The following is a 115,343-nucleotide window of genomic DNA, read 5'->3' on the forward strand; positions in this document are numbered from 1 at the left end:
AAAACTGCTATTTTTTTCGGAAAAGCAGCGGAATTATGTACCTTGCACTAGCCGTCGCGCCAGCGACTTGGTACAATATGGACAACAGAAGTTCAACGCTATATATAACGTTTTTAGGCGGTGTATAGAATGAATTTGGAAAATATCAATATCCAGTTTGGAAATATCCTGCGAAAAACACGGGAGGCCCGAGGATTGACACAGGAGAAATTTGCATCACTATGTGACATCAGCCGGGCCTATTACGGGCGAATTGAACGTGGAGAACATAGTGTCACCCTCGATTTGTGCAAAAAAATTTCAGATGTCCTTGGAATTTCTCTCGCTGAGTTGTTCTCTGATTTGCCATAATTGGAATGGATCCTTCAAGAGTCCGCACATGCCACTAAGCTGCCGACGGTTTTATTTGTCCAAGCAAGCCGTCCACCCGTTACCAATTTTTTGAGACTGGCCGCCGTTTCTCTATCAATCATATCGGGTCAGGCGCCTTTTCTATAGCGTAAACTCAGCGGCAAGCTGCCACTTCCAAGTCACGCGCCTCACTTTGTGGGGTGCGTTTTGCTTTGTGCCCGCGCCTATAAATAATATAAAGCCAACAGAAAACAAGGGGGGATGCCGCCCGGCATCCCCCTTGTTTTTTGCCCACCCGGCAATTGGCGCGCAAAGCCGCAGGACGGCCCGCGGCAGGCGAGCGGGCGAGAAGGGCGCCTTTGACCGCTTCTCTCCCCCTGGCTCCTTATCTCCCCGACAAAAAGCCCTACCGCGCCCCCTCCCGGATCTGCTCCAGAAAGGCCTTGACGGCGGGGGAGAAGGTCTGATATTTCTTGGTGGCGATGTACAGCCCCACCGACAGTTCCGGCTCGATGGGGCGAAAGGCCAGGTCGCGCCCCTGGGTGTTCACCAGCCCCTCCAGACAGAGGGCGTAGCCGATCCCCCGCTCCACCAAGAAGGTGGCGTTGTAGATGAGGTTGTAGGTGGCGACGACCTGGAGAGCGGCGCTGTCCACCCCGAACCAGTCCAGGTCCTGGCGGCCGGAAAAGGTCTGTTCGGCCAAAATCAGCGGCAGAGAGCCAAGCTGTTCCACCCCGATGGCGTCCTGTTTGGCCAGGGGACAGTCCCGCGGCATCAGCAGGCCGAAGGTGTCCTTTTGGTGGATGTTCAGGTAGTCAAAGCGCTCCTGGCGGATGGGGCCCAGAAGCAGCCCCATGTCCACCAGCCCCTTGTCCAACCGCTCCAAAACCGAGTCGGCGTCGCCGCTGAAGGTGTGCAGCCGCACCTCCGGGTGCTGCCGGTGAAAGGTCTGGTAGACCGCGGCGATCCGGTCCATCGCCGCGGTCTCGCCGCAGCCGATGGTGATGTCCCCGCTCAAGATCTCCCCCTCGGTGTGAAAGGCCGACTCGGTGCTGCCGATCAGCTCCAAGATCTCCTGCGCCTTGTTGCGGAGAAAGTTGCCCTCCTCCGTCAGGGTCAGCCGTCGCTTCCCTCGAATAAAGAGCTGTTTGCCCAACTGCCGCTCCAGATCCATCATCTGTTTGGAGAGGGTGGACTGGGTGAGGTGCAGCGTCTCGGCCGCCCGGGTGATGTTTTGCTCCCTGGCGATGGCCAGAAAGTAGTGCAGCAGCCTGGTCTCGATCATCTTTCGCTCGCCTCCCTGTACAAATCGTTTCGCCCTTATGATACTCCGCAATACCATTCTTGTCAACGATGGTAAATGATGCACAACAACTGTTTGCTATTTTGCGCTGACCCGTGTATCCTGTTGGCAGAGGGAGGGAGAGGAGATGGAGAGAAAAACACCCTCCGCCGCCGCCGACACCGAGCGCTGCCTTTTGGACTGCGGCTTTCCGGGGGAGGCGCGGCGGCAGTACCTGCGCTGCGCCACCGACCGGCTGCCGCTGCTCTACCGGCAGCGAAGGGCTTTGATGGACGACCTGCACGCGGTGCAGCGAAAGGTGGACGCGGTGGACTATCTGATCCGCGCGGTGGAGCGGGCGTCCGGCCGACAGCGGTGAGAGCGCCCGGCCAAACGGGAGAAGGGAGCGAGCAATCGTGAAGAGAGCGCATCTATTGGCGGCCGTTTTAGCGCTCTGCTGCCTGGTGGGGTGCGGGACAGACCCGCATGCACCGGCGGCAGAGAGCCTGTCCCCGGCGGGCGCGCCGTCGGCGGAAGTTGCTCCGCAGGCCGAAGGGGAGGAGCAGCCCACCAGGATCGCCGTTCGCGCAGACGGGCGTGAAATCGTCTACGAGCTCGGCCAGAGCGCGGCGGCCCAGGGCCTTTGCGACCAGCTTCCCCTGACGGTGGAGGTGGAGGACTTCAGCACCAACGAGAAGATATTCTATCCGCCCCAGGAGTTGGAGGTGGCGGACGCCCCCCTGGCCGAAGGCGGGCGGGGGGTGCTGGCCTACTACGCGCCCTGGGGGGACGTGGTGCTGTTTTACGGCCCCTTTGACGGGAGCGGCCAGCTCTATGAACTGGGGCGGGCCGTCTCCGGGGAAGGGGACATCGAGGCCTTGAGCGGCTCCGTCACCATTTCGGTGTGGGGCGAGGAGAGGGGGGAGCACTGAGATGACAGAGAGGGTGCGGCTGCCAAACGGGGTGGAGATGCCCATGGTGGGCTTTGGGGTATTCCAAATCACAGACCCGGCAGCCTGTGAACAGGCCGTTTTGGACGCCGTTTCGGTGGGCTACCGGCTTATCGACACGGCCAGCTCCTATGGCAACGAGGCGGCGGTGGGGCGGGCCATCGCCCGCTGCGGTCTCCCGCGGGAGGAGCTGTTTGTCACCACCAAGGCCTACATCCAGCAGATGGGGTACCGGCAGACGATGCGGGCTTTCGACGAGTCCCTGCAAAACCTGGGGCTCGACTACCTGGATCTGTACCTGGTGCACATGCCCTTTGGCGACTACTACGGCAGTTGGCGGGCTATGGAGGAATTGTACCGGGCGGGCCAGGTGCGGGCCATCGGGGTGTGCAACTTCCTCCCCGACCGGCTGCTGGACCTGTGTTACAGCGCCGAAATCGTCCCCCAGGTCAACCAAATCGAGCGGCACCCCCACTTTCAAAGGGGGGAGGAGCTGGCCCTGATGGGGGAACTGGGCGTCCAGCCACAGGGGTGGGCCCCCTTCGCAGAGGGGCTGAAGGGGATGTTCGCCGAGCCGGTGCTGGCGGCCATCGCCCGGCGGCACGGCAAGACCCCCGCCCAGGTGATTTTGCGCTGGGACCTGCAACAGGGGGTGGCGGTCGTTCCCAAATCGGTGCACCGGGAGCGGATGGTGGAAAACCTGGCCGTCTGGGACTTTGCGCTGGAAGAGGGGGAGATGGCCCAAATCGCCGCCCTGGACAGGGGCCGCCCCACCCTGCTGGACCCCAGGGAGCCCAGCGAGGTGAAGCGGGTGTACGACTACCTGCGAAACCCGGTGCTGACCAGCCTGTAAAGGGGCCGATGGCCCCGGACAAAACAGAGACCGGCCCGCGCAGCGCGCGCGGACCTTTGGGAGGAATCAAAGATGAAGCGATCGTCCTTTTTGCTGACACTGGTGCTGGCGCTCTGCTGCCTGGCGGGCTGCGGCGCGCCGGCAAACGGGGGCCGGTCCGACTCCTCGCCCAGCCAGTCGGCCCCGACCGGAGAGAGCGGGGAAAGGCCGCAACGGGTGCTGGTGGCCTATTTTTCGGCCACGGGGAACACCGAGACCCTGGCCCGCTATGCGGCGCAGGCCCTGGGCGCAGACCTCTATGAAATCGAGCCGGAAATCCCTTACACGGCCGACGACCTGAATTACAGTGACGACGGCAGCCGCGCCAGCGTCGAGATGGGAGACGCCTCTGCCCGCCCGGCCATCGCCGCCCGGATGGAGGGGATGGAGGGGTACGACGTCGTCCTTTTGGGCTACCCGATCTGGTGGGGCCAGGCCCCCCGGATCGTCAGCACCTTTTTGGAGAGCTACGACTTTGGCGGCAAGACGGTGGTGCCCTTTTGCACCTCCGGCAGCAGCGACATCGGCTCCAGCGCCGAACAGCTGCACCCCCTCTGTGGGGAAGGGGTCATCTGGCTTACCGGCCGGCGGTTTGCCGGCGGCACCTCCTATGAGGAGATGGCCCAGTGGGTCGGCGGCCTGGAACTGCCGCCGCGGGCAGAACAGTGAGAAAGAAGGAGATGGACGGGATGAGCAGACAACTGGTGGCGTATTTCAGCGCCAGCAAAACCACCGAAAAATTGGCAAAGACACTGGCCTCCGCCGTGGGGGCGGACCTGTATGAAATTTGCCCGGATCGGCCCTACACCCCGGCGGACCTGGACTGGACGGACAAAAACAGCCGCAGCAGCGTGGAGATGAGAGACCCCTCTTCCCGCCCGGCCATCACCGGCCGGGTGGAGGGGATGGAGGAGTACGATGTGATTTACCTGGGGTTCCCCATCTGGTGGTACCTGGCGCCGACCATCATCAACACCTTTTTGGAGAGTTACCGCCTGGACGGCAAGGTGATCGTCCCCTTCGCCACCTCCGGCGGCAGCGGGATGGGCCGCACCAACCAGGGGCTGCAGGGCTCCTGCCGCGGGGCCGACCTGCGGGAGGGCAGGTGCTTTCGCGCCGGCGCGTCGTCGGCGGAGTTAAGGGCCTGGGTCGATGGGTTGGAGCTGTAAAGGGATTCCCCTTTTCGCCTGTTGGCGGCGGCCATCCGCCCAGTGGGAACACCGCCTGCTTTTGGCGGGCATTTGAACAGCTCACCGGCAGAGAAGAGAGGGGGCACCCGTCCCCTCTCTTCTTCTGCATTCGCCAATAGGTGCCGGAAAATGTCCATCGAATTATACAAATAGTTTTATATTCATAAAATACAACAAAAATCTTTATAAAATGCCCTTGTATCCCGCCGAAAAGGGGCCATAATGGGGGAAAAGAGTCCCTTTTCGGGAGGAGGAACTTTGATGACTTACGCCGTCGTTTTTACCAGCCGGACCGGCAACACCCGCCGGGTGGCCGAGGCCATCCGCGACGCTCTGCCCGCCGACGGCTGCCTTTCCTTTGGCCCGCCGTCCCCCGCGGCGGCCGGGGCCGAGCTGCTGTTTGTCGGCTCCTGGGCCGACAAAGGGGACTGCGCCCCCGAGGTGGCTGCCTTTTTGGAGGGGCTGTCCGACCAGCGGGTGGCCCTGTTCGGCACCGCCGGGTTTGGCGGCTCCGACGCCTACTTCGACCAGTTGGCCGCCCGCTTTGCCGCCCACCTGCCCGGCGGCTGCCGTCTCACCGGGCACTTTTTCTGCCAGGGGAGGATGCCCCTCTCGGTGCGCCGCCGGTACGAGCAGATGCAGGCCGAAAACCCCGGCGATCCAAAGACCGAGGGGATGCTCGCCAACTTCGATGCGGCCCTCGCCCACCCCAGCGCCGCCGACCTGGCCGCGGCCGCGGCCTTTGCCAGAGAGCAGGCGGAGAGGTAGAACACTGCCCCCTTTTTTGATTTCGACAGGGAAAGGGGGGCTGCCATCGAGCGGCTCCTCACTGTTTCTTCTCCTTAAAGAGGGAAAGAGACCGCCCGGCCGCCCTCTTTTTAGGGGGAGCGACCCATCTATGGTCAAGAATGCCCGTTTTACCGGGGTGGGGGACAAACCGGCGGGAAGTCCCTTTCCAGGACAGCCGCTTTGTCCCCCCTCTCCTGGCCCCGGTTTGAAGCCGGAGGAAGGGGTGCGGGCAGGCGTTCCCCTTCACACAAAAAAGCCCTCTCCAGGACGGGAGAGGGCTTTTTTCGGTACGGGGAAACCCATTTACAGCAGGGCGAAGTGCTCGCTCTCGATGACCGGCTTCATGGCGCAGAGGCAGAAGGGGTGCCCGGCGGGGTCGAACATCACCCGCCAGCCGTCGGAGAACTGCTCGGCCGCCTCGGTCGCGCCGCAGTGAAGGGCGTATTCGACCGCGCTCTCCAGGTCGTCCACGGCAAAATCCAGGTGGGCCATCTGCTGTTGGGCCGCCGGTTCCTCCGGCCAGACCGGCGGCAGATAGGCGGGGTTTTGCTGAAAGGTGATGCCGGGATAGGCCCCCTGCTCGGCGCCCGCAGGGCCGATGCAGGCCCACTCCTCATTGGAGAAAAAGAGCTCCCACCCCAGCAGCTGGGTGTAAAATGCCGCCAGGGCGGCGAGGTCCTGACAGTCTATGGTAAAGGCGTACATCTTGATTATCGGCTTGTTGTCCATGTAAACAGTCCCTTTCAATTCACTGAGAGGCGTCAGCGGCAGTCCCCCGGCCGCCTGCGGCCTGCGCCCTGTTTTTGGTCGTTCAAATTGGCCTGCAGCAGCCGGACCAGCGCCGGGCAGCCACAGTCAGACGCGAGGGCGATGCCCCATTCCAGCAGCCGGACGGCGGTCTCCGGCGGCAGCTCGTCGGCATTTCCCACCGCCCACCAGGGGAGCACGGCGGCGGGCTTTTCTGGCTTTGCCGTCAAAAACAGGTAGCCCACCAGCTCTTCGCCGCGAAAGACAAAGCCAAACTGGGGCAGCTTTCCCCTCTGCGAGCGGTCCATCTTCCGCCGCAGGGCCGCCTGCCCCCCTTTGGCGGGGCAGAAGCCGAGCTGCGGCAGCCGCTCCAAGACGGCGTCCCTGTGCGGCTGGGGGATGTCCAGGTAATTGACGATTTTTTCCATGCCGGTCTCTCCCTCTCCCCGTCTGCTGGGGCTACTTTTCCAACAGCCGCTCCTCAATCAGGCAGCCGGCGATCTCAAAGGCGCGAATGCGCCGGGTGGCCAGGGTGAGCTGTGAACGGTACCGCTCGGGGCGCTCCTTTGCGGCCAGCGTTTTCACCGTCTCCCGCAACTTGTGCAGGGTCGAATCGATTTGTCGCTTGGCTTCCGTCAGCTCTTCTCTTGAAAAATCCACTTTGTACCTCCTCTGCCGGTCAGCGGGTCTCCTCGTTTTTTGGGGGGGAAGCGAATGCTTCCAATCGGGCGGGGGGTCGGCGGGATGCCCGCAGCTGTGATTGCCGAGGAGGGGCTGATGCGCTTTTTGCACTGTGCGCCGCCGACCCCGCGGTCCTTCTAAAACTGGTGACTGCTCCGCCCGGCAGTGCTTGCAGTTGTCGCGTTCACCGGGAAAGGCGGCCTGCGTGGGGGAGAAGGGGGTGCAGATGCGGCCGGTCTGCCCGGCGGAATGGGGACATGCACTTCCCCCAGCACAAGGCCGCTCCCAATCTCGCCGCCGCAGGTGCAGTCCCCCGCGCGGGGGTGACTTAAACCGCCGCAACAAGTGGGGGCAGTTCGGAGAATTTCAATCCACGCACCCGCATGGGGTGCGACACAATCCGCATGGCTTCGAGATTGTTCACGCAGTGATTTCAACCCACGTCCCCGCATGGGGGACGACATGTGCTCCGACGGCCAGACCTTACCGCCCAGCAATTTCAATCCACTCGCTCCGCGTGGGAGCAAGACCTCTAAGATAGGCTCTGTTGATGACAGCTGGTGAATTTCAATCCACTCGCTCCGCATAAGAGCGAGACTATTTTGGCTTTGTATTTTCTGTTGTCTTATGTCAATTTCAATCCGCGCTTTCCGTGGGGGAAACGCGGCGAGCAGCCGGGGTGAATGGGGACTGGTGCGGGGCGGGATGCAAGGCAGATAGGCGACTCAAGAGTTCTTATCGCGGCCTAGAATAAAGTCAGTAGTCGTTTGGTAATAATCGGCGAGGGCGACAAGAAGGCGTACGGGGATTTCGCGCTTTCCAGTTTCGTAATTGCTATAAACGCGCTGGTCGATGCCGAGGATGGCAGCAATCTCTTTTTGTGTCAAATCTGCATCTTCGCGCAAATCTTTTAGTCTTGGGTATCGCATTTAATCACCTCAAGACTAAGTTTATCTGTGAAATCTGAAAGCAATTGACTTTACTAACGATTGATAGTAATATTGTGTTATTACCTGTCTCTCCTTTGTGGGAGAGGAGGGTAGGGATTGGGTTCATTTGTACGGCCGAGAATATAATCTGTACTAGTATGGTAATAACTGGCCAATCGAATGACAAAACGAGTGGGAATTTCTCTTTTTCCAGTTTCGTAATTGCTATAAACTCGTTGGTCGATGCCGAGCACAGCCGCGATTTCCTTTTGTGTCAACTCGGCATCTTCGCGCAAATCTTTGAGCCTTGGATAGGACATAAAAATCACCTCAAGGCTACCTTAATCTACTATCATACAATAGTGCTTACGATACTATCTTGTGATAGTAAAATAGTAAAATTGGAAACCTTTATTCTCGTTTTGCACCCCCGAAAAGGGGTGCAAAAATGAGGTGTTTATTGGGGGTACGACAGACACTACAATGGATGTAAGGAAGATGGACGGTGATTGCGGTGTTTGAAGTGAGAAAAGAGGAGTACGTCAGCAAGACCTTTCGGCTGAAAAAAGAGCTGGTGGACGAGCTGGCAAAGTGCGCTTCAGAAAACGGCATTTCGGTCAACGAGCTGGTCTCCCAGTGCTGCCGCTACTCCCTCGACAACATGGAGGTCAAGCACCCCGCAGGGGCTTGCGGCGCATTATGAGGGGCGGGCGGACGAGAGAGGAGCGGGCGGTGCGCCGGCTCTACTGGGGATTTCAGAAAACCGTTCTGCGGATGGACAGGGAGATGTCCTACGTCTTTGACCGGCTGGTAAAGGTGTGGAAAGAGCCGCTGAAGGCGCGGGAGTCCTGGTTCCACCTCCGCCTCCCGGCACCGGCGCTGGTCTGCCTGGCCCTTGCGCCGGTGCTGACGGCGGTGCTGGCCGGGGCGGGGCGTGCGCTCGTTCTGGGCGCGGCGGCCCTGCCGGTGGCCCTCTCGCTGGGGGTGGAGTGCTGGCGGCGCTGGCGGCTGCGGCGGACGTCCCTGATGGACACCCATGTGCGCTGTCAGTGCATCCTCCGCCTCGCGCGGGAGCTGGACGGCGCGGTTTACACCGCCATTGACAGGAGTGAGAAGGGACTTCGACCCCTTTGAATAGAACGAGCGCCGTCCCGGTCGGGTGACTGGGGCGGCGCTCGTTTGCCGAAAAGGACAGGCGGGGGGTGTGCGCTTTCCGGGAGCGGTTTGCCGGGCTGAGGAGCCCCACCCCGCGCCGACGGGTGGCACAGGCTGTTCCCCCCTTGCCGAAGGCGGGCGGTCGGGGCGGCCCCCGGCGCGGGCGGGGGCAAAAACAGGGGAGGGCCCCTTCGGCGCGGGTGCCGGAAGGGGCCCTCCCTCTTGGGCGGGGGTCATCTGCGGTCGGTGCGGTACTTTTCCAGCGCCCGGGCGATGTCGCCGTGGATGAGGATGCTCAGGCGGCCGACAATGGCCTGGGGCTCGTCCTTCATCCCGCGGCGGATCCAGTCCAGCAGGATGCCCACGAAGGCGTACTTGTAGAAGTCGGCGATGAAGCGCTTGTCCTCCTCCCGCACCGGCAGGCCGACGGCCTGCTCCTCCACCACCCCGATGAGCAGGTCGTAGGTCACCTGGTAGAGGTAGCGCTCCACCTGTTCCCGGCTGATGGAGTGGTAGGCGTTCATAATGAGGGGCTTGTTGGCCAGGGCCATCTGAAAAATCTGCAAAAAGCCCTGCTGCCAGGTGTCGTAGGTCTTTTGGCCGCCGATGGCCGCCTCTGCCTCCGCCAGGAAGATCCACTCCACCAGGTCGTAGATGTCCTGAAAGTGGTAGTAAAAGGTCTGGCGGCCGACCCCGCAGTCCTCGGCGATGTCGGTGACGGTGATCTTGTCCAGCGGCTTTTGCAGCAGCAGCTTCTTCAGCGAGGCGGCCAGCGCCAGCTTGGTGGTCTGTGACATGGGCAGTTTCCTCTCCTTCTTCGGTTGGCGGGGGTCAGAGGGACGCGATCAGGGCCCGGTAGCAGTCGGCCGCGGCGGCCACCTCTTCCAGGGGGATCCGCTCGTCCCGCTTGTGGCAGAGGGCGTCGTCCCCGGGGCCGAGGATGACGAAGGGCAGCCCTGTCTGGGGGATGAACTGGGACGCGTCGGTGTAGAAATAGAGCCCCTTTTCCCCGCCGGGCAGGCCGCAGGCGGCCAGGGCCTCCCCCACCGCGAGGGCGAAGGAGCTGTCGGGGTCGGCCGCCACCGAGGGGCGGTCGTTTTGCACCCGCAGGGAGAGTTTCAGCCCCGGCCGCTGGGCCTCCAGCGCCCGGGCCACCTGGTCGGCCCGGGCGAGGACGTCGTCGCTTTTCAGGCCCGGCAGGGTGCGGATGTCCAGGGTGGCGGAGGCGGCGTCGGGGATGACGTTGGTCTTGACCCCGCCGGAAAGGGTGGTGAGGCTGACGGTGGTGCGCCCCAGGAGGGGGTGGGTCTCGCCGCTGTCCAGGGCGGCGCGCAGCCCGGCGGCAAAGGCGGTCACCCCGTCGATGGCGTTGACCCCCAGTTCCGGCCGGGAGCCGTGGGAGGAGAGGCCGAGGGCCTCCACCTCCAGCCAGAGGCAGCCCTTTTCGCAGCTTCCCGGGCGCAGGCCGGTGGGCTCGCAGATGACGGCGGCTACCGCGCCCGCAAAGGCCCCCTCGTCCCGCAGCAGGCAGACCCCCATGCCGCTGGTCTCCTCGTCGGCGGTGAAGCAGAGGCGCAGGTCCAGCGGGGGAAGGACCCCTTCCCGCAGGAAGGCGAGGGCGGCGGCGACCATGGCGGCGGCCCCGCCCTTCATGTCCACCGCGCCCCGGCCGTGGAGATAGGCGCCGTCGAACGCGCCCCCAAAGGGGTCGCGCTGCCAGAGGGGGGCGTCGGGCACCGGCACGGTGTCCAGGTGCCCCACCAGGCAGAGGGCGCGGCTGCGATCCCTGCCCGGCAGGGTGATGACCATCGAGTCCCGCCCCGGGCCGTGGGGGTAGCGGCGCACCTCCACCGGCAGGCCGGTGAAACACGCCTCGATGCGGTCGCAGACGGCAGCCTCGTTCTGCCCGTCCGAGCGGATTTGGACGAGCTCACTCAAAAGGGTTTTCAGTTCCTGCATTTCCATGGGCAAAGGCTCCTCTCGGTTGACGCGCGGCCCCGGCAGAGGGATGGAGTGCGCGCATGTGGGTTTTGGGGGAAAGGGGGCGGGCGCGTTGGCCCGCCCTTTTTGCAGGTCTCGGGACGGCAGGGGGAGGGAGGCAGATGGTTGGCATCTCTGCTTACGCCCCCATGTGGGGTGTGACCTGGTTCCCGTGACGCCCTTTGGCACCTGCCACTTGTTTCAATTTTACGCGTCCGCGTGGGGTGCGGTGGCGCTGGCTGGAACTGGGGTCGCCACCGGTGAATTTCAATCCACGCACCCGCGGGGGGCGACCAAATAGAACTGGATTGTTGAGTACCCGAATGTCAATTCCTCCCCCTGTGAAGAGAGTCGACAGCTGTTTCCGATGGCCCCCGGTATACAGGGCGACCGCGTTTTAGCCTGTGAGGTGATACAAAGTCCCGGTGGGTATTCACCCCGCCGGACATCCCCTCTCCCCACCCCGCACGGGCGGCGAGGGGCACCGGATGTTTTGGCGGTGTGTCTGCCCGCCCGTTCCCGCCTCGCCCCGCGCAAAAAATGCTCCCGTGTTGCTCTAAGTGATTTGACCTGTCAGGCGGGAAAGGGGGATTTTCGCCGGGCGCGGCAGGCCGATAGCCGGCGGAGGCGGCTCCTCTACTCTGCCCTGTCCCAGAGGGGCAGGTTCCCCACCCCAAAGGGGTGCGCCTCCCCCAGGTGGGAGAGGAACCGTCCGGCCCCGGCCCCGCTGCGGACACATCGCCCCTCAAAGGCGGCGATCTCGCCGTTGACGATGGTGCAGACCGCCCGCTTGGCCCCCTGGTCACAGAGCACCACATTTGCCCGCGCCCCGGCCCCCAACTGCCCCAGCTTCTCGGCGAAGAAGGGGACGCCGGTGATTTCGCTTAAGTAGGCGGCGGGGTTTTGCGTCATGGTGGCCACCGCCCGCGAGAGGGGGAGCACCCCGTTTTCCGCCAGCTCCAGAATGGCGGGCAGGTTGTCTCGGGTGTCGCCAAAGCCCTTCATGGTGCAGTCGCCCTGTCCGTCGGAACAGAGGATGGAGACGGTGCCGTCGGCCAGGGCCTCAAAGCAGAGCGCCTGCGCCTGTGGGTCGATGCGCAGCCCCTCCCGGTTGCCCCGGCCGGGCCGCAGCATGGAGGAGACCAGCTCCCCGGTGATGTTTGGCTGGCGGCAGAGGGCCAGCACCCGGCGCATCCCCTCCGTCCCGCCGGCGTGGGTGCCGCAGCCGGCGGCCGAGGCGTGCCCCAGGTAGAGGGGCCGCCCTTTCGAGAGGGCCGCCATCCGCTCGGCGTGGGCAGGGTCCTGGGTGTGGCTCATCAACAGCAGCCGGGCGCGGGAGGTGACGGCGAAGAGCCGCTCGATCTGCGCGTCCGAGAGGATGAGGTGGCCCATGTGGTCCTTCACCCCCATCACCAGCGCCCCGGTGGCGGCGGTCAGGGGGGCGCGGGAGAGTTTTTGCAGGGCGGTGTCCCAGGGCAGGTCGCCGGCGAAGTAGGCCGTCAACTCGCCGTCGTCCAGCTGGCAGGCCAGCAGGCTGGCCGCCCCCAGGTAGCAGCCCCCGCTGAGGGGGAGGCCCCGGTCGAATTCCCCCCCAAAGAGGGCGGGGGCCATAAAGGTGTTGCCCGCCCCGGGGGTGAAGGCGGCGGTCACCCCGTGGCAGACGGCGTTTTGGATGGGGGCGGTGCTCACCTCGAAGAGGTCGCCCATGTGCAGGTGCATGTCGATGAGACCGGGCAGCACCAGCAGCCCCCGGCAATCCACCACCCGGTCGCCGGGCCGGTGGTCGATGTGGGGGGCCGCCTCGGCGACACGGTCCCCTTCCAGGGCCAGGTCAAAGGGGCCCTCCCGCCCATTTTTGGGGTCGACCAGGTAGCCGCCTTTCAGGAACAGTCGCCCTGGGGCCGCCGGGGCGGAACAGACCCGCCCGCCCGCGGCGGTGGCCACCCCCTGGGGCCGGGGGACAGATGGGTAGAGAGACATGGAAAACCCTCCTTTTGAAAAGCGCGCTCGGGCAGGGGCCCGGCGCGGGTGTGCGGGTGGGAGCTCAATTGAAATTGGTGTGGGGTTTGCGCCGTTTCCCTGGGACATCTCCGCACCTTGTATGGGTGTGGGGGATAGCGGTGGGGTTGTCACCGCCGCCGAAAAATGGAGACCGCACCTCATTTGGGTGCGGGGACTTGCCCCCCGCGAGCGCTCCAAGTATGCCGACGGCGGATGGGAGCGGGCAGGGCCGGTCAGACGCGGATGACCGAGGCCGCCGAGGAGAGCCCTCCGCCAAAGGCCACCAGGCAGACCAGGTCGCCCTTTTTCAACTGCCCCGAGCAGTTGAGGATGTCCAGCGCCACCGGCACGCTGCCGGAGGAGGTGTTGGCCACGTGGTCGATGTCCACCACGAACTTCTCCATGGGGATCTTCATCAGTTTGGAGGCCGACTGGATGATCCGCAGATTGGCCTGGTGGGGGACGAAATAGGCGATGTCCTCCACCGCCACCCCGGCCTCGGCCGCGGCGGCCCGCACCGCCTTGGCCAGGGCCTTGACGGCAAAGCGCATCACGGCGCTGCCCTTCATGTAGAGGTCAGTGTTGTGGGGCGCGCCGGCCTTGCAGAAGGGGGTGTCCTTGCGGGGATGGTGGCAGGTGAGGACGTGGTCGGTGTCGGTCACGCAGTCCACATAGCAGGAGAGGAAACCCGGCTCCTCCCCCCGGTGAAGGACGACGGCCCCGGCCCCGTCGCCGAAGAGGACGCAGGTGGAACGGTCGCTCCAGTCGATGAGCTGGCTGTTGCAGTCGGCCCCCACCACGATGGCGTTGGCAAAGCCGCAGGTCTCCATCATCCCCCGGGCGGCGGCCAGGGCGTAGAGAAAGCTGGAGCAGTTGGCGTTGACGTCAAAGGCGGCGGCCCGCTCGATGCCCAGCCCCCGCTTGACGTTGGCCGCCACCATGGGGACCGAGGTGTCGGGGGTGACGGTGGCGCAGACCACCAGGCCGATCTCCTCCGGCGCGAGACCGCTGCGCTCCAGCGCCTGGGCGGCGGCCCTGGTGGCCAGGTCGGTGGTGGTCTCCTCCTGGGCGATGTGGCGCTGATGGATGCCGGTGCGGCTGACGATCCACTCGTCGCTGGTGTCCAAAAACTGGGTGAAGGCCTCGTTGCCGACGGTGAAGGGGGGCAGATAGCGGCCGGTGGAAAGCAGGGAAATGGGCATGGCGGTACGCTCCTTTTATGGTGCCGGGCCGGGCGGGCAGGCCCGCGACGGCCCGTTTTTTTATCTTTATTTTACCATATTGGGAGGGGGAGTTCAAACAGGGGAGGGGATGGACAGGGCCTTTTACAAATGGCCGGCGGCGTGTTACTATGGGGACAAAAGGAGATGGAAAATCGTGGAGAGACAGGAAAAGCGGGCGGAGTGGAAGGACATGTTAAAGACGCTGGCCGCCGTTGTGCCGGTGGCAATCACCCTTGCCGGGGGGCTGTCCTTCTTTCGCAGCTTTGGAAGGGCCACCCATTACGGGTTGGAGAACAGTCTGTCCCACTTCTCTTTTCTGTTGGGTGACCGCTTCGTATTCTGGGGAACCCTGGGTGCGTTTGCGCTGGGATTTGTGGTCTTTTGGGTGGTTCGGGCCTGCCTGCATGCCTTTTGCAGGCAGGTGCAAAGCCAGTACGATGAGCGAAGGCAGTGGACGGTCAGGTTGTACCACCTCTTTTTTGGCAAGAAAAAGAAGGTGGTGCGCACCCTTTTGGCCTTTGCTCTTTCGTTTCTCTTTTCCTTTACCACCTATCTCTTTTCCTTTGGTGTCTTTTCAGATGTTGCCGGCTTGGGGTGGAGTACGAAGACGGCCCTCTCCTTTGCCTCGCTCCCCTGGGTCGTGGCAGGGTATTGCTGGATCATCTATCAGGAGATGGACGCCACCGTCAACAGGCGACTGCTCATCCCGCTGGCAGTGCTGGTGGTGGCCATGTCTGTCGGAATCCTCTGCAACTTTGAATATGAAAGGGGCCTGGAAGAGGCGGCCGAGCAGAAGACCTACCTCATTTTATACGACCGCGAGGCCGAGGAGGCAACCGGTGAAGAGCAGTGCTATGCGGTGGCCTATGTGGACGACCTCTACTACGCCTTTTCCTGCCGACGGGAGGGAGAGGGGCGGCTGGTCGTCGAGACCGCCCGCCCGCGCAACTTTGAGCGGACCCACCCCCACTGCGAGCGGGTGACCTTTGACGAGGTCGTCGTGATGGAATAGAGAAGAAGCCGCCTGTTTGGGCGGCCTCTGTCCTTTTATTCATTTGTCAGCGCCTCCAGCGCCCGATAGTAGGCCATCGTCTCCCCCTGGGTTTTGCCGTTTAAAAAGACGTACTTCCCGCCCACCACCATCTGGATGAAGGGCGGGTTTTTCTTGTAGATGTAGAACTTGCACTGGCCGTATGCGGTGGAGGAGTAGTTGCCCATGTCGTACTCGCTGGTGCTGCCGCCGCCTGTCCGCACGGCACTGCCCTCGATTTCATCTACCAGGGTGATAGACTCCAGCTCGGCGGCGTCGAAGCGGTACCCAAAGGCCGGGGCGGCGATGCGCACCTGCGCGCCGTCGATTTGCAGCCGCAGGGGGGTGAAGTCCAGCCGCAGCAACAGGCCAAAGACCGGGATGAGGATGAGGGCCAAAAAGAGGTAGGACGCCCGCGCCTTCCACCGCCCCCTGGGGTGGGCGCGGTTGTAGGGCGAGAGGAAGGGGTCGCGCTCCTCCGTCCGATCCCTTGGGTCGCGGGAGTTGCAGTAGTAGCCTGCAGCCCAGTACTCGTCGTCATCGGCGAGGAAGGGGCCCCCCACCTCCGCCGTCGCGGCCTGCTGCACCTGCTCCAGCCGGGCCTGAAAAAAGAGGGCGGCCCCCGCCCCTGCCAGGGCGAAGAGGGGGAAGAAGGCCCAGAGGGGGAAGCGGAGAGGCTGCGAGGGGAAGAGAGCGAAGAAGAGGAGGAGGAAAAGCACCCCTTCTCCAAAGGCGGTGCTCGCCCAAAAGGCCGACCAGAGTCGGTAGACTTGGCGGTTGCAGCGCAGGTTCACCTCGCTGTCGGCGCAGTAGGTGCGCACCCGCCCCGCCCCTTTGCCCGAGCGCCAGAGGCAGAAGAGACAGGTCGCCAGGTGGAGTGCCGCCAGCGAGGCCGCGGCAGGGCGCATGGAGGGGCGAGCCAGGGGGAGGAGGAGAAAGAGGGCGACACAGAGCCCCAGCGCCGGCAGGAACCAGAGGGGCGAGAGGGGCAGTTCCCGGCGGGCGGCGACGGCCCGCAGGTCCACCGGCAGGGTGATGGGGGTCCCCAGACACCAGCCCCGCCGCCGCTTCAGTGCCAGCAGGGACTGAAAGGCCCCTACCCGCAGCCGGGAGGTGAGGAAGAGGCAGCAGCCGTAGACCAAAGCCATCTGCAGCAGCAGGAGGGAGGGCCAGCGCTCCAGAAAAAAGAAGGGGGCCGCCGCCAGCACTGTGAGGAGGAAGATGTGGTCGATCTGTCGGCGGTAGCGGTGGAGGATGGCCTGCACCTCCGCGTCGTCCCAGCGGGCGCGGGAGAGGGTGGCACCCAGCAGCCGCCCCTCTTTGCCCACCCGGCGGGCATTTGCATAGGTGGTGCCGATGAGGATGAGGTAGGTGAGGCCGAAAATCAGAGTGAGCATCCCGACCCCTCCTTTGCTGTTCTGGCCCCCGTGCCAAAGCGCCGGTACTGCTTGCGGCAGAGGGCCAGAAAGGTCTCCTCGTCGATCCCCCGCAGCCCCGACTCGGCCGTCAGCAGGGAGAGGTCGCGCTCCAACTTGGCGGTGAAGTCGGCGGCGGGGGGGAAGTGCTTGGCCACGGCGGTCCCCGCTCGCCGGTCCTGAACCAGGTATCCCTCCTGCTTGAGGAGGGCGTAGGCCTTGTTGACGGTCATGGCGTTGACCCCCAGTTGGGCGGCCAGCTCCCGCACGGTGGGCAGCCGCTCCCCCGGCTGGGCCAGCCCCTCGCCGATTTGCAGGACGATCTGGTTTCGCAATTGCAGGTAGAGGGGGACATCGCACTGCAGGTTGAGTTGAACGATCAAGGGGATACCCTCCTTTTGACATCGGACAGTATAATTTATGTGTCATTTGCATTATATTAGATAATACAAAGTTGTCAAGAGGGATTGCCTGATGGGTGGGGAGCTTATGCGGGCTGGGGCGCGGGACTTCAAAAAAGAGGTGGGGAATGCGGGAGAGCCGCTGCCGAGTAAGATGAAAGGGGGGTGAGGATTTTAAAAGGAGAGCCGCCCTACAAGTGTTTGGGAAGGGATACTGCAGGGAAAAAAGAGGGGCACCGGGAGAGGTACTACTGGAGAGGGGAGAAGAGGCAGGTGGAGGGACTTCAAAAGAAGGCTGCCCTGTCGGCTTTGGGGAGGGGTGTACGGGACAGAGGGGAGACGCGAAAGGGGAGAACAGGAAACTTAAAAAAGCCGCCCTATCGGATTTGGGAAGGGGGTGAATGGGGAAGCGGCGGGGCGCGGTCGCCCGCGAGAGTGCGGCGCATCGGCCCCTTGCGCCCATTTGTTGCCCTGCCTGTGGGAACGCCTCGGGCGGGGCGGCCTGTCCCGTCGGAGACCTGGCGTCGCCGGGAAAGAGGAGTGGCGGCCCGCAAAGGGGCGGCAATTGTGGTATACTGGTTGCAGACAACCATGGCGCTGCGGTATAGGCGGGCAACTGGGTCCGGCCGCACTGCGCCGTGCGTGCGGAAAAGAGGGACAGACGCTCGGTGGGGCGCTGTCCGCCGCGAAAAAGGAGGGGATCGCCGTGCAGATACAGCGGCTGTTTTCAGAGCTCTGCCTGCTTTTGCGGCGGGAGCGGGTCACCTGTGAGGAGATGGCCCGCCTCTACGAGGTGGCGCCGCGGACCATCTACCGGGATATGGATGTCTTGAGCGGCGCGGGCATCCCGGTCTACACCCAGCGGGGCCGGGGCGGCGGGGTTGCCCTGCTGCCGGGTTTTGCCCTGCCCCGCACCCTGTTGACCGAGGCCGAGCAGGGGGCGGTGCTGGCGGCTTTGCAGGGGGCGGCTGCCGCCGGGGCCGAAGGGGCCAGCGCCCTGGACAAGCTGTCGGCCCTCTTTGCCCGGGGGGAAGAGGAGGAGCACTGGCTGGCGGTGGATTTCTCCCCCTGGGGCGGGGACCGGGCGGCGCAGGAGACCTTTTACCTGCTCAAAGAGGCCATCCTGGGGCGGCGGGTGCTGGCCTTTCGCTATTACAGCGCCCGGGGAGAGGCCACCCAGCGGGAGGTGGAGCCCCGGCAGCTGGTCTTCAAGGGGCAGGCCTGGTACCTCTGGGCCTGGTGCCGCAAGCGGGGGGACTGGCGGTTTTTCAAGCTGCTGCGGATGGAGGGGGTGCGGGACACCGGCGAGCCCTTTTCCCCCCGCCCTGCCCCGCCCGAACTGGCCGAGGTGGAGCCGGGCGGCTTCGGCCGCCCCGTCTCCCTGCGGCTGCGGTTTGCCCCCTCGGCCGCCTTCCGCCTGGCGGAGGAGTTCGCCCCCTCCCAGCTGCAGCGGCAGGCCGACGGCAGCGCGGTGGTGGAGCTGGATTTCCCCGAGGGGGAGTGGCTGTACAGCTACCTCCTCTCCTTTGGGGAGGGGTGTCTGGTGGAGTCCCCCGCCCCGGTGCGCAGGGAGCTGGCCCGCCGGGCGGCCGCGGTGGCGGAGGCCGCCGGGTGGGCAGACGGAAAGAAACGCTGAATCCCTGCCGCGACGGCGGGGGCCTTAAGAGCCCTGCCATCCCGGCCGGCCCCCTTCGCTTTTTGTCAGGAGGGGGGCTGGGGTGAAGTTCCCCCCTTTGCCGCGCCGCAAGGGCAAAAAAGCCCTCCCTGGAGTGGGGAGGGCGGCGCTGTCTTTAGGTATGTGTAATTAGTAGGCCTGACGATGGCGTTCGCTGCGGAGGGCCCGGCGGCGCTCGGAAACCTGCCACTACTGCTTTTCCTCTTCTCTCTCTACCGAGAAGGGGGCCGGGAAGAAGCTCCTCTCTTTGCCGCGCCGCAAGGGCAAAAAAAGCCCTCCCCGGAGTGGGGAGGGCGGCGCTGTCTTTAGGATGTGTGATTAGTAGGCCTGGCGGCGGCGTTCGCTGCGGAGGGCCCGGCGGCGCTCGGCGGCCTGCCACTCCTGCTGCCCCTCCTCACTCTCTATCAGGAGGGGGGGCACCGGGGTGGGATTCCCCTCCTTGTCCAGGGCGACCATCACCAGATAGGCGGTGTTGATGAGCCGCCGCTCTCCGTCCAGGGATTCGACAAAGGTGTCCACCCGCACCTCCATCGAGGTGGTGCCGGTGTGGGTGACCCGGGAGATGAGGACCACCATCTCCCCGGCATAGGCGGCCGACTTGAACTGCAGGTTGTCGATGGCGGCGGTGGTGACGTCCCGTCCGCTGTGGCGGCGAGCGGCCACGGCGGCAGCCACGTCGATCCACTCCACCAGCACCCCGCCGAAGAGGCGACCCGCACCGTTGATGTGGCCGGACATGACGATGTTGGTCTGCTCGGAGCGGGAGAGGGACGAGGGTTTGGGAGTTCGGGGCATAAAAGCGCCCTCCTTTCTGTGGGCTGTATTTCAAACAGGTTTTAGTATACCACGTTTCCGCAAGGCGGGGAGCAAAAATTTTGGCAGGCAAAAAATTTACAGGGCGGTCACACAACCGGGCGAATCGGTGGTAAAATAGACCGGAAAAAAGACACGGGGGGCGAAGAGGATGAACAAGTCCAAGCGATGGGTGCAGGTGGGAGCGCTGGCCCTGGCGATTTTGCTGGGCCTGGGGGCCATCGTGGGGGCCTGCATGCCCCTGTTTTTCTAGGGGGCCGCCGCGCCGCCCGATTGCAGATAAAAAGAGAGCCGCAGGGTGCGGCTCTCTTTTTTGTCTGTTTGCAGGTGGAAGGGCGCGGCGACGGCGGGGGGGGGGGGGGGGGACGATGGGAGTGCCGGGTGCCGGCCGGGTCCCCGATGGCAGACAGGGGAACAGACACCGGAGCTTGGGGACTGGTTGCCGCCAGACGACAGGTCGAGCTGCACCGCTGGCTTGCCGGAAAAGGAGGAGGACAGCGCCGCCCACCTGCGGGGGAGAGAGACCTTGGCAGCAGAGGAGCGGGCGGGGCGTTCCCGTCTGCGGCCGATTTTGGCAGCCGGTGACGCCGCTTGCCGCCGGGACGGCCGTTCGGTTTTCCCCCCTGCCGGAGAGGAGGGCCCCATACCGAGTGCAACACTCCGGCCCAGAGGGGGCGTAGTCTGTCAACGCCGCCCCTGGGTCAGGCGGTAGCTCATCTCCAACAGGTCAAAGATGGCCTCCCCCTCCACCGACCCGTCCAGGAGGATGCTGACCCAACTGTCCTTGTTCATGTGGTAGGCCGGGAGGATGCCCGGGTTTTGCCGCAGGGAGCCGACGAGCAGCGGGTCGCACTTGACGTTGAGGATGTCCACCCGCCCCTCGCCGGGCAGGCCGAGGGAGCGCGCCGGCACCTCCATGAGGAGGGCATACCAGCGCCGGTTCTCCCGGTGGCGCAGCGCCAAGTGGTTGGGAAAGCGGGTCCAGAGGGCCTCTGGCTCGGTGCCGTAGCGCGCTCTGGCGCGCTCTAAAATGGCTGTTTTGTCCACTGGGTGCACAGCGAACACTCCTTTCTCGGCGGACGGGCCGCCTTTTTAAACGAGTATAGCGGGGGCGGCGGGTTTTGGCAAGGGCGGGCGCAAAAAAGGAGCCGCGCTCTCACGGCTCCTTTTTTGAGATGGAACAGAGGGGGTCATTTGGGGCTCTTTGTGCTATCGCCGCCTACCGCTGCAGGTGTTTCCAGCCGGCAAAGTGTCGTTTGCAGAGCACCGCGACGAGGAGGGAGGCGGTGAGGATGGCCAGCCAGGTGGGCAGGGCGGAGGCATCCCCCGTCTGGGAAGCGCCGTCCTCCGGCCCTTGGGTCGGGGGCGCGGCATTGCCGCCGGAGGGATCGCCCTCCTCCGGGTCCGGGGTCGGGGGCGTCTGCCCGCCGCCGTCCGGCGGCGCTGGGTCCACCGGGTCATCGGGGACGGGGGGCGTCGGCTCGTCGGGATCGGGTTTTACTGGGTCGTCGGGGTCAGGGGTCACCGGCTCGTCGGGGTCGGGCTCCACCGGGGCCTCGCGGTAGAGGGCGCGAACGGTGGCCTCGGCGCTGGCGGTGAAAGCGGTGTTGGCGGCGGTGGCGTCGGCAAAAGTGCCCTCGCCCGACACCAGCTCCCAGCGGTCAAAGGCCATCCCCTCGGGGGCCGGGTCGGCGGTGAGGTAGGCGGGCTGGCTGATGAGCTGGTTGTCCGAGCCGCTCCCCCCGTCCACCGCAAGGGTGTAGAAGTGCCCGGCAGGGGCCACCAGCACGTCAGTGGTGGGCCGATCGCCGACGCCGAAGGTCTGGCCGCCGCCCTCTAGGGGGATGATCTCCCCGTCCTGGGGGCGGGCGATGGTGGGGAGAGGGGTGTCGGCTGTTTTCAGCGAGAAGGCGATCTCGCCGCCCGCCTGGACAGCGGGAGCGCCCCCGCTGGAGAGGGCGTAAAAGAATCGATCCTGCCCGGAAGAGAGAGGTGTCCCGTCAAAGAGGAGGAGGTCACCGCCGGTGGCAATGGCGGGAAGGGGGATGTTCTCCCCCTTGACGGGAAGGGCGCGGGCGGTGACCTGGGAATTGCCTGTGATGACGATCTTTCTGTCTGACTGGATGGGCGTTTCTCCCGCCGCGCAGACGTTCACACGGGAAGAGGTGATGGAGAGAGCGCGGTTTTCGTTTTGTGAGCGAAGGACAATGGGCCCATTTGCCGTGAGATCGCTGCCATTGATGAGATTTATACTGCCGTTGGTCGACTCCATTCCGTCGCAAAGGGCGATACAGTTATTCAAACTGGCGCTTGGAGCGGTGATTTTTTTGCAAATCAGATTCTGAATATTGGATGCACTGATTGCCCCCGCAGCGGCCAGGTCCCCGTCTACTGTCAAGAGGCCATCCTCCACGGCATGAGCTTCCTTTACCAGGGATAGGGGACCCGCGCTGCTGGACAGTGCAGTGAGATGACTTGCCCCATCAAGGCCAATAAAAATGCCGACGGTTTCTCCCTCTTGTCGGATAAGGGGTTCCAACGTGACACAGTGCGCTCCCCGGTCAACTTTGTTCAGCTCTATGTATCCGGCCCCAGACGTAACTTTAATGTGCACGTCCTCCTGCACCGTCCCACTGAGCCGACAGTTGTTTTCGAGAATGAGGATGTGTGTGACCGGGTCATAGGTATACTGGGCCCGCCCTGTCCCGGCAGTGTGCGTCATACCTATCGACAGCGGGGGCGCGTACTTTACCTGTAGCTGGTCAAAACCAGCGGATGCGGTATAGGTGGCGCTGCCATTTGAAAATGCTAGGTACATATTGTTGCGGGTGATGTCGAGGGGGTCGCTTCCAGTGGAGGTCACGGTGACCTGATCCCCCTCTTTGCAGTAAAACCCGTCAAAGTCCCCCCGGCCGGAGATGGACTTGCCCGATGGGGCCGAAAGGGAGACTGCCTGGGCGGCATTGCCGGTGAGTTCTACCCGGCGGTAGAGGGGGTTGGCGGCTCCCGTGCTCGGGGTGAAAGAGGGCTGCTTGCCCCCCTGGGCGGCGAGGTAGACCCCTCCCTCGGCTTCGGTGAGAAGACCGGTGGCTCGGGCGTCCCCGCTGAGGTAGATTTGATTGCAGGTGATGGCGTCGGCCCCGTCGATCCCCCCGCCGGCGGCCGTGAGAGCGCCAATGGAGCAGGCGCTTCCCACCTCTCCCATGAGGCGGGGAGAACCCGCATCGCCGCCGCTGAGTTGGAGTTGGTCCACGCGGGCGGCATTTGTGAGTTTTAGTTGGTAGTCGCCCGGCCGCATGATGAGGGTGCCGACATGGGCCGCCAGATACAACTCATCGGGGGGGTCCTGCGGCAGCTGTATGTCCAAGGTCCCGATCTCGCCGCCCTGGCACTGGAGGAGGAAGCCGACCGAACAGCTGGGGACTTCGGTTTGGGCCTTGAGGGATCCGACGGTGCCGCCGCTGATGATCAGCCGCCCCGCGCAGAGGTTCAACTGTCCCACGTGGCCGCCGGAGATGCTGACGTAGGTGTTGCCGGACGAGGGCGCGCCGCGGTCCGCTTCCATGGCGCTGATTCCCGACACCTCCAGCCGGTCGATGGAGGCGGATTCTCGGATGTTCAGGCGGCCCAGCTTCTGCAGTACTCGGCCGTCGCCCTCGCAGCGGACCGAACCTTCTACCTCCAGAGAGGCGTCCTCTTCCCAGACCAGTTCTCCCCGGACGATCAGGGTGGCCCCTTTTTCGATGGTGATGGTCCCCGGGTACAGACAGTCGCCCGCATCGGCGTTGGAGCCGATGGAGACCCGTTCTCCCGCCGGCACGACATAGGTGGTCCCCGCCTTTAGCGTGCCCATTTCGGGGGTGAGGGGAACTTCGTCCCCCGCCGCCAGGGGCGAGAGCCACAGGACGCCGGCGAGGAGCAACAGGGTCAGGGCGATCCCTGCGACGCCAGCCCAGTGCCGCAGGGTGAGACGCGCGTGTTTCACAGAAAATAGCCTCCTTTTAAAGGAGAGAAAAGGCAGGGCGTAAGGGGAGGCGTCAAAGAAGGTGTGCTTTTCCGTTCTTTTGGAGACAGCAGATAAAATTGCCCTATTTGACGATTGATTTGATAGATCAATCGCTTTTTTTGTCGTTTTTCTCCTTTTTCGTTGTGCCATACCGTTTCTATGAGCCGAACGGAAAAGCACACTTTTTATACAGTATACAGGCTTCCTCAAAAAATGACAAGAATCCTACAAAATAAAAGAAAAAAACAGCGCTTTTTAACTGGAAGAGGGACTTGGAACGCCGCATCTGCCATCCGCCTTTTGCGCCCCGTCGTCTTGCAGCGGAGAGAGGCAACCAAACCAAAAAGGCGCAGGGCGGGCCCGGAGGCCCGCCCTGCCCCGGCAATCGGCTTTGGAAAGGGGGTTACAGCACCACGATCTCGCTGTCGCGGATATGGGAAGATCCCTCGGGGGTGCGCCAGACGGCCCCCTCGTAGGCGCGGAAGGGGGGAGCGCCCTTGAGCTCGGAGATGAAGGCGCCGATGAAGTCGTAGGGCAGGTGGCTGACAATGGGCCGCACCCAGGTGTGTTCGGGGGTGGGCAGGGCGATGATGTGGGCCCCCTCGGCAAAGGTGCCGGGGGCGCAGTCGGTGATGACATAGACCTTGCGGCCGATGTTCACCGCGCACTGCACCAGCTCCTTGGTGCGGGAGAGGGAGGGCGAGTCGGCGAAGATGGTGATGAAGGTGCCCAGGGTGGAGGGCTCCTCGGTGAAGTAGTTGATGTGGCACCAGTCCTCGCAGTCGTCCCCGGTGACGAGACCGCCGAAGAACTCCACCATCTTGGCCTGGCCGAAGACGGCGGTGGAGCGGCTCTCCCCGTCGGAGACAAAGTCGAAGGCGCGGCAGTTCTGCAGGTCCTGGGCGGCGGCGAAGCAGGCCTCCTCCATTGCGGGCAGGGCGGCGGCCGCCTGGTCGAGATGTGCGGTGATGCAGGCGGTGAACTGCTCGTGGGTGAGGTCGTTGGAGCCGTTGACCCGGCCGATGTGGTGGGCCAGGCAGAACAGCGCCAGGGTGGAGGCCACGTAGGAGCAGACCCCGGGAGCGGGCTCGAGCTGGGGCATCCCCAGGGGGAGGACGTAGTTGGCGGAGGTGGCCACCGGCGACTCCGGGTTGTCGGAGATGGCCAGAGCGACCCCGCCGTGTTTCACCGCCCGCTGCAGGCACTCGGCCACCCGGCTGACGGTCCCCGAGATGCTGATGCCGATGACCAGGGCGCCCTCGATCTTTTCGACGGGGAGGTGACGGGCAAAGTCGGTGGCCTTGACGGCGGTGCACTTGACCCCCGACAGGGCCTGGAAGGCCGGCAGGGCCGAGAGCCCGGCCAGATAGGAGTCGCCGCAGCCGGTGATGTAGACCCTGTGAACGGCCAGCAGCTCCTCCGCGGGGATGACCTCGCTGATTTTGGGGGCGGCCATGTTCTGCAAAATCAATTTGCCGAATTCGGGGGTGTAGCGGCTCTGGCGTGCGCCGGCGCTGTCGTACTGTTTTTTGTCCATGGTGGCGTTACCTCCTAAAAATTCCGCCGGGTAACGGCGGAGATTGGGTTCATATTCCTAATCAGTATAGCACAGATGAGGGGGAGGGGGCCGCCAAAATTTCGGGCCTCTTTTTGTCGATTCTGGCGGAGGAGGGAGAAAAATAGCCACAAAAAACGGTTGACATTTTAGAGGATCGGGCATACACTACCAATTAGTTGATTAACGATTAATCAGTTTACATTTAGCTGGCAAAATAGTGTGCCGCCGCGCCCCCCTCACCGGCAGGGGAGACGGCGGCCGCCCTGCCGGCAGGAGAGGAGAGACTCATGGGAGACAAACTCAGAGACATTGTCTGGCGGATCAACCGGCTGCACGTGCTCCACCGCATCTACCTCAGCCGGGCCGCGCTGGAAAACGGCCTCTACTTCGGGCAGCTGCCCATCCTCGAAAACATCATGGACCACGACCTCTGCACCCAGAAGGAGCTGGCCGCGTGGATGCGCATCTCCGCCCCCTCCATCGCCACCTCGGTCAAGCGGCTGCAAAAGCACGGGCTGGTGGAGAAGCACAGCGACCCCGAGGACCTGCGCTGCACCCGGCTGCACGTCACCGAGAAGGGGCGGGCCTACGCCGCCTCCAGCCGGGCGGCCTTTGACCAGGTGGACGAGCGGCTGTTTGCCGGGTTCACCCCGCAGGAGCTGGAGGAGCTGCAGGGCCTTCTGGAGCGGATGATCGACAACCTGGGCAGCGAGTACCGCGACCGCCCCTGGCGGGAGCTGATGGACACGGCCCGCTCCCTGCGCCACCAAGTAGAACAAGAGGAGGAAAAGGATGGTTAGACAACTGGCACCCTACACGAAAAAATACCGTTTGTACATGATCCTGGCGCCCATCTCGGTCATCTTCGAGGTGCTGCTGGAGATCCGCATCCCCTACTACATGTCCAAGATCGTGGACGTGGGCATCAATACCGGGGACATGGACTACGTGCTGCGCACCGGGGGGATGATGGTGCTGATGGCGATTCTGGGGCTCTGCTTCGGGGCCACCAGCTCCCGCTTCGCCTCCATGGCCGGCATGGGCTTTGGCAGCGAGCTGCGGCGGGGGCTGTTTGAGAAGGTGCAGTCCTTCTCCTTTGCCAACGTGGACAAATTCAGCACCGCCTCCCTCATCACCCGGCTGACCACCGACGTGCAGACCATTCAGATGGCCTTTATGATGACCATCCGCATGCTGGTGCGCGCCCCGGTGATGCTGGTGGGGGCCACCATCATGGCGGTGCAGATCAACGGAGAGTTGGCCCTGGTGTTCCTGGTGGCCATCCCCATCCTCGCCAGCCTGCTGGCCCTGATCGCCGTCAAGGCCTACCCCCAATTTCGCAAGATGCTCGACCGCTACGACAACCTCAATGCCTCGGTGCAGGAAAACCTCATCGCCATCCGGGTGGTGAAGGCCTTCGCCCGCTCCGAGTTTGAGAAGGGCAAGTTCAAAAACGCCAACGACGCCCTCACCGCCGCCCAGCGCAAGGCCGAGCGGATCCTCAACTGGAACATGCCGGTGATGCAGCTGACCGTTTACAGCTGCATCGTGGCCATCCTCTGGTTCGGCGGGCAGAAGATCGTGGTGGGCAACATGCAGACGGGCGAGCTCATCAGCTTTGTCAGCTATGTCAACCAGATCCTCATGTCCCTGATGATGATCGCCAACGTCTTTGTCAACCTGGTGATGAGCCGGGCCTCCCTCCAGCGCATCTCCGACGTGCTGGCCGAGGAGCCGGACATCCAGGACGGCAGCGGCGAGGCCCAGGCCGCCGACGGCTCCATCGACTTTGAAAACGTCTCCTTCAAGTACAATAAGGACGCTTCCGAGAAGGTGCTCGAGGGGATCGACCTCCACATCGCCTCCGGGCAGATGGTGGGGATCATCGGCGGCACCGGCAGCGCCAAGAGCACCCTGGTGCAGCTGATCCCCCGCCTCTACGACGTGAGCGAGGGCCGCATCCTGGTGGGCGGCCGGGACGTGCGCGACTACAAGATCGCCGAGCTGCGCCAGGCCGTGGGGATGGTGCTGCAGAAAAACGTCCTCTTCTCCGGCACCATCCGCGACAACCTGAAGTGGGGCGACGGGGAGGCCAGCGACGAGGAGATCGTGGCCGCCGCCCAGGCCGCCCAGGCCGACGACTTTGTACAGTCCTTCCCCGACGGGTACGACACTGATTTGGGGCAGGGGGGCGTCAATGTCTCCGGCGGGCAGAAACAGCGCCTTTGCATTGCCCGGGCGCTGCTGAAAAAGCCGAAGATCCTCATCCTCGACGACTCCACCAGCGCCGTGGACACCGCCACCGACGCCAGGATCCGCCAGGCCTTTGCCACCGATCTGGCGGGGACCACCAAGATCATCATCGCCCAGCGGATCACCTCGGTCTGCGACTGCGACCAGATCATCGTCATGGACGGCGGGAAGATCGCGGCCGTGGGGACCCACGACGAGCTGATGAAGACGAGCGAGATTTACCGGGACGTCTACGAGTCCCAGCAGAAGGGGGTGGCCTAGGATGCCGAGACCGCGCACCAATTTTCAAAAACCCAAAAACGCCAAAAAGACCCTGGGCCGCATCTTCGGCTACATGCTCCACCGCAAGTGGATGCTGCTGTTGGTGCTCTTCACTGTGGCTGTCAGCTCGGGGGCCGGGGTGGTGGGCAACTACCTGCTCAAGCCGGTCATCAACGAGGGGATCATCCCCCTCATTGGCGCGGCCAACCCCGACTTCGGCCCCCTGATCCGGCTGCTGTGCACCATGGGGGCGGTCTACCTTTGCGGGGCGGCCTGCACCTTTGGCACCAACCGGATGATGATGCTGGTCTCCACCGGCACCCTCAACGAGATCCGCAAGGACCTGTTCGAGCACCTGCAGGACCTGCCCATCCGCTACTTTGACACCCGCACCCACGGCGAGACCATGAGCCGCTTCACCAACGACGTGGACACCCTGCGGGAGGCCCTCACCATGGGGGTCACCCAGCTCATCACCTCCACGGTGACGGTGGTGGGCACCTTCACCATGATGCTGGTGCTCAGCCCCCTGCTGACGCTGCTGATCGTTTGCATGCTGGCGGTGATGTTTGTCATCATCAAGTTTGTCACCAAGCGCAGCGCCCACTTCTACAAGGTGCAGCAGAAGGAGCTGGGGAGCGTCAACGGCTACATCGAGGAGATGATCGAGGGCCAGAAGGTGGTCAAGGTCTTCTGCCACGAGGAGGAGGTCAAGGGCGAGTTTGCCCGCCGCAACGAGAACCTTCGCCAGGCGGCCACCAACGCCAACACCTTTGCCAACATCCTGATGCCCATCATGGGCAACCTCTCCTACGTCAACTACGCCATGACCGCCGCGGTGGGCGCCTTTCTGGTGATCACCGGGGGGATGGACCTGGGGTCGGTGGCCTCTTTCTTGCAGTACACCCGCTCCTTCTCCCACCCCATCACCATGATTTCCCAGCAGTTCAACGTCATCCTCGCCGCCCTGGCCGGGGCCGAGCGGATCTTCGAGGTCATCGACGAGGAGCCCGAGGCCGACGACGGCTACGTGCAGCTGGTCTTTGCCGAGGAGGGGCCGAACGGCGAAATCGTGGAGTGCGACCACCACACCGGCAAATGGGCCTGGAAGCACCCCCACGGCGACGGCACCCTGACCTACACCTGGCTGCGGGGGGACGTGCAGTTTGACGACGTGACCTTTGGCTACGATGAGAAAAAGACCGTCCTCAACCACGTGACCCTCTACGCCAACCCCGGGCAGAAGATCGCCTTTGTGGGCTCCACCGGGGCGGGCAAGACCACCATCACCAACCTCATCAATCGCTTTTACGACGTGCCCGACGGCAAGATCCGCTACGACGGCATCAACATCGGCAAAATCAAGAAGGCCGACCTCCGCCGCAGCCTGGCCATGGTGCTGCAGGACACCCACCTCTTCACCGGCACGGTGCGGGAGAACATCCGCTACGGCAACCTCCACGCCAGCGACGAGCAGGTGGAGGAGGCGGCCAAGCTGGCCAACGCCGACGGCTTCATCCGCCACCTGCCCCAGGGGTATGACACCATGCTCCACTCCGACGGGGCCAACCTCTCCCAGGGGCAGCGGCAGCTGCTGGCCATTGCCCGGGCGGCGGTGGCCAACCCGCCGGTGCTGATCCTCGACGAGGCCACTTCCTCCATCGACACCCGCACCGAGGCCCTGATCGAAAAGGGGATGGACCGGCTGATGCAGGGGCGCACCGTCTTTGTCATCGCCCACCGGCTCTCCACCGTCCGCAACTCCAACTGCATCATGGTGCTGGAGCACGGCGAGATCATCGAGCGGGGCAGCCACGACGAGCTGTTGGCCCAGAAGGGCAAGTACTACCAGCTCTACACCGGCCAGTTTGAGCTGGAGTAGAGGGAGACGGGCCCCGATTCAAACGGGCCCCTAAACCGGCGAAAACCCGGTGCGCAGGCCTGGCCTCTGCCCGAAGGGCATGTGGCGGCCGCGCACGGCGCCCCCCGTTCATCTGCGGCATGACCACAGATGAATGGGGGGCGTTTTTGCGCCTGTGGGGCTCTTTCCCGGGCCGCCGGTGCCCGCCTCTTGACGGAGGGGGAGCGCCCTTCGCGGTATTCGGTGTTTTCCGGCAAGGGCGGGGCACAGAGGAGGAGCTTTCTGTCTTCGATGAGGGCCCTCCGCCGCCAAAAAGGGGGGTGGCCCCTCTCCATGGTTCAGGCCGCTGGAAGGCGTTGGGTACACCCCGCGCCAGCGGACCATCTTCCCGGGCGGCGGAGCACGGGGCGCGGGGAGACGCCGGGCCGTCTATCCCGGGAGGCAAGACCCACCCCCGTTTGTAGGTGAAAGGGTGGCCGGAGGGGGTCGCGCAGTCGGCACCCTTTCCGCCGTCGGGCTCCTTCTTTCTCCAACTCGTCCCCCAGCCGACCGGCCCCGCTTTCCTTTTTCGGCCCGCGGGTGTAGGATAGGGGGAGAAGCTGGCCCCGGCCGTTGACGGCGGGGCAGCACCAAGAGGAAAGAGGGGGAGCGATTTTGAAGACCATTGCCATTGTCACCGGGGCCAGCGGCGGCCTCGGCCGCGCCTTTGTCGAGCAGTTGACGGAGAGGCTGCTGGACGAGATCTGGTGTGTCGCCCGAGACGGGGAGAAGCTGGCCGCCTTGAGGGCCCGCTGGGGGGAGCGGATCGTCCCCCTGTCCCTGGACCTGGCTGCAGCGGAGAGCGCCCAGGCGCTGGAGCGCCGGTTGCAGGAGCAGCGGTGCGCCGTCGCCTACCTGGTCAATAGCGCCGGCGTGGGGGAGGAGCTGGCCCCCACCGGCCGCTTTTCGCCGGAGCAGGCGGCCCGGCTGGTGGCCGTCAACTGCACGGCGGTGACCTCCCTCTGCGCGGTCTGCCTCCCCTTTATGGCGGCGGGGGGGCACATCCTCAACATCGCTTCCCAGTCGGCCTTTCAGCCGGTGCCCTACCTCAACCTCTACGCTTCGTCCAAGGCCTTTGTCCGCAGCTATACCCGGGCGCTGCACGCGGAGATGCGGGGGACGGGGCTCACTGTCACCGCCGTCTGCCCCGGCTGGGTGGACACCGGGATGCTGGCCCGGGAGGTGGGGGGCGTGAAGGTGCGCTATCCCGGCCTGGTGCCCCCTGCCCCCGTGGCGCGCAAGGCCCTGAAAGACGCCGAGCGGGGCCGGGACCAGTCGGTCTGCACCCTCTATGTCAAGTGGATGCACCTGGTCGCCAAACTCCTCCCCCAAAGGGCGGTGATGTGGGGCTGGACCAAGTCGGTGCAGCGGTATCTGTGACCCCTGCTCCTCCGCCCTCGCACGAGCGGGGGGCCAACGGGGCAAACAAAGGGGGCGGGCCCTTCTCCACAGAGGAGAGGGCCCGCCCCCTTTTGCCGCCTGTGGGCCGCCTTTAGGCGCCCACCAGCTCCTTGGTCTCTTCCAGCGCGTAGGAGAGCTGGTCGGGGCAGGAGGTGCCGTTGCGGCACTGGGTGCCCCGCAGCAGCTCGATCACGTCGTCCACCTTGCGGCCGACGCAGAGCTTGGACACCCCGGCGGTGTTGCCGGCGCAGCCGCCCACGAACTCCACGCTCTTGATGATCCCGTCCTCCACGTCGATGGTGATCTGACGGGAGCAGACGCCTTTGGGGATATAGGTGTGTTTCATTTTACAGTCTCTCCTTTTTGCCTTTCAGTATGATTTCCAGCTGGTCGCCGGCGGTGTTGCCGGTGCCCAGCGGGTTGTCCTTTTGGGGGGCGTGGCCGTGAAAGTCGGTCCCGCCGGTGACCAGCAGCCCGTATTCCGCCGCCAGTTGCCGCAGCCGGGCCTTGTCCGCCTCGGTATTGCGAGGGTGGTCGATCTCCAGCCCGTCCACGGTCCCCTCCCGGCAGAGGGCCTCGGCCAGCTCCATGCTCCGGTAGACCGAGGGGTGGGCCAACACCACCCAGCCGCCGCTGCGGCGGGCGATCTCCAGCACCTCGTAGACACTGGGGTAGTCGATGGGCTCAAAGCAGCTTCCGGTGCCGGGGTCAAAGAGCTGGTGGAAGAGGGGGCCGCCGTAGCGGGCATCCTCGGCCACCCCCTTTTGCTGCAGGGCCTGCATCATGTGGGGTTTGTAGAGGCACTCGCTGTCGTAGCTGCGGGCGAAGATCTCCTCCAGCGTCAGCTGGGGGTAGAGGGCGCAGAGCCGCCGGGCCATGACGAAGCCGGCCTTCATCCGCGCCCGCCGGGTCCGCTCGCAGAGGGCCTCGATCTCCGCGGTGTCCCGGGGCAGGTAGCACAGAACGTGCACGCTGCGGCCGTTGGCCGGGTCCCGGGCGGACAGCTCGATCCCCTTGATGATTTTCAGGCCGTATCCCGCCGCCAGCTCGGCGGCGTAGTCGTAGCCGTGAAAGGTCTCGTGGTCGGTGATGGCCAGGTGGTCAAGCCCTGCCTGGCGGGCCAGTTTCAGCAGTTGCGGGATCTCCATGGCCCCGTCGGAAAACCGGCTGTGGCAGTGCAGATCGGCGGACACGACGCCCCGCCCCCTCTCTTCGATATGGATTTCCCAAAAAGTATACGACAAAAGCCCAAAAAAGTCCAGAGGGGAGGGCGCGGCCGATTTTTCGCCCCCCTTCTTTGCCGCAGCAGGGAAAAATAGGTTTGGACAAACCCCGCCCCCTCCCGTATAATAGAAGGCAGATAAACGGGGCCGCCGCTCCGCAATGCAAGCAGAAAGGGGGTCGCCCGCCGTGTACCAGCTCAACTACCAGTCCTACGCCCAGGCCGCCGCCGTCCCGCAGCGGGCGCTGCAGCTGATGGCCGCCGGCTGCCCGCAGGAGATGGCCCAGGTGTTCTGCCACATCCTCGCCGCCCAGCCCGCCACCATCGCCCCGCTGGAACTCTCCCAGCAGTTGGGGCTGAGCGTGCTGCAGGTGGACCGGGCGCTGGAGTGGTGGGCCGGCCAGGGGCTGCTGGTGCGCAGCGAGGCCCCGGCCCCCCAGGCCGAGCCGGTCAAGACCGCCGCCATCGGCACCACCACCCGCCTCTCCCGGCAGGAGGTCAACGCCATCGCCGCCGACAGCGAAGAGGTGCAGTTTTTGTTGGGGGAGTGCCAGTCGGTCTTCGGCCGCCCCATCTCCCCCACCGAGGCCAACATGCTCGTCAGCCTCCACGCCCTGCACGGGCTGCCGGTGGCGGTGATCCTCATGCTGGTGGGCTACTGCCGCTCGGTGGGCCGCTGCAAGGTGGGCTATATCGAGCGCACCGGCATCGGCTGGCTGGAGAGCGGCATCGACACGGTGGAGAAGGCGGACGCCCACATCCAAAAGCTGCTGCGCAGCCGGGACGCGCAGGAGCGGGTGCGCGCCCTCTTCGGTATCCACGACCGGGTCCTCACCAAGAAGGAGGAGCAGTTTTGCTACACCTGGCTGGAGGAGTACGGCTTCCCCGACGAGGTGGTGAAGGCGGCCTATGAGATCTGCGTCGACCGCAAGGGCAAGGTGCTCTTCTCCTACATCCACTCCATCCTCAAGTCCTGGTACCTCAAGGGCTACCGCACCCTGGGGGAGGTGCAGGCCGAGCAGCGGCCCGCCGCCCCCGGCAACAGGGGGAAGGGGTTTGCCCCCTCCTTCGACGTCGCCGCCCTGGACCAGTCCCGCACCCGCCTGCCGACCGCCAAAAAGAGAGAGGGGGAATAGCCCATGGCCTACGAAAAAGCCGTCTACGACCGGGTCCACCAGCTCCTGTCCCAGCGCCGCCGCGCCGCCTTTGAGGAGCAGGCCCGCCGCCGGCGGGAGTGCTACGAGCGGTGCCCCCGCCTGGCCCAGGTGGACGGGGAGCTGCGCCGCACCGGGGCCGGGGTGGCCAAGGCCGTCATCTCCGCCGGCGCCGACCGGGGGGAACTGCTGGAGGGGCTGCGCCAGCGGGGGGCCGCCCTCGCCGAGGAGAAGGCCCGCCTCCTGCGGGAAAACGGCTGGCCGGAGGACTACCTCAAGCCCCCCTTCACCTGCCCCGACTGCCAGGACACCGGCGTGGTGGGCAACCGCCGCTGCCACTGCTACGGCGCCCTTTTGCGCCAGGTGGAGGCCGAGCGCATCAACCGCCAGTCGGGGCTACGGCTGTGCTCCTTCGACAGTTTTGACCTGCGCTATTACAGCAGGGAGGGCCGCCCCGGCGACACCCCCTTTGAGGTGATGGGGGAGGTGCTGGCCTACTGTAAGGACTACGCCGCCCACTTTGGCCTGCACAGCCCCAACTTGCTGATGATGGGGGCCACCGGGCTGGGCAAGACCCACCTCTCCCTGGCCATTGCCAGCCAGGTCATCCAGAGGGGATTTTCCGTCCTCTACGGCAGCTTCGGCAATTTTGTCGCCATCCTGGAAAGAGAGAAGTTCGGCGCCGACCGGCAGGGGGACACCCTGGCCTCCCTGCTGGGCTGCGACCTGCTCATCCTCGACGACCTGGGCAGCGAGTTTTCCACCCCCTTTGCCGTCTCCACCCTCTACACCCTGGTCAACACCCGGCTCTCCGCCGGGCGGCCCACCATCGTCAACACCAACCTCACCTTTGCCGAGATCTCCCAAGCCTACACCGACCGCATCACCTCCCGCCTGGCGGGCTCCTACGTGGACGTCCGCTTTGTGGGCAGCGACGTGCGGCTGGCCATGAAAAACGGTCTTTAAAGGCCGTGGATAGGGCCGCCTTTTCCCCAGCGGGAGAGGGCGGCCCCCGTTGCAAAAGGAGGGACCCACCATGAAGAGAAGTCTCTGGAAAGGGGCGGCCGCCGCCCTGCTGACCTGCGCCCTGCTGCTGAGCGGCTGCGGCGGCCCCCCGGCGAAGGAGGACGCCCTTCCCCTGGACGCAGGGGGCGATCGCCAAAACCTGCCGCTGGGGAAGCCGGTGACCGGCCCTGTCCCGGTGGTCATCGACTGCGACCCCGGGACCGACGACGCCTATGCCCTGGCCCTGGCCGCCAGCTGTGAGCAGCTTGCCATCCGCGCCGTCTGCGCGGTGCAGGGCAACGCCCCCCTCGCCCACACCGGCCCCAACGCCCTGGCCCTCTGCGCCTACCTGGGGATCGACTGCCCGGGCTCCCAGGGGGCGGCGGCCCCCCTCTCGAGGGAGGCGGTCACCGCCGAGTACGCCCACGGCAGCAACGGCCTGGGCGGGGTCAAGCTGCCCGATCCCGGCAGGGCGTTTGACAGCCTGCCCGCCTGGGACCGGCTCTACCAGGAGGCGGTGGCCGCCGGGGGAGAGCTGCAGGTCATCGCCCTGGGCCCCCTCACCAACGTCGCCACCGCCCTGCAAAAATACCCCGACCTGCCCCAGTACCTGGCGAAGATCACCGTCATGGGCAGCAGCCTCAGCGGGGGCAACATCACCGCCCAGGCCGAGTTCAACGTGTACAGCGATCCCGAGGCCTGGCAGGTGGTGCTGGCCAGCGGCGTCCCCCTCACCGTCGTGGGGCTCGACGTCACCACAAAGACCTATTTGAGCCAGGACAACTTGGCGGTCCTCCTGGAAAAGGAGGGGCGCGCCTCCGCCCTGCTAAAGGGGATCGCCGACTACGCCGCCACCCGGAGCAGCCAGTCCGGCCTCACCCTCAACGACGCCCTAGCCGTGGCCAGCGTGGTCAACCCGCCGGTGGTCACCACCCAGGCGGCCGACCTGCGGGTGCAGGCCAGACCGGGCTCCGGAGTCGACGGAAAGACCACCGCCACCAACCCCAAGAAGGGGGAGGAGGGCAACTGCCAGCTGGCCCTGAGGGTGGACAACGCCCTCTTTCAGGCCATGCTCCTGCGAATGATGGACTTTTATGCCGCCGGTTGAGCGGCGGCGCCCCCTGCGGCCGGTCCGGCGGACAGGCCGCTTTTTTTGTTCAAGAAAACCCCCGGCTGTGCCGGGGGTTCAGAAAAGCTTTAGCGATGCAAAAAAAATAGAACCTCCTTGCAAATATAGAAGTGGAAGTATGCCCCAACCATATCCATATGCTTGTAGAGATACCGCCTAAAATGAGCGTTTCCAGTTTCGTAGGATTTCTCAAGGGAAAAAGCAGCTTGATCATTTTTGAGCGACATGCAAATCTAAAGTACAAATATGGCAACCGGCAGTTTTGGTGTCGGGGGTATTATGTTGACACCGCAGGCAAGAATGCGAAAAAGATAGCGGAGTATATCCAAAATCAACTCAAAGAGGACCAAGTCGCAGACCAGCTGACAATAAAAGAATACGTGGACCCGTTTACGGGTAGCAGGTAAGAATCCCCTCGCAAGTGGCAGGCCGTACCAACGCCTTGAGGCGTGGCTAGTAACCTAGGGCTTTGCCCGCATATGCAGAACCACCAGCTTTGCTGGTGGGTTTCTATTGGCGGAGAGGGGGGCGGGCGGTGACAAACGGCCCCCCGCATCCGTATCTCTTGGTGAGAGGAGGCGGTGCGCGATGAAGGAGCGGTGGGCGGAGGTCTATGTCCCCCAGGGGATGCCCGCGGGGGAGCGGGTGACGGCCGTCCGCTTCTGGGGGCTGTGCGTCACCTGCGGGCGGGACGGCGGCGAGGACTTCATCGCCCTGCCCGCCCTGGAGGAGGGGCAGGGCCGCGCCCTCGACATCCCCTTTGCGGTGGAGGGGGTGCCCTTCCGCCTCACCCAGATGTACCGCCGGGGCGAAGCGGTGACGGTGCAGTTTCAGCAGGAGCTGTTTGAGGGGGGCGAGCTGAAGGAGGCCTGCGCCGCGGACCTGACCGGCCAGAAGGCCGCCTTCCAGGAACTGTTTGACGGCAGCCCCCTGTCCAGCGAGGAGCTGTTTCCCTGGCGGTGCACCCTCTTTGACCGCGACAGGGGCAGCGCCTCCTTCCCCGCACAGGGGGAGGAGCCGGTCCGCTTCTATCTCTTTTCGGCGACCCTGAAGCGCTCGGGCCGCTTTGCCGCCCGGTTTCCCTGACGGCGGCCGCACAGAAGAAAAGCCCGGCGCGCCGCTCTCGCTGTGCGCCGGGCCTTTTTCAAGCGACTAAACCATAAGCCGGGTTCTGTCATGTGTGACGATCTATCTCGACTGCGCGTCGCCGCGCAGCTCTAGCCACCTTGTCGAGGACGGGTCGGGCGCCCATCTGCCCTCTGTGCGGTGTTGCTCCGGGTAGGGTTTACAGAGCCGCACAGTCTCCTGTGCGCTGGTGAGCTCTTACCTCGCCTTTCCATCCTTACCGGGGGGACCCCGGCGGTTTCTTTCTGTTGCACTTTCCCTAAAGTCGCCTTCGGCTGCCGTTAGCAGTTACCCTTGCCCGATGGAGCCCGGACTTTCCTCACGCGGGCCCTTTCGAGCCTCGCGCGCCGCCACATGGTCTACTCGCTGGAAAACAAAGATCAGTTGCTCAGGGGGACGCCGTTGGCGTCGGTTGCAATGGAGCCGGTGAGGATCAAGATCCCCTCGATAAAGCCCCAGAGGCTGGCGATGCCGCAGCTGCACAGGGTCAAAACCAACTGCAAGACCGCCTTGCCGGTGTAGCCCAGGTAGAAGTTGTGGGCGCCGAAACCGCCCAGGAGGATGCCCAGCACCCCGGCCGCCACCTTGGACTTTTGGGGGTAGCCCGGCACGTACTGGCGCGCCCCGCAGTAGGGGCAGACGGCGGTGCCTGCGGGCAGGAAGTTGTTGCAGGTGCTGCAGTAGTGCCCCTGGCCGCCCTGCTGCTGGTAATACCCCTGGCCCTGCTGCTGGTAGGACTGCTGATAGGGCTGCCCCTGTTGCTGGTACCCGCCGGCTTGCTGCTGCGCCCCGGCCCCCTGGCCGGGGTCTTTGGCACAGCCGCAGACCGGGCAGAAGGTGGCGTCGTCGGGGAGGTATGCGCCGCACTGTTTACAGGTCATAGCGATGTTCCTTTCGCGCGCGGGCCTTGCCGCCCGCCGTTGTGTCGTTTGCAGTTGTCACGCTGTTTCGAGCGTGTCTATTATAGCAGGAGTTCGGCCCGTTCGCAAGCCAAACCGCCACTTTGCAATTTGGGGTGCCCGGTCCTTGCAATTTTTCACAAAGCAAAGCCGGTTTGCCGCCCGGTGAACTATAAAATGCTCTGAAAGTGGCGGCAATTGGCGGCTTTCTCGCAAAAATAGTTGCATTGGCGGGGTTTCCCGCAGTACAATAACTCCATACTGTACCGATATAAAGTATGAAAGCACACCCTGCGGGGAGAAGAAGGAGGAAATGAGTATGTCCTTTCAAAGCGAGTACCTCACCACAGTCTACGACGCCGTCTGCAAGAGAAATGCCGGGGAGCCGGAATTTTTGCAGGCCGTGCGCGAGGTGTTGGAGTCCCTGGAGCCGGTGATCCAGGCCCGGCCGGAAATCGAGAAGTGGGGCGTGATCGAGCGGATGGTCGAGCCCGAGCGGATGATCGTCTTTCGCGTCCCCTGGGTGGACGACGGCGGCAGGGTGCGGGTCAACCGGGGCTTTCGGGTCCAGTTCAACTCGGCCATCGGCCCCTACAAGGGCGGCCTGCGGCTGCACCCCACCGTCAACGCCTCGGTCATCAAGTTCCTGGGCTTTGAGCAGGTGTTCAAAAACAGCCTGACCGGGCTGCCCATGGGCGGCGGCAAGGGCGGCTCCGACTTTGACCCCAAGGGCAAGTCCGACCTGGAGATCATGCGCTTTTGCCAGAGCTTTATGACCGAGCTCTACCGCCACATCGGCCCCGACACCGACGTGCCCGCCGGGGACATCGGCGTGGGCGCGCGGGAGGTGGGCTACCTCTTCGGCCAGTACAAGCGGCTGAAAAACGAGTTCACCGGCGTCCTCACCGGCAAGGGCCTCACCTACGGGGGCAGCCTGGTGCGCACCGAGGCCACCGGCTACGGCCTGTGCTACTTCACCCAGGAGATGCTCGCCAAGATGAAGGGCGACTCCTTCGCCGGGAAGACGGTGGTCATCTCCGGCTCGGGCAACGTGGCCATCTACGCCGCCCAGAAGGCCACCGAGCTGGGGGCCAAGGTCATCGCCCTCTCCGACTCCGCCGGCTACATCGTCGACGAGCGGGGCATCGACCTGGCGGTCATCAAGCAGATCAAAGAGGTGGAGCGCGGGCGCATCCGCGAGTACGCCGCCCGGGTCTCCGGCGCCACCTACACCGAGGGCAGCCGCGGCATCTGGAACACCCCCTGCGACATCGCCCTCCCCTGTGCCACCCAGAACGAGCTGGACGCCGACGGCGCGGCCGCCCTCATCAAAAACGGGGTGATGGCCGTGGCCGAGGGGGCCAACATGCCCTCCACCCCCGAGGCCGTGGAGGCCTTCCTGCAGGCGGGGGTCCTCTTTGGGCCCGCCAAGGCCGCCAACGCCGGCGGGGTGGCCACCTCCGGGCTGGAGATGAGCCAGAACTCCATGCGCTACAGCTGGAGCGCCGAAGAGGTGGACCAGAAGCTGCAGGGCATCATGGTGGGCATCTTCCACAGCGCCTACGAGGCCGCCGAGAAGTACGGCCGCCAGGGCAACCTGGTGGTGGGGGCCAACATCGCCGGCTTCACCAAGGTCTGCGACGCCATGCTGGCCCAGGGGGTCGCCTACTAGGGCGTCTCTCCCGCCCGGCGGGCGATTGACAACCGCCCCCCGCGTGTTACAATGGAAAAAAGCCATGAAAAAAGGAGAGAGTACCATGACCGAGATCAAATTCGAGCGGGCCGCCGCCCTCAAAGCCAAACCCCAGGACGAGAGCAAGCTGGGCTTCGGCTCGATTTTCACCGACTACATGTTCGTGATGGAGTACACCGAGGGCCGGGGCTGGCACGACCCGGTCATCAAGCCCTACGGCCCCCTGCCGCTGGACCCGTCCGCCATGTGCCTGCACTACGGGCAGGAGGTCTTTGAGGGGATGAAGGCCTACCGCGCCGCCGACGGCCGCATCCTCCTCTTCCGCCCGGAGGAGAACTTCAAGCGGCTCAACACCTCCTGCGAGCGGCTGTGCATCCCCAAAGTGGACGAGGCCTTCTGCCTGAAGGCCCTGGAGCAGCTGGTGGAGATCGAGCGCGACTGGGTGCCCCACATCCCCGACGCCTCCCTCTACATCCGCCCCTTCATCATCGCCACCGAGGGCAAGCTGGGGGTGCACGCCTCGAACAGCTACTACTACGTGGTGGTCCTCTCTCCCTCCGGCCCCTACTACGCCGCCGGGCTCGACCCGGTCAAGATCTACGTCGAAAAGTCCTACGTCCGCGCCGTGCGGGGCGGGATGGGCTTTGCCAAGACCGGCGGCAACTACGCCGCCAGCCTCAAGGCGCAGGAGGAGGCGTCTGAGCAGAAGTACGCCCAGGTCCTCTGGCTCGACGGGGTCGAGCGGCGCTACATCGAAGAGGTGGGCGCCATGAACATCTTCTTCGTCATCGGCGACGAGGTGGTGACCCCCGCCCTGCAGGGGAGCATCCTCCCCGGCATCACCCGCAAGTCCGCCCTGGAGCTGATGGCCAGCTGGGGACTGACCGTCAGCGAGCGCCGCCTGGCCATCGACGAGGTGGCCGAGGCCTACGACAAGGGCCTGCTCAAGGAGTGCTTCGGCACCGGCACCGCCGCCGTGGTCTCCCCGGTGGGCGAGCTCAAGTGGGGCGACAAGGTGATGGAGATCGGCGGCGGCCAGATCGGCCCCGTCTCCCAGCGCCTCTACGACACCCTCACCGGCATTCAGTGGGGCAAGGTCGAGGGCCCCGCCGGCTGGTCGGTGGAAGTCTGCAAGTAAAGCAGCTTAAAAAATAGCCGCAGGCTATTTTTTCGGCCACATGGGCCATCCTTGGCCCACGGCCATGGAGATGAACTGTTTTTTATTGCGGAGCAATAAAAGATCCCTCTGCCCGGGCGCAGGGGAGAGGCCCCGGCCACCCGCGCCGGGGCCTCTCTTTTGCCGCGGGGCGAAGGGCCAAGGGCCAAGGGCGAAAGACAAAAAGAGAAAGGCGGCATGCAGCGTGAAAGAACTGTCCCTCTCCTCCCCCTGTTTTGAAGAGGGGGGGCTCATCCCCATCGAGTGCACCGGCTACGGGGCGGACCGCTCCCCCGAGCTGGCCCTGAGCGGGCTCTGCAAGGAGGCGGTCACCCTCGCCCTGCTGATGGACGACCTGGACCACCCCATCCCGGCCTACAACCACTGGGTGGTCTGGAACATCCCCCCCGTCATCCTCCTCCCCGGCGGCCTGCCCGGGGGCGATCCGACGGGTCCCCTGGGTCGGGCGGTGCAGGGGGTGGGCTACGGCAAAAATCGGTACCGGGGACCCAAGCCCCCCTTTCACTGGTCCCACCGCTACCGCTTCCGGGTCTTTGCCCTCGACTGCCGGCTGAAGCTGCACCCCACTTCGCGAAAGAAGCAGCTGCTGAAGGCCATCCAGGGCCACGTGTTGCAGGAGGCGACCCTCACCGGGCACTTTCGCTGATTTCCATTTGAATGGGGAAGAAAAACAGGGGACCGCTGTCGGCGGTCCCCTGTTTTGTCCGTCAGCGGCGCTTTTTTCGTCGCAGGAGCCGGTCCAGCAGCAACCCGTACCCCAGATAGCTCAGCACAAAGAGCAGGTAGTGGGGCAGCCACCGCGCCAGCGCCTGCCAGCGGGTGAGGGAGACCCCGCTGGAGAGGGGGGAGAGCACCCCCGGCGCCAGCCAGTGCAGCAGGGCGGTGAGGGGCAGGTTGGCCAGGGGCAGCAGGTTTTGCCGGCGGGAGGAGGACAGGGCGCACTCCCTCGCCAACACCGGCAGAATGCCGATCGCCGGAAACCAGAGCCCACAGCGGGCATGCCATCTCTTCACCGTCCTTCCTCCTTCCATATCACCCGGCGGTCGTCCCCTCGCCCCGCTCCCAGCCGATCCAGGGGGCGCGGGAGAAGGGCTCCTCCCCCATCTGCCGCCCCTTTTGGTACTGCAGGGGGGTCACCCCGAAGCGGCGGCGGAAGGCGGCGCAGAAGGCCCGGTAGTCGGCAAAGCCCGCCGCCAGGGCCAGGTCCAGCAGCCCGCCCTCCCAGCCGTCCAGTTGTCCCAGGGCCCAGTCCAGCCGCAGGGACTGGAGGTGGGCCTTGAAGCCGGTGCCCAGGCAGCGCCGGAACAGCCGCGACAGGTGGGTCGCCGAGAGCCCCAGCGCCGCCGCCGTCCCCTCCAGGCTCACCGGTTCCCGAAAGTGCCCGGCCAGAAAGTCCAGGGCCTGGCGGCAGCGCTCCCACTGGCGAACGCTCCCCTCCCCCGGGGGGGCGTCCGCCGTCCGGCAGTCGCGCAGCAGGCAGTGCAGCAGCTCGCAAAACCGGGCGTTGAGCAGCAGGTGCCCCAGAGGGTCGCCCGCCGCCGCCTTCCACTGGGCGAGCAGGGCGGCCATCGCCCCGGCCAGGGCGGGGTTTTCCACCGGCCCCCGCAGGAAGCCGGTCCGGTCGAACCCGGCGTCGTTTTGCCGCAGCAGGGCCGGGGTGAAAAAGACCGAGATCCCCTCGGGCGCGTCCGTCTTGTGGGGGGTCAGGCTGTGCACCTCGCCCCCGGGCACAAGGGCCACCGCCCCCGCCGGCAGGGAGAAGCTCTCCCCCTTGAGCACCAGCTCCACCGGGGTGGAGAGGTAGCAGTTGACCTCCAGCTCGGGGTGCCAGTGGGCGGGGACCGGGTGGATGCCCGTCTCCCCGTGGATGTAGAGATTGCCCAGCAGCCGCCCGGTGGGCCGCATCTGCTCCCAGATCGCCTCCGTCATCTCGCATCCTCCTCTCCTCCCTCTCAGGGTAGCCGATTGGCCCCGAAACTGCAACGGAAAAACGCAAGTTTTGCCTATTTTTTTTAGGGAATGGGAAGGAAAGTCCCCCTCCCGCTGCGGTACAATGCAGTCAGAGACAGCCGTCCGCCCGCTGTGGGGCGCGGCGGCCAAGGAAAAGGGAGGGCAAAGAATGCACCAAATCGAAGAGATCCTGCAGAAGATGACCCTGGCGGAGAAGGCCCGCCTCTGCACCGGCGCCACCCACTGGAAGACGGTGGCCATGCCCCAGTACGGGGTGCCCAGCCTGGTGATGGCCGACGGCACCAGCGGCCTGCGGCTGCAGCAGGGGAGCGAGGACAAGGAGGAAAACGACCTCTACGAAAACGTGATGTTCTTCTCCTTTGACAGCGAAGAGGCCCTGGCCCGCACCATCCCCAGCACCTGCTACCCGGCGGGCTCGGCCCTGGCCTGTTCCTGGAACCCCGAGCTGGCCCGGGAGGTGGGCGCCGCCATCGCCGAGGAGTGCAAGGCCCAGGGGGTGGGGATGCTCCTGGGCCCGGGGATGAACCTGCGCCGCCACCCCCTGGCCGGCCGCGGGTTCGAGTACTATTCCGAGGACCCGGCCCTCTCGGGGGAGATGGCCGCCGGGATGGTGGAGGGGATCCAGAGCGGCGGGGTGGCTGCCTGCATCAAGCACTTTGCCTGCAACAACGCCGACTACAAGCGCACCTGGATCGACTCGGTGGTGGAGCCCCGCGCCCTGCACGAGATCTACCTCGCCGGCTTCGAGCGGGCGGTGCGAAAGGCCCGCCCCTGCGCGGTGATGGGGGCCTACAACAAGGTCAACGGGGTGCAGGCCTGCGAGAGCGAGGAGCTGCTCACCCACATCTTGCGGGAGCAGTGGGGCTTTGACGGCCTGGTGATGAGCGACTGGGTGGCGGTCAAAAACTCCAAGGAGGCCTTTCGGGCCGGGCTCAACTTTCAGATGCCCCCCAGCAAGAGCTGCGTCGACGTCCTGGTCGCCGGGGTGGAGGACGGCAGCATCCCCGCCGAGCGGCTGGACGAGAGCTGCCGGCAGATCCTCAAGCTGGTGCTGCACTACAGCAAAGAGGGAAAGGAGCGTCCCCAAGTCGACTGGCAGGCCCACCACCAACTGGCCCGCAAGGCGGCCGCCCAGTGCGCCGTGCTGCTGAAAAATGACGGGGTCCTCCCCCTGGGCCCGGGGGTGAAAAAGGTGGCGGTGCTGGGCAACCTGGCCAAAAAGCCCCAGTTCAACGGCACCGGCTGCGCCGCCATCAACGCTCGCTGCCCCGACATCCCCTTTGACGAGCTGGCCGCCCTGGCCGCCCCCGGCTGCCAGCTGCAGTTTGTCCCCGGCTACACCGCCGACTACCGGACCGACCCCGCCCTGCTGGCCGAGGCGGCCAAGGTGGCGGCCGAGGCCGAGGTGGCCCTGGTCTTTGCCGGCGCCTTCCTCCCCCCCGAGGACGACGACTTCAACCGCAAGACCATGGCCCTGGAACCCGCCACCGAGGCCCTTGTCGAGGCGGTGGCCGCGGTGCAGCCCAACACGGTGGTGCTGCTCTACAACGGCGAGTCGGTGGCCATGCCCTGGATCGACCGGGTGGCCGGGGTGCTGGACCTCTGGTTCTCTGGCGAGGGCAGCGGCCGCGCCGCCGCCGAGATCGTCTGGGGGCTGCAAAACCCCAGCGGCCGGCTGCCGGTGACCCTGCCCAAGCGGCTGGAGGACACCCCGGCCTACCTCAACTTCCCCGGCGCGGGGGACAGCCACTTCTACTGCGAGGGCATCTACGCCGGCTACCGCTACTACGACAAAAAGCGGGTGGAGCCCCTCTACCCCTTCGGCTACGGCCTCTCCTACACCGATTTTGCCTACAGCGAGCCCCGGCTCTCCACCCGGGAGCTGGCGCTGCCCGGCCGGGTCTGCTTCTCCTGCCAGGTGGAGAACACCGGCTCCATGGCCGGGGCCGAGGTGGTGCAGCTCTATCTGCGCGACCGCTGCTCCAAGCTGCCCCGCCCCGAGCGGGAGCTGAAGGCCTTCTGCCGGGTGGAGCTGGCCCCCGGGGAGAAAAAGCGGGTGGAGCTCTGGCTGGACAGCCGGGACTTCTGCTACTATGACCCGGCCTGCGGCTGGGTGGCCGACAGCGGCGAATATTTGCTGCAGGTGGGCCCCCACTCCCGGGACATCCGCCTGGAGGAGCGGCTGCAGCTTGTCAGCGACCGGGCGGCCCCCTTCGCCATGACCACCGACACCCACTACACCGACTTGCTGGAAAATCCCACCGCCCGCCGGGTCTTTTACGACTACCTGGTGGAGAAGGGGCTGCTGTTGCCCGAACAGATCGGCCCCGCCCTGGACGAGCACTTCAAGGTCATCTTCTGGGGGATGGCCCAGCACCTGGACGGCGCCACCGGCGACCGCTTCACCCCGGCCATGGCCGAGGAGCTGACGGAAAAGATCAACGCCGCCCTGGCCGCCGAGAGGTAGGCCAAAAGGACCCCCGCGAGGGCAGATATGCAGTCTTGCCAAACCGCGTCAACGCCGCCGCCCGAATGACCGGGCGGCGGCGTTTTTCTTTTTTAGGCCGGATGCGCTATACTGATTTTTGTTTTGCGCCGCGCGCAGAGAGGGGAGGGGAGAGCGGTGCGCCGATTTGTCTACCCCATCGGCCCGGCGGAGGCCGGGCGGACGGTCAAGTCCCTTTTAAAGGGAAAGGGGTATTCCAGCCGGGCCCTGACCCGCCTGAAAAAGGATCCCCTGGGGCTGCTGCGAAACGGGGCGCACGTCCGCACCGTGGACCTGCTGGCCGAGGGGGACAGGCTGGAAGTCACCCTGCGGGAGGAGGAGAACACCTACGCCCGCTGCGACACCCCGGTCCCCATCCTCTGGGAGGACGAGGACTTCGTCGCCTTCGACAAGCCGGCGGGGATGCCCTGCCACACCTCCTGGGCCCACCCGGCCGACACCCTGGCCAACGTCTTTGCCGCCCACTGCGACCGGCTGGGGATGCAGGCCCCCTTTCGGGTGCTGGGGCGGCTGGACCAGGACACCACCGGCTGCGTGCTGGTGGCGAAAAACCAGCTGGCGGCCTCCCTGCTGGTGGCCCGCCCGGCCTGGGTGAAAAAGGTCTACCTGGCGGCGGTGTCCGGCGCCCCCCAGCCCCCTGCGGGGAGGGTGGACGCCCCCATCGCCCGGGCGGGGGAGGACAGCGGCCTGCGCCGGGTGGACCCGGCCGGGCAGCGGGCGGTGACGAACTACCGCACCCTGCGCCCCCTGCCCGGCGGGCGCAGCCTGCTGGCCTTTTCCCTGGAGACCGGGCGCACCCACCAGATCCGGGTGCACATGGCCCACCTGGGCCATCCCCTGCTGGGCGACGCCCTCTACGGCGGGGACTGCGCCGCCCTCTCCCGGCAGGCCCTGCACTGCGCAGGGCTGGCCTTTTTCCACCCGGAGAGGGGGGAGTGGGTGCGGCTGTTTGCCCCCCTGCCGGCGGACATGGCCGCCCTCTGCGGCCCGGTGGGGGAGGAAACCCTCCCCTTTTGGCGGCAGGAAGTCCCGGAATAGGGGAAAAATGGGCTTCTTTGCAGGGGAAAATCACAAAAAGTTACAGAGTTTGTAACTTTTTAAAAGACGAAAAAACCGCATGGCAAAGCCGTTTTTGCCGTTTTTGATTCGCTGGAAGATACTTGAAATCGGGGAAAAGGGGTTGAAATCTTACAGCACAGAGGTATAATAGTAACCAAGTTGTAACCTTTCTGTAAGATTTGCAACCAGTACAGCGAGTAAGGAGTGATTGGATGTCGCATCTGTCTGGCGGCCTGTTTGGCAAGAAGCGTTCCGTTGGCGAGCAGGACCACAGCGGGGGCACCGGGAAAGAGAAGAGAGATTGGAAGCGCACCTGTCGATACATCCTCCAAAGGGTTGACCGCTACGGCTGCTATGTCGGCACCGTGGCCATACACCGGTGGGCCCGGTTCACCAAGGTGATGAAGAAGTTCTTCACCTCCCTGGGGATCGCCCTCCGCCGCCTCCCCCACAACATCCGCAAGAGCTTCGCCCTCTTTTTGGTCTGGGCGAAAAAGCATATCGCCTACCCCCTGGAGCGGGCCTTTCACCACGTGGTGCAGGGCGCCAAAGAGGTGCACCGGGCCCACAAGGACCCCAACCGCTCCGGCCGCGAACAGCTGGGCCACTGGTATGGGCGCACCAAACCCACCCTCTTTAAGGTGCTCAACTACCTGATGCCGGTGGCGGCCCTGGGGGTCAGCGCCGCGGTCATCGCCCTCATCCTCAACTTCAACTTTGTCCTCAAGGTCGAGTACAACGACCAGGTGGTGGGCTATGTGGACAGCGAGACCACCTTCAACGAGGCCAAAAAGGTGGTCAACGACCGCATCGCCATCAAGGACGAGGAGGGGAGCGAGTTCATCAAGAGCCCCACCTACTCCATCGCCGTGGTCCCCAAGGCCGAGGTGGTCACCACCGAGGCCCTGGCCGACACCCTGATCGCCTCCTCCGGCGAGGAGATCACCGAGGCCGCCGGCCTCTATGTGGACGGGGCGCTGCAGGGCGCTGTGGTGGACGCCACCGCCCTGCAGGCCGAGTTGGCGGCCATCAAGGCCCCCTACGTGGAGGAGTACCCCGAGGGCACCGTCGACTTCTCCAAGTCGGTGGAGATCAAGACCGGCCTCTACCCCAACGAGACGGTCAAGAGCGACGAGGAGATCATCGCCCTGCTCCACTCGGAGGAGCAGGCGGAAAAGACCTACACCGCCGAGTCGGGGGACACCCCCATCGGCATCGCCGCCAAGAACAACGTCACCCTCTCGGAGCTGGTGGCCCTCAACCCCACCATTGAAGACAGCCTCTACGCCGGCACCCCGGTGCGGGTGCAGCGCTCGGTCCCCTACCTGCAGGTGAAGGTGGTGCGGGAGATCACCTACGAGGAGTCCATCCCCTACGAGACCGAGACCAGCGAGACCAACAGCTACAACAAGGGCTACGAGAAGGTCGTGGTCCAGGGCCAGGAGGGGGTCAAGGAGATCACCGCCAAGCAGACCCTCATCGGCGGCGAGGAGACCGACAAGGAGATCCTCGCGGCCAAGGTCATCTCCGAACCGGTGACCGAGAAAAAGGTGGTGGGCACCAACGTCCCCGCCCCCTCCTACTCGGGCAGCACCCAGACCTATAACGGCAGCGGCCCCACCGGCAGCGGCTCCCTGCGGTGGCCGGTGGCCGGCGGCTATGTCAGCTGCGGCTACTGGGGCTACTACGGCCACACCGGCATGGACATCGCCGCCCCCAGCGGCACCGCCATCTACGCCGCGGACGACGGGGTGGTCTCCAAGGTCAGCACCAGCGGGCCCTACGGCTACCACATCATCATCAACCACGGCAACGGGATGCAGACCCTCTACGCCCACTGCAGCGCCCTCTACGTGTCGGCCGGCCAGTCGGTCTCCCGCGGGCAGAAGATCGCCGCCGTGGGCCGCACCGGCAACGCCACCGGCAACCACTGCCACTTTGAGGTGCGCGTCGGCGGCTCGGCCAGGAACCCGGCCAGCTACGTCTAAGCGCCCGATCGCCTTTTCCCCAGCGGGGCAGCTCAAAAGAGCTGCCCCGCTTTTTTTGCAGGGGCGGTTGTCCTTGTAAGGGGGGCGGAGGGGATGGTATAGTGGGAGACAGAAACGGCCGCCGGCGCGCCCGGCGGGAAAAGGAGAGGGTCGACCGATGTACGAGCTGTCCGCGCGGGCTTTTCGCGGCGACATGATGGATGCCATGGCCGCCGACCGCGACTTTTTTCACGCCCACCCGGAGCTGGGCTTTGACCTGCAGGAGGGGTGCAATCACATCCGCCGCCAGCTGGAGCACGAGGGCTACGCCCCCAAAGAGATCTGCCCCTGCGCCCTGGTGGCCACCGTGGGCCGCGGCCGGGGAAAGACCATCCTCCTGCGGGCCGACTACGACGCCCTGCCGGTGGACGAGCCCGCCGGGCACCCCGCCCGCTCCCAGAACCCGGGGGCGGCCCACACCTGCGGGCACGACGCCCACGCCGCCATGCTGCTGGGGGCCGCCCGCCTCCTCAAGCGGGTGGAGGACCAGATCGAGGGGACGGTGAAGCTGGTCTTTCAGCCCAACGAGGAGGGGGTGGACAAGAGCTGCCCCGGCGCCAAGGCCATTGTGGACGCCGGGGTGCTGGAGGACCCCCCGGTGGACGCGGTCCTGGCCCTGCACGCCCTGGCGCCCTATCCCCTGGGGGCGGTCTGCGCCCACCCGGGGCGGGTGCTCACCTCCACCGACAGCTTCCACATCACCGTCAATGGCCTGGGGGGCCACGGGGCCATGCCCCACAACTGCGCCGACCCCATCGCCGTGGCCGTCCGCCTCTACCAGGCCCTGGAGGAGCTGGTGGCCCGGGAGACGCCCCCCTCCGCCACGGCGGTGCTCACCGTCGGCGGCATCCGCGCCGGGGGGCCGGGGGGGATCATCCCCTCCAGCTGCGAGATGTGGGGCACCCTGCGGGCCTACGACCCGGACCTGCGCACCCACCTGCTGCGTCGGATGGAGGAGCTGTGCTGGAAGCTGCCGCCCCTCTACCGGGCCACCGCCTCCATCGAGCAGCAGCTGAAACTGGGCTCCATCCACACCGACAGCGCCCTTTTGGCCGAACTGGCCCCCTTTGTGCGGGAGATCGTCCGCCCCGAGAAGATGGACCTGGCCGCCGGCCCGGTGATGCCGTCGGAGGACTTCTCCTTTCTCTCCAACCGGGTGCCCACCGCCCACCTCTACCTGGGCTTTGGCGAGCCGGGGGATGGCGGGGCGGACGGGGCCGAGAAGTCCGCCCTCTTCCTGCGCGACCGGGCCCTGCCCACCGGGGCGGCCCTCTACGCCAACTGCGCCCTGGAATGGCTGCGCAAAAACCGCCTGCCGGGCTGACAAAATTCCCCTCTCCCAACCCCCGCCGACCGGAATCTGGAAAATTTTTTGGGGCATTCTACTAGGGAGCCCCCGCCCGGGAAGAGCCGCCGAAAAATGCGCCGCACTCTCTTTTCAACAAACGGCAAAGATGGTATACTATAATTTGATTTACCGGGAAGGGTCTTTGCGCCCTTTTTCGGGACGTCACCGGCTTTTGCCGACCCAACAGACACAGCAGGCCGCCCGGCGGCCAGAGCAGAAACGACTGCAGAAGCATACCAGAGGGGCTGTCCCGCCCGGGCGGGCGAAGGGCGGCCGCCTCTTTTCGGCCACCGCGCCCACCCCCTTCGGGGCCCTTGGCGCGGGTTTGGGAGGCGGGCATCTGCCCGCAGATAAAGGGAGAGAGTTTGGATTTGGAAAAGATCGTTATTCGGGGCGGAAAGCCCCTCATGGGGGATGTGAACATCAGCGGCGCCAAGAACGCGGCGGTGGCCATCCTGCCCGGGGTGGTGCTGGCCGAGGGGCCCTGCATCATTGAAAACGTGCCCGCCATCAGCGACATCGCCACCACCGTGGCCATCTTGCAGTCCATGGGGGCCACCGTCACCCCCATCACCAAAAACACCCTGCAGATCGACCCCACCACCATCAACTGCACCGACGTGCCCCACGAGCTGACCAAGTACATGCGGGGCTCTTACTACTTCATCGGCTCGATTTTGGGCCGGTACGGCGAGGCGCGGGTCGCCCTGCCGGGGGGCTGCAACTTCGGGGTGCGCCCCATCGACCAGCACCTCAAGGGGCTGGAGGCGCTGGGCGCCCAGGCCACCATCAACGACGACGTGATCCACGTCAAGGCCGACCGGCTCATCGGCGCCCACGTCTACTTCGACATCGTCTCGGTGGGGGCCACCATCAACGTGATGCTGGCCGCCGTCAAGGCCCAGGGGGTCACCATCCTGGAAAACGTGGCCAAGGAGCCCCACATCGTGGACCTGGCCAACTTCTTGAACTCCATGGGGGCCGACATCCGCGGCGCCGGGACCGACGTCATCAAGATCCACGGGGTGGAGCATCTGGGCCAGACCGAGTACGGCATCATCCCCGACCAGATCGAGGCGGGCACCTACATGGTGGCCGCCGCCCCCCCCCGCGGCGACGTGCTGGTGAGCGGGGTGATCCCCAAGCACCTGGAATCCATCACCGCCACCCTGCAAAAGGCCGGGGTGCAGGTGACCGAGTACGACGAGGCGGTGCGGGTCAAGAGAGAGGGCCCGGTCTGCAAGTGCAACGTCAAGACCCTGCCCCACCCGGGCTTCCCCACCGACATGCAGCCCCAGATCACCGCCCTGCTCTCGGTGGCCGACGGCACCAGCATCATCACCGAAGGGGTGTGGGACAACCGCTTTGCCTACACCGAGCAGCTGCGGAAGATGGGGGCCGACATCCAGGTGGACGGCCGGGTGGCGGTGGTCAGCGGGGTGCCCGCCCTCCACGCCGCCGCCATCCAGGCGGTGGACCTGCGGGCCGGCGCGGCGGTGGTCATCGCCGCCCTGATGACCGAGGGCACCAGCGAGATCAGCGACATCCGCCACATCGAGCGCGGCTACGAGGAGATCATCTCCAAGCTCCGCGACCTGGGGGCGGACATCAAAAAGGTGGAGGAGTGACCTCCCGTCCCCCTTTGAAAAAGGAGATTTTATGACTTCCATTTGTTCGCTCTACAGCGGCAGCAGCGGCAACAGCACCTACATCGGCGGCGAGAGCGGCGGCATCCTGGTGGACATGGGCAAGAGCTGCCGCCAGACCCTGCAGCAGATGGCCCGGCGGGAGATCGACCCCGCCGGGTTGCTGGGGGTCTTCATCACCCACGAGCACATCGACCACGTGCGGGGGCTGAAGGTGTTTTTGAAAAACCGGCCGGTCCCCCTCTACGCCTCGCCGGCCACCGCCGCCGCCCTGCGCCAGAAGGACGCCCTCCCCCCCGAGGTGGAGGTCCGCTACATAGACGAGAGCTGCCCGGCCCGGCTGCCCGGCTTCTCGGTGGAGGCCATGGCCACCAGCCACGACTGCGAGGGCAGCCAGGGCTACATCGTCACCACCGACGAGGGGCGCAAGATCACCGTGGCCACCGACATGGGGGTGCTGCCCGACCGGTTTTACGAGCGGGTGGAGGGCAGCGACGCGGTGCTCATCGAGTCCAACTACGACGAGGACATGCTCCGCGCCTGTGGCTACCCCTACTACCTGAAGCGGCGCATCATCTCCGAGAGCGGGCACCTCTCCAACGACTGCTGTGCCGACGCGGTGGAGGAGCTGACCCGCCGGGGGGTCAGCCGCTTTCTGCTGGCCCACCTGAGCATCAACTCCAACTTCCCCGGGCTGGCCTTCGAGACCAGCGCCGCCAAACTGCGGCAGATGGGGGCCCTGGTGGGCGCCGGGCAGGACGTGATGCTGGAGGTCATGCCCCGGGACGAGGCCTCCCTCCTCTGGGCGTTTTGAGATGATGCGGGTCAATCTGCTCTGCGTGGGCCGGTGCAAGGAGCGCTACCTGCAACAGGGCTGTGCGGAGTACGCCAAGCGGCTGCAGGCCTTCTGCAAGCTGAACGTGATCGAGCTGCCGGAGGAGCGGCTGCACGACAGCATAGACGAGGTGATCCGCCGGGAGGGGGACCGGCTGCTGGCCAAGATGAGCGGCAGCTACGCCATCGCCCTCTGCGTGGAGGGGCGGCAGATGTCCTCCCCCGCCTTTGCCCAGCTGCTGTCCGGCCTGCCCCTCTCGGGGCACAGCTCGCTGGATCTGGTGATCGGCGGCAGCTACGGGCTGGACGAGCGGGTCAAGGCCGCCTGCCAGCTGCGGCTCTCGGTCTCGGAGATGACCTTCCCCCACCAACTGTTTCGGGTGATGCTGCTGGAGCAGCTCTACCGGGCCTTCTGCATCGGCGGCAACATCAAATACCACAAGTGAGAGAGGAGCGCCTGTCCGGCGAACGAGCCGGGCGGGCGCTCTTTGTCGCCCGGCGCAGGACGGGTGGGGGAGAGAGACCCCGGCACAGGGAGGGGGGCCCTGGCCGGGGGGCCTCTCCGCGCGGCCCCCTTTTCTCCATTGTACAGGGGAATGCTGGTCGAAAACGTCCTGTTGTACCGGGGAAGGGTGTGCCTGTTCCCGAACAGGCGGGCGCAGGGGGAGCAGGGCCTCCGCCTCCCGCCCGGCGCAAAAGCCGAATGGCCGGGGGGGTCCGGGTGGAGACGGCGTGGCCGCCTCCGCCGCACCCATGCCCCCACCGTACAGCCCCGCCAAACGCCCTCCCCCCATTGACAGGGCCGTTTCCGCCGGGTATGATGGGGGCAGAGAGGGGGGATCGCCATTCCGGAGCGGAAAATCGCGGTGGGCTACCGGCAGAACGACGCCCTCCGCCAAAGCCTGAACGCCCTCACCGAGGCGGTCTTCGGCCTCTCCTTTGAGGGGTGGTATCGGGCCGGCTATTGGGGGGAGGGCTACATCCCCTACTCCGTCGTGGAGGGGGAGCGGGTGGTGGCCCACGTCTCGGTCAGCCCCATGGAGTTCTGGGTGCGGGGGCAGCGGCGGCGCTACCTGCAACTGGGCACGGTGGAGACCCACCCCGCCTGCCGGGGGCAGGGCCTCTCCGCCCGGCTGCTCCGGCGGGTGCTCGCCGACTGGAAGGGGCGGTGCGACGGCCTCTTCCTCTTTGCCAACCCCAGCGTGTTGGACTTCTACCCCAAATTCGGCTTTGTCCGGGCAGAGGAGCAGCTCCTCTTTCGCCCCTTGTGCGGGGCGGGGGAGGGGACGGCCCGTCCCCTGGACACCAGCGACCCGGCGGTGCAGCGGGAGCTCTTCTCCCTGGACGAGGGCGCCCCGACAGGGGCCGACATCTGGCAGGTGGGCGGGGGCCCGCTCTGCCTGTTCTACGCCCTGGGCCCCCTGCAAAACGGCTTTTACCGCCTGCCGCGGGGCGGGGTGGCCGCCGCCACCTTTGCGGGGGAGACCCTCACCCTCTGGCAGCACTGGGGCCCCGACAGCCTGAACGAGGCGGTGGCCGCCCTGGCGGGGCCGGCGACCCGGCGGGTGGAGCTGGGCTTCTGGCGGGACCAGGCCCCTGGCTTTGCCCCCATCCCCTGCGCGGGGGAGGACGCGCTCTTTGTGCAGGGGGATTTTGACTGGCTGCCCGAGGGGCGCATCCCCCTGTGCAGCCACACCTAGCAGCGGGCGCACTGCGCCGGAAGGAGGCGTTTGCAATGCTCTTTTGGATCGGGCGGCCGGAGATCTACATGGGCTACTCCCTGGCGGAGAGCACGGCCATCACCCGGGCTCTGACGAAAGCCGGCATCCCCTACTGCTGGCGCACCCCCAACAGCGACCGGATGGGCCGCTGGGACTGGGGCGGCGACGGCAGCGGCTCCCGCTTTGAAAAGCTCTATTACATCTACGTCAAAAAGCAGGACAAGGAGGCGGCGGAGCAGATCGTCGCCCAGGTGCGGCGGGAGCAGAGGGGCCGCTGACCCCCATCCCGCGGCAAAAGAGGGCCCGGCGGAAGGAAACTCCCTTCCGCGGGGCCCTCTTTTTTGCGCCTACCAGCCGCCCTGCCGGTCCAGTTGCCGGTACTGGATGACCTCGGCCATGTGGGCCTCGGCGATCTGGTCGCAGCCGTCCAGGTCGGCCACGGTGCGGGCCAGCTTGAGCAGCTTGTCCCGCGCCCGGGCCGATAGTCCCAGGGTGTCAAAGGCCTCCCTCAGCAGCCGCTCGGCCCCGGGGGTCAGGGGGCAGACGGCCTCCACCGCCGCCGGGGAGAGCCGGGCGTTGCAGAGGGCGCCGGTGCGCTCCGCCCGCTCCAGCTGCCGCTCCCGGCCCGACGCCACCCGCGCCCGCACCGCGGCGGAGGATTCCCCCCGCTCCCGGGAGGAGAGGTCGCTGTACTCCACCGGCTCCACCGCCAGGTGCAGGTCGATGCGGTCGAGGATGGGGCCGCTGACCCGCCCGCGGTAGCGGGCGATCTGGCCGGCGGTGCAGGTGCAGGGCCGGGTGGGGTGGTGGAGGTAGCCGCAGGGGCAGGGGTTGAGGGCGGCGGCCAGCATGATCTCGCAGGGGAAGGTCAGGGTGTGCTGGGCCCGGGTGATGGTGACCGAGCCGTTTTCCAGGGGCTGGCGCAGGGCGTCCAGCGCCCCGCGGGAGAACTCGGCCAGCTCGTCCAGAAACAGCACCCCGTTGTGGGCCAGGGAGATCTCCCCCGGCCGGGGGGTGGGGCCGCCCCCGGTGAGCCCCACCGGGCTGATGGTGTGGTGGGGGGCGCGAAAGGGCCGCCGGCGCACCAGGGCGGTGTCGGGCGGCAGCAGCCCGGCGATGGAGTGGACCATGGTGGTCTCCAACTGCTCGGCAAAGGTCATGGGCGGGAGGATGGAGGGCAGCCGCTTGGCCAGCATCGACTTGCCAGCCCCCGGCGGCCCCACCATCAGCAGGTTGTGGCCGCCGCAGGCCGCCACCTCCAGCGCCCGGCGGGCCAGGTACTGGCCCTTGACATCGGCCAGGTCGGGGAGCATCTCCTCTCCCTCCGGCACGCTCTCCCGCCCGCCGGCAAAGGGGGAGATGGGGGCCGTCCCCGTCAGGTGGGCGACGACCTCCTCCGCCGTGGCCGCGGGCAGGATGTCGATGCCCTCCACCACCCCGGCCTCCCAGGCGTTCTCCCGGGGCAGGAAGAGGCGGGCGAACCCCCGCCGCTTGGCCTCGATGGCCATGGGCAGCACCCCGGCCACCCGCCGCAGGTCGCCCTTGAGGGAGAGCTCCCCCAAAAAGGCCGACCCGGACAGGTCCGCCCTCAGCTGCTGCGAGGCGCAGAGCACCCCCAGGTAGATGGCCAGGTCGTAGACCGAGCCGGCCTTTCTCACGTCCGCCGGGGCCAGGTTGACGGTGAGCCGGCTGACGGGAAAGGAAAAGCCGGTGTTTTTGACGGCGGCGCGCACCCGATCCCGCGCCTCTTTGACCGCCGCACCGGGCAGCCCCACAAGGTCGAAGGCGGGCAGTCCGCGGGCGGCGTCCACCTCCACCGACACCGGGTAGGCGTGCATCCCGTACACCCCAAAGCTGGAAAGCGCGCAGAACAACCGCCTCGCCCCCTCTCCTCGTGCGTGTGCCGGACCGCCGCCCGGCCGCGCTGTTAAATTCATTATAGCGCAGAATTTGTCGAAAGGAAAGGGAGTAGGGCGACGGGACAGCAAGAGGAGGGCCGAGGTTTTGCAAATCGTAAGAAATTTGTGCGGCCCTCCGTCATCCTTTGGCGCTATCCTGAGGGGAGCAAGAGAGGGGGAGTGCCCGGTGACAAAACGCGGCAAGAGAGGATTTCGCTTTCGCTGGTGGATGGGGGCCCTGCTGGCCTTTTTGCTGCTGCTGGCCCTCTGGTGGCAGCAGACCTGTGCCCTCGTCACCACCAAGGTGGCGATCGAGAGCGGGAAGGTGAGCGCCCCCCTGACCCTGGTGCAGCTCAGCGACCTGCACGGGGCCACCTTCGGCGGGGGCAACCGCGCCCTGCTCTCGCGGGTGAAGCAGCAGGAGCCCGACGCCGTCCTGGTCACCGGCGACATGTACACCCGGGACGACGAGCGGGGCAGAGCCACCGCCCTGGCCCTGCTGGAAGAGCTGGCTGGGCAGTATCCGGTCTACTTTGTCCCCGGCGAGCACGACGGGGAGGAGGGGTTTCTCTCCGCCCTGCGGCAGCGGGGGGTCACGGTGCTGGACTACGAGACCGCCGAGCTGACGGTGGGGGAGGAGACGATCCTGCTCTACGGCATCGACAACCAGTCCTACACCGGCACCTTTGACCTGCACAACGCCTTCCCCTCCCCGCCGGAGGACCGCTTCAGCATCCTGCTGGCCCACATCCCCAACGCCCGGGCCTTCTTCGCCTTTGGCGCCGACCTGACCCTCTGCGGCGACACCCACGGCGGCCAGGTGCGGCTGCCCCTGCTGGGCCCGGCCCAGGTGGACGGCCGCTGGTTCCCCCGGCTCCAGGGCGGCCCCATCTACGACAAGGGCCTCTACACCAAGGGGGAGACAAACCTCTTCATCTCCAGCGGGCTGGGCAACTACCCCCTGCCCCTGCGGCTCTTCAACCGCCCCGAGGTGGTGCGCATCACCATCCGCCCCGCGGTCTAGAAAGACGGCGGGAGAGACGCCGTTTGACCGGTACGGAAAACTGTTTAAAGGGTGCCCTCTTGTAAAAGGGGGTGCCTTTTTTAGAGCGAATTTTTTTGTAAAATGCCAGCTGTTTCCCCTGCAACGGGGTGGGGAGGCAGGGCTTTGCCGTCAAATAAAATCGAAAAAAGATTTTTTGTGGTGGAATAAGTAGAAATAAAGGAGTATGATAAAAGTACCCTTTTTCTTTCAAGTTTATCGCTCTAAAATATCGAATAAGCCAGTTGAAAATATGAGAAGAACAGGTTTTCTTCTGTACTGATCCCCCTCTAAAACAGAGAAAGAAAAAGAACACAATTTTTTTGTTCGCCGCTGTGAGACGTCAACTTTGGCAGAGGAGTAAGCCTGCGGATACGCCAGGGAAAACGGGCAACCTGCCGCCGGGCCGTACGCGGTGGACAAACGAGGGGGCAGAGCCGGGCGCTCTGTCCAAGAGGAGGATGCATAATGGGAAAGAAATGGCTTTCAGGGCTGCTTGTAGTGGAACTTTTGGTGGGGGTGATCCCACCCGGCGCCGTGCACGCCGCCGACCCGCCCGAAATCATCGACTCCGATCCCATCCTTTTTTTGGGGGACACCGATGTGGTATTGACGGAGGGCGAGGAGGCAGGCTATACCAAACTCTACTGGGATGAAAATAAAAATGGCGTGGTGGACAGCGGCGAGCAGCCCCTCGCCATTGACAGCACCAGCTTACAGGGCGACCGGGACAAGGGCTATGACCTCTCTGGGCGGGAGATCGCGGCCGGGACCCTGGCCTATCCCTATCCGACCCCCATAGAGGATGTCCACATTTCCATGACCGGCGGCACGATCGACAGGTTGAGCGGCAGCTATATGAGCCCTGTCGAGGGGGATGTGACCATCTCCGTGACGGGGGGCCGGATCGTCGGCGCCAATGGGCAAAACGGGATCATCGCTGCAGTCAATTTTGATACCGCCTCGGTTGGTGGGGACGTCTCCATCTCGATTGGCGGCTCGGCCTTCGTCGCCCAGGCGGTGTACAGCGGCTCCGTCAGCGGGAATGGCAGTTTTGCCGGCAAGGAGTCTGTCACCATTTCGGGGAACGCGGTCATCGGCAGCGAGAGTTTGGGCACATGTGGGGTGTTTGCCGGCGGCCAACAGTTTGGCGATACCTGTGCGGGCGGGTGTACCCTCACCGTGACAGACGGCTCGATCGTGGGGGACCTGGGGGGCAGCGGCTACCGGGGAACCAAATTTGGGGGAGATGTCACCGTCAACCTCACCGGCGGCAGCGTGAGCGGAAATTTGATTGGCTGCCGGGCCAGTACCCCCGCCCCCAAATACGCGATCAATATGAGTGGGGGAGTGGTAGAGGGCTCGGTGGTAGGTAGTCAAAAGTGTGTGGCAGGAAGTGCTTTTGAACTCAACCTCACCGGGGGCACAGTGCGAAAAGATGTGATCGGGATGTGCGATACCGGCGCTTGGTCTGGGGGGATTAACCTGGGCGGCGGCCAGATCGACGGTCAGCTCATGCTCCGCAAGACGGCCGAAGTGCAGGCGCCCACCAGCGGCGGCATCACCTTGCAGGGGCAGCCTGCCTTTGGCGCGTCCGGCTCCATCCTGTTGAGGGAGGGGGAGGTGATCACCCTCACCGGCCCCCTGACCGGCTCGGCGGGCGGCATTCGGGTGGCACCCCAGGTGAAAGCGGTGGGAACGGCGGTCATTGTTCCCGCGAATGAAGGGCTTCAAACGGCGCTGCGGGCCGACCGCTTCACCGGCGTCGAACTGAACGAGGATACCGCCCTCTGCCTGAATGACGAGGGGGATGTCATCGCCATCACAGGGGCCCAGACCCTCGCCTACGACTTGGGGGGAGCAGCCGGCACGCCTCCGGTGGGCGGCCTCTACTATCCGGGCGAATCCGTCACCCTTGCAACAGCTCCCTCCCGGGAAGGATATGCCTTCCAGGGCTGGAAGGTGGGGGATTCCCTCTATGCAGCGGGGGGATCCCTCGCCATGCCGCGCGGGGCGGTGACCCTGATTGCACAGTGGGCCCCGGCAGGCAATCTGGACGTGTCGGTGAGCGATGAGACAAAGCCCCTTCCGGGGGCGCTGGTCGTCGTCAAAGAGGGGGAGAAGATCCTCCAATCCCAGGTCGCCGACGGGATGGGGAAAGCGGTTTTTAACGACCTGCCCTATGGGGTTTACACCCTGGAAGTCACCTGCCAAAACAGCGCGGGCATCGATGTGATGCGCACCTGCAGCGTCTCGGTGGAAGGGGATAGCACCTCTGTGTCGGTGTCCTTTAAAGACGCGCAGCTGCGGCTGAACACCCAGATTTCCGGCAGTGTCCCCGTGGCGGCCGACGGCCTGGAAGAGGCTGTTTCCCAGGCGGAGAAAGAGGCCATTCGCGGGGCGAGCGGCGAGGGGTCTGCGGTGGAGATCACCGTGACCCTGACCGCCGAGCCGGTGTCGGAAAATGCCCCGGAGAGGGAGGTGTTTGCAGGCCCTGTCGCCCAGACGGACCATCTCCTGCTCGACTACTTCGACCTCTCCCTCACCAAAACCCTCAAGGTTTTGCAGGGTGGGGTGGAGGTGGAGCGCTCAGCGGAGCCCATTGTGGAGTCGCCGGGCCTGCTCACCGTCTACCTGCCCATGTCCGGCGATTTGGCGGACCAGCTCGCCGCCAATCACCGCGCTCTCGAGGACATCGTCGTCTGGCGGCAGCACGGGGATACCCCGCCTGTCCAGCTGGCGCGGGGCAGCGCCGCGAGCGGGGGGGGAGTGCTACTACATCGACACGGTGCAGGGGATCCCCTATGTTGTTTTGCGGGTACAAAAATTCTCGGTATATGCGTTGGGCCTGCGCCAGAGTACCCCGGTCTACCAAATCTCCGCCGTTGCAGGGGCGGGGGGGACGATCTCTCCCAGCGGCGTCACAGACTGTTTGGAGGGGTCGTCGCTCACCCTCTCCATTGTGCCGGACGAGGGGTATGGGATCGCCTCGGTCAAGGTCAATGGCGAGGAGATCGGCCCGGTGGGAACATACACCTTCTCCAATATCGCTGCACCCGGTCAGATCGAGGCCACCTTTGCCGAGAAAGCGGCGCCCCCTTCGCCGGACGTACCCGATGTGCCGGACGTGCCCGATGTGCCCGATGCACCGGATCTGCCCGAGACCCCCGACGCGCCGGGATCGCCTGACAGCTCGTCGCCGACGACGGGGGATGGCTTCGTTTGGCCGGTTGCCGGCGGCCTGTTTGGCCTTGCCGCCATCGCCCTGTTCCTGGGCAAGAAGCGGAGCGGGCAGATTTAAAGCTCCCTTTGAAGGGGCGCTCTGCCGGCGGGCGGGCTCAGCACGAAAGGGCCCCGTGTCCCCCGCTCGGGTGCGCCCGCGCAAGGGCGATCCTCTGCAATAGGGGGCCGGAGCGTCGGCCCTGACGGAAGAAGAGGCGGCTGTCCGCAGAGGGACGGCCGCCTCTTTGTGCGGCGACGGCTCCCGCGTCTCCTGTCAAACGTTTCTCTCCCTCTATTTTTCGGCAGAGAAGGCAGACACGAAAGTGTCTGCCTTCTCTGTTGCCCCCGCACCGCCCGTCTGGGCCGTGCGGCTCTCCATCTCTTTTGGGCTGTTCAGGGGGCGACCATCACCTCGCCTGCCGAGCGGTTGCCCAGCCCGTCGGCGATCTCGGCGCGGTAGACGCCCTCGGGCAGGGCAAAGGAGAGGGTGTCCCCTCGCTGCGCACCGGCAGGTAGACGGCGACAGGAGAGGATCCGACGCCTTTAAAGCACACTTCCCCATTCCCCGCCAACTGCCCTCCCGCCGAAGCCGCAGTTTACAGAATGCAACAGAATGTAGGGGACAAAACCGGCAAATCTCCCCCTGCCACCCCCCGCAAAAAGGTAAAATCCAAAGAGGGCCCGGCCGGGAAACGCCCCGGCCGGGCCCTCTTTCCAATCAAAAGGGGAAAATCGCCTTACTTTTTGGCAAACACCCTGGAAACCAGCTTGGCCAGCTCCACCAGGGGGATGGGCAGCAGGCTCAGCCCCGCCACGGCCAACCAAGCTTTGGCGGGCAGCAGGTACATCCCGAACACCCCCGCCACCGGCGGGATCAGGGAGACCAGCAAAATCAGCGCCAGGCTGCAGAGCACCGCGCCGTTGAGGTACTTGTTGGCAAAGGGGTTCTGGGCGAAGAGGGAGCCCTTGGCGCGGATGTTGTAGACGTGCACCAACTGGCTGCAGGCCAGCACCAAAAAGGCCATGGTCCGCCCCTCCTCCACCAGGTCGCTGCCAAAGACGTAGCGGCCCAGGGCATAGCCGGTGATGGTGAGCCCGGCGATCATCAGCCCCTGCAACACAATGTGCACCCAGAGGGCGGGGTTGAAGATCCCCTGGCTCTTGGGCCGGGGCGGCTCGTCCATGACGTGTTTGTCCACCGGGTCCATCCCCAGGGCCAGGGCCGGCAGCCCGTCGGTCACCAGGTTGACCCAGAGCAGCTGGATGGCGGTGAGGGGGGAGCCGAAGGAGAGGAGCATGGAGCCCAGCACCGTCAAGATCTCGCCGATGTTGCAGCTGAGCAGGAACTCGATGGACTTGACGATGTTCTGGAAGATGCCCCGCCCCTCTTTGACGGCCACCACGATGGTGGCGAAGTTGTCGTCGGTGAGGACCATGTCCGCCGCGCCCTTGGCCACGTCGGTGCCGGTGATCCCCATGGCGCAGCCGATGTCGGCGGCCTTGAGGGCGGGGGCGTCGTTGACCCCGTCGCCGGTCATGGAGACGATCTGCCCGTTTTTCTGCCAGGCCTTGACGATGCGGATCTTGTCCTCGGGGGTGACCCGGGCGTAGACCGAAAACTCGGCGATGCGCCGGTCCAGCTCCTCCTCGCTCATGGCGGCCAGCTCCGCGCCGGTGATGGCCCGCTCGCCCTCCTTCAAAATGCCCATCTGCCGGGCGATGGCCGAGGCGGTGACCACGTGGTCGCCGGTGATCATCACCGGGCGGATGCCCGCCTTCAGGCAGGTGGCGATGGCGTCCCTGGCCTCCTCCCGGGGCGGGTCGATCATCCCGATGAGGCCCATCAGGGTCAGCCCCTGCTCCAGTTCGGCCGCGTCCTCCGGCAGGGGAAGGAGGGAGATGACCTTGTGGGCCACGCAGATGACCCGCAGGGCCTCGCCCCCCATCTCCTCGTTGATGCGGCGGGCGGTCTCCACGTCCCCAGCCACGCAGCGCTCGCTGAGGATGTCGAAGGCCCCCTTGACGATGACGTGCAGCTGGTCGTCGATCAGGTTGACGGTGGTCATCAGCTTGCGGTCCGAGTCGAAGGGCAGGTCGAACTGGCGGGGGTAGGCGGCGTTCAGGGCCTCCTGCTCCTCGCCGGCGCGCAGGGCGGCGGCGACGATGGCGGTCTCGGTGGGGTCGCCGATGTGCTTGAGGGTGCCGTCGGGCTGGGCGGAGACGGTGCCGTCACAGCAGAGGGTGCCCAGCTTGAGCAGGGCCACCGCCGGGTCGGAGGGCCGCTCCTCCCGGGAGATGTCCTCGGCCCGGTCCTCGCCGTCCACCCAGGTCTGCAACACGGTCATCCGGTTTTGGGTCAGGGTGCCGGTCTTGTCCGAGCAGATGACCGAAGCGCTGCCCAGGGTCTCCACCGCGGGCAGCCGGCGGATGATGGCGTTTTTCTTCACCATCCGCGACACGCCCATGGCCAGCACGATGGTGACGATGGCGGGCAGCCCCTCGGGGATGGCGGCCACCGCCAGGGAGATGGCCGTCAGCAGGATCTCGCCGATGGGGGTGCCCCCCAGCAGCCCGATGACAAAGATGACCGCGCAGACGGCCAGGGCCACCAGCCCCAGGATCTTGCCCATCTGCTCCAGCTTGTGCTGCAGGGGGGTCTGGCCGTCCTCCTCCCCCGAGAGGAGGGCGGCGATGCTCCCCATCTGGGTGGACATGCCGGTGGAGGTGACGATGGCGGTGCCCCGGCCGTAGCTGACGCTGCAGCCGCTGTACACCATGTTGTGCCGGTCGCCCAGGGGGGCGTCCTCCGGCACGGTGCCGGCCGCCTCCTTCTGCACCGGCACCGACTCGCCGGTGAGGGCCGACTCCTCGCATTGCAGGCTGGAGGAGGAAATCAGCCGGGCGTCGGCGGGGACAAAGTCCCCCGCCTCCAACACGATGATGTCGCCGGGCACCAGCTCGGTGGAGGAGATGACCTCCGCCTGGCCGCCGCGGATGACCCGGGCGTGGGGGGTGCTCATGTCCTTGAGGGCCTCCAGCGCCTTTTCGGCCTTGCTCTCCTGGGCGACCCCCAGGCAGGCGTTGAGGAGGACGATCCCCACGATCACCACCGGCTCCAAAAAGTCGCCGTGTTCATCCACAAAGGCCATCACGGTGGAGACCACCGCCGCCAGCATCAGGATGATGACCATGGTGTCTTTGAGCTGGGCCAAAAAGCGCTGCAGCAGGGTCTTGGGCTTTTTGCCCTGCAGCTTGTTCTCTCCCACCCGGCCCAGCAGGTCGGCCGCCTGGCTGGGGGAGAGGCCCTTTTCCAGGTCGGAGTCGAGCTGCCCGGCGATCTGCTCCGGGGTCTGGCTGTGCCATGTCACGTTTACAACACTCCTTTTTTGCTGTCCGCCGCTCCTGCCGCACCCCGGGGGCGCGGGGGAAACCGGCTGTTATCAGTATGCAAAGGTTGGCGCAGGGGAATACCACCATCATAGCTTTCTTTTCTTCTTTTGGCAACTATTGGGGGGCTTTGCCGGCCCTTTTTTCCGCCTTTTGCCCCCGCCCGTGTTGACAAGCCCCGGCCGGGGCGGGTATCCTCTCTTATATAGGAAAAACGAGGGGAGGGCCCGCGCCCCGCCCCACCGGAGAGGGAGAGAGACCATGACCTACTTTCAGTGCGACTACGTGGAGGGCTGCCACCCGGCCATCCTCCAAAAACTGTGCGAGAGCAACCTGGAACAGACCCCCGGCTACGGCGCCGACCACTACTGCGAGAGCGCCCGCCAAAAGATCCGCGCCGCCTGCGGAAGGGAGGACCTGGACGTCCACTTCCTGGTGGGGGGGACCCAGGCCAACACCACCGTCCTCGCCGCCCTGCTGCGGCCCCACCAGGGGGCCCTCTGCGCCGAGAGCGGGCACATCGCCTGCCACGAGACCGGCGCCATCGAGGCCACCGGCCACAAGGTGCTGCCCCTGCCCTCGCGAGACGGCACCATCACCGCCGCCCAGGTGGACGACTACTGCCGCGCCCACTTCACGAGCGACGTCAGCGAGCACATGGTGCAGCCGGGGGCCTGCTACATCTCCCACCCCACCGAAAACGGCACCCTCTACACCAAAACCCAGCTGGAAGAGCTGGCGGCCGTCTGCCGCCGCTGGGGGCTGCCCCTCTACCTGGACGGGGCGCGGCTGGGCTACGGCCTCGCCAGCCCGGAGAGCGAGCTGGACCTGCCCGACCTGGCCCGGCTCTGCGACGTCTTCTACATCGGCGGCACCAAGTGCGGCGCCCTCTTCGGCGAGGCGGTGGTGATTTCCGATCCGGCCCTCAAAAAAGACTTTCGCTACTTCATCAAGCAGCGGGGCGGGCTGCTGGCCAAGGGGCGGCTGCTGGGCATCCAGTTCGACGTCCTCTTCGAGGGCGGGCTCTACCGCTCCATCTGCAAGCGGGCGGTGGAGCAGGCCATGGCCATCCGCAAGGCCTTCCTCGCCGCGGGGGTGCCCCTCTACTTCGACTCCCCCACCAACCAGCAGTTCTTCGTCCTCACCCCCGCGCAGGGGGAGGCCCTGGGGCAAGACTTTGCCTTCGAGAGCTGGGGGGAGCTGGATGATGGGCGGACGGCGGTCCGCTTCTGCACCAGTTGGGCCACCCGGGACGAGGACGTGCAGGCCCTGGTGGGGGCCATCGCCGCCCTCTAGCAAAAAAGCCCATAGGAGGGCGATTTTTTTCAAAAAAGTGGGACAAACCGTCTTGCATTTTAAAAGCGGTTGTGCTATTATCTTGAAAGTAACGTTTCTTTGGTGAAAGAGGTGACTGCGTTGAAACAGGGGATTCATCCGAACTACGACAAAGCGACCATCCGTTGCGCTTGCGGCGAAGTGATCGAGACCAGATCCACGAAGGGCGACATCCGCGTCGAGGTCTGCTCCAAATGCCACCCGTTCTATACCGGCAAACAGAAACTGGTTGATACCGGCGGACGTGTTGACCGCTTCAAACGGCGCTTTAATCTGGATAAATAGCTTTTGGCGTGTCCAAAAAATGAGGGTGGTGTGGTTCACACCGCCTTTCTTTTTGTCCCGCCAAAGAGGGGAGGAGGGCCCAGCGTGGACCAACAGAGCTACCGCACCCCGGCAGGGGAGGCGGGCGACAGCATCACCATCAAAAAGTCCCAGTTCATCGGGCGGATCGCCCCGGCTTCCTCGCCGGAGGAGGCCATGGCCTTTGTCGAGCGGGTGCGGGGGGAGCTGCGCGACGCCCGCCACCACGTCTTTGCCTACGACCTGCGCTGCCAAAACGGCCAGCGCTGCAGCGACGACGGCGAGCCCCAGGGCACCGGCGGCAAGCCCACCCTGGAGGTGCTGCAAAAGGGGGGGATCACCGACGCGGTGATCGTGGTCTCCCGCATCTTCGGGGGCATCCTCCTGGGGGCCGGGGGGCTGCTGCGGGCCTATTCCAAAGCCGCCTCCCTGGCGGTGGCGGCGGCCGACATCGTCACCGTCTGCGCCTGCAGGCAGGTGGTGGTCGCCCTGCCCTACGACTTCTACCCGATCGTGGAGAACCTGCTGCCAAACTACCCCCTGCGCCAGGAGGGGTGCGATTTTTTGGAGCAGGTGACCCTGCGCCTCACCGTCCGCGCCGACGCGGCCGAGGGCCTTTGCGCCGACTTGGTGGAGCGCAGCGGCGGCCGGGTGACCCCCCGGCTGGGGGAGGTCGTCTTCTCCCACCTGTAAAAAAATTTGCGGCGGGGTGACAGGAATCGACCCCTTTCGCCCTCTTAAATAGGGGGAGGGGCGCCGCGGGGGAGAAAAATTTGCAAAAAAAGGGTCCCGGAAAGAAGGAAACCGCCCGGCCGTTGGCGTATATAGAGGTAAAGGGGTGAATGAAGATGACCGTTTGCGAGATGACCCAGAGGATCGAGCGGGAGACCCTGTCCCCCCACGCCTCCCTGTCGGAGGAGAGCCGCGGCCGGCGCGTCCCCGCCCCGGAGGACGGGATCCGCACCCCCTACGCCAGGGACCGGGACCGGATCTTGCACTGCAAGTCCTTCCGGCGGCTCAAGCACAAGACCCAGGTCTTCCTCTCCCCCCAGGGGGACCACTACCGCACCCGGCTCACCCACACCCTGGAGGTGTCGCAGATCGCCCGCACCATTGCCCGGGGCCTGCGCCTCAACGAGGACCTGACCGAGGCCATCGCCCTGGGGCACGATCTGGGGCACACCCCCTTCGGCCACGCCGGGGAGCGCACCCTCAATGAACTGGCCCCCTTCGGCTACAAGCACTACCTGCAGTCGGTGCGGGTGGTGGAGCGGCTGGAGAAGGAGGGGCGGGGTCTCAATTTGACCTTTGAGACCAAAAACGGCATCGCCTGCCACACCCGCGGCAAGGACGCCTGCACCCTGGAGGGGCGGGTGGTCCGCTTTGCCGACAAGATCGCCTACATCAACCACGACATCGAGGACGCCATCACCGCCGGCATCCTGGAGGAAAACGAGCTCCCCTACGACTGCGTGGCGGTGCTGGGCCGGGGGAAGAACCCCCGCATCACCACCATGGTCCGCTCCCTGCTGGAAAACAGCGGCGAGGACATCCGCATGGGCCCGGAGGTCTACCGCGCCTTTGACGCCCTGCACCGGTTCATGTACCAGGTGGTCTACACCAACTCCGCCGCCAAGAAGGAGGAGGGGAAGGCCTGCGAACTGGTGGCCCTCCTCTACGGCCACCTGGTCAAACACCCCGAGAAGATGCCGGACTTCTACCGGCAGATCGCCCGGGACGAGGGGGCCGAGCGGGCGGCGGTGGACTACATCTCCGGCATGACCGACGGCTATGCCGTCACCGCCTTTGAGCGCATCTTTGTGCCCCGCTCCTGGCGGCTGGAGGACAGCCTCTAGGGCCCGCCCCCCGCTCTTTGCAGAGAGCCGCGCGGCCGCGCCCCCTATTCCGGCGGGCGGGCCGGGCGCCCCTTTTTGGCCCGCGGGGGGGGATCGCGCTTACATCGTAGCGCCAAAACGGTTCAAAATATGGCAGAAAAGGAGGGGAGAGACCGTTGATCCCAGACAGCTTTATCACCGAACTGAAATTCCGAAACGACATCGAGGACGTCATCTCCCCCTATGTCCCCCTCAAGCGGGCGGGGAGCAACACCGTCAAGGGCCTCTGCCCCTTCCACTCCGAAAAGACCCCCTCCTTTGTGGTCTACAAGGACACCCAGTCCTACTACTGCTTTGGCTGCGGGGCGGGGGGCGACGTCATCACCTTCATCCGCAACATCGAAAACCTCGACTACGTGGAGGCGGTCAAGTGGCTGGCCCAGCGCTGCGGGATGCAGGTGCCCGAGCAGGGGGTCGACGACTCCATGGGCAAACTCAAACTCCGCATCCTCGAGGCAAACCGCGCCGCCGCCCGCTTTTTCTACGCCGTCCTCAAGACCCCGGCCGGAAAGCCGGGGCTGGACTACCTGCGGGGCCGGGGCCTCACCGACGAGACCATCAAGCACTTCGGCCTGGGCTACGCCCCCGACAGCTGGTCGTCCCTGCGGGACGCCCTGCGCCAAAAGGGCTTTTCCGACAGCGAACTGCTGGCGGCCGACCTGGTGGCCCGCTCCAAAAAGGGCGGGACCTACGACAAGTTCCGCAATCGGGTCATCTTCCCCATCATCGACGTGCGGGGCAACGTCATCGCCTTTGGCGGGCGCAACCTGGGGGACGAAAAGCCCAAGTACCTCAACACCGCCGAGACCCCGGTCTTTCACAAAAACCGCAACCTCTTCGCCCTGGGCTTTGCCAAAAACCACAAGGGGGAACCCTTCATCCTCGCCGAGGGGTACATGGACGTCATCGCCATGCACCAGGCGGGCTTCCCCACGGCGGTGGCCACCCTGGGCACCGCCATCGGCGAGAGCCAGGCCCGGCTGATCGCCCAGTACACCGGCGAGGTCATCGTCTCCTACGACGCCGACGAGGCGGGGCAGGTGGCCACCAAGCGGGCGGTGGGCTTTTTGGCCCAGACCGGGCTGAAGATCCGCATCCTCACCATCCCCGGGGCCAAGGACCCGGACGAGTTCATCAAGAAAAACGGCGCCCACCGCTTCCAGCGGCTGCTGGACGAGGCCAAAGGCTCCACCGAGCACGAGCTCTCCCGCATCGAGGGCCGCTATGATCTGGAGGACCCCGAGGGCCGCATCGCCTACCTGCGGGAGGCCGCCCAGGCCATCGCCGCCCTCCCCACCCCGGGGGAGCGGGACGTCTACGCCGGGGTCGCCGCTGAGAAGAGCGGGGTCAAAAAGGACAACGTCCTCCTCCAAGTCGAGGACATCCGCCGCTCCCGCCGCCGCAAGGAGCGGCGGCGAGCGCGGCAGGAGCTGGTGAACACCGTCCTCGACCGGCGGGATACCGTCAACCCCCAGGCGGCCGCCAACCCCCGGGCCGCCACCGCCGAGGAGATGCTCATCGCCACCGCCGTGCGGGACGGCCAGTGGGCCAGGTACATCTTTGCCGCGGTGGAGGAGGGGGACTTTGTCACCGACTTTGACCGCCGGCTCTACGGCCTGCTCAAAAGCTGCCCCCTGCCCGAGGGGCCGGATCTGACCTATCTGACCAAATTCCTCACCCCCGAAGAGCTGGCCCGGGTCTCCCGGATGCTGGCCAAGAGCGCCGGGCTCAAGGTGGGGAAAGAGGACGTGGACTTCAACATCCGCAACCTGAAAGAGGAGAGCCGCAAGCTCACGGCAGAGCGCATCGCGCAGACACCGGAAACCCAACTGGGCGATCTCATCGCCGGTTTGAAGGACAAAAAGAAATAGGAGAAGCGAATATGTCGAAAACCGAAAACGCCGCAGCCATGCTCACCATCGCCGAAATGGCGGTCAAAAAGGGAAAGCTCACCACCCAGGAGCTGACCGACCTCATCGAGAAGTACGACTTCGATGTGGAGGAGGTGGACAAGCTCTACGAGCTGCTGGAATCCAAAAAGGTCGAGATCATGGACGACCTGGTCCCCGACCAGGACATCGACCCGGAGGAGGACTTCAAGCTGGTGGCCGCCGCCGAGACCGCCCTCCCCGAGGAGAAGATCTCCTCCAAGGAGATCGAGGAGGGCAAGCGCTACGCCACCGCCGCCGACGGAGCCAACATCGACGACCCGGTCAAGGTCTACCTCAAGGAGATTGGCCGGGTGCAGCTGCTCACCTCCGCCGAGGAGGTGGAACTGGCCAAGCGGATGGCCGAGGGCGACCCCTACGCCCGCAAGCGCCTCTCCGAGGCCAACTTGCGGCTGGTGGTCTCCATCGCCAAGCGGTACGTGGGCAGGGGGATGCAGTTTCTCGACCTGATCCAGGAGGGGAACCTGGGCCTCATCAAGGCGGTGGAGAAGTTTGACTACACCAAGGGGTACAAGTTCTCCACCTACGCCACCTGGTGGATCCGCCAGGCCATCACCCGGGCCATCGCCGACCAGGCCCGCACCATCCGCATCCCGGTGCACATGGTGGAGACCATCAACAAGGTGAAAAAGGTCTCCAGCCAACTGCTCCACCAAAACGGGCACGAGCCCTCCGCCGAGGAGATCTCCAAGGTGCTGGACATGCCCGCCGACAAGGTGCGGGAGATCATGCGGGTCGCCCAGGAGCCGGTCAGCCTGGAGACCCCCATCGGCGAGGAGGAGGACAGCCACCTGGGCGACTTCATCCCCGACGACGACGCCCCCGCCCCGGCCGAAGCCGCCTCCCACACCCTGCTGCGCGAACAGCTGGGCGAGGTGCTGCAGACCCTCACCCCCCGGGAGGAGAAGGTCCTCCGCCTCCGCTTTGGCCTGGAGGACGGCCGCTCCCGCACCCTGGAAGAGGTGGGCAAGGAGTTCAACGTCACCCGCGAGCGCATCCGCCAGATCGAGGCCAAGGCCCTGCGCAAACTCCGCCACCCCAGCCGCAGCAAAAAACTCAAGGACTTTTTGGACTAGGGGAGCCCTCTCTCCCCACAAAGGCCCCCTTTCTTGACGCCCGGTCAGATCCACACAGAAGGGACAGCTTCTATGTGAGAAGCTGCCGAACAGCGCGTAAAAACACCCCCTGCTGCCGTGCGCAGCAGGGGGTGTTTTTACATCCGGACCGGCAGGACGGCAAAAAATGCAAAAAGTGTAGATTTTCGATCAACTTGATTGACACTAAGTATATATCAAAAAAAGCCAAAATGCAAGGGAGAATACAGTTTGTTTTAACAGTTTGCAATAAAAGGCGAAGAGGGATCGCGGCGAATGGTTAGGTACACCTAATCTGGTGAGAGGGAAAATTGCTCGACAAGAAATGTGGAAGGAGATGCTTTGATATGCGGCATCGTGCGCAAATTTCTTTTTGGCAGCGATCGGCGGCGCTGGCACTGGCTGCCATTTTGGCCCTCACCGCTTTTCCCGCCCTGGCCGCGGAGGGGGGCGAGGAGCAGCCGGCTGAAGACGAGGTGGTGCAGTGCACCGATTTCAGCGAGATTTTCACCACTACAATACAAAATATGGGGGATCCTCTTCTAATAAACGGAAACACCATCCACCTGGCGGATGGTGTGCATGAATATCAATCTCCCAGCCAATCGACATCTTGGACTAGCGAGTCACAGATTCAGTCGGAGTTTCCCGTTTCTCTAAAGGCCAATTGGGAATTTCTCGCTGACTTTACCATCGACAACTTCGGCTATGGCTGCTGTAATTCCGGTGGCTTTTTTGTTGGAGACTATCTTTTTTTTGTGGGGGCGTCGGGAACAAGAGTTGGAATTGGGGTGCGGTATAACAATGCTTTCCCCGCTTTGACACCACTTACCACCACCCAGGTTTACGGCACCAAGCGGTACCGCTTCTCCTACAGTGCGGCGGCCCGCAGGTTCACCATCGAAATCGCCGACCCGGCGGATGTCGACGAGAACGGGCTGCCGAAAGTTGGCAGCGGCAGTTATCATATAATGAATTATGCCAGCCCCTTTGCCGCCAGCCTTGAAGACACATCAGTCATTTTCTACGGCGGCGTTGACAACAAAAATTCCGGCGCAGACAAACGCCTGCCCGACGACAAGCAGATCGAGGCAACCTTCATCCGCGCAGCCTACACCGACTACAAGCCCGTCTTTGTCTCCACCACCCTGCTGGACAAAAACGGGGCCCCCTTTCTCGAGGGGACCGTCATCCAAGACGGCACCGAGGTCACCATCCAAGCCAAGGTGAAAAATGGCTACGAAAACGGCGGCACCGTCCAGTGCCACCTGCAGCTCTCCGACAGCAAGGACTACCCCACCGCTGGCCTCTCCTTCCCCGACACGGCCGACCAGACGGTGACCATCAACGGGGTGGAGACCGCAGATGTGAACATCACCGGCGAGGGCATCCCCTTCGACTGCTCCCCCACCGAGACGGTCATCACCTACAAGGCGGTGGTGGACAACCCCGACGGCATGGCAGTCACTGTGGGGCAGATGATGCTGGACGACTTCTTCCAGTCCAAGCGCCATTCCGGCGACACCCTGATCCCCCCCATCGAGCTGGTGCCCCTGGACCCTGAAAAGCCGGTGGAGGAGCAGGGGGAGGCGGGAAAGGACTACCACTACACCCGCACCCCAGCCAACGAAAACGGCTGGAACAACGCCGACGTGTCCATCGTCTTCTTCCCCGGCGACTTCAGCGAGTTCCACATCGTGGACAACAAGAACGTGAGCGATGTGCACTACCTGGTCCCGGGCAACACCACCCAGTCCTTCACCGATGAGTTGGGGGGGAAGGAGCTGGGGCTGCAGGCCCACAACCCCACCACCGGGGAGATGTCCACCCTAAAGGACGATACGGTCAAGATCGACAAGACCGCCCCCGTCCTCGCGGCCGGGGCGGGTGGAGCGCTGACCCTGACGGACGGCCTCGCCGGGGTCTGGAAGCTGGAGCGGTACGACGCGGCCAGTAAGAGCTGGGTCACCGCGCAGGAGTACCCCCTCACCGACGGCAACGGCGCCGCCAGCCAGACCCACGCCGTCGCCCAAAACGGCAGATACCGGGTGGTGGACGCAGCGGGGAACGCCTCCGCCGCCCAGGCGGTGACGGGCAACGACCCGCCCGCCGTCACCCCCGCCGACCCCGGCGCCACCCTGCCGGTGCCCGAGCAGAGCACCGACGAGAACGGCCTCACCCATGCCCTCATCGCCGACAGCATGCAGGAATCCATCGACCGGGAGGCCCCCCTCTACGGCGGCCGCTTCACGGTGGAGGACGCCAAGGACCTCTTTGACAGCCGCTACGGCTTTTCCTCCAATGTGGACAGGGACGACGGGCTGAGCTATCGGTACACCATCGCCCAGGGGGGAAAGGATGTCACCGGCCAGGGGGTGGACACCACCCAGCCCGGCGCCTTTACCGTCACCTGTGTGGCCACCGACGCCGACGGCAACACCACCACAGTGGTCCTCACCGACACCCTCATCGACCGGGAGGCCCCGCCCACGGTGGAGTGGGGGGAGGACCCCGACCCGCCGGTGGGTCCCTCCTTTGACCCCCTGAAACCCCTCCCCAAGCCGGTGGTCAAAGAGGACGCGGAGACCGGCAAAAAGCACGCCTACATCTACGACACCGTCACCGAGGTGGTAAAGACCCCCGCAGCCTACGGCGGCAAGTTGACCGCCCAGGTGGCGGCGGAAATCCTGAAGGGCCGCTATCAGTTCGGCAGCGCCCAGGGGGACAGGGTGTTGACCTACGGCCCGGTCGCCGTGACGGTGGAGGGGAAGGCAGGCAGCCTGGACACCGCCAAACCCGGCAGTTGCGTCATCTCCCAAACCGTCACCGACAGCCAGGGCAATCAGACCACCGTCTATCTGACCTACAACCTGCTCGGCAGGGACCTGCCGCCCGCAATCGACTACAACCCCGGGGACGAGACGGTGGAGCCGGGCAGCGCGCTGGACGAGCCGGAAATCATAGAGGACTGGCAGAACGGCACCAAGTACGCCACCGTAAAGGACCGGCTGGTGCAGGCGGTCTCCAACCCGCCCCTCTCCGGCGGTTCGCTGGACGGCGACGAGCTGCGGGCGCTCCTCCAAAGCCGGTACCAGTTCACCTCGGCCCAGCCGGACGGGGCCCTCAAGGAGATCCGCTTTGCCGTGACCCAAAACGGCAAGGCGGTGGAGGCCATCGACACCACTCGCCCCGGCGACTACCTCATCACCTACACCCTGGAGGATTCCGCCGGCAACCGCACCTCCCTCTTCCTGCAGTACAGCCTGCGGGAGGGGGAGTGGGGCGGCCAACTCGCAGGTGGGGGAGCAGAGGCAGAGGGCCCCTACACAGGCGAACGCTCCAACGGGCTGCCGCTGTTGTCGCTGGCGGCGGCAGGGGGGCTGCTGGCCCTGCTTGCGCTGAAAAAGCGGGCGGACAGACAGGGGTAAACCGACCGCCTATCCCTTTTGACAGCAAAGGGGCTCGGGCAGGGCGCTTTGCCTGAAACAAAAGTCGGAGCGCCCCCCGCCCCGGCGGCCCCCCCGCCGTTGCCGGCAGGCCCGCCGCCTCCCAAAAAGGCCCCTTTCCGCCCGAGCGGCGGAGAGGGGCCTTTTGCCGCGGGAACGGCGAACCGCCATTTGACAAAATGCCCCCGATTGGGTATACTGAAACAAATGTATAGTGATTTTGTGTAGTTTGAGGAGAAGTCCCATGTATTTTACCCGAGAGACCGATTACGCCGTGCGGATCGTGCGGCACCTGGCGTCGGTGGGCTGCCGGACCGAGGCCAAAAAGATTTCCGAGGCCACCGGCGTCACCCTCCGCTTTGCCCTCAAGATCCTCAGCAAGCTGGTGTCCGGTGGGGTGGTGCGCTCCTACAAAGGCACCCAGGGCGGCTACGAGCTGCAAAAGCCCGCCTCTGCAATCACCCTGCGGGAGATCGTCGAGATCATCGAGGGCCCGGTCTACTTGAGCAAATGCCTCCACGAAGAGGGGGAGTGCAGCTGCGGCGACAAGCAGGGCTGCAAGGTGCGGGGCGTCTTTGCCGAGATCGCCGACACCGTCAACCAAAAGATGGAGGGCTATACGGTGGACCAGTTCCTCTAGCTCCCGCCCTTCGGGCAGAGAGAAAGGGGCCGGTGGGAAAAATCCCACCGGCCCCTTTTTGGCCGCTTATTTCTTTGCGCCCCCCGCGTCGGCGAGGCGGAACTCCAGGATGCGGTTGGAGACCCCGCGGTAGTACTGAATGTAGACGGCGCTGTCGTCCTCCGGGTTGCGGTAGACCGGGCTGCCCACAAAGGCGGCGTAGTTGGTGCCCAGCTCCTTTTTGGGGGCACGGTTGGCGCTGCCGTCCTTGACGGCATTGCCCGCCTGCGCGAACCCCTCTTCCGGCAGGGCGTCCACCTCGCCCACCTCGGTGTAGAGCTTGCCGCCCACCACCAGTTGGGGGGCGGCCCCCTCCTCGTCCACCGGCAGGTAGGTGCAGCGCATCACGTAGTCCTGTCCCCCCAGGGGGAACTGCAGGTAGAGGGTGTCGGGGCTGTCCTCCCGGCGGACGACCTTGGCCCCCACCAGGTCCTGCCAGTTGGCGGCGTAGTCCTTTTTGGGGGCCTTGCCCGGGTCGCCGGAGTTGGTGATGACCCCGGACACCTTCCAGCCCTCCCCCTCGGGGGGGAGGCTGTCCACGTAGCCGGCCTCGGCGTAGTAGCGCCCGTCCAGCCGGACCACCGGCCGGTAGATGGAGGCGTCGCTCTTGGCCTGGTCAAAGCGCAGGTAGCTGGTGATGCCGCCGGAGGCCAACTGCAGGTAGAGGGTCTCGGGCGCGTCCGCGCTGCCGTAGAGGCTGCTGCCGATGAGCTCCACCGCGTTGGAGTAGTAGGGGAGGGAGGGCCGCTCGTTGGCGAAGACGGCGTTTCGCACCTCGCCCACCTCGCCCCAGCTCTCGTCGGGCAGCCGCACCGGGGTGTCGCCCCGGTTCTCCACATAGATGGAGCCGCCGTAGAGCACCATCCGCTTGCAGGTGACACTGTCCACCGACCGCTCTTTCCCCAGCCCCGTGCCGAAGAGCAAAAGGGCCAGCGCCAAAAAGATGGCCGTCGCCGCTCTCTTCACACCGCACGCCTCCTCATCGCCTAAAAATGGCCGGGCCGACGCCCCCTCGGCGTCCCCCGGCGCCCGGCGGGGGGACAGCAGCCCCTCCCACCGGGCGGTTTCTCTGACAAGATTATACCAAAAATGCACCGCTTAAGCAAAGGCGAAAAAAACGCCTTCTTTTTGGGGAAAGTGGCCCTTGCAATTTCGGGGGGAAAGCGCCATACTAAGACAGGAGAAACCGTATCACATGAGACCGTTTGACAGCCGGGGGGAAGAGGCCATGACCGAGCAGGAGAGAATACGCGAACACGTGCGCGCCTACTACGAGCACTGGTACCAGATGGACAGCCTGTACAGCGCCTGGTGCCAGCGGCACGGGTTGCAGTTCAACACCGTGGTGGCCCTCTACGTCATCCGCGACAACCCCGAGGGCTGCACCCAAAAGCACATCTGCGAAAAGACCGCCCTCCCCAAGCAGACGGTCTCCTTCATCCTCTCCGGGCTGGAGCGGCAGGGCTACATCCGCCGCCACCAGAACGAGCGGGACCACCGCAACAAGTCGGTGCAGATCACCCCGGCGGGGGAGGCGGCCCTCTACCCGGTGCTTGACTCCCTCTCCGCGGCGGAGGAGCAGGCCTACTGCCTCCTGAGCGAGGAGCAGCGCCAGGCCATCACCGAAGGCCACCAGCTGCTGCTGCGGGCCATGCGCCAGGCCATGGCGGGGGAGGGCCCGTCCGGGTCCCGCTAAAGGGAAAATAGAGAAAGAGGGAGGGGGCTTTCGCGCTTGCAGGCAGCGTGGGAGGCCCCCTCTCTTTTGCCCCGGATGCCCGCGACAGCTTCCTCCCTCGGCCGCGCCGCTCCCCTTGTTTTGCCCTGTGGCGGCCCGCCCTTTGGCCCTGGGCAGCGCCCGTGGGAACTTCCCCTCCCGCCCCTGCATGCCCCCACGCCCTCTCGCCGCCCTTTCCACCAATAGCCTCGCCCCTTCTGTGTGACCGTGTGGGCCCTTTTGTCCCGCTCGGCCTTTGCGGGAGGACGCCCCCAGCTCCCCGCGCGCGACCCGGTCCTCTTCTTCACTGTGCAGCTGTCTTCGAGCGCCCCTTTCCCGCAGTCTGTGCCGCCGCTCCCGCGCGCCGTCCCTTCATCTGCGCAGACTTGATGGGGTCTCTCTGTCCCGCATGGCCCTCGCGGCTTTCCGCTCCCGCCCCTGTGAGCTGCCCTGTTCGCGCTGTTTCGCACCGCTGTCCCCGCCGCCTCTGTCTCCCGTCCTCCGTCCTCCGCGTGTCCGCGCCCTGTGTGGCCTTCGCGTGCTTTTGCCGCCCGCTCCCACGCCCTCTTCGCCGCCCCGTGCGGCCGACCTCACGGGCCCCCTACCGCCGTCCGCACCGAGGGGGAGAGGGGTGTTTGTCCGCCCCCACAAGGCTATCTTCCCGCGCCCGCGCTCTGCCCCTTTCGCCCTCCCCCGGTTTGCACCGGGCGCTTTCCCCGGTCGCCCCCTGTACAGCGCTCTCTGCCGCTGTCCCCGCCGCCTCTGTCTCCCGTCCTCCGCCCTCCGCGTGTCTGCGCCATGTGCGCTGCCCTGTGTGGCCTTCACGCGCTTTTGCCGCCCGCCCCCTCGCCCTCTCGCCGCCCCGCGCGGCCGACCTCACGGGCCCCCTACTCGCCGCCCGCCCCAAAAGGGAGAGGGGCGTTTGTCCGCCCCCACAAGGCTTTTTTCCCGCGCCCGCGTTCTGCCCCTTTCGCCCCAGCCGGTTTGCACCGGGCGCTTTCCCCGGTCGCCCTCTGTACAGCGCTCTCTGCCGCTCCCGCGGGCCGTCCTGCCTCCCCGGTCTCCCCACAGTACCTCGCCCGCCGCCCTCCCCCTCGCCCCTGCGTCAGACGGCGGGGGAGGGGGACAAAAGAAAAAGACCCCTTTTTCCCTTCGGGAAAAAGAAGTCCTATAAAACGACGAAAATCAGTTGACAGAAGAGACAACTTGTACTATACTGATATACTGTATCAAAATGGATATTTATGTCTTTGCTAAAAGGCATTATATCATTAACCGCTGGCGAAAGCAACCTTTATTTTTGACAAAATGAACGGGTCGATTTTGTAAAAAACAGGTTGTGCAATAGAGGAATGGAGTGATCGAGCCTATGGTGAATGTCAAGCCTGTCCAACTGGGGAAAAACGTGAGAATGAGTTTCTCCAAGATCAACGAAGTGCTGGAAATGCCCAACTTGATCGAGGTGCAGAAAAACTCGTATCAATGGTTTTTGGAACAGGGCCTCAAGGAGGTCTTTTCTGACGTCTCGGCCATCACCGACTACACCGGCAACCTGGTGCTGGACTTTGTGGACTACCGGCTGGACGAAGAGGCCAAGTACTCGGTGGAGGAGTGCAAGGAGCGCGACGCCACCTACGCCGCCCCCCTGCGGGTCACCGCCCGGCTGCTCAACAAGGTCACCGGCGAAGTCAAGCAGCAGGAGATCTTCATGGGTGACTTCCCCCTGATGACCGACAGCGGCACCTTTGTCATCAACGGCGCCGAGCGGGTCATCGTCTCCCAGCTGGTGAGGAGCCCCGGCGTCTACTACGGCATGGATCACGACAAGACTGGCAAAGAGCTGTTCTCCACCACCGTCATCCCCAACCGCGGCGCCTGGCTGGAGTACGAGACCGACTCCAACGACATCTTCTATGTGCGCATCGACAAAAACCGCAAGATCCCGGTGACGGTCTTTATCCGCGCCCTGGGGCTGGGCCGCAACTCCGAGATCATCGACTTCTTCGGCGAGGACCCCAAGATCATGGCCACCCTCGACAAGGACACCACCGACAGCGTGGAGGAGGGCCTGCTGGAGACCTACCGCAAGCTCCGCCCCGGCGAGCCCCCGACGGTGGACAGCGCCCAGACCCACATCGACAACCTCTTCTTCGACGCCCGCCGCTACGACCTGTCCAAGGTGGGCCGCTACAAGTACAACAAAAAGCTGGCCCTGGCCTCCCGCATCACCGGGCAGAAGCTGGCCGAGCCCGCCATCGACCCCCTGACCGGCGAGCTGCTCTGCGAGCCCGGCGTCGCCATCAAGCGGGACGTGGCCGAGCGCATCGAGCGCAGCGGCCTGGACACCGTGGTGCTGGACGTGGAGGGCCGCCCGGTCAAGTGCATCTCCAACGGGATGGTGAACATCGCCGATTTCGTGGACTTTGACTGCACCGAGCTGGGCATCCGCGAGAAGGTGCGCTTTGCCGTCCTGCGGGAGATCCTCGAGGCCGCCCAGTCCGACGACGAAAAGCGCGAGCTCATCCGCGAGCGCAAGGACGACCTGGTGCCCAAGCACATCATCATCGACGACATCTTCTCCTCCATCAACTACCTGCTCTGCCTGGCGCAGGGCGTCGGCACCACCGACGACATCGACCACCTGGGCAACCGCCGCATCCGCTCGGTGGGCGAACTGCTGCAAAACCAGTTCCGCATCGGCTTTTCCCGGATGGAGCGGGTCATCCGCGAGCGGATGACCCTGCAGGCCCAGGACCTGGAGGTGGTGACCCCCCAGGCGCTCATCAACATCCGCCCGGTGGTGGCCTCCATCAAGGAGTTCTTCGGCTCCTCGCCCCTCTCCCAGTTCATGGACCAGACAAACCCCCTGGCCGAGCTGACCCACAAGCGCCGCCTGTCGGCCCTGGGCCCCGGCGGCCTGTCCCGCGACCGGGCCGGATTCGAGGTGCGCGACGTCCACTACAGCCACTACGGCCGGATGTGCCCCATCGAGACCCCTGAGGGCCCCAACATCGGCCTGATCTCCTACCTGGCCAGCTTCGCCAAGATCAACGAGTACGGCTTCATCGAGGCCCCCTTTAGAAAGGTGGACAAGGCCACCGGCGTGGTCACCGAAGAGGTGGTCTACATGACCGCCGACGTGGAGGACAACTACGTGGTCGCCCAGGCCAACGAGCCGCTGGACGACGAGGGCCACTTCCTCCACAAGAAGGTCAACGCCCGCCACCGGGACGAGATCCTCGAGATCTCCCGCGAGAAGGTGGACTACATGGACGTCTCGCCGAAGATGGTCCTCTCGGTGGCCACCGCCATGATCCCCTTCCTGGAAAACGACGACGCCAACCGCGCCCTGATGGGCGCCAACATGCAGCGCCAGGCGGTGCCCCTGCTCAAGACCGAGTCCCCCATCGTGGGCACCGGGATGGAGTACAAGGCCGCCGTCGACTCGGGCGTCTGCGTGCTGGCCAAGCGCGCCGGCGTGGTCGAGGCGGTCAGCGCCGACGAGGTCCTCATCAAGACCGAGAAGGGCGAGCTCGACCGCTACAAACTCATCAAATTCCTCCGCTCCAACCAGGGCACCTGCTTCAACCAGCGGGTGATGGTCTCCAAGGGCGAGAAGATCGAGGCCGGCCAGGTGCTGGCCGACGGTCCCGCCACCGCCGGGGGCGAGGTCGCCCTGGGCAAAAACGCCCTCATCGGCTTCATGACCTGGGAGGGCTACAACTACGAGGACGCCGTCTTGATCAACGAGAAGATCGTCCGCGACGACGTCTACACCTCCATCCACATCGAGGAGTACGAGCTGGAGGCCCGCGACACCAAGCTGGGCCCCGAGGAGATCACCTGCGACATCCCCAACGTGGGCGAAGAGGCCCTCAAGGACTTAGACGAGCGGGGCATCATCCGCATCGGCGCCGAGGTGCAGGCCGGCGACATCCTGGTGGGCAAGGTCACCCCCAAGGGCGAGACCGAACTCACCGCCGAGGAGCGGCTGCTGCGCGCCATCTTCGGCGAGAAGGCCCGCGAGGTGCGCGACACCTCCCTGAAGGTGCCCCACGGCGAGTACGGCATCGTGGTGGACGTGAAGGTCTTCACCCGCGAGAACTCCGACGAGCTCAGCCCCGGGGTCAACATGGTGGTGCGCTGCTACATCGCCCAGAAGAGGAAGATCTCGGTGGGCGACAAGATGGCCGGCCGCCACGGCAACAAGGGCGTCGTCTCCCGCATCCTGCCCCAGGAAGACATGCCCTTCCTGCCCGACGGCACCCCCCTGGACATCGTCCTCAACCCCCTGGGCGTCCCCTCCCGAATGAACATCGGCCAGGTGCTGGAAGTGCACCTGGGGATGGCGGCCAAGGCCCTGGGCTGGAAGGTCATGACCCCGGTCTTTGACGGCGCCCACGAGCAGGACATCACCGAGGCCTTCAAGCAGGCGGGGATGCGGGAAGACGGCAAGACCGTGCTCTACGACGGCCGCACCGGCGAGCCCTTTGACAACCCGGTCACCGTCGGCTACATGTACTTCCTGAAACTCCACCACCTGGTCGACGACAAGATCCACGCCCGCTCCACCGGCCCCTACTCCCTGGTCACCCAGCAGCCTCTGGGCGGCAAGGCCCAGTTCGGCGGCCAGCGCTTCGGCGAGATGGAGGTCTGGGCCCTGGAGGCCTACGGCGCCGCCTACACCCTGCAGGAGATCCTCACCGTCAAGTCCGACGATGTGGTGGGCCGCGTCAAGACCTACGAGGCCATCGTCAAGGGCCAGAACGTGCCCCAGTCCGGGGTGCCGGAGTCCTTCAAGGTGCTGATCAAAGAGCTCCAGTCCCTGGCGCTGGACGTGCGGGTGCTGGACAAAGAGGGCGAGGAGATCGACCTCAAGCAGAACTTTGACGACGAGGACATGGGCATTCCCAGAGTGGTGGACGACGAGGCCTTCTCCCACGTGGCCGTGGACAGCGAGGTCAACGAGAACCTGACCATGGAGGATGTGCCCGAGGACGCGGGCAGCGAGATCGGCCTGGAGGACAGCGGGGAAGAGCTCTTCTCCGAGCTGGCCGACGGGGCCGAAGAGCTGGTAGACGAAGAATAATCCGACTGGTTATAGAAGAAGGGGTCGCCAATGGAATTTAATGTGTTTGATTCGATCAAAATCGGCCTTGCTTCGCCCGAGCAGATCCGCGAGTGGTCCTACGGCGAGGTCAAGAAACCCGAGACCATCAACTATAGAACCCTGAAACCCGAGCGGGACGGCCTGTTCTGCGAGCGGATCTTTGGGCCCACCAAGGACTGGGAGTGCTACTGCGGCAAGTACAAGCGCTTGCGGTACAAGGGCAAGATCTGCGAGCGCTGCGGCGTCGAGGTCACCCGCTCCAAGGTCCGCCGGGAGCGGATGGGCCACATCGAGCTGGCCGCGCCGGTCTCCCACATCTGGTACTTCAAGGGCATCCCCTCCCGCATCGCCCTAATGCTGGACATCTCCCCCCGGCTGCTGGAGAAGGTGCTCTACTTCGCCTCCTACATCGTGGTGGACCCCGGGTTCACCCCCCTGGAGAAAAAACAGCTCCTCTCGGAAAAAGAGTACTGGGACATGCGGGAGAAGTACGAGGACGAGTTCAAAGCGGGGATGGGGGCTGAAGCCGTCAAGGCCCTGCTGCAGGACATCGACCTGGAGCAGCTCAGCAAGGAACTGAAATCCGAGCTGGAGACCGCCACCGGCCAAAAGCGCATCCGGCTGCTCAAGCGGCTGGAGGTGGTGGACGCCTTCCGCGTCTCGGGCAACAAGCCCGAGTGGATGATCCTGGACGTGGTCCCGGTCATCCCCCCCGACATCCGCCCCATGGTGCAGCTCGACGGCGGCCGGTTCGCCACCTCTGACCTGAACGACCTCTACCGCCGGGTCATCAACCGCAACAACCGCCTGAAACGGCTGTTGGAGCTGGGTGCCCCCGACATCATCGTGCGCAACGAGAAGCGGATGCTGCAAGAGGCGGTGGACGCCCTGATCGACAACGGCCGCCGCGGCCGCCCGGTCACCGGCCCCAACAACCGCCCCCTGAAATCCCTCTCCGACATGCTCAAGGGCAAACAGGGCCGCTTCCGGCAAAACCTGCTGGGCAAGCGGGTCGACTACTCCGGCCGTTCGGTCATCGTGGTCGGGCCGGAGCTGAAGATGCACCAGTGCGGCCTCCCCAAGGAGATGGCGCTGGAGCTGTTCAAGCCCTTTGTCATGAAGCGCCTGGTGGAGACCGGCGCCGCCGGCAACATCAAGAGCGCCCGCAAGATGGTGGAGCGCGCCAAGAACGAGGTCTGGGACGCCCTGGAGATCGTCATCAAGGACCACCCGGTCCTCCTCAACCGCGCCCCCACCCTGCACCGCCTGGGCATCCAGGCCTTTGAGCCGGTGCTGGTCGAGGGCCGCGCCCTCAAGCTGCACCCCCTGGCCTGCACCGCCTACAACGCCGACTTCGACGGCGACCAGATGGCCGTGCACGTCCCCCTGTCCGCCGAGGCGCAGTCCGAGGCCCGCTTCCTGATGCTGGCCGCCGGCAACCTGCTCAAACCCTCCGACGGCCGCCCCGTCACCGTCCCCACCCAGGACATGGTGCTGGGCTCCTACTACCTGACCATGCAGAAACCCGGCGAGCCGGGGGAGGGGATGGTCTTCCGCGACCAGAACGAGGCCCTCATGGCCTACCAGGAGGGCATCCTGGGGCTGCACGCCCCCATCAAGGTCCGCCGCGAGAGGGAGGTCGAGGGGGTCAAGCACCAGCGGCTCATCGACACCACCGTGGGCCGGCTGATCTTCAACGACCCCATCCCCCAGGACCTGGGCTATGTGGACCGCAGCGACCCCGAGAAGCTGCTGGACCTGGAGATCGACTTCCTGGTCACCAAGAAACAGCTGGGGCAGATCATCGACCGCTGCATCCAGGTGCATGGCACCGCCACCACCGCCGAGGTGCTCGACGAGATCAAGGCCCAGGGCTTCAAGTACTCCACCAAGGGCGCCATCACCGTCGCCGTCTGCGACGCGGTGATCCCCCCGCAGAAACAGCAGTACCTGGACGAGGCCGACCAGAAGATCGACCAGGTGGTGGCCCTGTACAACCGGGGCTTCATCTCCGACGACGAGCGCTACAACCAGGTGGTCGAGATCTGGGACGAGTGCACCACCAAGGTCTCCGACGCCCTGACGGCCAACCTGGACCAGTACAACCCCATCTTCATGATGGCCGACTCCGGCGCCCGCGGCTCCATCAACCAGATCCGCCAGCTCGCCGGGATGCGCGGCCTGATCGCCAACACCTCGGGCAAGACCATCGAGCTGCCCATCAAGGCCAACTACCGCGAGGGCCTGAACATCCTGGAGTACTTCATCTCCTCCCGCGGCGCCCGCAAGGGCCTGGCCGACACCGCCCTGCGGACCGCCGACTCGGGCTACCTGACCCGCCGCCTGGTGGACGTCTCCCAGGACGTGATTGTCCGAGAGGAGGACTGCGGCACCCATGACGGCATTATCATCGAGGACATCCGCGACGGCAAAGAGATGATCGAGCCCCTGCAGGAGCGCCTCACCGGCCGCTACGCCGCCGAGCCCATCTGCCACCCCGAGACCGGCGAGGTGCTGGCCGACCGCGACACCCTCATCACCGACATCCTGGCCGAGAAGATCGTGGCCGCCGGCGTCACCAGCGCCAAGATCCGCTCCATCCTCACCTGCCACAGCGCCCGGGGCATCTGCGCCAAGTGCTACGGCGCCAACCTGGCCAACAAGAAAGAGGTCTCCATCGGCGAGGCGGTGGGCATCATCGCCGCCCAGTCCATCGGCGAGCCCGGCACCCAGTTGACCATGCGCACCTTCCACACCGGCGGCATCGCCTCGGCGGAGGACATCACCCAGGGTCTGCCCCGCGTCGAGGAGCTGTTCGAGGCCCGGCGTCCCAAGACCATGGCCATCATCAGCGAGATCGACGGCGTGGTCTCCATCCGCGAGATCAAGAAGGCCCGCCACGTGGTGGTCACCAACAACGAGACCAAGGACGAGCGCAGCTACCTCATCCCCTACGGCAGCCGCCTGAAGGTGGCCGAGGGCGACCAGGTCAAGGCCGGCGACGCCTTTACCGAGGGCTCGGTCTATCCCCACGACGTGCTGGCCATCCAGGGCGAGACCGCGGTGCAGAACTACCTGATCCAGGAAGTGCAGCGGGTCTACCGCCTGCAGGGCGTTGACATCAACGACAAGCACATCGAGGTCATCGTCCGCCAGATGATGAAGAAGGTGCGGGTGGACAACGCCGGCGACACCAACCTCATCTCCGGCTCGGTGGTGGAGAAATCCGACCTCATCAAGGCCAATTTGGAGATCGACCGCCGCATCGCCGAGGGCGAGGTCAGCCTGCAGAAGGCCGACTATATCCCGGTGCTGCTGGGCATCACCAAGGCCTCCCTGGCCACCGACAGCTTCCTCTCGGCCGCTTCCTTCCAGGAGACCACCCGGGTCCTCACCGACGCCGCCATCAAGGGCAAGGTCGACCCCCTCACCGGCCTCAAGGAGAACGTCATCATCGGCAAGCTGGTCCCCGCCGGCACCGGGCTGGACGTCTACAACGACGTGGAGCTCACCCATCAGTCCGCGGGCGACCTGGTGAGCAAGGTGGCCCCCTGCGAGTACCAGCTCGACGGGCTGGGCGACTAGATCCGACCCCGTTTTCCCCCAAGGGGGGAGAAATCCGGGAAAATCGGGGGAAACGCCCCGCTTTTGCGGGAAATTTTCTCAGATTTGACTGGCAATATTGCCTAAATGCTTGACAATAATATTGGTGAAGTGTTAAACTTTGAATGTTGAGCAAATAGGGCTTATGAGAGGGCGCGTTTGCTGAAAACGCGCCCTTTTCATATAGAAAAAAACATTTTATCAAAGAGGAGGTGCAACATGCCAACATTCAACCAGCTCGTACGCAAAGGCAGACAGGTCTCGGTGAAGAAGTCGACTGCTCCCGCCCTGCAGAAGGGGTTCAACTCCATCAAAAAGGCGCAGAGCGATATGTCTTCTCCCCAAAAGAGAGGGGTCTGCACTGCCGTTCGTACCATGACCCCGAAAAAGCCGAACTCGGCGCTTCGTAAGATCGCCCGTGTGAAGCTGACCAACGGTATGGAGGTATCGGCCTACATCCCCGGTATCGGCCACAACCTGCAGGAGCACAGCGTCGTCCTGATCCGCGGCGGTCGTGTCAAAGACTTGCCTGGTGTCCGCTACCACATCATCCGCGGTACGCTGGATACCCAGGGCGTTTCCGGCCGGATGCGCAGCCGTTCCAAGTACGGCGCCAAGCGGCCCAAGGCTGGTGCTTCGAAGTAATCAAGACTTTTTTTGCCATGTGTCGGCGTTTTTATAAATGCCTGTCCTTGGCAGCACGGGAGTTTTGTCGCTTTCGAGTACCTGTGAATTCATTGATATGAAGGAGGGAAGAAAAGTGCCAAGAAGAGGTAAGATTGCCAAGCGCGACGTGTTACCCGATCCGCTGTACAATTCCAAGATGGTGACCCGCCTGATCAACAGCATCATGTATGATGGCAAGAAGGGCGTGGCCCAGAAGATTGTGTACGGGGCATTTGACATCGTAAAAGAGAAGACTGGGAAAGACCCCCTGGACGTGTTTGACGAGGCCATGGAAAACGTCATGCCCGTACTGGAAGTCAAGGCCCGCCGTGTCGGCGGCGCCACCTACCAGGTCCCCATGGAGGTCCGTCCGGCCCGCCGGCAGACCCTGGGCCTGCGGTGGATCACCCTGTACGCCCGCAAGCGTTCGGAGAGGACCATGAAAGAGCGGCTGGCCGCTGAGCTGATGGACGCCGTCAACTCCACCGGCGGGTCCGTGAAAAAGCGCGAGGACACCCACAAGATGGCCGAGGCCAACAAGGCGTTCGCCCACTATCGCTGGTAGTGTTTTCGATATTCTCGGCAAACATCTGCACAGAATCGTGCAAACCCTGATAAGGAGGGCATTATGCCAAGAGACGTTTCTCTGGAACTGACTAGAAATATTGGCATTATGGCTCACATTGATGCTGGTAAAACCACCACCACCGAGCGTATTCTGTACTATACGGGTATCAACCACAAAATCGGTGAGACTCACGACGGTGCGGCAACAATGGACTGGATGGAGCAGGAGCAGGAGCGCGGTATCACCATTACCTCCGCTGCTACGACTACCCACTGGAAGGGCCATCGCATCAATATTATTGACACCCCGGGCCACGTGGACTTCACCGTTGAGGTGGAGCGCTCTCTGCGCGTGCTCGACGGCTCGGTGACGGTGTTCTGCGCCAAAGGCGGCGTGGAGCCCCAGTCCGAGACGGTTTGGCGGCAGGCCGACAACTACAAAGTCCCCCGCATGGCCTTCGTCAACAAAATGGACATCATGGGCGCCGACTTCTACAATGTTGTCGCCATGATGAAAGACCGCCTGAAGTGCAACGCCGTGCCCCTGCAGCTGCCCATCGGCGCCGAGGAGACCTTCAAGGGGATCGTCGACCTGATGACCATGCGCGCAGAAGTCTATTACGACGACCTGGGCAACGACGTGCGCGACGAGGAGATCCCCGAGGATATGCGGGAGCTGGCGGACAAGTATCATGCTGAGCTGGTGGAAGCAGTCGCCGAGCTGGACGAGGACCTGATGATGAAATACCTCGACGGCGAGGAGCTGACCATCCCCGAGATGAAGAAAGTCATCCGCCGGGCCACCATCTCCAATGAAATGGTTCCGGTTCTGTGCGGCACCGCTTACAGAAACAAGGGCGTGCAGCTGCTGCTCGACGCCATCGTCGAGTACATGCCCGCCCCCACCGACATCCCCGACATCAAGGGCGTCAACCCCGAGACCGACGAAGAGGAGAGCCGTCCCTCCGACGACAACGCCCCCTTCTCGGCCCTGGCGTTCAAAATTGCCACCGACCCCTTTGTGGGCAAGCTCTGCTTCTTCCGGGTCTACTCCGGTTCCCTGGACGCGGGCACCAGCGTCTACAACTCGGTCAAGGGCAACAGCGAGCGGGTCGGCCGCATCCTGCAGATGCACGCCAACCACAGAAAAGACATTGAGAAGGTCTACGCGGGGGAGATCGCCGCGGCGGTCGGTCTGAAAAACACCACCACCGGCGACACCCTCTGCGACCCCAAGGCCCCCATCATCCTCGAGTCTATGGAGTTCCCCGAGCCGGTCATCCGGGTCGCCATCGAACCCAAGACCAAGGCCGGGCAGGAGAAGATGGGCATCGCCCTCTCCAAACTGGCTGAAGAGGACCCGACCTTTAGAACCTACACCGACGAGGAGACCGGCCAGACCATCATCGCCGGCATGGGTGAGCTCCACCTGGAGATCATCGTCGACCGTCTGCTGCGGGAATTCAAGGTCGAGGCAAACGTGGGCAAGCCCCAGGTCGCCTACCGCGAGACCATCCGCCGCGAGAGCGACGTGGACCACAAGTATGCCCGCCAGTCCGGCGGCCGCGGCCAGTACGGCCACGTCAAGATCCGCGTTCGCCCCAACGAGACCGGCAAGGGCTATGAGTTCCTCAACAAGGTCGTCGGCGGCGCCATCCCCAAAGAGTATATCCCCGCCGTTGATTCCGGTATCCAGGGCGCCATGCAGACCGGCGTGCTCGCCGGTTACCCGGTGGTCGACGTGGTGGTCGAGCTGTACGACGGCTCCTACCACGAGGTCGACTCCTCCGAGATGGCCTTTAAGATCGCCGGTTCCATGGCCTTTAAAGAGGCCATGCGCAAGGGCGACCCGGTCATCCTGGAGCCTATCATGAAGGTTGCGGTCATCGTCCCCGAGGAGTACATGGGCGATGTCATCGGCGACATCAACTCCCGCCGCGGCCAGATCCAGGGCATGGAGTCCCGCCCCGGCGCCCAGCAGATCAACGCCTTCGTCCCCCTGGCCGAGATGTTCGGCTACGCCACCGACCTGCGGTCCAAGACCCAGGGCCGTGGCCAGTACACCATGGAGCCCAGCCACTACTCTGAGGTCCCCAAGTCCATCGCCGAGGGGATCATGAGCAAACGGGGCAAAAAAGAGGACTAGTTCCCCGCCCTGCGCCCGGCTTTGGGCCTTGCATTTCCCCTGGCAAGTTGCTACAATAGGGGTACATTGAGAGGTCTGTCTGACAGACGATAATTGCGCTATTACAAGCGAAGAAAAAGGAGGAACACCAATGGCTAAGCAGCATTTCGAAAGAAACAAACCCCATGTGAACATTGGTACCATCGGCCACGTCGACCATGGTAAAACCACCCTCACCGCCGCCATCACCAAGGTCCTGGCAATGAAGGGCCAGGCCCAGTACGAGGCCTACGACATGATCGACAAGGCCCCCGAGGAGAGAGAGCGCGGCATCACCATCAACACCGCTCACGTTGAGTACGAGACCGACAAGCGCCACTACGCGCACGTCGACTGCCCCGGGCATGCCGACTACGTCAAGAACATGATCACCGGTGCGGCCCAGATGGACGGCGCGATCCTGGTTGTCTCCGCGGCTGACGGCCCGATGCCCCAGACCCGCGAGCACATCCTGCTGTCCCGTCAGGTCGGCGTTCCCTACATCGTTGTCTTCATGAACAAAGCTGACCAGGTCGACGACGAAGAGCTGCTGGAGCTCGTCGAGATGGAGATCCGCGAGCTGCTGAGCAGCTACGACTTCCCCGGCGACGACATTCCGATCATCAAGGGTTCCGCCCTGCAGGCCATCGAGTCCACCAGCACCGACATCAACGCCCCTGAGTATGCCCCCATCCTGGAGCTCATGGACGCTGTTGACGAGTATATCCCCACCCCCGAGCGCAAAGCCGACCTGCCCTTCCTGATGCCCATCGAGGACATCTTCACCATCACCGGCCGCGGCACCGTCGCCACCGGTCGTGTGGAGCGCGGTCAGCTGAACACCGGCGACGAGGTCGAGATCGTTGGTCTGGCCGACGAGAAGAAGAAGACCGTTGTCACCGGCATCGAGATGTTCCGCAAGATCCTGGACTACGCTGAGGCTGGCGACAACATCGGCGCCCTGCTCCGCGGCATCCAGAGAGATGAGATCGAGCGCGGCCAGGTCCTGTCCAAGCCCGGTTCCATCCACCCCTACACCAAGTTCTCCGGCCAGGTGTACATCCTGAAGAAGGAAGAGGGCGGCCGTCACACCCCGTTCTTCAACAACTACCGTCCCCAGTTCTACTTCCGGACCACCGACGTGACCGGCGTCATCTCCTTGCCCGAGGGCACCGAGATGTGCATGCCTGGCGATAACGTCACCATGGACGTCGAGCTGATCACCCCCATCGCCATCGAGGAAGGCCTCCGCTTCGCTATCCGCGAGGGCGGCCGCACCGTTGGTTCGGGCGTTGTCACCGGCATCCGCGACTAGCTTCTAGCCATTCAAAAAGCGCTTCGGCAATTCTGCCGGAGCGCTTTTTCTCTGTCCGTCTGTCTGTTGACAGAGCGGGGAAGAGGGAGGCACCTCAGAGGAGCGCCTGCAAGGCGAAAGGGGCTGGCCGCTGCGCCGGGCTGAAGAGAAAGTGGGCAGAGTGAATGGGGGATGGGGGAAGCGGTAAGGACAGCTGTCGCCGGAAATCGGTCGGCCGCCTCTTCTCGTGAACACTGGCTGCTGGCCGCTTATTCTGGCCATTTATCCAGAAGTTTGTCTTTGTCCTCCAAGGAGAGGAGGCGTCTTGTCAGCTGCGTCCCAACGCAAGCTGCCTGCCACCCCCTCCCCCTGGCGGTTTCGGCGTGGGACGGCCGCAGCAAATGAGCGACTTTTTGCATCCTTGGTGGAAAGAGCGGTGGTGCCCCGTCTTTCCGTTTTTGAAGAGCACCTGTGTGCCTTCTGCGATGAGGGGAAGGGGGGAGTGGAGAGCGCGGTGAGCGCGGTGAGCGTAGCCCATTGCTGTTGACTCACTCGGTTGGCTCTGCTGTAGGTGGAGGAAAAGCGGCGGCTTTGACCTATTTATCAAAACCGCCGTGCGGTGGATATCGTCTGTATGTAGATTCAAACAGCAACTTTGTGATTGTGTGCCACGCTATTTCATTGTATTTTTCCTACAAATAGAGTGCCCACCTTGTTCCCTTTTACGATTTCATATAATGCTTCCGGTGTTTTCCCGTTTGTAATGACGGTGTTTATTCCCTGAGAGGTGGCTAATTCAGCGGCTCGAAGTTTTGTTTTCATACCGCCTGTTCCGCGCCTTGAACCTGCACCGCCTGCAAGAGCATATACGGTTTTGTCGATTTTCTGTATCTGGCTTATCAAATTTGCATCTGGATATAGCCGCGGGTCTGCGTCATACAGACCGTCTATATCAGACAAAATGATCAGCTGCTTTGCCCTGCATAGAACTGCAACAACGGCCGAAAGCATATCGTTGTCTCCAAACAACCTGTCCTCTGACTCTATCTCGGTATAGCTAACAGAATCATTTTCATTGACTACTGGAATAATGCCCATTTCCAACAGTGCGTTGAACGTATTTGTCAAATTCTCCTTTTTTTCTTCCTGTTTTATATCTTCTGCATTTAGCAATATTTGGGCGACTGTTTTGTCATAGTCCTTGAAAAATTTGTCATACAAAAACACAATGCTGCACTGCCCTACGGCCGCTGCCGCCTGCTTCATTCGCATACTGGAAGGGCGTTCCTTCATATTCAGTTTGTTCGTCCCAACGGCAATCGCGCCAGACGATACCAAAATTATCTCGTAGCCCATATTTTGAATGTCGGACAGAACGCACGCAAGGCGATCAAAAGAACGCAGGTCACTGTGTCCCATTTCATTTGTAAGTGTGGAAGTCCCTACTTTTACAACGATCCTATTTTGATATAATCCCATATTACACCTCAATGACAGACAACTCATGATTGGTAAACGGCAGAAATTTCTGGAAAATATCCTCTGTCCTCAATTTTATATACCCTGTCGTTGTGCCGTCGCTGCAGCCGTACCATTTTTCAACAAGCACCTCTTTATCAAAAACAATTCTTACCCGTTTTTCGGTGTCTAAAAGGCTACTGAAAACAGTTGCTGCGCCTATTTTTGTGCCGAGCATGGTCTCCATTTGTTCTGCTGGCGCAAAAGAAACACGGGCAACTTCAAGGGCATTACTAAAATCCTTAGCGCGAAATGGCTTGCTGCCAACGGTGATAAATAAATAAAAATCTGTTTGCTGTCGATTACAGAGGAACAGCGTTTTCACCATGTTTATCTGCAGCTTTTCATCAATGGCAACACAATCTTCCATTGCAATAGCTTCATCGCTGTCGACGCGCTCAAAAGGGACTTGCAGTTTTTCTAATGTCGCATAGACTTGCTTTTGAAGTGGTGTCTGAAACCGACAAGGGGCTTCGGTTTGGATTTCACTTACGTAGAACACTTTTCGGCCACACTCCTGTTTGACTTTTTTTCGCTTTCAGTTTACCATGCTATTTATAATTACAAAAGCGAATGTTTGTCATGAATAATATAATAAAAACGGATTGATAAGGTGGGGCAATCACATGGACATGAATATTCAAAAATATATGGCATTTGTCAAAACAGTTGAGCATGGCAGCTTTACAAAAGCCGCAGAGATGTTGAATTACTCCCAGTCGGGCATTAGCCGTATGATCAACGACTTAGAAAAAGAATGGAAGGTTGTCTTGCTGGAAAGGGGAAGAACTGGTGTAAAATTGACAAGTGACGGAATGAAGCTTCTTCCCTGTGCAAAGAGCGCTTGTGTAGAATATGAAAAGTTGCAAATGGAAGTGGACGAGCTGAACGGTTTGCAATCTGGGCTTATCCGCATTGGCACATTTTCTAGTGTGGCAACGCATTGGCTTCCGAACATCATTAGAGAATTTCAAAAGGCATATCCGAACATTGACTATGAATTGCTGCTAGGAGATTATACGGAAATTGAATCATGGATATCAGATGGACGCGTAGATTGCGGCTTTTTGCGTTTACCTACCCGTCCGGAGTTTGAAACTGTATTTTTAGAACAGGACAGACTGCTTGCAATCCTGCCAGAAAATCATGCTTTGGCACACCTTGAAAAAATCTCTGTTGCGTCCCTTTGTGACGAACCGTTCATGCTTTTGGAGAAAGGTGCCAAAGCAGAAGTGTCGGAAATTTTTGAACGCTGTAATCTAACGCCTAATGTGCATTTTACAACATGGGACGATTATGCAATTATGTCAATGGTAGAAAGTGGGCTTGGTATCAGTATTCTTCCTGAACTGATTTTGAGGCGTGTCCCATATCGAATTATTGCAAAAGAATTAGATGTGCCTACGTATCGAAAAATTGGAATTGCCCTGCGAAGTAAAAAGACAGCTTCACTTGCGGTAAAGCGTTTTTTGGAGTATTTGCAATATCGTTAATGCTTTTTTGAAAATACAGAAACGTTTAGAACTGTGATACATGGCTGTTATATTTAAAAATAGCCGGTCGCCATCCATCAAACTATTGTGTTCCTCTATGGCACATGGGCATTGATTTAAGGTGCGCGATCCCACTTCATACAAAACAGGCGGCAGCATCTTTTGACGTTGGAAACTGCCGTCAAATAATTGTCTGTATTTTAGCGCAACCATGCCATTCAAGGTCCTTTCAAAAATGGCGTAGTAGGCGCCTTTCTGTTTTGTGAGACCATTGGTTTTGCTGGTTTTTCCGGGGCTTTTCAATGTCCTGCCCTCGCAAATGCCCGGCTTTTTATCCCTATTTGGCGGGATGAGCAGAGCCGTCCTGTTTATCCGCTTTGGAAGCCCCCCTCTCCGCCCCCCTCTGCGACAGAAGGGCCGCGGGGAGCGCGCGAGAGCTCGCAGAAGAGCTGCTTTTCCCCGTCCCAGCCCTCTTTTTCCCCTTTTCGGCCCACGGCCAACAAAATGTTCACCAAATTGGTATTTTACTGCTGCAAAGGCGGGAAAATGTGGTATACTAATACCGTTCAAAATTGTTTTGTGAAAGATGCGGAGAAAGAATATGCTGCAATTACAACACATCTCCCTGCAGGTCGAAGACGGCGCCAACAGGGAGATCCTCAAAGACGTCAACCTCACCGTTGACGATGGCCGCTTTGTGGTCATCACCGGCCCCAACGGCGGCGGCAAATCCACCCTCGCCAAGGTCATTGCCGGGATCCTTGCCCCCACCGAGGGGCGCATCCTCCTAGACGGCCGGGACATCACCCAGGCCTCCATCACCGAGCGGGCCAAGATGGGCATCGGCTTTGCCTTTCAGCAGCCGGTGCGCTTCAAGGGGCTGACGGTGCGCGACCTCATCACCCTCGCCGCCGGGGACGAGACCCTCTCCGACTGCGACATCGGCCGCTACCTGCGCTCGGTGGGCCTCTGCCCCCGCGACTACATCGACCGCGAGGCCAACGCCAGCCTCTCCGGCGGCGAGATGAAACGTATCGAGATCGCCATGGTCCTGGCCCGCAAGACCCCCCTCACCATCTTCGACGAGCCGGAGGCCGGCATCGACCTCTGGAGTTTCGGCAACCTCATCGACGTCTTTGCCGACTTGCGGCGGGAGACCGAGGGCTCGGTCCTCATCATCTCCCACCAGGAGCGGATCCTCAACATCGCCGACGAGATCGTGGTCCTCTCGGGCGGGTCCCTCACCATGCACGGCCCGAAGGACGAAATTCTGCCCGGTCTCCTGCGGGGGGACCGTTGCGCCTTTTGCAGAGGGGAGGAGTAACCCGTGAACGACATCACCAAACAGCTGCTATCGCTCATCAGCGATTTTGACCCCGAGACCGGCTTCACCGGGGCCTTCAACATCCGCGAGGACACCGGCTGCGCCGGCCGCCAGAACAGCCGGAACATCGAGATCAGCTCCAAGTCGGACAAGCCCGGCATCGACATCCGGGTCAAACCCGGCACCAAGGGCGAAACGGTCTACATCCCCGCCTGCGTCACCCACAGCAAGGTGGACGACCTGGTCTACAACGACTTCTACATCGGCGCCGGGGCCGACGTGGTGGTGGTGGCCGGCTGCGGCGTCCACATCGACGGGGAGGAGAGCTCCCAGCACAACGGCATCCACCGCTTCTACCTCGAGCCGGGAGCCCGCGTCCTCTACCGGGAGAAGCACATCGGCACCGGCGAGGGCAGCGGCCAGCGCATCATCAACCCCCAGACCTATGTGGAACTGCAGGAGGGCAGCTACCTGGAGATGGACACCACCCAGATCAAGGGGGTGGACTCCACCCAGCGCCTGACCACCGGCGTGGTCGGCCTCCGGGCCCGGCTGGTGGTCCGCGAAAAGCTGATGACCCACGGCGAACAGTACGCCGAGACTAATTTCGAGGTGGACCTCAACGGCGAGGACAGCGGCGCCGACCTCATCTCCCGCTCGGTGGCGAAGGGCCGCTCCAAACAGCTCTTTCGCTCCCGCATCAACGGCAACGTCCGCTGCACCGGGCACTCGGCCTGTGACGCCATCATCATGGACGAGGGCACCGTCTCCGCCATCCCCGAACTCACCGCCAACGACCTGGACGCGGCCCTCATCCACGAGGCGGCCATCGGCAAGATCGCCGGCGAACAGCTCACCAAGCTGATGACCCTGGGCCTCACCGCCGAGGAGGCGGAGGCCAAGATCATCGAGGGCTTTTTGAAGTAGTCTCTCAAACCTCGGCTGTGCGGCCTTCCCCGCCCCGTCTGGCCGCCCCTCTCGAGGAGGGGGGCGCGGGCCTCTGCTCGACGGCTGTCCCATACGCCAACAAAAGATCACGCAAGGGGGAATACCTGTGCTTTTGCGCCTCTATCGTTCCAAAGACCTGGACGGGGTGCTCGACCTCTTTTACCGGGCCGTCCACGGCTGCTGTGCCCGGGACTACACCCAGGCCCAGCTGGACGCCTGGGCGCCCCAAAACCCGGACCGCTCCCGCTGGCAGAAGACCCTCACCCAGCACTACAGCCTGGTGGTGGAAGGGGAGGGGGGACTGGCCGCCTTTGGCGACCTGGACGGCAGCTATCTCGACCGCCTCTACGTCCACCCCGACTGCCGGGGCCAGGGGCTGGCCGCCCTGCTGGTGGACGCGCTGGAGGCCCGCGCCCTGCAGGGCGGGGTCAAGGTGCTGCGCACCGACGCCTCCATCACCGCCCTGCCCTTCTTCCTGGCCCGGGGGTACCGGGTGGTCAGGGAACAGCAGGTCAAGCGGGGGGAACAGACCCTCACCAACTACGCCCTGGAGAGGGAGCTCTAGCGCCCCTCCCCGCACAAAAAAGGCCCGTCCCCACCTTGACAACGGCGGCCGGCGGCCTATAATGAGAGTAGAAAGTCTGTTTCAGGGCGGGGTGCGATTCCCCACCGGCGGTGACAGGGCCCTGCCCTGAAGCCCGCGACTCCTCCGGCCCCCGGCCGGCGGACTGATTCGGTGTGATTCCGAAGCCGACGGTATAGTCCGGATGAGAGAAACGGCGCATCATTTCTGCGTCCGCACGCCCTCGGCCTTTTCAGACCGAGGGCTTTTTGCGTCCCAGACAGACCTTCCAAACACTTTTTTTGGAGGGATTTTTATGTCCAGACAAACCGCCAACCGCACCCGCAAGCTCACCACCATGGCCATGCTGGCCGCCATCTCCATCGTGCTGGTGGCCCTCATCCACTTCCCCATTATCCCCGGGGCCGCCTTTTTGGAGTACGACCCCGCCGACGTCTCCATCCTGGTGGGCACCTTCCTCTTCGGCCCCTGGGCGGGGCTGGCCCTCACCGCCGTGGTCTCGGTGATCCAGGGCCTCACCGTCAGCGCCGGGTCGGGGGTCATCGGCATCCTCATGCACTTTCTCGCCACCGGGGTCTTTTCGGTGCTGGCCGGCTCCCTCTACCAAAAATGGCACACCCGCAAGGGGGCGCTGGTGGGGCTGCTGCTGGGCTCCCTGGCCATGACCGCCGTCATGTGCCTGTGCAACCTGGTCTTTACCCCCCTCTTCATGGGGGGGACCGCCAAGGACGTGGCGGCCATGCTCATCCCCATCATCATCCCCTTCAACCTGGTCAAGGCCCTGGGCAACAGCGCCATCACCTACCTGGTCTACAAGCCCATCAGCAAGCTGGTTTTCGGCAGGGAAGAGCCGGTGTTGACAACCTCCGCCAAATAGCGTATACTAATTTTCGCACAATTGAATATCACTTATCAAGAGTGGCTGAGGGAACAGGCCCTGTGAAGCCCGACAACCTGCCCCCCGCGGGGGTGCAAGGTGCCAAATCCTGCGGGTAAAGCCGAAAGATAAGCTTCGCATAAAAGCTCGGTGTTTGCCACCGGGCTTTTTTTCGACCCCGGCAAAAGTGATCTCTTCAATGGCAGAAAAACGCGTGCATTGAAAGGAAGGAAAAAACTGTGAGCATGAGAAAACTCTTCACCTCCGAATCGGTCACCGAGGGGCATCCCGACAAGATCTGCGACCAGATCTCCGACGCCGTCCTCGACGCCATCATGGAAAAAGACCCCGCCGGCCGGGTGGCCTGCGAGACCTGCGTCACCACCGGCATGGTGATGGTGATGGGGGAGATCACCACCAGCTGCTATGTGGACATCCCCAAGATCGCCCGCCAGGTCATCCGCGACATCGGCTACACCCGGGCCAAGTTCGGCTTTGACTGCGACACCTGCTCGGTCCTCACCTCCATCGACGAGCAGTCCCCCGACATCGCCCTCGGGGTGGACAAGGCCCTCGAGGCCAAGACGGGGGAGGAGGACGCCGGCACCGGCGCCGGCGACCAGGGGATGATGTTCGGCTTCGCCTGCGACGAGACCGAAGAGCTGATGCCCCTGCCCATCTCCCTGGCCCACAAGCTGGCCAAGCAGTTGACCAAGGTCCGCAAGGAGGGGGCGGTGGACTACCTCCGCCCCGACGGCAAGACCCAGGTCACCGTCGAGTACGACGGCGACACCCCGGTGCGGGTGGACACGGTGGTCATCTCCACCCAGCACGGCGACGAGGTCACCCTCGAGCAGATCCGGGAGGACATGATCGAGCTGGTCATCAAGCCCATCGTCCCCGCCGCCCTGCTGGACGAAAAGACCAAGTACCTGGTCAACCCCACCGGCCGTTTTGTCATCGGCGGGCCCCAGGGGGACAGCGGCCTCACCGGCCGCAAGATCATTGTCGACACCTACGGCGGGTACGGCCGCCACGGCGGCGGCGCCTTCTCCGGCAAGGACCCCACCAAGGTCGACCGCTCCGCCGCCTACGCCGCCCGCTATGCCGCCAAGAACGTGGTGGCCGCCGGCCTGGCCAAGAAGTGCGAGGTCGAGCTGGCCTACGCCATCGGGGTGGCCCACCCGGTCTCGGTGCTGGTGGACACCTTCGGCACCGGCGCGGTCAGCGACGACAAGCTGGCCGAGGCGCTGGTGAAGGTCTTTGACTTCCGCCCCGCCTCCATCATCCGCGACCTGGACCTGCGCCGCCCCATCTACCGCCAGCTGGCCGCCTACGGCCACCTGGGGAGAGAGGACCTGAACGTCCCCTGGGAGAAGACCGACCGGGTCGACGCCCTCCGGGCCGCCGTTTCGGCGCAGTAGCCCCTTTTGCGGCCGCACGGGCGGCCGAACCAATTTCACCTGCCGGCAGGGGAGCCGGGCGGGCCGAGTGGCCTGCCCGGCCCCTTTTTTGTCCGGGACAGACGAGGGGGAGCTGCCTGCGCCCAAACGGCGGTTTTGCGCCCCCTTCGGGGAAAGGGGAGCCGCTGCCGCCCCAGCACTTTTTCCCCGCTTTTCCCACAAAAAGGGGGCGGGAGGGGCACCTTTTGCCCCTCCTTCCCATACACTGGCGCAAGAGGTGATTGAGTATGGAATTCGTCGCAAAACTCCTGCTGGTGGTGCTGGCGGCCGTGGGGCTGGCCGAGTGCGTGGGCCTGCTGGGCGACCTGATCGACCGCCGCCGCAAGCTGCCCCTCTACCTGATCGCGCCCCTCCCCGCCCGGCCGGGCGACTGTGAGAACGCCCTGCGCAGCCTTCGCCGCACGGTGGAGCGCAGCACCTTTGCCTGCAAGCTGGTCCTCACCAGCCCCGGCGAGCTCACCGAGGAGCAGCGGGAGATCCTCGGCTTTTTCTACGGCAGCGAGGACTTCCCCGAGGTCTGGGAGACATTCGACCCCCGCCAACTGGGTTTGCATTGAGAGGGCAGTTGGGGTATACTGGTACACGGAATACAGGACGTATCGGCCGCCAGAAGGCGGCCCTTTTTGAAGGGGGAAGGGGACAAGGTGGAACGCGCAGAGCAGCTCATCCAGCTCGCCGGCACGGTGGAGGGGGTGGTCTTTCGCAACCGGGAAAACGGCTGGTCGGTGGTAGACATCTCCTGCGAGGGCGAACTGATCACCGCCGTGGGCGAGTTCTCCGAACTCAGCGAGGGGGAGGAGGTGGAGCTCACCGGCGTCTTTGTCAACCACCCCACCTTCGGCCGCCAGTTCAAGGCCAGCCTCTGCACCACCAAACTCCCCGCCACCGCCGGGGCCATCCTCAAGTACCTGGCCTCCGGGGCCATCAAGGGCATCGGCCCGGTGACGGCCCGCCGCATCGTCGACCGCTTCGGCAGCCGCACCCTGGAGGTCATCGAAAAGGACCCCGACGCCCTGGCGCAGGTGCAGGGCATCTCCCTGAAAAAGGCGGAGGACATCCATCTGGAGTACCAGCGGGTCTTCGGTATCCGCTCCCTGCTGGCCTTTATGGCCCAGTACGGCTTCTCCGCCGCTGAGGCCATCAAGGTGTGGAAGTTCTGGGGCCCCCAGGCGCAGGAGCTGCTCTGCGAAAACCCCTACCGCCTCTGCCTCTCCTTCATCGGCATCTCCTTTGACCGGGCGGACGCCATGGCCATCCAGCTGGGCCTCTCTCCCGAATCGGGGGAGAGGGTGCAGGCCGCCGCCGCCCACGTGCTCCGCCACAACACCCAAAACGGCCACACCTGCCTGCCGCGGGAGAAGCTGGCCGCCGTCACCGCCAGCTACATCGGCCTGCCCCCCGAGCGGGTGGACTTTGAAATCGGCGAGATGCTGGAGCGGGAGGACCTGGTGGAATACACCGGGGACGAGCGGCCCATGATCTTTTTGCCCGACTACTACCGGGCCGAGGGCTACATCGCCACCCGTCTGCAGATGCTCATCTCCTTCATGCCCGACAACGGCACCCAGTGGGACCGGCAGATCGCAGCCCAGGAGAAGGCGCTGGGCATCGTCTACGCCGACACCCAGAGGGAGGCCATCGCCCAGGCGCTGCGCCAGGGGTTCGTGGTCCTCACCGGCGGGCCCGGCACCGGCAAGACCACCACCATCAACGGGATGATCGAGCTCTTCGAGAAGGACGGCCGCAAGGTGGCCCTCTGCGCCCCCACCGGCCGCGCCGCCAAGCGGATGAGCGCCGTCACCGGGCGGGAGGCCAAGACCATCCACCGCCTGTTGGAGGCGGGGTACCAGAAGGACGGTACCCTGGCCTTCACCAAGAACGAGGAGGACCTGCTGGACTGCGACGTCCTCATCCTCGACGAGGTGTCGATGGTGGACGTCCTCCTCTTCGAGGCGCTGCTGCGGGCGATCAAGCTCAACTGCAAGCTGGTGCTGGTGGGGGACTACGACCAGCTGCCCTCGGTGGGGGCGGGCAACCTGCTCAAAGACATCATCGACTCCGGCTTTTTCCCGGTGGTGCGGCTCTCCCACATCTTTCGTCAGGCCGCCCAGAGCGCCATCGTCACCTCGGCCCACGAGATCTTGGAGGGGCAGGTGCCCGACCTGGCCCAGCGGGACAAGGACTTTTTCTTCCTCCCCGCAAGGGACAAGCCCTCCGGCCTGGCCCTCATCTGCGACCTGGTCACCACCCGGCTGCCAAAGGCCTACGGCCTCTCTCCCGCCGACATCCAGGTGCTCTCCCCGGGCCGCCGGGGGGCCGCCGGGGTGCAGCAGCAAAACCGCATCCTCCGGGAGGCGGTCAACCCCGCCCGCGGCCAGCCCGAGATCGGCTATATGGGGATGAGCTTTCGCCAGGGGGACAAGGTGATGCAGACGCGCAACAACTACGACATCGTCACCACCCAGGAGGAGACCGGCGAGAAGGGGACCGGGGTCTTCAACGGCGACATGGGGCAGATCGAGGAGATCGACCGCCAAAACGGCCTCATCCACATCCGCTACGAGGACAAGCGCGCCGCCTACACCCCCGACATGCTGGGGGAGATCGAGCACGCCTATGCCGTCACCGTCCACAAGAGCCAGGGGAGCGAGTTCGACGCGGTCATCCTCTCCCTGTTGGAGCCCAACCCCAAGCTCTACTTCCGCAACCTTCTCTACACCGCCGTCACCCGGGCCAAACAGCTGCTGGTGATCGTGGGCAGCCGCCGCTCCGTGGAGATGATGGTGGAGAACAACCGCAAGACCCTGCGATACAGCGGGCTGGGCTCCTTTCTGCGGGACATCCTCGGGTGAGGGCCCTCGCGGCGGCCCTCCGCCTGCTCTACCCCCGGGTCTGCCCCTTCTGCGGCGACGCCATCCCCCTGGGACAGCGGGTCTGCCCAAAATGCACGTTGCAAAGCCACCGCATATCGGATACAATAAACCATAAGGGCGTGTTGGAGGCGCAGGGGGAGACCCTGCCCTACGCCGAGGGGGATATCGCCCCCTTCTGGTACCAGGGGCCGGTCCGCCGGGCCATCACCGCCTACAAGTTCTCCGCCCGACTGGGGGCGGCCGAGGTGCTGGCGGCCCACATGGCCGACACCTGCCGCGCCGTCCTCCCCCTGGAGGAGATCGAGGGGGTCGTCTGCGTGCCGGGCCGCCCCCGCCAGCGGCGGGAACGGGGGTTTGGCCACAGCGAACTGCTGGCCCAGCACCTGGCCCGAGAGTTGGACATCCCCTATTTGAAGGGGGCGCTGGTCAAGCTGTTCGACACCCCCTACCAGCACCGGCTGGGCCTCCCGGCCCGCAGGGAAAACCTGCTGGGCGCCTTTGAGGTGGCCGACCGGGCGGCGGTGCGGGGCAAGACCCTCCTCCTCTGCGACGACATCGTCACCACCGGCGGCACCGCCGCCGAGTGCGCCAAGATGCTGCGGGTCAGGGGCTGTGAACGGGTGTATTTCTGCGCGGCGGCAGCCGCAGGTAAGGAAAGGAATAGGGAAGCAAATGGCAAATTATGATATTGGCTTTGACCTGGGGACCACCTCCATCATCATCTATGTGGTGGGCAAGGGGATCGTGGTCAAAGAGCCGTCGGTCATCGCCGTCAACCAAAAGACCGGCGAGGTGCTGGCCATCGGCGAAAAGGCGCAGGAGATGGCGGGCAAGACCCCGGCCCACATCGTCGCCAAGCGCCCGCTTGAAAACGGCGTCATCTCCGACATCGACATGACCGAAGAGGTGGTCAAGTACTTCATCCGCAAGGTCAGTTCCTCCTACGTGGTCAAGCCCAAAGTGGCCATCTGCGTCCCCTCCTCGGTGACCAACGTCGAGTCGCGGGCCGCGGTCAACGCCGCCCTCTCGGCCGGGGCCCGCAAGATCTTCCTGGTGGAGGAGCCCATCGCCGCGGCCCTGGGCTCGGGCATCGACATCTCCAAGCCCCGGGGGCGGATGGTGGTGGACGTGGGCGGCGGCACCGCCGACATCGCCGTCATCTCCCTCAACGACGTGGTGCTCTCCACCTCGGTCAAGTGCGCCGGCACCCAGTTTGACGAAAAGATCATCAACTACGTCCGCCTCAACCGCAAGGTGCTCATCGGCGAGCGGACCGCCGAGCGGGTCAAAAAGGAGATCGGCGCGGTGATGGAGGGGGTCCTCCCCGAGACCGAGATGGAGGTCAAGGGCCGCAGCCTGGAGACCGGCCTGCCGGTGAAGATCACCGTCAGCTCCTCCGAACTCACCGCCACCCTCAACGAGTTTGCCATGAGCATGGTCACCACCATCAAGGGCATCCTCGAAAAGACCCCGCCCGAACTGGTGGGCGACATCTGGGAGGACGGCATCATGCTCACCGGCGGCGGCAGCCTCATCAAGGGCCTGCCCGAGCTCATCTCCAAAGAGACCGGGGTGCGCTGCTACGTGTCGGAGACCCCCATCGACTGCGTGGCCATCGGCACCGGCATGGCCCTGGACTTGATGGAAGACGGGTACAGCATCAACTACGACAGGGACTATTGATTGCGCTTTATACAATTTGTAGTTGTATTTTGGCGGATTTTATCAAAAGAGCAGATTTTTTCAAAAGAAAAATCAAGCCGAAACCTGATTATCCCTTGAAAACACTGTATCCACGGGCATTTCAGACAGGTCAAAACCACCTCATTTACTACGATTTTACTACTGTTGAGTGAGCCTTGACACGCTGAAAGACCACGAAATGCCGAGATATGGGTACAGCACCCGTCAATCGGGGCCTCCGCCCCGTGACCATATAACTGAATATAGACCGGCCATCTGCCGGGGCAACGCCATGGGTAACACAAACCTGTGGCGTTTTTTTATGCCCTGCCGGGGGGGCACGCAAAACTGTATGAAAACGGGTGGGAAATCCCCTGTTTTTTCGCCTGTGGACGGCGCAAACGAGGCCGCCCATATCCTTTCCCTCATGGGAGGCCGGGTGGCGATACAGGGGCGCAAACCCGCCGAAACGAACACTTTTCAAAACCGAAGGAAGGAGGTATCCAACATGGCGGTATTCCGCATTGAGAAAACCCGCGATTACACGGTGATGTCCAACCATCACCTGCGGGACAAGTCGCTCTCGCTGAAAGCGAAGGGCCTTCTCTCCCTCATGCTCTCCCTGCCGGAGGAGTGGGACTATACCACCAAGGGGCTGGCCCGGATCTGCAAGGATGGCGTTGACAGTATCTGCGCCGGGGTGCGGGAGCTGGAGGAACACGGCTATGTGATCCGCCAGCGGGTCCGCAACCCCAACGGCCAGCTCGGCGCCATCGAGTACACCATCCTGGAGCAGCCCAGACCGCCGGAACCAAAACCGGAAAAACCTGAACGGGAAAATCCAGTCCTGGATAATCCTGAACAGGCTTCCCCTGTCTTGGAAGAACCTGAACAGGAAAACCCCGCACAATTAAATACTAATAGATCAAGTAAAGAAAAATCAAAAAAAGATCTATCAAGTACGGAAGGATCAAATCCTGTCCAATCAATCCCCCAAACCCCCAGGGGCTCGGACCGGAAGGGACGGGACCGGATGCGGGAGCGGGAGAGCTATCGGGAACTCATTTTGGAGAACATCGAGTATGACTGTCTCATCCAGAACCACCGCCTTGACCGGGACCGCCTGGACGAGCTGGTGGAGCTCATGGTGGACACGGTGTGCTCCAACCGGGAGATGATCCGCATCGCCGGGGATGACTACCCGGCGGAGGTGGTCAAGTCCCGGTTCCTGAAGCTGAACAGTTCCCACATCGAGTATGTGCTGGACCGTATGCGGGAGAACACCACCTATGTCCGCAATATCAAGAAATACCTGCTGGCCGCTTTGTATAACGCCCCGGCCACCATCGACAGCTACTACACTTCCCTGGTGAGCCACGATATGTACGGCGGCGGAGATCGGAGGTGATGTGAGTGCAGGAAGAAATCACCCAGGGCGTGGTCTCCCTCTCGGTGGAGACCGGCAAGATGACGGCGGACCTGCTCCAAAAGGCCGTGAAGAAGGTGCTGGAGGAGATGCAGAAAAAACCTTCCCAGCGCAGCTTACACCAGGGGAAACAGACCTTGCACCAGCTCAAACAGCATGGGGCCTCCCTGACCAACATTGAGATCACGGAGCAGAACATCAAGGCGTTTTCGGCGGTGGCGAAAAAGTATGACATCGACTATGCCCTGAAAAAGGACCCCACCACGGACCCACCGCATTACTATGTGTTCTTCAAGGCGAAGGATAAGGACCAGCTCCAGCCGGCCTTCAAGGAGTTCACCGCCATGACCCTGAACCGGGAGAAGCGCCCCACCATCCGGGAGCGGCTGACCCAGGCTCAGGAACAGACCAAGACCAAGCACCGGGAACGGGAGAAGGTCAAGGCCAAGGACCGGGAGGTGGCGCGATGACCGATAAGCTGAAAAAGCAGATCATCCTCAACCTCCCGTATCTCATCTTCGTGTATCTCTTTGACAAGCTCTGCCAAGGGGTGCGGCTGGCGCCTGGGGCGGACGCCTCGGAGAAGCTACTCCACATCGGGCAGGGCTTTTCGGCGGCCTTCGCCAGCCTGGCGCCCAGCTTCCATCTGCTGGACCTGTGCGTGGGCACCGCCGGCGCGGTGCTGATCCGGCTGGTGGTCTACTCCAAGGGCAAGAACGCGAAGAAATACCGCCGGGGAATCGAGTATGGGAGCGCCCGCTGGGGCACCCCAGCCGACATCGCCCCCTACGCAGACCCGGACTTTTTCCAGAATGTCCTCCTCACCCAGACGGAGCGGATCACCATGTCGAGCCGCCCGAAAGAGCCCAAGTACGCCAGAAATAAGAATATTTTGGTCATCGGCGGTTCCGGCTCAGGCAAAACGAGGTTCTTTGTCAAACCAAACCTGCTCCAGTGCCATTCCTCCTATGTAGTCACCGATCCGAAAGGTACGATATTATGCGAGGTAGGGGCCCTGCTGGACCGCAAGGGATACCGCATCAAAAGCCTAAATCTTATCAACTTCAAGAAGTCCATGAAATATAACCCTCTGGCGTATATCCGCTCGGAGAAGGACATTTTGAAGCTGGTGAACGCCCTGATCCTCAACACCAAGGGCGAGGGCGAAAAGTCCAGTGAGGATTTCTGGGTCAGTGCGACTCGTTCGCAGGCGGTAAAAAGTCTGCGCACGGGCAACGGTTTTCCGTTGTTCGGAGAACTGGTAGTTTGATAGGTGGAATGACGGGGTAACGCCCTGAAACGCCTACCCTTGATGGGCGTGCATTAGCTGTAATGGCTTTTGTACGAAGCCCCATGACAAAGGCTGAGAGTAACCGTAACCACTGCCAAAAGTGGTCGAAAGCGGTCTGGCGGCAGACTGTGTTACCTATAGGCCGAGGGTCTATAAGATACCTATGGTTAGAATGTTCGCTTTGGCGGGCGGACTGACGAACCTGCGAATGTACAGGTCTAAAAGAAGACCACGCAGAAATGCGTGGGTGCGTTAAAGCGCAGTCGGTGTGGTTCAGTAGAAATTTGCCCTACGAACGACCATGCTGTGTTACAGGCACAGGCAAGCCGACAGGTCTATAGCAGGAACCTAAGGGTATGTATGTACAGATAGAACTATCGGAACGAGGAAAGGCAGCAGATTCCGCAAGGAATAATCTGACGAAGAACAATAAGCAGACGAACTGCTGCTGAAAAGCAGTGGTCGAACCTATGATGTGCTTGCGTTATGTGAGCTACGGAGGAATGGCCACAAGTCGGTTGAGATAAACAGGCATTATTCAATCCAACATAAGGATTCGAGTAAGACCAAAAGGGTCACTTTCGTAAAAGGAGGTGATGCCTTATGCCAAAGAAAAGCAAAAATCTATGTGTAGACGATTTACGGCACGCCGAGTATTACGGTATGCAGCCAGTTTTTGACGAACTCTATCGCCGAAGTCTGGACGGAGACAACTTTACCGACCTTATGGATATAATCCTAAGCCGGGATAACATTCTTCTGGCATATCGGAACATCAAAGCAAACGGAGGAAGCTACACAGCAGGAACAGACAACAGAAACATCAGTGACATCGGGTGTTTACCGCCCGAAACAGTTGTGGAGAAAGTGAGGTTTATTGTCACAGGAAGTCATCACGGATACCGCCCAAAACCGGTCAGGCGTAAAGACATTCCGAAGCCAAACGGCAAGACCCGCCCGTTGGGTATTCCTTGTATCTGGGACAGGCTGGTACAGCAATGTATCAAGCAGGTCATGGAGCCTATCTGCGAAGCGAAATTCAGCGACAATAGCTACGGCTTTCGCCCGAACCGCTCCGTAGAACACGCCATGCAGAGAACCTATACCATGCTCCAGCGAATGAATCTGCATTATGTGATTGAGTTTGATATAAAGGGCTTTTTCGATAATGTAAATCACAGTAAGCTGGTGCGGCAGATATGGGCTTTGGGAATACACGACAAACAGTTGATTTTTATTATCAAGCGGATTCTGAAAGCACCGATTAGAATGCCAGATGGCACTACCCTCATTCCAGACAAAGGCACACCGCAAGGTGGTATCATTTCACCGCTACTTGCGAATATCGTGCTGAATGAACTGGATAACTGGGTAGAGAGCCAATGGCAGAACCACCCTCTTGTAAAGGAATACGGGTATGAGAGGAAAATCAGAAGCTCGATTACTTTTGACCGGAGCAAGGCATTTCTCAAAATGAGGAAAACGGGACTGAAAGAAATGTACATCGTGAGATATGCAGATGATTTCAGAATCTTCTGTCGGAATAAAGAGGACGCTTTGAGAACAAAAGAAGCTGTAACAGCGTGGATAACTGAGAGGCTAAGGCTTGAAGTATCGCCGGAGAAAACAAGGATAGTCAATGTCAGAAAACGCTATTCAGAGTTTCTCGGATTCAAGATACGGGTCAGACCAAAAAGCGGTAGGTACGCTGTGCAATCTCATATCTGTGACAAAAAGTTGGAACTGGAAAAGCAAAAGCTGGTGGAACAAGCGAAGCGGATTGCCAGACCGTCCAAAGGAAAAAGACCTTTAGACGAGATAAGGCTGTTCAATTCAATGGTTCTGGGAATACAGAATTATTTTCAGCTTGCTACCTGTGTCAGTATTGATTGCAGAAAAATCCACAGGCAGGTCATGACAGTTTTAACTAACCGGCTCAATACAGAAACCGGGTGCAAACTTGTTCGAGAAGGCGGTGCAATGACCGAGAGCGAAAAGGAGCGGTTCGGTAAGTCGGCAATGGTACGGTATGTATCAGGAATCGACCAACCTATCTACCCTATCGCATATATCAAGAACAAGATACCGATGGCAAAGAAAACAGCGGTATGCAGTTATACGGCCGATGGACGGGCATTGATACACACAAACCTAAGCCTGAACTCATTTGTTCTGGCGGGATTGAGAAATCAACCGTCTATGGGTCGAAGCACAGAACTCACAGACAGCAGGATTTCATTATTCTCTGCTCAACGTGGAAAATGTGCGCTAAGTGGAGAACTCTTTGAAAATGCGGCTGACATCGTATGCTGGCTGAAAACTCCGGCAGAATTTGGCGGCAGGGAACGCTATCAAAACATGATTTTGTTCCACAGGAGATTCTTTCCGCTTCTGCAAAGACGCCCGATGAATGAGCTGAAAGCGATAGCTGATACTCTCAAAACAACAAAGGAACTGAAGTTAAAAGTGAGCAGTCTGCGTGAGCGGGCTGGTTTGTCCGCAATAGAATAATAGTATTTCATTTGGAGATTGATTAAATGCTTGTGAAAACAATCGATGGAACGCCGGATGCGGTGAAAGTCGCACGTCCGGTGTGAAGTGGGGGAAAATCCGGCGATAACTTCAAAGGATTACCTATCACTATAGGCCGAGCGGCTGTACTATTCCGCCCTCATCGGGTACATCTGGTACGAGGCGGAGCCGGAGGAGCGCAACTTCATCACCCTGCTGGACCTCATCAACGCCAGCGAGGCCAGAGAGGACGACGAGGAGTTCCAAAGCCCGGTGGACATCCTGTTCGCCAAGCTGGAAAAGGAGCACCCGGACCACTTCGCGGTGAAGCAGTACCGCAAATTCAAAATGGCCGCGGGCAAAACTCTAAAATCCATACTGATTAGCTGCGGCGCCCGCCTTTCTCCCTTTGACATCCAGGAGCTGCGGGACCTCATGGCGGAGGACGAGCTGGAGCTGGACACCCTGGGCGACCGCAAATCGGCGCTGTTCGTGATTTTGTCAGATACGGACAGCACCTTCAATTTTGTGGCGGCGCTCATGTACTCCCAGCTTTTCAACCTGCTGTGCGACAAGGCGGACGACTTCTACGGGGGCCGCCTGCCGGTCCATGTGCGGTGCCTCCTGGACGAGTTTGCGAACATCGGTCAAATCCCGAACTTCGACAAGCTGATCGCCACCATCCGAAGCCGTGAAATATCGGCTTCTATTATTTTGCAGTCGCAAAGCCAGTTAAAGACCATCTACAAGGACGCGGCGGATACCATCGTGGGTAACTGCGACAGCACCTTGTTTTTGGGAGGCAAGGAGAAATCCACCCTGAAAGAAATTTCGGAGCTGCTGGGGAAGGAAACGATTGACAGTTTCAATCAATCCGAGAACCGGGGCAGCCAGGTTTCCCACGGCCTCACCTATCAAAAATTGGGAAAGGAGCTGATGACACAAGACGAATTGGCAGTGATGGACGGAGGCAAGTGTATCTTCATGCTGCGGGGCGTGCGCCCGTTCCTCTCGGACAAGTACGACCTGACGAAGCATCCGAACTACAAATACACCGCCGACGCCGACAAGAAGTACCTCTTTGATATGGAACGGTACATGAAACGCAAACCGGCCATCGTAAAGCCGGATGAGCCTTTCGAGATGTACGAATTGACAGCAACGGACCTTCAATAACAATTCTACAACGAAGAAAGGAAATATGATTTATGGATTTTTTCACTAACGCTATCGATGTATTGCAGACTCTGGTGATCGCGCTGGGCGGCGGCCTGTGCGTGTGGGGCGGCATCAACCTCCTGGAAGGTTACGGGCAGGACAACCCTGCCTCCAAGTCGCAGGGAATTAAGCAGCTTATGGCTAAGTAGATGTAATCAAGGGAAGAAAGGAAAAGCACAATCCAGACGGAACCGGCGGTTGTGTCAAGAAATGTTTGTGGAATAGCAAGAACTTTGATATAATGGGAACAGGAACCCCGGAACAGGGAGAAAGGCAGGAGGATAAATGCACATAAGCTATAAACCCCTCTGGCACACGCTGGTTGAGCGCAATATGAGGAAAGAGGACTTGCGGATTGCCGCCGGTCTTACCACAAATATGATTGCCAACATGGGTAAAGGCAAAAACATCAGCATGGAAACGCTGGTTCGTATCTGCGAAGCCCTGAATTGTGGTATTTTGGATGTGATTGAGTTGGAACCGGATGATACTAATTTGTGAGGTGTGAAATGAATAAAAAGGAAACCATAAAGCATTTCTATGAAGTCATTGTTTCAAACAACTTGCTCAATGAACTTCCTCAATATGTTTCAGAGAATTGTGTCCTTATTGATGGAGAAAGAAAAATTCCTTTAGGATTGGAAGGTATGAAAGAACACCTTACAGCCGTTAAGCAAACATATCCAGACTATACAATGCGGATACTCCGGCAGTACAAAGATGGAGATTACATCATTTCTGAATTTGTCATGGAAGGAACTCATGAGGGAGAATGGATTGGAATAAAGCCGACACATAAAAGACTGTCTTTCACAGGGATTGATATTGATAAGATAGTTGACGGTAAAATCGTTGAGCATGGTGGAGCCGTCAACACTTTTGAAACACTATATGAGCATAATATGATAAAGCCGGTCTAAATCGACAGGTTTAGTCTAAATGGAGGGGGATAAGGAATGATACGGAAAATTAGAAACAAAGTTGAGATTACTGCGGCACTAAGCCTTATATGGGAAACATTTTTACAATTTGAAGCCCCTGACTATTCTGATGAAGGTGTTAAGTCATTCCGGGACTTTATTGAAAATGAAGATATTGTAGCTTCTCTGGAATTTTGGGGAGCCTATGAAAATGATGAGTTGAGAGGCGTAATTGCTACAAATGAAAATCGAAAGCACATTTGCTGCTTTTTTGTAAAATCCAAGTACCATAGACAAGGTATTGGGCGAAAGCTATGGGAGTGCGTTTTGAATAACAGCAATCACCCGGTTTATACGGTTAATTCTTCTCCGTATGCGGTTCCTGTTTATCACAAACTGGGCTTTATTGATATGGATAGTGAGCAATTATCTGATGGAATAAGATTTACTCCAATGAAATTTGAGAGGTACAGGGACAATGGAATACAGAATTGATGATAAAATGCTTAACGCTTCGGTATTTCTTACATTCGTAAACCAAGTATGGCCGGGAGACTATGATATTGAAAAAACGCAAAATGCTTTATCTAAAACGCAAAATATAACTGCTTATGACGGAGATAGGCTTGTCGGCTGCCTGCGTATCCTGTCAGATGGTTATTTTTTTGGAACAATTACAGAGTTGCTTGTGCTTCCAGATTATCAGAATAAAGGAATTGGAAGCCAGCTTCTCCAACTGGCAAAGAAAAATACACCGACAATGCTGTATTTTGGCTCGCAACCGGGAATTGAAGCGTTTTATGAAAAGAATGGTTGTCAGAGAAGTTTACAGTCCTACATCATAGAAAAGAAACGATAGCGCAAATTCAAGGAGGTAGTGCAATGAAGATAGAGATTGGAAAAGATTTTCCGCAGTATTTCAAGCCCTCATATCCAGAAGAATTTGAATTGTTTTCACATTTTGAAGTGACCGCAGGAATACCAACCGTTTTGTTTGCAATTACTACATGGAAAGAAAACGGGAAACCGAATGTCTGCTTCCATTCATGGAGTTGCTTTCATGGGGATAAAACTGCTTTCTTCGCAGTAATGGGAAATCTATATCAGCATACCCACACCTATGCCAATATCAAAAGGGAAAAATGCTTTTGTATCAACTTTCTCCCGATAAGCTATTATGATAAGTTGGTAGACACAATTAAACACAACGATATGGAAACAGACGAATTTGCAGTAGGTTATTTTACGCTTTCCAATGCAAAAACCATTCATGCGCCAATCATCCAAGAAGCATTTATCAATATGGAATGTACCTTGAAGGAAACGCAGGATTTAAGCGGCGCAGGAATAACAGCTATGGTTATCGGTCAAGTGCAGCACATTTCTGTTGAGAAAGAATACGCACAAGGTTATGAGCAGAGATATGGGACAGACGGTTTTATGATGTTAATACCGGCACCGCAAGACCTTGTTACCGGGCAACCAAATCAATCTGCGATTGCCACGGTAAAGATAGAAAGGTTGGATTAGACAATGGGCAGATTGCGGGACATTCCCGGAGTTGGAAAAAACATTGAGCAGGACTTATTAAACATTGGTATACGGGAGATTTCTGACCTAAAAGGAAAGAAACCAGAAGAATTATATTTACAGGATTGCTTATATAAAGGCTTTCAGGAAGATAAGTGCCAGCTTTATGTTTTCCGCCTTGCCGTATATTTTGCCGAGAATGAAACCCACGAAGCAGAAAAATTGAAATGGTGGTATTGGAGAGATAAAGAATATCCGAGCAAAGAATGAAAAGTGAATATCATCCCCTAAACTAATTGCCGTTGCAGGAACACCCATTCCCGCAACGGCAGTTTTCATTTCCACGGCCTGCGCCGGAAGTTCATACCAGACTGTTTTATCAGCGGGGATTTCTTGAACAGCTTTTTCAAAAGGCTTCGTTCCTCTTGTGAGAGCCGCTTATATTTAAGCTGGAACGCCTTGCAGAACATCTCCGTGAATTGCTGAATCCTATCCCCCGGCGATTGCATGGCCTTTTGTACTTCCCGTATCAGTTCATCGGCGGGCGTGGTATCCGGCGCACTTTCGCTGTCATTTTCGTGCGCCTTGCGTATGTCGTGAAGAATAACGTCCCATGTTTTGTGCGTCACATGGCAGAAGAAATCTTCTTCCTTTACCTGACCGGCTTCCAATACTTTGATTGCCCGGTCTGCCACCGCTTCGGGATGTTCTTCCAGTATCATAGCCCGCACAGCGGCCAGCGAGCTATTCATGTCATGGAAACGCATGGTTGCCATTCCGTCCACATAGATTTCTGCGTCTGCCAGCAGTTCCTTGAATTTTTCATGGGAGATAATCTCACACAGCAGCCGGTTGTTGAAGCGTTCACTTTTCAGCAGTTCCACGACTTCATCACTTAAATGTAATTCTTCTATCGGCGTGTTTTCATACTTCCGGTTGTTGGTAAGGCCGAGCAGATAGTCAACGGATACCTGATAGAAGTCTGCCAGTTTCAACAGGCTGCCGTGATTGATTTCCTTGTATTCATCGTTGTCGTTTTCATAGCTGCCGAGGGCTGATTTTGAAATGCCGGTTTTCTGCGCCAGTTCTTCCAGATTTAAGCCCTGTTCCACCCGTAAATCTTTCAGGCGTTCCTGTACGGAAATGCGGGTTTTCATAGATACATCGCTCCTTCCTGCGGCTGGCTGCCGCCGTCCAGCCCATTATACCATACCTGTTCCGCAATCGTGGAAATTTTCGATTTTGGGGCAGTTTTCCTACTTTGTGGATATACGGGAGAAGGCTCAAAAATGTGCCATAATGGGCTTAGTTCATCGATGGATTATTCCAATCGAATGACCGGCCTGTATGGGATATGCTCCCCGGCGATGTAGCGCAACGACTTGCGGCAGGGAAATGGAGGAACCCTGACCGTAACGAGCGTACCAAAGGGAGCGAAACGCCGTTGTGAGAGTCAGGGGCAGGAACGACATCAGGGAGAACCGGCGAAAATGAACACCGAATTGATACCGAAACACAACAATCCGATAGGGCATAGTCTACCCTATCCGTAATACTACGGGAGATTTCCGGGCGGCTCTATGGCCGTTTTTTTCTTGAAAATCGCCCCGAAACACGACACTAAAATCTGCTATCCGTCTATTGCGGCTGTTACGGCTGAAATGGGCGGATTTCTGTTTAAGGAGGCACCATGCCGAGAATGCCGAAAAAGAGGAAGCTGGAACTGTCTTTCTTCCTCAATGAACGGGGGCGGGTAACGTACAACGACCTTTGCCGGAAATGCCAGCGTACTTGCAAGCAGAGTTTCCGGGCGGTCATTGTGGACTGCCCCCATTATCTTTCCAAACGCTCAAAACGAAAAGTAAAGGAGGACACCGATTGAATGGAAGTTGAATTTATGACCGCAGACACCACCCTGCCGCCCTGTATGCCGCTGCCGAGAGCCATGCTGCGGCTCCCGATCAGCAGCACCGCCAAGGTCATGTACGCCCGGATGTTGGATATTGTTTTCGTATCCGGCATAGAGGACGCCAACGGGATTTTATTTATCCATTTCCCCATCGTGGAACTGGCGGCGGCACTTGCCCGCAGCACCATGACCGTGAAGCGTTCCCTGAATGAATTGGAGGACGCCGGACTGATACTGCGAGTGCGTCAGGGCTTCGGGGAACCCAACAAGATATATGTACTCATTCCCAAGAAGGAGGACAGCCGCTTATGAATGAAAAGCTGGAAAAACTCAATCAGGAGATAGAGAAAACGGAAAGGAAGCTGCGAAGGGCGCAGCATGAAGAAAAGATATTGGAACACCAGATAAAGACGCTGACACGGAAGGAACGGACACACCGGCTTTGCACCAGAGCCGCCATGCTGGAAAGCTACCTTCCCCACCCGGAAGCTATCACGGATGAACAGGTCAGTTTGTTCTTGAAGCTGCTGTTCCGGCAGGACAGCACCCGGCAGCTTATGGAAAAAGTATTTGCCGGAAACGGCAATTTTCAGGGAGAGGACGCAGGCCGGAAACGGCCATGATTGCTTTCAGAGCCGCAGCCCGTGGACTGCCCCTCTGAAAGAGGGCGCAACTATACACCACCTGAAGGTAGTGTGTTGCGCCCTGCCGGGGGCTTCCTGCGGAAAGCGGATGATTGCCCGCAGCGTTCCGGCTCCTGCCAATCATCACAGGGGAAGCTACACTTCCCCTGCGCTGGCTGCCGCCAGCTACCCCTTTGTGGACTTGCCGCCTGGAAACACCTTGCGCTGCAAGCTGTTCCCGTCCAGCAAGTTTACCATTTATCTATTCCCATAAGCGGGCTATCATAGTATAATGAAGCCAACACTAGGAAATCTGTTCCGCTGAAAGGAGAAGTTTTATGGATGAATTGAAATCTATTATGCAGAAGTTTGTTGCTTCTGGCTGGGATTTAATAGCTGTTCCGGCGCAGCAATGGTTAGACGGCAAATTTGATAAGGACACTTTGGTATCAGCAATTAAGCAGGCTGATAAAGAATGTGGGAGTTGTGGATGTGAATTAGACCCACTGTATAAAAGGGCGTTGGAACTTCTTTAAGGACACCCACGAAATTAACTTTATCACACAGATTATATCTTATCTTCGGGCCAATCTGACCCGAACTTTCAAAACCGAATACCAGCCGCCCACCGGCGGCACCACCGAGCAGGAAATCTTGAAACAGGTTCCCTGCTCTTTTTATGCCCGGACACCGGGAGGAAGGAGGACACTGCTTGCCATGCCCGCACTTTGATGTGAAAATCATCCAGCGCAGCAAGCGCCAGTCAGCCGTTGCGTCTGCCGCCTACCAGAGCGGGGAACGGCTGTTTTCCGAATACGACCAGAAACAGAAATACTATTCCCATAAAAGCGAAATCGTCCACACCGAAATCATGCTGCCGCCCCACGCCCCGCCGGAGTACGCAGACCGGAATACCTTGTGGAACGCTGCCGAAGCGATTGAGAAACAATGGAACTCCCAGCTTGCCCGGAGATTCGTGCTTGCCATTCCGAGGGAACTTCCCCCGGAGCAGTACGCCGACCTTATCCGGGACTACTGCCGGGAGTTTTTCGTTTCCAAAGGCATGATTGCCGACTTCGCCATCCATGACAAGGGGGACGGAAATCCCCACGCCCACATCCTTCTTACCATGCGGGCAATGGACAAAACCGGGAAATGGCTCCCCAAGAGCCGGAAGGTCTACGACCTTGACGAGAACGGCGAGCGTATCCGGCTTGCGTCCGGCAGATGGAAAAGCCACAAGGAGGACACCGTGGACTGGAACGACCAGAAGTACGCCGAGATATGGCGGCAGGGCTGGGCCGATACGGCGAACCGCTATCTGGAAGCCATCGGCAGCCCGGAGCGCCTTGACCTTCGCTCCTATGCCCGACAGGGGATTGATAAAATCCCCACCGTCCACATGGGGCCAGCGGTCAGCCAGTTGGAGAAGAAAGGCATACAGACCAACATCGGCAACCTGAACCGGGACATCAAAGCCGCCAATTCCCTCATGCAGTCTATCCGGCAGATGGTACGCAGCTTAAAGGGCTGGCTGTCCGGCCTGAAAGAGAAAAAGGCGGCGCTGCTGGAAGCGCTGGAACAGGCCAAGGAGCCGACCATCCCCGAACTGCTTTCCCGGTATCTGGATAAACGGAGCGAGGAACGTACCGGCTGGACTTCCAAGGGGAAGCTGAAAGGCACTGTTGGAGATTTCAACAAGGTCATGGAAGCCCTTGACTTCCTGCGGCAGAAAGAGATTTCCACCGTAGAGAGCCTTGACGCTTATCTGGATGAAGCCAGCGCACAGGCCGTTTCTATCCGTGAGGAAATCAGGCCGATGGAGAAACGTGTGAAAGAGATTGACCGGCTGCTTTTCCATATCGAGAACTTTGAAGCAAACAAGCCGGTTCATGCGAAATATGCCGCTATCCGCTGGAAGAAACCCAAGGAGAAATTTGCCGCCGACCATAAGGAGGAACTGGACGCCTACAACGCTGCCCTGCGGTATTTCAAGGTTCACCTTGATGGGGCGAAGTACAGCACAAAGAAGCTGGCCGGGGAACAGGCACAGCTTTCAGAGAATATCGCTTCCAAGACGGAAGCGCTGACTGCCGTACAGGAGGATGTAAAGATTTTGCGGGATGTGCGCCACTGGCTCAATCAGGTTTTGCCATCCGAGCAGTACCGCCAGACCGCAGAGCCGGGAAAGAAACCGTCCATCCAGCAGGCGGTCAAAGGCCGGGAGCAGCGTATCCGGGAGGAACAGGCAGAGAAACGCCAGACGCCCCGCCGCCAGCAAAAACAGGATATGGAACTTTAACCAATCAGGCGCTTGCCATTTTCCCCGTGAGAATGACAGGCGCTTTTCTTATTTTCAGGAGGATTTGCCTATTGAACGTATTTG

At 62.6% G+C, this 115,343-nt stretch carries 100 protein-coding genes, 1 other RNA gene, 6 pseudogenes and 2 riboswitches (1 of these 109 running past the window's edge); of the genes and pseudogenes, 78 read left to right on the forward strand and 29 right to left on the reverse strand.

All coding sequences use genetic code 11. The features are described from left to right. Nucleotides 1-129: 129 nt before the first annotated feature. A complete protein-coding gene (locus tag GT748_RS00005; protein WP_021661294.1) occupies nt 130-351 on the forward strand; it encodes a helix-turn-helix domain-containing protein in 222 nt (73 codons plus the stop codon). A gap of 406 nt (nt 352-757) precedes the next feature. Here GT748_RS00005 and GT748_RS00010 read toward each other — a convergent pair whose 3' ends face one another. Continuing rightward, on the reverse strand, nt 758-1,636 hold the full coding sequence (locus GT748_RS00010; protein ID WP_081693084.1) for a LysR family transcriptional regulator: 879 nt from the start codon (nt 1,634-1,636) through the stop codon (nt 758-760). A 145-nt stretch (nt 1,637-1,781) separates the two neighbouring features. On the opposite strand from GT748_RS00010, the gene GT748_RS00015 reads away from it, so the two are divergent. From GT748_RS00015 to bilS, 6 genes are all read left to right on the forward strand, one after another. Further along, on the forward strand, nt 1,782-2,012 hold the full coding sequence (locus tag GT748_RS00015; protein WP_021661296.1) for a hypothetical protein: 231 nt from the start codon (nt 1,782-1,784) through the stop codon (nt 2,010-2,012). A gap of 37 nt (nt 2,013-2,049) precedes the next feature. Beyond that, nucleotides 2,050-2,565 (forward strand): cyclophilin-like fold protein, encoded by a 516-nt coding sequence (locus GT748_RS00020; protein WP_244273539.1) that lies wholly within the window; start codon nt 2,050-2,052, stop codon nt 2,563-2,565. Nucleotide 2,566: 1 nt separating this feature from the next. Beyond that, complete coding sequence (locus tag GT748_RS00025) at nt 2,567-3,436, forward strand: aldo/keto reductase (RefSeq protein WP_021661298.1); 870 nt, start codon at nt 2,567-2,569, stop codon at nt 3,434-3,436. Between the two features lie 72 nt (nt 3,437-3,508). Next, the gene (locus tag GT748_RS00030; protein WP_021661299.1) at nt 3,509-4,144 is read left to right on the forward strand and encodes a flavodoxin; all 636 of its coding nucleotides are present in this window, start codon (nt 3,509-3,511) and stop codon (nt 4,142-4,144) included. Between the two features lie 20 nt (nt 4,145-4,164). Next, on the forward strand, nt 4,165-4,644 hold the full coding sequence (locus tag GT748_RS00035; RefSeq protein ID WP_044993482.1) for a flavodoxin: 480 nt from the start codon (nt 4,165-4,167) through the stop codon (nt 4,642-4,644). Nucleotides 4,645-4,926: 282 nt separating this feature from the next. Beyond that, entirely contained in the window at nt 4,927-5,433 is a 507-nt protein-coding gene (gene bilS / locus GT748_RS00040; protein WP_021661302.1) for a flavodoxin family protein BilS, read from the forward strand. Nucleotides 5,434-5,757: 324 nt separating this feature from the next. Here bilS and GT748_RS00045 read toward each other — a convergent pair whose 3' ends face one another. From GT748_RS00045 to GT748_RS00065, 5 genes are all read right to left on the reverse strand, one after another. Next, nucleotides 5,758-6,183, reverse strand: coding sequence for a VOC family protein (locus GT748_RS00045; RefSeq protein ID WP_021661304.1), 426 nt, complete (start codon nt 6,181-6,183; stop codon nt 5,758-5,760). Nucleotides 6,184-6,215: 32 nt separating this feature from the next. Beyond that, nucleotides 6,216-6,629, reverse strand: a complete 414-nt coding sequence (locus GT748_RS00050; RefSeq protein WP_021661305.1) for a hypothetical protein — start codon at nt 6,627-6,629, stop codon at nt 6,216-6,218. Nucleotides 6,630-6,660: 31 nt separating this feature from the next. Beyond that, on the reverse strand, nt 6,661-6,861 hold the full coding sequence (locus GT748_RS00055) for a hypothetical protein (protein WP_021661306.1): 201 nt from the start codon (nt 6,859-6,861) through the stop codon (nt 6,661-6,663). Between the two features lie 746 nt (nt 6,862-7,607). Next, nucleotides 7,608-7,811 (reverse strand): helix-turn-helix domain-containing protein, encoded by a 204-nt coding sequence (locus GT748_RS00060; protein ID WP_021661308.1) that lies wholly within the window; start codon nt 7,809-7,811, stop codon nt 7,608-7,610. Between the two features lie 80 nt (nt 7,812-7,891). Next, nucleotides 7,892-8,131 carry a helix-turn-helix domain-containing protein gene (locus GT748_RS00065; protein WP_073261302.1) on the reverse strand — a complete coding sequence of 80 codons (240 nt, stop codon included), beginning with the start codon at nt 8,129-8,131 and terminating at the stop codon, nt 7,892-7,894. A gap of 185 nt (nt 8,132-8,316) precedes the next feature. Between GT748_RS00065 and GT748_RS00070 the strand changes: the two genes are divergently transcribed. Then, entirely contained in the window at nt 8,317-8,514 is a 198-nt protein-coding gene (locus GT748_RS00070) for a hypothetical protein (protein ID WP_021661311.1), read from the forward strand. Next, nucleotides 8,511-8,945 carry a hypothetical protein gene (locus GT748_RS00075; protein WP_161213402.1) on the forward strand — a complete coding sequence of 145 codons (435 nt, stop codon included), beginning with the start codon at nt 8,511-8,513 and terminating at the stop codon, nt 8,943-8,945. Before GT748_RS00070 ends, GT748_RS00075 begins: the two co-directional genes overlap by 4 nt. 254 nt (nt 8,946-9,199) lie before the next feature. Here the strand turns inward: GT748_RS00075 and GT748_RS00080 are convergent, their stop codons facing one another. From GT748_RS00080 to GT748_RS00095, 4 genes are all read right to left on the reverse strand, one after another. Beyond that, on the reverse strand, nt 9,200-9,763 hold the full coding sequence (locus tag GT748_RS00080; RefSeq protein ID WP_021661121.1) for a TetR/AcrR family transcriptional regulator: 564 nt from the start codon (nt 9,761-9,763) through the stop codon (nt 9,200-9,202). A gap of 34 nt (nt 9,764-9,797) precedes the next feature. After that, on the reverse strand, nt 9,798-10,931 hold the full coding sequence (locus GT748_RS00085; protein WP_021661120.1) for a M20 family metallopeptidase: 1,134 nt from the start codon (nt 10,929-10,931) through the stop codon (nt 9,798-9,800). Nucleotides 10,932-11,582: 651 nt separating this feature from the next. Beyond that, the gene (locus tag GT748_RS00090) at nt 11,583-12,926 is read right to left on the reverse strand and encodes an amidohydrolase family protein (RefSeq protein WP_021661118.1); all 1,344 of its coding nucleotides are present in this window, start codon (nt 12,924-12,926) and stop codon (nt 11,583-11,585) included. Between the two features lie 254 nt (nt 12,927-13,180). After that, on the reverse strand, nt 13,181-14,149 hold the full coding sequence (locus tag GT748_RS00095; protein ID WP_021661117.1) for a beta-ketoacyl-ACP synthase III: 969 nt from the start codon (nt 14,147-14,149) through the stop codon (nt 13,181-13,183). 175 nt (nt 14,150-14,324) lie between these two features. On the opposite strand from GT748_RS00095, the gene GT748_RS00100 reads away from it, so the two are divergent. Next, nucleotides 14,325-15,182, forward strand: a complete 858-nt coding sequence (locus GT748_RS00100; protein WP_044993328.1) for a hypothetical protein — start codon at nt 14,325-14,327, stop codon at nt 15,180-15,182. A 35-nt stretch (nt 15,183-15,217) separates the two neighbouring features. Here GT748_RS00100 and GT748_RS00105 read toward each other — a convergent pair whose 3' ends face one another. Both GT748_RS00105 and GT748_RS00110 read right to left on the reverse strand, forming a co-directional pair. Further along, nucleotides 15,218-16,597 (reverse strand): hypothetical protein, encoded by a 1,380-nt coding sequence (locus GT748_RS00105; protein WP_021661115.1) that lies wholly within the window; start codon nt 16,595-16,597, stop codon nt 15,218-15,220. After that, complete coding sequence (locus tag GT748_RS00110; protein WP_021661114.1) at nt 16,585-16,998, reverse strand: GntR family transcriptional regulator; 414 nt, start codon at nt 16,996-16,998, stop codon at nt 16,585-16,587. Before GT748_RS00110 ends, GT748_RS00105 begins: the two co-directional genes overlap by 13 nt. Before the next feature lie 724 nt (nt 16,999-17,722). Between GT748_RS00110 and GT748_RS00115 the strand changes: the two genes are divergently transcribed. Next, complete coding sequence (locus tag GT748_RS00115; protein WP_021661112.1) at nt 17,723-18,652, forward strand: helix-turn-helix transcriptional regulator; 930 nt, start codon at nt 17,723-17,725, stop codon at nt 18,650-18,652. Between the two features lie 357 nt (nt 18,653-19,009). On the opposite strand, the gene GT748_RS00120 is transcribed toward GT748_RS00115, so the two are convergent. From GT748_RS00120 to GT748_RS00135, 4 genes are all read right to left on the reverse strand, one after another. Beyond that, the gene (locus GT748_RS00120) at nt 19,010-19,486 is read right to left on the reverse strand and encodes an acyl-CoA thioesterase (RefSeq protein ID WP_021661111.1); all 477 of its coding nucleotides are present in this window, start codon (nt 19,484-19,486) and stop codon (nt 19,010-19,012) included. Between the two features lie 702 nt (nt 19,487-20,188). After that, complete coding sequence (locus tag GT748_RS00125; RefSeq protein WP_353590692.1) at nt 20,189-20,560, reverse strand: MmcQ/YjbR family DNA-binding protein; 372 nt, start codon at nt 20,558-20,560, stop codon at nt 20,189-20,191. A gap of 163 nt (nt 20,561-20,723) precedes the next feature. After that, nucleotides 20,724-23,489 carry a hypothetical protein gene (locus GT748_RS15115; RefSeq protein WP_192927519.1) on the reverse strand — a complete coding sequence of 922 codons (2,766 nt, stop codon included), beginning with the start codon at nt 23,487-23,489 and terminating at the stop codon, nt 20,724-20,726. Nucleotides 23,490-23,913: 424 nt separating this feature from the next. Beyond that, nucleotides 23,914-25,047, reverse strand: a complete 1,134-nt coding sequence (locus tag GT748_RS00135) for an SIS domain-containing protein (RefSeq protein WP_021661202.1) — start codon at nt 25,045-25,047, stop codon at nt 23,914-23,916. A 308-nt stretch (nt 25,048-25,355) separates the two neighbouring features. Here GT748_RS00135 and GT748_RS00140 point away from each other — a divergent pair, with 308 nt between their 5' ends. From GT748_RS00140 to GT748_RS00155, 4 genes are all read left to right on the forward strand, one after another. Continuing rightward, nucleotides 25,356-25,868, forward strand: a complete 513-nt coding sequence (locus GT748_RS00140; protein ID WP_021661200.1) for a MarR family winged helix-turn-helix transcriptional regulator — start codon at nt 25,356-25,358, stop codon at nt 25,866-25,868. Next, nucleotides 25,861-27,582 (forward strand): ABC transporter ATP-binding protein, encoded by a 1,722-nt coding sequence (locus GT748_RS00145; RefSeq protein WP_021661199.1) that lies wholly within the window; start codon nt 25,861-25,863, stop codon nt 27,580-27,582. Before GT748_RS00140 ends, GT748_RS00145 begins: the two co-directional genes overlap by 8 nt. A gap of 1 nt (nt 27,583) precedes the next feature. Then, the gene (locus GT748_RS00150; RefSeq protein ID WP_021661198.1) at nt 27,584-29,464 is read left to right on the forward strand and encodes an ABC transporter ATP-binding protein; all 1,881 of its coding nucleotides are present in this window, start codon (nt 27,584-27,586) and stop codon (nt 29,462-29,464) included. A gap of 633 nt (nt 29,465-30,097) precedes the next feature. After that, nucleotides 30,098-30,862 (forward strand): SDR family NAD(P)-dependent oxidoreductase, encoded by a 765-nt coding sequence (locus GT748_RS00155; RefSeq protein WP_205301326.1) that lies wholly within the window; start codon nt 30,098-30,100, stop codon nt 30,860-30,862. 112 nt (nt 30,863-30,974) lie between these two features. Here GT748_RS00155 and GT748_RS00160 read toward each other — a convergent pair whose 3' ends face one another. Beyond that, on the reverse strand, nt 30,975-31,229 hold the full coding sequence (locus GT748_RS00160) for a TIGR03905 family TSCPD domain-containing protein (RefSeq protein WP_021661194.1): 255 nt from the start codon (nt 31,227-31,229) through the stop codon (nt 30,975-30,977). Between the two features lies 1 nt (nt 31,230). Next, nucleotides 31,231-32,076: a PHP domain-containing protein gene (locus GT748_RS00165; protein WP_081693079.1), complete on the reverse strand. Its 846-nt coding sequence runs from the start codon at nt 32,074-32,076 to the stop codon at nt 31,231-31,233. 217 nt (nt 32,077-32,293) lie between these two features. Between GT748_RS00165 and GT748_RS15640 the strand changes: the two genes are divergently transcribed. The 5 genes and pseudogenes from GT748_RS15640 to GT748_RS00190 all read left to right on the forward strand — a co-directional run bounded on the left by GT748_RS15640 (nt 32,294) and on the right by GT748_RS00190 (nt 36,479). Beyond that, entirely contained in the window at nt 32,294-33,241 is a 948-nt protein-coding gene (locus GT748_RS15640) for a DnaD domain protein (protein ID WP_044993393.1), read from the forward strand. Between the two features lie 3 nt (nt 33,242-33,244). Then, nucleotides 33,245-34,225: an ATP-binding protein gene (locus GT748_RS00175; RefSeq protein ID WP_021661191.1), complete on the forward strand. Its 981-nt coding sequence runs from the start codon at nt 33,245-33,247 to the stop codon at nt 34,223-34,225. A gap of 70 nt (nt 34,226-34,295) precedes the next feature. Then, nucleotides 34,296-35,372: a nucleoside hydrolase gene (locus tag GT748_RS00180; protein WP_161222296.1), complete on the forward strand. Its 1,077-nt coding sequence runs from the start codon at nt 34,296-34,298 to the stop codon at nt 35,370-35,372. Between the two features lie 125 nt (nt 35,373-35,497). Beyond that, a pseudogene (gene tnpA, locus GT748_RS00185) lies at nt 35,498-35,800 on the forward strand (IS200/IS605 family transposase); the annotation flags it as partial. A 181-nt stretch (nt 35,801-35,981) separates the two neighbouring features. Next, the gene (locus GT748_RS00190) at nt 35,982-36,479 is read left to right on the forward strand and encodes a hypothetical protein (protein WP_021661187.1); all 498 of its coding nucleotides are present in this window, start codon (nt 35,982-35,984) and stop codon (nt 36,477-36,479) included. Between the two features lie 59 nt (nt 36,480-36,538). Here GT748_RS00190 and rnpB read toward each other — a convergent pair. Continuing rightward, an RNA gene (gene rnpB / locus GT748_RS00195) (RNase P RNA component class A) lies at nt 36,539-36,884 on the reverse strand. A gap of 14 nt (nt 36,885-36,898) precedes the next feature. Beyond that, the gene (locus GT748_RS00200) at nt 36,899-37,399 is read right to left on the reverse strand and encodes a TM2 domain-containing protein (protein ID WP_021661186.1); all 501 of its coding nucleotides are present in this window, start codon (nt 37,397-37,399) and stop codon (nt 36,899-36,901) included. A 337-nt stretch (nt 37,400-37,736) separates the two neighbouring features. On the opposite strand from GT748_RS00200, the gene gdhA reads away from it, so the two are divergent. The 3 genes from gdhA to GT748_RS00215 all read left to right on the forward strand — a co-directional run bounded on the left by gdhA (nt 37,737) and on the right by GT748_RS00215 (nt 40,933). Beyond that, complete coding sequence (gene gdhA, locus GT748_RS00205; protein ID WP_044993391.1) at nt 37,737-39,089, forward strand: NADP-specific glutamate dehydrogenase; 1,353 nt, start codon at nt 37,737-37,739, stop codon at nt 39,087-39,089. 85 nt (nt 39,090-39,174) lie between these two features. Continuing rightward, nucleotides 39,175-40,248, forward strand: coding sequence for a branched-chain amino acid aminotransferase (locus GT748_RS00210; protein WP_081693078.1), 1,074 nt, complete (start codon nt 39,175-39,177; stop codon nt 40,246-40,248). A gap of 223 nt (nt 40,249-40,471) precedes the next feature. Then, entirely contained in the window at nt 40,472-40,933 is a 462-nt protein-coding gene (locus tag GT748_RS00215; protein WP_021661182.1) for a YbhB/YbcL family Raf kinase inhibitor-like protein, read from the forward strand. A gap of 61 nt (nt 40,934-40,994) precedes the next feature. On the opposite strand, the gene GT748_RS00220 is transcribed toward GT748_RS00215, so the two are convergent. Next, nucleotides 40,995-41,300 (reverse strand): hypothetical protein, encoded by a 306-nt coding sequence (locus tag GT748_RS00220; protein WP_044993389.1) that lies wholly within the window; start codon nt 41,298-41,300, stop codon nt 40,995-40,997. A 19-nt stretch (nt 41,301-41,319) separates the two neighbouring features. After that, nucleotides 41,320-42,216, reverse strand: coding sequence for a helix-turn-helix transcriptional regulator (locus tag GT748_RS00225; protein ID WP_021661180.1), 897 nt, complete (start codon nt 42,214-42,216; stop codon nt 41,320-41,322). A 190-nt stretch (nt 42,217-42,406) separates the two neighbouring features. Between GT748_RS00225 and GT748_RS00230 the strand changes: the two genes are divergently transcribed. The 9 genes from GT748_RS00230 (at nt 42,407) to GT748_RS00270 (ending at nt 53,677) form a co-directional block, all read left to right on the forward strand. After that, nucleotides 42,407-44,725: a beta-glucosidase family protein gene (locus GT748_RS00230; RefSeq protein WP_044993387.1), complete on the forward strand. Its 2,319-nt coding sequence runs from the start codon at nt 42,407-42,409 to the stop codon at nt 44,723-44,725. A 156-nt stretch (nt 44,726-44,881) separates the two neighbouring features. Then, nucleotides 44,882-45,802 carry an RluA family pseudouridine synthase gene (locus GT748_RS00235; protein WP_044993385.1) on the forward strand — a complete coding sequence of 307 codons (921 nt, stop codon included), beginning with the start codon at nt 44,882-44,884 and terminating at the stop codon, nt 45,800-45,802. A 233-nt stretch (nt 45,803-46,035) separates the two neighbouring features. After that, nucleotides 46,036-47,811 (forward strand): M23 family metallopeptidase, encoded by a 1,776-nt coding sequence (locus GT748_RS00240; RefSeq protein WP_021661176.1) that lies wholly within the window; start codon nt 46,036-46,038, stop codon nt 47,809-47,811. A 157-nt stretch (nt 47,812-47,968) separates the two neighbouring features. Continuing rightward, entirely contained in the window at nt 47,969-49,174 is a 1,206-nt protein-coding gene (locus tag GT748_RS00245; RefSeq protein WP_073261268.1) for a M20 metallopeptidase family protein, read from the forward strand. Between the two features lie 395 nt (nt 49,175-49,569). Continuing rightward, the gene (locus GT748_RS00250) at nt 49,570-50,826 is read left to right on the forward strand and encodes a UDP-N-acetylglucosamine 1-carboxyvinyltransferase (RefSeq protein WP_161222297.1); all 1,257 of its coding nucleotides are present in this window, start codon (nt 49,570-49,572) and stop codon (nt 50,824-50,826) included. Nucleotides 50,827-50,857: 31 nt separating this feature from the next. Then, on the forward strand, nt 50,858-51,658 hold the full coding sequence (locus GT748_RS00255; protein ID WP_021660249.1) for an MBL fold metallo-hydrolase: 801 nt from the start codon (nt 50,858-50,860) through the stop codon (nt 51,656-51,658). 1 nt (nt 51,659) lies between these two features. After that, on the forward strand, nt 51,660-52,124 hold the full coding sequence (locus GT748_RS00260; protein WP_021660248.1) for a 23S rRNA (pseudouridine(1915)-N(3))-methyltransferase RlmH: 465 nt from the start codon (nt 51,660-51,662) through the stop codon (nt 52,122-52,124). 420 nt (nt 52,125-52,544) lie between these two features. Then, nucleotides 52,545-53,378 carry a GNAT family N-acetyltransferase gene (locus tag GT748_RS00265; protein WP_161222298.1) on the forward strand — a complete coding sequence of 278 codons (834 nt, stop codon included), beginning with the start codon at nt 52,545-52,547 and terminating at the stop codon, nt 53,376-53,378. A 35-nt stretch (nt 53,379-53,413) separates the two neighbouring features. Beyond that, complete coding sequence (locus GT748_RS00270; protein ID WP_161213399.1) at nt 53,414-53,677, forward strand: hypothetical protein; 264 nt, start codon at nt 53,414-53,416, stop codon at nt 53,675-53,677. Nucleotides 53,678-53,746: 69 nt separating this feature from the next. On the opposite strand, the gene GT748_RS00275 is transcribed toward GT748_RS00270, so the two are convergent. Next, nucleotides 53,747-55,273, reverse strand: a complete 1,527-nt coding sequence (locus GT748_RS00275; RefSeq protein ID WP_073261263.1) for a YifB family Mg chelatase-like AAA ATPase — start codon at nt 55,271-55,273, stop codon at nt 53,747-53,749. A gap of 211 nt (nt 55,274-55,484) precedes the next feature. On the opposite strand from GT748_RS00275, the gene GT748_RS00280 reads away from it, so the two are divergent. The 3 genes and pseudogenes from GT748_RS00280 to GT748_RS15860 all read left to right on the forward strand — a co-directional run bounded on the left by GT748_RS00280 (nt 55,485) and on the right by GT748_RS15860 (nt 59,640). After that, nucleotides 55,485-56,321, forward strand: coding sequence for a metallophosphoesterase (locus GT748_RS00280; protein ID WP_143161650.1), 837 nt, complete (start codon nt 55,485-55,487; stop codon nt 56,319-56,321). A gap of 1,533 nt (nt 56,322-57,854) precedes the next feature. Further along, nucleotides 57,855-58,370 (forward strand): annotated as a pseudogene (locus GT748_RS15855) (InlB B-repeat-containing protein); the annotation flags it as partial. Between the two features lie 433 nt (nt 58,371-58,803). Then, complete coding sequence (locus GT748_RS15860) at nt 58,804-59,640, forward strand: InlB B-repeat-containing protein (protein WP_353590210.1); 837 nt, start codon at nt 58,804-58,806, stop codon at nt 59,638-59,640. Between the two features lie 658 nt (nt 59,641-60,298). On the opposite strand, the gene GT748_RS00290 is transcribed toward GT748_RS15860, so the two are convergent. Beyond that, nucleotides 60,299-62,929: a cation-translocating P-type ATPase gene (locus GT748_RS00290; protein ID WP_021658717.1), complete on the reverse strand. Its 2,631-nt coding sequence runs from the start codon at nt 62,927-62,929 to the stop codon at nt 60,299-60,301. 280 nt (nt 62,930-63,209) lie between these two features. On the opposite strand from GT748_RS00290, the gene GT748_RS00295 reads away from it, so the two are divergent. The 8 genes from GT748_RS00295 to GT748_RS00330 all read left to right on the forward strand — a co-directional run bounded on the left by GT748_RS00295 (nt 63,210) and on the right by GT748_RS00330 (nt 73,610). Then, complete coding sequence (locus GT748_RS00295; RefSeq protein WP_021658715.1) at nt 63,210-64,244, forward strand: threonine aldolase family protein; 1,035 nt, start codon at nt 63,210-63,212, stop codon at nt 64,242-64,244. 120 nt (nt 64,245-64,364) lie between these two features. Beyond that, the gene (rpmE, locus tag GT748_RS00300) at nt 64,365-64,568 is read left to right on the forward strand and encodes a 50S ribosomal protein L31 (RefSeq protein ID WP_044992125.1); all 204 of its coding nucleotides are present in this window, start codon (nt 64,365-64,367) and stop codon (nt 64,566-64,568) included. An 84-nt stretch (nt 64,569-64,652) separates the two neighbouring features. Beyond that, nucleotides 64,653-65,279, forward strand: a complete 627-nt coding sequence (locus tag GT748_RS00305) for an IMPACT family protein (protein WP_021658713.1) — start codon at nt 64,653-64,655, stop codon at nt 65,277-65,279. Between the two features lie 155 nt (nt 65,280-65,434). After that, on the forward strand, nt 65,435-66,442 hold the full coding sequence (locus GT748_RS00310; protein ID WP_044992135.1) for a deoxyguanosinetriphosphate triphosphohydrolase: 1,008 nt from the start codon (nt 65,435-65,437) through the stop codon (nt 66,440-66,442). 155 nt (nt 66,443-66,597) lie between these two features. Further along, complete coding sequence (gene dnaG / locus GT748_RS00315; protein ID WP_161222299.1) at nt 66,598-68,352, forward strand: DNA primase; 1,755 nt, start codon at nt 66,598-66,600, stop codon at nt 68,350-68,352. Nucleotides 68,353-68,363: 11 nt separating this feature from the next. Beyond that, complete coding sequence (rpoD, locus tag GT748_RS00320) at nt 68,364-69,506, forward strand: RNA polymerase sigma factor RpoD (RefSeq protein ID WP_059003991.1); 1,143 nt, start codon at nt 68,364-68,366, stop codon at nt 69,504-69,506. 365 nt (nt 69,507-69,871) lie between these two features. Continuing rightward, entirely contained in the window at nt 69,872-72,952 is a 3,081-nt protein-coding gene (locus GT748_RS00325) for a hypothetical protein (protein WP_021658708.1), read from the forward strand. A gap of 262 nt (nt 72,953-73,214) precedes the next feature. Next, nucleotides 73,215-73,610, forward strand: a complete 396-nt coding sequence (locus GT748_RS00330) for an RrF2 family transcriptional regulator (RefSeq protein WP_021658706.1) — start codon at nt 73,215-73,217, stop codon at nt 73,608-73,610. A gap of 66 nt (nt 73,611-73,676) precedes the next feature. Here the strand turns inward: GT748_RS00330 and GT748_RS00335 are convergent, their stop codons facing one another. After that, nucleotides 73,677-74,615, reverse strand: coding sequence for a hypothetical protein (locus GT748_RS00335; protein WP_044992121.1), 939 nt, complete (start codon nt 74,613-74,615; stop codon nt 73,677-73,679). 229 nt (nt 74,616-74,844) lie between these two features. On the opposite strand from GT748_RS00335, the gene GT748_RS00340 reads away from it, so the two are divergent. From GT748_RS00340 to tuf, 7 genes are all read left to right on the forward strand, one after another. Further along, nucleotides 74,845-75,345: a MarR family winged helix-turn-helix transcriptional regulator gene (locus tag GT748_RS00340; protein WP_021658703.1), complete on the forward strand. Its 501-nt coding sequence runs from the start codon at nt 74,845-74,847 to the stop codon at nt 75,343-75,345. A 1,387-nt stretch (nt 75,346-76,732) separates the two neighbouring features. Then, nucleotides 76,733-80,452, forward strand: a complete 3,720-nt coding sequence (gene rpoB, locus GT748_RS00345; RefSeq protein ID WP_021658700.1) for a DNA-directed RNA polymerase subunit beta — start codon at nt 76,733-76,735, stop codon at nt 80,450-80,452. A 30-nt stretch (nt 80,453-80,482) separates the two neighbouring features. Then, entirely contained in the window at nt 80,483-84,058 is a 3,576-nt protein-coding gene (gene rpoC, locus GT748_RS00350) for a DNA-directed RNA polymerase subunit beta' (protein ID WP_021658699.1), read from the forward strand. A 237-nt stretch (nt 84,059-84,295) separates the two neighbouring features. Beyond that, nucleotides 84,296-84,721: a 30S ribosomal protein S12 gene (rpsL, locus tag GT748_RS00355; RefSeq protein ID WP_021658698.1), complete on the forward strand. Its 426-nt coding sequence runs from the start codon at nt 84,296-84,298 to the stop codon at nt 84,719-84,721. Nucleotides 84,722-84,836: 115 nt separating this feature from the next. Then, nucleotides 84,837-85,307: a 30S ribosomal protein S7 gene (rpsG, locus tag GT748_RS00360; protein ID WP_052537609.1), complete on the forward strand. Its 471-nt coding sequence runs from the start codon at nt 84,837-84,839 to the stop codon at nt 85,305-85,307. 63 nt (nt 85,308-85,370) lie between these two features. Further along, on the forward strand, nt 85,371-87,455 hold the full coding sequence (gene fusA, locus GT748_RS00365) for an elongation factor G (RefSeq protein ID WP_044992113.1): 2,085 nt from the start codon (nt 85,371-85,373) through the stop codon (nt 87,453-87,455). Nucleotides 87,456-87,585: 130 nt separating this feature from the next. After that, nucleotides 87,586-88,788, forward strand: coding sequence for an elongation factor Tu (gene tuf / locus GT748_RS00370; RefSeq protein WP_021658695.1), 1,203 nt, complete (start codon nt 87,586-87,588; stop codon nt 88,786-88,788). Nucleotides 88,789-89,445: 657 nt separating this feature from the next. Here tuf and proB read toward each other — a convergent pair. Continuing rightward, nucleotides 89,446-90,246: a glutamate 5-kinase gene (proB, locus tag GT748_RS00375; protein WP_161213398.1), complete on the reverse strand. Its 801-nt coding sequence runs from the start codon at nt 90,244-90,246 to the stop codon at nt 89,446-89,448. A 1-nt stretch (nt 90,247) separates the two neighbouring features. After that, complete coding sequence (locus GT748_RS00380; RefSeq protein ID WP_044992110.1) at nt 90,248-90,787, reverse strand: prolyl-tRNA synthetase associated domain-containing protein; 540 nt, start codon at nt 90,785-90,787, stop codon at nt 90,248-90,250. Between the two features lie 124 nt (nt 90,788-90,911). Here GT748_RS00380 and GT748_RS00385 point away from each other — a divergent pair, with 124 nt between their 5' ends. Beyond that, a complete protein-coding gene (locus GT748_RS00385) occupies nt 90,912-91,778 on the forward strand; it encodes a LysR family transcriptional regulator (protein WP_021658690.1) in 867 nt (288 codons plus the stop codon). On the opposite strand, the gene GT748_RS00390 is transcribed toward GT748_RS00385, so the two are convergent. Further along, nucleotides 91,734-92,081, reverse strand: coding sequence for a hypothetical protein (locus GT748_RS00390; protein ID WP_161213397.1), 348 nt, complete (start codon nt 92,079-92,081; stop codon nt 91,734-91,736). The genes GT748_RS00385 and GT748_RS00390 overlap by 45 nt on opposite strands. 298 nt (nt 92,082-92,379) lie before the next feature. Between GT748_RS00390 and GT748_RS00395 the strand changes: the two genes are divergently transcribed. From GT748_RS00395 to GT748_RS00495, 21 genes and pseudogenes are all read left to right on the forward strand, one after another. Next, on the forward strand, nt 92,380-93,102 hold the full coding sequence (locus tag GT748_RS00395) for an ABC transporter ATP-binding protein (protein ID WP_044992108.1): 723 nt from the start codon (nt 92,380-92,382) through the stop codon (nt 93,100-93,102). Nucleotides 93,103-93,105: 3 nt separating this feature from the next. Further along, a complete protein-coding gene (locus GT748_RS00400; RefSeq protein WP_021658687.1) occupies nt 93,106-94,029 on the forward strand; it encodes a SufB/SufD family protein in 924 nt (307 codons plus the stop codon). Nucleotides 94,030-94,156: 127 nt separating this feature from the next. After that, nucleotides 94,157-94,615 (forward strand): GNAT family N-acetyltransferase, encoded by a 459-nt coding sequence (locus GT748_RS00405; protein WP_021658686.1) that lies wholly within the window; start codon nt 94,157-94,159, stop codon nt 94,613-94,615. Between the two features lie 73 nt (nt 94,616-94,688). Further along, nucleotides 94,689-94,833: riboswitch (FMN riboswitch) on the forward strand. A gap of 95 nt (nt 94,834-94,928) precedes the next feature. Further along, complete coding sequence (locus tag GT748_RS00410; protein ID WP_021658685.1) at nt 94,929-95,510, forward strand: ECF transporter S component; 582 nt, start codon at nt 94,929-94,931, stop codon at nt 95,508-95,510. Nucleotides 95,511-95,539: 29 nt separating this feature from the next. Continuing rightward, nucleotides 95,540-95,645: riboswitch (SAM riboswitch) on the forward strand. Nucleotides 95,646-95,755: 110 nt separating this feature from the next. Continuing rightward, a complete protein-coding gene (metK, locus tag GT748_RS00415) occupies nt 95,756-96,934 on the forward strand; it encodes a methionine adenosyltransferase (RefSeq protein ID WP_021658684.1) in 1,179 nt (392 codons plus the stop codon). A 266-nt stretch (nt 96,935-97,200) separates the two neighbouring features. Further along, complete coding sequence (locus GT748_RS00420; protein WP_021658682.1) at nt 97,201-97,530, forward strand: hypothetical protein; 330 nt, start codon at nt 97,201-97,203, stop codon at nt 97,528-97,530. A gap of 87 nt (nt 97,531-97,617) precedes the next feature. Next, nucleotides 97,618-99,825, forward strand: coding sequence for an SF1B family DNA helicase RecD2 (recD2, locus tag GT748_RS00425; RefSeq protein WP_161213396.1), 2,208 nt, complete (start codon nt 97,618-97,620; stop codon nt 99,823-99,825). After that, the gene (locus tag GT748_RS15865; protein ID WP_021658680.1) at nt 99,822-100,532 is read left to right on the forward strand and encodes a ComF family protein; all 711 of its coding nucleotides are present in this window, start codon (nt 99,822-99,824) and stop codon (nt 100,530-100,532) included. The genes recD2 and GT748_RS15865 overlap by 4 nt, the downstream gene beginning before the upstream one ends. Next, on the forward strand, nt 100,519-101,529 hold the full coding sequence (locus GT748_RS00435; RefSeq protein WP_021658679.1) for a rod shape-determining protein: 1,011 nt from the start codon (nt 100,519-100,521) through the stop codon (nt 101,527-101,529). The genes GT748_RS15865 and GT748_RS00435 overlap by 14 nt, the downstream gene beginning before the upstream one ends. Before the next feature lie 508 nt (nt 101,530-102,037). Next, nucleotides 102,038-102,937: a DUF6017 domain-containing protein gene (locus GT748_RS00440; RefSeq protein ID WP_044992106.1), complete on the forward strand. Its 900-nt coding sequence runs from the start codon at nt 102,038-102,040 to the stop codon at nt 102,935-102,937. Nucleotides 102,938-102,942: 5 nt separating this feature from the next. Continuing rightward, complete coding sequence (locus GT748_RS00445; RefSeq protein WP_021658676.1) at nt 102,943-103,425, forward strand: PcfB family protein; 483 nt, start codon at nt 102,943-102,945, stop codon at nt 103,423-103,425. Continuing rightward, nucleotides 103,422-104,159 (forward strand): annotated as a pseudogene (locus tag GT748_RS00450) (type IV secretory system conjugative DNA transfer family protein); the annotation flags it as partial. The gene GT748_RS00445 and the pseudogene GT748_RS00450, both read left to right, overlap by 4 nt. Nucleotides 104,160-104,849: 690 nt before the next feature. Beyond that, on the forward strand, nt 104,850-106,757 hold the full coding sequence (gene ltrA / locus GT748_RS00455; RefSeq protein WP_044992104.1) for a group II intron reverse transcriptase/maturase: 1,908 nt from the start codon (nt 104,850-104,852) through the stop codon (nt 106,755-106,757). Between the two features lie 135 nt (nt 106,758-106,892). After that, nucleotides 106,893-107,933: pseudogene (locus GT748_RS00460) on the forward strand (VirD4-like conjugal transfer protein, CD1115 family); the annotation flags it as partial. Between the two features lie 32 nt (nt 107,934-107,965). Beyond that, a pseudogene (locus GT748_RS00465) lies at nt 107,966-108,118 on the forward strand (Maff2 family mobile element protein); the annotation flags it as partial. Nucleotides 108,119-108,260: 142 nt separating this feature from the next. Continuing rightward, nucleotides 108,261-108,464: pseudogene (locus GT748_RS00470) on the forward strand (helix-turn-helix domain-containing protein); the annotation flags it as partial. Nucleotides 108,465-108,484: 20 nt separating this feature from the next. Beyond that, complete coding sequence (locus GT748_RS00475; protein ID WP_161213393.1) at nt 108,485-108,895, forward strand: ester cyclase; 411 nt, start codon at nt 108,485-108,487, stop codon at nt 108,893-108,895. Nucleotides 108,896-108,931: 36 nt separating this feature from the next. Continuing rightward, nucleotides 108,932-109,390, forward strand: coding sequence for a GNAT family N-acetyltransferase (locus GT748_RS00480; RefSeq protein ID WP_161213392.1), 459 nt, complete (start codon nt 108,932-108,934; stop codon nt 109,388-109,390). After that, nucleotides 109,374-109,754 carry a GNAT family N-acetyltransferase gene (locus tag GT748_RS00485; RefSeq protein WP_161213391.1) on the forward strand — a complete coding sequence of 127 codons (381 nt, stop codon included), beginning with the start codon at nt 109,374-109,376 and terminating at the stop codon, nt 109,752-109,754. Before GT748_RS00480 ends, GT748_RS00485 begins: the two co-directional genes overlap by 17 nt. A gap of 23 nt (nt 109,755-109,777) precedes the next feature. Next, nucleotides 109,778-110,425, forward strand: a complete 648-nt coding sequence (locus tag GT748_RS00490; RefSeq protein ID WP_161213390.1) for a flavin reductase family protein — start codon at nt 109,778-109,780, stop codon at nt 110,423-110,425. A 3-nt stretch (nt 110,426-110,428) separates the two neighbouring features. Beyond that, nucleotides 110,429-110,695 carry a helix-hairpin-helix domain-containing protein gene (locus GT748_RS00495; RefSeq protein WP_161213389.1) on the forward strand — a complete coding sequence of 89 codons (267 nt, stop codon included), beginning with the start codon at nt 110,429-110,431 and terminating at the stop codon, nt 110,693-110,695. A gap of 65 nt (nt 110,696-110,760) precedes the next feature. Here the strand turns inward: GT748_RS00495 and GT748_RS00500 are convergent, their stop codons facing one another. Next, the gene (locus GT748_RS00500) at nt 110,761-111,582 is read right to left on the reverse strand and encodes a helix-turn-helix domain-containing protein (RefSeq protein ID WP_161213388.1); all 822 of its coding nucleotides are present in this window, start codon (nt 111,580-111,582) and stop codon (nt 110,761-110,763) included. Between the two features lie 533 nt (nt 111,583-112,115). On the opposite strand from GT748_RS00500, the gene GT748_RS15300 reads away from it, so the two are divergent. The 6 genes from GT748_RS15300 to GT748_RS00530 form a co-directional block, all read left to right on the forward strand. Next, nucleotides 112,116-112,307, forward strand: a complete 192-nt coding sequence (locus tag GT748_RS15300; RefSeq protein WP_172455309.1) for a hypothetical protein — start codon at nt 112,116-112,118, stop codon at nt 112,305-112,307. Continuing rightward, nucleotides 112,308-112,646 (forward strand): DeoR family transcriptional regulator, encoded by a 339-nt coding sequence (locus GT748_RS00510; protein ID WP_005933747.1) that lies wholly within the window; start codon nt 112,308-112,310, stop codon nt 112,644-112,646. It begins immediately after the preceding gene. Beyond that, on the forward strand, nt 112,643-112,957 hold the full coding sequence (locus tag GT748_RS00515; RefSeq protein WP_161213386.1) for a DUF3847 domain-containing protein: 315 nt from the start codon (nt 112,643-112,645) through the stop codon (nt 112,955-112,957). The genes GT748_RS00510 and GT748_RS00515 overlap by 4 nt, the downstream gene beginning before the upstream one ends. Before the next feature lie 338 nt (nt 112,958-113,295). Further along, nucleotides 113,296-113,493, forward strand: coding sequence for a hypothetical protein (locus GT748_RS00520; protein ID WP_161213385.1), 198 nt, complete (start codon nt 113,296-113,298; stop codon nt 113,491-113,493). A gap of 176 nt (nt 113,494-113,669) precedes the next feature. Next, nucleotides 113,670-115,259, forward strand: a complete 1,590-nt coding sequence (mobQ, locus tag GT748_RS00525; protein WP_161213384.1) for a MobQ family relaxase — start codon at nt 113,670-113,672, stop codon at nt 115,257-115,259. 71 nt (nt 115,260-115,330) lie between these two features. After that, on the forward strand, nt 115,331-115,343 hold the 5' portion of the coding sequence (locus GT748_RS00530; protein WP_368034033.1) for a CHC2 zinc finger domain-containing protein. The gene runs 632 nt beyond the window's last position; only the first 13 of its 645 coding nucleotides appear in the window; the start codon lies at nt 115,331-115,333; the stop codon falls past the right edge of the window.

It is taken from the genome of Bittarella massiliensis (ex Durand et al. 2017), assembly GCF_009876955.1.
Taxonomy (GTDB): Bacteria; Bacillota; Clostridia; order Oscillospirales; family Ruminococcaceae; genus Bittarella; species Bittarella massiliensis.

Bases quoted from the DNA above. Each gene is read 5' to 3' on its own strand.
- GT748_RS00005 (WP_021661294.1), top strand. From the start codon at position 130: ATGAATTTGGAAAATATCAATATCCAGTTTGGAAATATCCTGCGAAAA.
- GT748_RS00010 (WP_081693084.1), bottom strand. From the start codon at position 1,636: ATGATCGAGACCAGGCTGCTGCACTACTTTCTGGCCATCGCCAGGGAG.
- GT748_RS00015 (WP_021661296.1), top strand. From the start codon at position 1,782: ATGGAGAGAAAAACACCCTCCGCCGCCGCCGACACCGAGCGCTGCCTT.
- GT748_RS00025 (WP_021661298.1), top strand. From the start codon at position 2,567: ATGACAGAGAGGGTGCGGCTGCCAAACGGGGTGGAGATGCCCATGGTG.
- GT748_RS00030 (WP_021661299.1), top strand. From the start codon at position 3,509: ATGAAGCGATCGTCCTTTTTGCTGACACTGGTGCTGGCGCTCTGCTGC.
- GT748_RS00035 (WP_044993482.1), top strand. From the start codon at position 4,165: ATGAGCAGACAACTGGTGGCGTATTTCAGCGCCAGCAAAACCACCGAA.
- bilS (WP_021661302.1), top strand. From the start codon at position 4,927: ATGACTTACGCCGTCGTTTTTACCAGCCGGACCGGCAACACCCGCCGG.
- GT748_RS00045 (WP_021661304.1), bottom strand. From the start codon at position 6,183: ATGGACAACAAGCCGATAATCAAGATGTACGCCTTTACCATAGACTGT.
- GT748_RS00050 (WP_021661305.1), bottom strand. From the start codon at position 6,629: ATGGAAAAAATCGTCAATTACCTGGACATCCCCCAGCCGCACAGGGAC.
- GT748_RS00060 (WP_021661308.1), bottom strand. From the start codon at position 7,811: ATGCGATACCCAAGACTAAAAGATTTGCGCGAAGATGCAGATTTGACA.
- GT748_RS00065 (WP_073261302.1), bottom strand. From the start codon at position 8,131: ATGTCCTATCCAAGGCTCAAAGATTTGCGCGAAGATGCCGAGTTGACA.
- GT748_RS00075 (WP_161213402.1), top strand. From the start codon at position 8,511: ATGAGGGGCGGGCGGACGAGAGAGGAGCGGGCGGTGCGCCGGCTCTAC.
- GT748_RS00080 (WP_021661121.1), bottom strand. From the start codon at position 9,763: ATGTCACAGACCACCAAGCTGGCGCTGGCCGCCTCGCTGAAGAAGCTG.
- GT748_RS00085 (WP_021661120.1), bottom strand. From the start codon at position 10,931: ATGGAAATGCAGGAACTGAAAACCCTTTTGAGTGAGCTCGTCCAAATC.
- GT748_RS00090 (WP_021661118.1), bottom strand. From the start codon at position 12,926: ATGTCTCTCTACCCATCTGTCCCCCGGCCCCAGGGGGTGGCCACCGCC.
- GT748_RS00095 (WP_021661117.1), bottom strand. From the start codon at position 14,149: ATGCCCATTTCCCTGCTTTCCACCGGCCGCTATCTGCCCCCCTTCACC.
- GT748_RS00105 (WP_021661115.1), bottom strand. From the start codon at position 16,597: ATGCTCACTCTGATTTTCGGCCTCACCTACCTCATCCTCATCGGCACC.
- GT748_RS00120 (WP_021661111.1), bottom strand. From the start codon at position 19,486: ATGCCCCGAACTCCCAAACCCTCGTCCCTCTCCCGCTCCGAGCAGACC.
- GT748_RS00135 (WP_021661202.1), bottom strand. From the start codon at position 25,047: ATGGACAAAAAACAGTACGACAGCGCCGGCGCACGCCAGAGCCGCTAC.
- GT748_RS00140 (WP_021661200.1), top strand. From the start codon at position 25,356: ATGGGAGACAAACTCAGAGACATTGTCTGGCGGATCAACCGGCTGCAC.
- GT748_RS00145 (WP_021661199.1), top strand. From the start codon at position 25,861: ATGGTTAGACAACTGGCACCCTACACGAAAAAATACCGTTTGTACATG.
- GT748_RS00150 (WP_021661198.1), top strand. From the start codon at position 27,584: ATGCCGAGACCGCGCACCAATTTTCAAAAACCCAAAAACGCCAAAAAG.
- GT748_RS00160 (WP_021661194.1), bottom strand. From the start codon at position 31,229: ATGAAACACACCTATATCCCCAAAGGCGTCTGCTCCCGTCAGATCACC.
- GT748_RS00175 (WP_021661191.1), top strand. From the start codon at position 33,245: ATGGCCTACGAAAAAGCCGTCTACGACCGGGTCCACCAGCTCCTGTCC.
- GT748_RS00180 (WP_161222296.1), top strand. From the start codon at position 34,296: ATGAAGAGAAGTCTCTGGAAAGGGGCGGCCGCCGCCCTGCTGACCTGC.
- GT748_RS00190 (WP_021661187.1), top strand. From the start codon at position 35,982: ATGAAGGAGCGGTGGGCGGAGGTCTATGTCCCCCAGGGGATGCCCGCG.
- GT748_RS00200 (WP_021661186.1), bottom strand. From the start codon at position 37,399: ATGACCTGTAAACAGTGCGGCGCATACCTCCCCGACGACGCCACCTTC.
- gdhA (WP_044993391.1), top strand. From the start codon at position 37,737: ATGTCCTTTCAAAGCGAGTACCTCACCACAGTCTACGACGCCGTCTGC.
- GT748_RS00210 (WP_081693078.1), top strand. From the start codon at position 39,175: ATGACCGAGATCAAATTCGAGCGGGCCGCCGCCCTCAAAGCCAAACCC.
- GT748_RS00225 (WP_021661180.1), bottom strand. From the start codon at position 42,216: ATGACGGAGGCGATCTGGGAGCAGATGCGGCCCACCGGGCGGCTGCTG.
- GT748_RS00230 (WP_044993387.1), top strand. From the start codon at position 42,407: ATGCACCAAATCGAAGAGATCCTGCAGAAGATGACCCTGGCGGAGAAG.
- GT748_RS00240 (WP_021661176.1), top strand. From the start codon at position 46,036: ATGTCGCATCTGTCTGGCGGCCTGTTTGGCAAGAAGCGTTCCGTTGGC.
- GT748_RS00245 (WP_073261268.1), top strand. From the start codon at position 47,969: ATGTACGAGCTGTCCGCGCGGGCTTTTCGCGGCGACATGATGGATGCC.
- GT748_RS00255 (WP_021660249.1), top strand. From the start codon at position 50,858: ATGACTTCCATTTGTTCGCTCTACAGCGGCAGCAGCGGCAACAGCACC.
- GT748_RS00260 (WP_021660248.1), top strand. From the start codon at position 51,660: ATGATGCGGGTCAATCTGCTCTGCGTGGGCCGGTGCAAGGAGCGCTAC.
- GT748_RS00270 (WP_161213399.1), top strand. From the start codon at position 53,414: ATGCTCTTTTGGATCGGGCGGCCGGAGATCTACATGGGCTACTCCCTG.
- GT748_RS15860 (WP_353590210.1), top strand. From the start codon at position 58,804: ATGCCCCGGAGAGGGAGGTGTTTGCAGGCCCTGTCGCCCAGACGGACC.
- GT748_RS00295 (WP_021658715.1), top strand. From the start codon at position 63,210: ATGACCTACTTTCAGTGCGACTACGTGGAGGGCTGCCACCCGGCCATC.
- GT748_RS00310 (WP_044992135.1), top strand. From the start codon at position 65,435: ATGACCGTTTGCGAGATGACCCAGAGGATCGAGCGGGAGACCCTGTCC.
- rpoD (WP_059003991.1), top strand. From the start codon at position 68,364: ATGTCGAAAACCGAAAACGCCGCAGCCATGCTCACCATCGCCGAAATG.
- GT748_RS00325 (WP_021658708.1), top strand. From the start codon at position 69,872: ATGCGGCATCGTGCGCAAATTTCTTTTTGGCAGCGATCGGCGGCGCTG.
- GT748_RS00330 (WP_021658706.1), top strand. From the start codon at position 73,215: ATGTATTTTACCCGAGAGACCGATTACGCCGTGCGGATCGTGCGGCAC.
- GT748_RS00340 (WP_021658703.1), top strand. From the start codon at position 74,845: ATGAGACCGTTTGACAGCCGGGGGGAAGAGGCCATGACCGAGCAGGAG.
- rpoB (WP_021658700.1), top strand. From the start codon at position 76,733: ATGGTGAATGTCAAGCCTGTCCAACTGGGGAAAAACGTGAGAATGAGT.
- rpoC (WP_021658699.1), top strand. From the start codon at position 80,483: ATGGAATTTAATGTGTTTGATTCGATCAAAATCGGCCTTGCTTCGCCC.
- rpsL (WP_021658698.1), top strand. From the start codon at position 84,296: ATGCCAACATTCAACCAGCTCGTACGCAAAGGCAGACAGGTCTCGGTG.
- fusA (WP_044992113.1), top strand. From the start codon at position 85,371: ATGCCAAGAGACGTTTCTCTGGAACTGACTAGAAATATTGGCATTATG.
- tuf (WP_021658695.1), top strand. From the start codon at position 87,586: ATGGCTAAGCAGCATTTCGAAAGAAACAAACCCCATGTGAACATTGGT.
- proB (WP_161213398.1), bottom strand. From the start codon at position 90,246: ATGGGATTATATCAAAATAGGATCGTTGTAAAAGTAGGGACTTCCACA.
- GT748_RS00385 (WP_021658690.1), top strand. From the start codon at position 90,912: ATGGACATGAATATTCAAAAATATATGGCATTTGTCAAAACAGTTGAG.
- GT748_RS00395 (WP_044992108.1), top strand. From the start codon at position 92,380: ATGCTGCAATTACAACACATCTCCCTGCAGGTCGAAGACGGCGCCAAC.
- GT748_RS00410 (WP_021658685.1), top strand. From the start codon at position 94,929: ATGTCCAGACAAACCGCCAACCGCACCCGCAAGCTCACCACCATGGCC.
- metK (WP_021658684.1), top strand. From the start codon at position 95,756: ATGAGAAAACTCTTCACCTCCGAATCGGTCACCGAGGGGCATCCCGAC.
- GT748_RS00420 (WP_021658682.1), top strand. From the start codon at position 97,201: ATGGAATTCGTCGCAAAACTCCTGCTGGTGGTGCTGGCGGCCGTGGGG.
- GT748_RS00435 (WP_021658679.1), top strand. From the start codon at position 100,519: ATGGCAAATTATGATATTGGCTTTGACCTGGGGACCACCTCCATCATC.
- GT748_RS00440 (WP_044992106.1), top strand. From the start codon at position 102,038: ATGGCGGTATTCCGCATTGAGAAAACCCGCGATTACACGGTGATGTCC.
- ltrA (WP_044992104.1), top strand. From the start codon at position 104,850: ATGCCAAAGAAAAGCAAAAATCTATGTGTAGACGATTTACGGCACGCC.
- GT748_RS00475 (WP_161213393.1), top strand. From the start codon at position 108,485: ATGAATAAAAAGGAAACCATAAAGCATTTCTATGAAGTCATTGTTTCA.
- GT748_RS00480 (WP_161213392.1), top strand. From the start codon at position 108,932: ATGATACGGAAAATTAGAAACAAAGTTGAGATTACTGCGGCACTAAGC.
- GT748_RS00485 (WP_161213391.1), top strand. From the start codon at position 109,374: ATGGAATACAGAATTGATGATAAAATGCTTAACGCTTCGGTATTTCTT.
- GT748_RS00490 (WP_161213390.1), top strand. From the start codon at position 109,778: ATGAAGATAGAGATTGGAAAAGATTTTCCGCAGTATTTCAAGCCCTCA.
- GT748_RS00495 (WP_161213389.1), top strand. From the start codon at position 110,429: ATGGGCAGATTGCGGGACATTCCCGGAGTTGGAAAAAACATTGAGCAG.
- GT748_RS00500 (WP_161213388.1), bottom strand. From the start codon at position 111,582: ATGAAAACCCGCATTTCCGTACAGGAACGCCTGAAAGATTTACGGGTG.
- GT748_RS15300 (WP_172455309.1), top strand. From the start codon at position 112,116: ATGCCGAGAATGCCGAAAAAGAGGAAGCTGGAACTGTCTTTCTTCCTC.
- GT748_RS00510 (WP_005933747.1), top strand. From the start codon at position 112,308: ATGGAAGTTGAATTTATGACCGCAGACACCACCCTGCCGCCCTGTATG.
- GT748_RS00515 (WP_161213386.1), top strand. From the start codon at position 112,643: ATGAATGAAAAGCTGGAAAAACTCAATCAGGAGATAGAGAAAACGGAA.
- GT748_RS00520 (WP_161213385.1), top strand. From the start codon at position 113,296: ATGGATGAATTGAAATCTATTATGCAGAAGTTTGTTGCTTCTGGCTGG.